General features: G+C 72.3%; 113 protein-coding genes (2 of these 113 running past the window's edge). 68 read left to right on the top strand and 45 right to left on the bottom strand.

Annotated elements, in window-relative coordinates:
• Both ligA and ASD18_RS20415 read left to right on the top strand, forming a co-directional pair.
• Positions 1-93, top strand: the final stretch of a protein-coding gene (gene ligA / locus ASD18_RS20420; protein WP_235522494.1) for an NAD-dependent DNA ligase LigA. It extends 2088 nt beyond the left edge of the window; 93 of the gene's 2181 nt are visible here — the last part of the coding sequence; the start codon falls outside the window, past its left edge; the stop codon is at positions 91-93.
• Between the two features lies 1 nt (position 94).
• Positions 95-1384: a GNAT family N-acetyltransferase gene (locus tag ASD18_RS20415; RefSeq protein WP_056096984.1), complete on the top strand. Its 1290-nt coding sequence runs from the start codon at positions 95-97 to the stop codon at positions 1382-1384.
• 15 nt (positions 1385-1399) lie between these two features.
• On the opposite strand, the gene ASD18_RS20410 is transcribed toward ASD18_RS20415, so the two are convergent.
• From ASD18_RS20410 to ASD18_RS20400, 3 genes are read right to left on the bottom strand one after another with little or no spacing between them, the layout of a single operon-like run.
• Positions 1400-2149 carry a hypothetical protein gene (locus ASD18_RS20410; RefSeq protein WP_056096981.1) on the bottom strand — a complete coding sequence of 250 codons (750 nt, stop codon included), beginning with the start codon at positions 2147-2149 and terminating at the stop codon, positions 1400-1402.
• Positions 2150-2159: 10 nt separating this feature from the next.
• The gene (locus ASD18_RS20405; protein WP_056096978.1) at positions 2160-2822 is read right to left on the bottom strand and encodes a ThuA domain-containing protein; all 663 of its coding nucleotides are present in this window, start codon (positions 2820-2822) and stop codon (positions 2160-2162) included.
• A gap of 11 nt (positions 2823-2833) precedes the next feature.
• On the bottom strand, positions 2834-4003 hold the full coding sequence (locus tag ASD18_RS20400; protein ID WP_056096974.1) for an ROK family protein: 1170 nt from the start codon (positions 4001-4003) through the stop codon (positions 2834-2836).
• 108 nt (positions 4004-4111) lie between these two features.
• On the opposite strand from ASD18_RS20400, the gene ASD18_RS20395 reads away from it, so the two are divergent.
• The 5 genes from ASD18_RS20395 (at position 4112) to ASD18_RS20375 (ending at position 10025) form a co-directional block, all read left to right on the top strand.
• Positions 4112-5626, top strand: a complete 1515-nt coding sequence (locus tag ASD18_RS20395; RefSeq protein WP_056096971.1) for a sugar ABC transporter ATP-binding protein — start codon at positions 4112-4114, stop codon at positions 5624-5626.
• Entirely contained in the window at positions 5623-6672 is a 1050-nt protein-coding gene (locus ASD18_RS20390) for an ABC transporter permease (RefSeq protein WP_082574341.1), read from the top strand. The genes ASD18_RS20395 and ASD18_RS20390 overlap by 4 nt, the downstream gene beginning before the upstream one ends.
• Before the next feature lie 51 nt (positions 6673-6723).
• Positions 6724-7773, top strand: coding sequence for a substrate-binding domain-containing protein (locus tag ASD18_RS20385; protein ID WP_056096968.1), 1050 nt, complete (start codon positions 6724-6726; stop codon positions 7771-7773).
• A gap of 105 nt (positions 7774-7878) precedes the next feature.
• On the top strand, positions 7879-9021 hold the full coding sequence (locus ASD18_RS20380) for a Gfo/Idh/MocA family protein (RefSeq protein WP_056096965.1): 1143 nt from the start codon (positions 7879-7881) through the stop codon (positions 9019-9021).
• A gap of 2 nt (positions 9022-9023) precedes the next feature.
• Positions 9024-10025 (top strand): sugar phosphate isomerase/epimerase, encoded by a 1002-nt coding sequence (locus ASD18_RS20375; RefSeq protein ID WP_056096962.1) that lies wholly within the window; start codon positions 9024-9026, stop codon positions 10023-10025.
• Positions 10026-10028: 3 nt separating this feature from the next.
• Here ASD18_RS20375 and ASD18_RS20370 read toward each other — a convergent pair whose 3' ends face one another.
• Positions 10029-10397 (bottom strand): VOC family protein, encoded by a 369-nt coding sequence (locus ASD18_RS20370; RefSeq protein WP_056096958.1) that lies wholly within the window; start codon positions 10395-10397, stop codon positions 10029-10031.
• Positions 10398-10463: 66 nt separating this feature from the next.
• Here ASD18_RS20370 and ASD18_RS20365 point away from each other — a divergent pair, with 66 nt between their 5' ends.
• A complete protein-coding gene (locus ASD18_RS20365) occupies positions 10464-10901 on the top strand; it encodes a MarR family winged helix-turn-helix transcriptional regulator (protein WP_056096955.1) in 438 nt (145 codons plus the stop codon).
• A 40-nt stretch (positions 10902-10941) separates the two neighbouring features.
• Positions 10942-11355 (top strand): hypothetical protein, encoded by a 414-nt coding sequence (locus tag ASD18_RS20360; protein WP_056096952.1) that lies wholly within the window; start codon positions 10942-10944, stop codon positions 11353-11355.
• A 4-nt stretch (positions 11356-11359) separates the two neighbouring features.
• Here the strand turns inward: ASD18_RS20360 and ASD18_RS20355 are convergent, their stop codons facing one another.
• The 3 genes from ASD18_RS20355 to ASD18_RS20350 form a co-directional block, all read right to left on the bottom strand.
• Complete coding sequence (locus ASD18_RS20355) at positions 11360-12091, bottom strand: PH domain-containing protein (RefSeq protein ID WP_056096949.1); 732 nt, start codon at positions 12089-12091, stop codon at positions 11360-11362.
• Position 12092: 1 nt separating this feature from the next.
• Positions 12093-12260 carry a hypothetical protein gene (locus ASD18_RS21365; protein ID WP_200938657.1) on the bottom strand — a complete coding sequence of 56 codons (168 nt, stop codon included), beginning with the start codon at positions 12258-12260 and terminating at the stop codon, positions 12093-12095.
• Positions 12261-12443: 183 nt separating this feature from the next.
• On the bottom strand, positions 12444-13019 hold the full coding sequence (locus ASD18_RS20350) for a DUF5655 domain-containing protein (protein ID WP_056096947.1): 576 nt from the start codon (positions 13017-13019) through the stop codon (positions 12444-12446).
• 46 nt (positions 13020-13065) lie between these two features.
• On the opposite strand from ASD18_RS20350, the gene gatC reads away from it, so the two are divergent.
• The 4 genes from gatC to ASD18_RS20330 all read left to right on the top strand — a co-directional run bounded on the left by gatC (position 13066) and on the right by ASD18_RS20330 (position 17011).
• Positions 13066-13365 carry an Asp-tRNA(Asn)/Glu-tRNA(Gln) amidotransferase subunit GatC gene (gene gatC / locus ASD18_RS20345; protein WP_056096944.1) on the top strand — a complete coding sequence of 100 codons (300 nt, stop codon included), beginning with the start codon at positions 13066-13068 and terminating at the stop codon, positions 13363-13365.
• On the top strand, positions 13362-14873 hold the full coding sequence (gene gatA / locus ASD18_RS20340) for an Asp-tRNA(Asn)/Glu-tRNA(Gln) amidotransferase subunit GatA (RefSeq protein ID WP_056096941.1): 1512 nt from the start codon (positions 13362-13364) through the stop codon (positions 14871-14873). The genes gatC and gatA overlap by 4 nt, the downstream gene beginning before the upstream one ends.
• Positions 14870-16399 carry an Asp-tRNA(Asn)/Glu-tRNA(Gln) amidotransferase subunit GatB gene (gatB, locus tag ASD18_RS20335; protein WP_056096939.1) on the top strand — a complete coding sequence of 510 codons (1530 nt, stop codon included), beginning with the start codon at positions 14870-14872 and terminating at the stop codon, positions 16397-16399. The genes gatA and gatB overlap by 4 nt, the downstream gene beginning before the upstream one ends.
• Positions 16400-16462: 63 nt before the next feature.
• Positions 16463-17011, top strand: coding sequence for a GNAT family N-acetyltransferase (locus tag ASD18_RS20330; protein ID WP_056096936.1), 549 nt, complete (start codon positions 16463-16465; stop codon positions 17009-17011).
• 4 nt (positions 17012-17015) lie between these two features.
• On the opposite strand, the gene ASD18_RS20325 is transcribed toward ASD18_RS20330, so the two are convergent.
• Positions 17016-17609, bottom strand: coding sequence for a TetR/AcrR family transcriptional regulator (locus ASD18_RS20325; RefSeq protein WP_056096933.1), 594 nt, complete (start codon positions 17607-17609; stop codon positions 17016-17018).
• 102 nt (positions 17610-17711) lie between these two features.
• On the opposite strand from ASD18_RS20325, the gene ASD18_RS20320 reads away from it, so the two are divergent.
• Positions 17712-18716 carry a hypothetical protein gene (locus ASD18_RS20320; protein WP_056096930.1) on the top strand — a complete coding sequence of 335 codons (1005 nt, stop codon included), beginning with the start codon at positions 17712-17714 and terminating at the stop codon, positions 18714-18716.
• On the opposite strand, the gene ASD18_RS20315 is transcribed toward ASD18_RS20320, so the two are convergent.
• Positions 18713-20056 (bottom strand): deoxyribodipyrimidine photo-lyase, encoded by a 1344-nt coding sequence (locus ASD18_RS20315; protein ID WP_056096927.1) that lies wholly within the window; start codon positions 20054-20056, stop codon positions 18713-18715. The genes ASD18_RS20320 and ASD18_RS20315 overlap by 4 nt on opposite strands.
• An 86-nt stretch (positions 20057-20142) precedes the next feature.
• Between ASD18_RS20315 and ASD18_RS20310 the strand changes: the two genes are divergently transcribed.
• Entirely contained in the window at positions 20143-21675 is a 1533-nt protein-coding gene (locus tag ASD18_RS20310) for a peptide MFS transporter (RefSeq protein ID WP_056096923.1), read from the top strand.
• Positions 21676-21713: 38 nt separating this feature from the next.
• Entirely contained in the window at positions 21714-22376 is a 663-nt protein-coding gene (locus ASD18_RS20305; RefSeq protein ID WP_056096920.1) for a 4a-hydroxytetrahydrobiopterin dehydratase, read from the top strand.
• Between the two features lie 86 nt (positions 22377-22462).
• Here the strand turns inward: ASD18_RS20305 and ASD18_RS20300 are convergent, their stop codons facing one another.
• Entirely contained in the window at positions 22463-26713 is a 4251-nt protein-coding gene (locus ASD18_RS20300) for an endo-1,4-beta-xylanase (protein ID WP_082574340.1), read from the bottom strand.
• Positions 26714-26852: 139 nt separating this feature from the next.
• On the bottom strand, positions 26853-27872 hold the full coding sequence (locus tag ASD18_RS20295) for a LacI family DNA-binding transcriptional regulator (protein WP_056096914.1): 1020 nt from the start codon (positions 27870-27872) through the stop codon (positions 26853-26855).
• A gap of 130 nt (positions 27873-28002) precedes the next feature.
• Here ASD18_RS20295 and ASD18_RS20290 point away from each other — a divergent pair, with 130 nt between their 5' ends.
• The 7 genes from ASD18_RS20290 to ilvD all read left to right on the top strand — a co-directional run bounded on the left by ASD18_RS20290 (position 28003) and on the right by ilvD (position 36097).
• The gene (locus ASD18_RS20290; RefSeq protein ID WP_056096911.1) at positions 28003-29304 is read left to right on the top strand and encodes an ABC transporter substrate-binding protein; all 1302 of its coding nucleotides are present in this window, start codon (positions 28003-28005) and stop codon (positions 29302-29304) included.
• Between the two features lie 5 nt (positions 29305-29309).
• Positions 29310-30347 (top strand): carbohydrate ABC transporter permease, encoded by a 1038-nt coding sequence (locus ASD18_RS20285; protein ID WP_235522492.1) that lies wholly within the window; start codon positions 29310-29312, stop codon positions 30345-30347.
• Positions 30344-31222, top strand: a complete 879-nt coding sequence (locus ASD18_RS20280; RefSeq protein ID WP_056096906.1) for a carbohydrate ABC transporter permease — start codon at positions 30344-30346, stop codon at positions 31220-31222. Before ASD18_RS20285 ends, ASD18_RS20280 begins: the two co-directional genes overlap by 4 nt.
• 108 nt (positions 31223-31330) lie before the next feature.
• Complete coding sequence (locus tag ASD18_RS20275; RefSeq protein WP_082574352.1) at positions 31331-33550, top strand: glycoside hydrolase family 3 N-terminal domain-containing protein; 2220 nt, start codon at positions 31331-31333, stop codon at positions 33548-33550.
• Positions 33551-33696: 146 nt separating this feature from the next.
• Positions 33697-34113, top strand: coding sequence for a hypothetical protein (locus ASD18_RS20270; RefSeq protein ID WP_056096898.1), 417 nt, complete (start codon positions 33697-33699; stop codon positions 34111-34113).
• Complete coding sequence (locus ASD18_RS20265) at positions 34110-34304, top strand: helix-turn-helix transcriptional regulator (protein WP_056096893.1); 195 nt, start codon at positions 34110-34112, stop codon at positions 34302-34304. Before ASD18_RS20270 ends, ASD18_RS20265 begins: the two co-directional genes overlap by 4 nt.
• 62 nt (positions 34305-34366) lie before the next feature.
• A complete protein-coding gene (gene ilvD, locus ASD18_RS20260; RefSeq protein WP_056096889.1) occupies positions 34367-36097 on the top strand; it encodes a dihydroxy-acid dehydratase in 1731 nt (576 codons plus the stop codon).
• A gap of 56 nt (positions 36098-36153) precedes the next feature.
• Here the strand turns inward: ilvD and ASD18_RS20255 are convergent, their stop codons facing one another.
• Genes ASD18_RS20255 through ASD18_RS20240 form a run of 4 tightly spaced genes read right to left on the bottom strand, consistent with a single transcriptional unit; the run spans position 36154 to position 41487 of the window.
• Positions 36154-37062, bottom strand: coding sequence for a carbohydrate ABC transporter permease (locus ASD18_RS20255; protein WP_056096887.1), 909 nt, complete (start codon positions 37060-37062; stop codon positions 36154-36156).
• Entirely contained in the window at positions 37062-37997 is a 936-nt protein-coding gene (locus ASD18_RS20250; protein WP_200938656.1) for a carbohydrate ABC transporter permease, read from the bottom strand. Before ASD18_RS20250 ends, ASD18_RS20255 begins: the two co-directional genes overlap by 1 nt.
• 2 nt (positions 37998-37999) lie before the next feature.
• Entirely contained in the window at positions 38000-39289 is a 1290-nt protein-coding gene (locus ASD18_RS20245) for an ABC transporter substrate-binding protein (protein WP_056096883.1), read from the bottom strand.
• A 29-nt stretch (positions 39290-39318) separates the two neighbouring features.
• Positions 39319-41487, bottom strand: coding sequence for an alpha-galactosidase (locus ASD18_RS20240; RefSeq protein ID WP_056096879.1), 2169 nt, complete (start codon positions 41485-41487; stop codon positions 39319-39321).
• 112 nt (positions 41488-41599) lie between these two features.
• Between ASD18_RS20240 and ASD18_RS20235 the strand changes: the two genes are divergently transcribed.
• The 11 genes from ASD18_RS20235 to ASD18_RS20185 all read left to right on the top strand — a co-directional run bounded on the left by ASD18_RS20235 (position 41600) and on the right by ASD18_RS20185 (position 53535).
• Positions 41600-42769 (top strand): ROK family transcriptional regulator, encoded by a 1170-nt coding sequence (locus ASD18_RS20235; protein ID WP_056096876.1) that lies wholly within the window; start codon positions 41600-41602, stop codon positions 42767-42769.
• Positions 42766-44448 carry an alpha-glucosidase gene (locus tag ASD18_RS20230; protein ID WP_056096872.1) on the top strand — a complete coding sequence of 561 codons (1683 nt, stop codon included), beginning with the start codon at positions 42766-42768 and terminating at the stop codon, positions 44446-44448. The genes ASD18_RS20235 and ASD18_RS20230 overlap by 4 nt, the downstream gene beginning before the upstream one ends.
• A gap of 78 nt (positions 44449-44526) precedes the next feature.
• Positions 44527-45291 (top strand): DUF2306 domain-containing protein, encoded by a 765-nt coding sequence (locus ASD18_RS20225; RefSeq protein ID WP_056096869.1) that lies wholly within the window; start codon positions 44527-44529, stop codon positions 45289-45291.
• A gap of 8 nt (positions 45292-45299) precedes the next feature.
• Positions 45300-45869 (top strand): pyridoxamine 5'-phosphate oxidase family protein, encoded by a 570-nt coding sequence (locus ASD18_RS20220; protein ID WP_056096866.1) that lies wholly within the window; start codon positions 45300-45302, stop codon positions 45867-45869.
• A 233-nt stretch (positions 45870-46102) separates the two neighbouring features.
• The gene (locus ASD18_RS20215; RefSeq protein ID WP_056096863.1) at positions 46103-47938 is read left to right on the top strand and encodes an acetolactate synthase large subunit; all 1836 of its coding nucleotides are present in this window, start codon (positions 46103-46105) and stop codon (positions 47936-47938) included.
• Positions 47939-47941: 3 nt separating this feature from the next.
• Entirely contained in the window at positions 47942-48466 is a 525-nt protein-coding gene (ilvN, locus tag ASD18_RS20210) for an acetolactate synthase small subunit (RefSeq protein ID WP_056096860.1), read from the top strand.
• Positions 48467-48516: 50 nt separating this feature from the next.
• Positions 48517-49545, top strand: a complete 1029-nt coding sequence (gene ilvC, locus ASD18_RS20205) for a ketol-acid reductoisomerase (RefSeq protein WP_056096857.1) — start codon at positions 48517-48519, stop codon at positions 49543-49545.
• Between the two features lie 112 nt (positions 49546-49657).
• The gene (locus tag ASD18_RS20200) at positions 49658-50209 is read left to right on the top strand and encodes an ASCH domain-containing protein (RefSeq protein ID WP_056096853.1); all 552 of its coding nucleotides are present in this window, start codon (positions 49658-49660) and stop codon (positions 50207-50209) included.
• 63 nt (positions 50210-50272) lie between these two features.
• Positions 50273-51334, top strand: coding sequence for a 3-isopropylmalate dehydrogenase (locus ASD18_RS20195; RefSeq protein ID WP_056096850.1), 1062 nt, complete (start codon positions 50273-50275; stop codon positions 51332-51334).
• 87 nt (positions 51335-51421) lie between these two features.
• The gene (locus ASD18_RS20190) at positions 51422-52531 is read left to right on the top strand and encodes a branched-chain amino acid aminotransferase (protein WP_056096847.1); all 1110 of its coding nucleotides are present in this window, start codon (positions 51422-51424) and stop codon (positions 52529-52531) included.
• On the top strand, positions 52531-53535 hold the full coding sequence (locus tag ASD18_RS20185; protein WP_056096844.1) for a serine hydrolase: 1005 nt from the start codon (positions 52531-52533) through the stop codon (positions 53533-53535). The genes ASD18_RS20190 and ASD18_RS20185 overlap by 1 nt, the downstream gene beginning before the upstream one ends.
• A gap of 6 nt (positions 53536-53541) precedes the next feature.
• On the opposite strand, the gene ASD18_RS20180 is transcribed toward ASD18_RS20185, so the two are convergent.
• A complete protein-coding gene (locus ASD18_RS20180; RefSeq protein ID WP_235522491.1) occupies positions 53542-54150 on the bottom strand; it encodes a hypothetical protein in 609 nt (202 codons plus the stop codon).
• Positions 54151-54516: 366 nt separating this feature from the next.
• On the opposite strand from ASD18_RS20180, the gene cimA reads away from it, so the two are divergent.
• From cimA to ASD18_RS20165, 3 genes are all read left to right on the top strand, one after another.
• Positions 54517-56142: a citramalate synthase gene (gene cimA / locus ASD18_RS20175; RefSeq protein WP_369817332.1), complete on the top strand. Its 1626-nt coding sequence runs from the start codon at positions 54517-54519 to the stop codon at positions 56140-56142.
• Positions 56143-56230: 88 nt separating this feature from the next.
• On the top strand, positions 56231-57082 hold the full coding sequence (locus tag ASD18_RS20170) for a sensor domain-containing protein (protein WP_056096838.1): 852 nt from the start codon (positions 56231-56233) through the stop codon (positions 57080-57082).
• 22 nt (positions 57083-57104) lie between these two features.
• Complete coding sequence (locus tag ASD18_RS20165; protein WP_056096835.1) at positions 57105-58163, top strand: biotin/lipoate A/B protein ligase family protein; 1059 nt, start codon at positions 57105-57107, stop codon at positions 58161-58163.
• A gap of 1 nt (position 58164) precedes the next feature.
• Here the strand turns inward: ASD18_RS20165 and ASD18_RS20160 are convergent, their stop codons facing one another.
• From ASD18_RS20160 to ybaK, 4 genes are all read right to left on the bottom strand, one after another.
• Positions 58165-58476, bottom strand: coding sequence for a DUF202 domain-containing protein (locus tag ASD18_RS20160; RefSeq protein ID WP_056096832.1), 312 nt, complete (start codon positions 58474-58476; stop codon positions 58165-58167).
• Positions 58473-58838: a YidH family protein gene (locus tag ASD18_RS20155; protein WP_056096829.1), complete on the bottom strand. Its 366-nt coding sequence runs from the start codon at positions 58836-58838 to the stop codon at positions 58473-58475. The genes ASD18_RS20160 and ASD18_RS20155 overlap by 4 nt, the downstream gene beginning before the upstream one ends.
• A 202-nt stretch (positions 58839-59040) precedes the next feature.
• Positions 59041-59745 (bottom strand): YggS family pyridoxal phosphate-dependent enzyme, encoded by a 705-nt coding sequence (locus tag ASD18_RS20150; protein ID WP_056096826.1) that lies wholly within the window; start codon positions 59743-59745, stop codon positions 59041-59043.
• Positions 59742-60245 (bottom strand): Cys-tRNA(Pro) deacylase, encoded by a 504-nt coding sequence (ybaK, locus tag ASD18_RS20145; RefSeq protein ID WP_082574351.1) that lies wholly within the window; start codon positions 60243-60245, stop codon positions 59742-59744. Before ybaK ends, ASD18_RS20150 begins: the two co-directional genes overlap by 4 nt.
• 72 nt (positions 60246-60317) lie before the next feature.
• Here ybaK and ASD18_RS20140 point away from each other — a divergent pair, with 72 nt between their 5' ends.
• Positions 60318-60716 carry a YccF domain-containing protein gene (locus ASD18_RS20140; RefSeq protein ID WP_056096820.1) on the top strand — a complete coding sequence of 133 codons (399 nt, stop codon included), beginning with the start codon at positions 60318-60320 and terminating at the stop codon, positions 60714-60716.
• Here ASD18_RS20140 and ASD18_RS20135 read toward each other — a convergent pair whose 3' ends face one another.
• The 3 genes from ASD18_RS20135 to ASD18_RS20125 are packed head-to-tail and all read right to left on the bottom strand — an operon-like array spanning position 60717 to position 63983.
• The gene (locus ASD18_RS20135) at positions 60717-60977 is read right to left on the bottom strand and encodes a hypothetical protein (protein ID WP_056096817.1); all 261 of its coding nucleotides are present in this window, start codon (positions 60975-60977) and stop codon (positions 60717-60719) included. It abuts the gene before it with no gap.
• 28 nt (positions 60978-61005) lie between these two features.
• Positions 61006-61398 carry an MmcQ/YjbR family DNA-binding protein gene (locus tag ASD18_RS20130; RefSeq protein ID WP_056096814.1) on the bottom strand — a complete coding sequence of 131 codons (393 nt, stop codon included), beginning with the start codon at positions 61396-61398 and terminating at the stop codon, positions 61006-61008.
• 17 nt (positions 61399-61415) lie between these two features.
• Positions 61416-63983: an RNA helicase gene (locus ASD18_RS20125; RefSeq protein WP_056096811.1), complete on the bottom strand. Its 2568-nt coding sequence runs from the start codon at positions 63981-63983 to the stop codon at positions 61416-61418.
• Between the two features lie 9 nt (positions 63984-63992).
• On the opposite strand from ASD18_RS20125, the gene rnhA reads away from it, so the two are divergent.
• Complete coding sequence (gene rnhA, locus ASD18_RS20120; RefSeq protein ID WP_056096808.1) at positions 63993-64481, top strand: ribonuclease HI; 489 nt, start codon at positions 63993-63995, stop codon at positions 64479-64481.
• A gap of 2 nt (positions 64482-64483) precedes the next feature.
• Here rnhA and ASD18_RS20115 read toward each other — a convergent pair whose 3' ends face one another.
• Positions 64484-65047: a hypothetical protein gene (locus ASD18_RS20115; RefSeq protein ID WP_056096805.1), complete on the bottom strand. Its 564-nt coding sequence runs from the start codon at positions 65045-65047 to the stop codon at positions 64484-64486.
• A gap of 154 nt (positions 65048-65201) precedes the next feature.
• Between ASD18_RS20115 and ASD18_RS20110 the strand changes: the two genes are divergently transcribed.
• The 6 genes from ASD18_RS20110 to ASD18_RS20085 all read left to right on the top strand — a co-directional run bounded on the left by ASD18_RS20110 (position 65202) and on the right by ASD18_RS20085 (position 71173).
• On the top strand, positions 65202-66080 hold the full coding sequence (locus ASD18_RS20110; RefSeq protein ID WP_056096803.1) for an oxygenase MpaB family protein: 879 nt from the start codon (positions 65202-65204) through the stop codon (positions 66078-66080).
• Positions 66077-66811 (top strand): glutamine amidotransferase, encoded by a 735-nt coding sequence (locus ASD18_RS20105; protein ID WP_056096801.1) that lies wholly within the window; start codon positions 66077-66079, stop codon positions 66809-66811. Before ASD18_RS20110 ends, ASD18_RS20105 begins: the two co-directional genes overlap by 4 nt.
• 208 nt (positions 66812-67019) lie before the next feature.
• Positions 67020-68438, top strand: coding sequence for an RICIN domain-containing protein (locus ASD18_RS20100; protein WP_056096797.1), 1419 nt, complete (start codon positions 67020-67022; stop codon positions 68436-68438).
• A 105-nt stretch (positions 68439-68543) separates the two neighbouring features.
• A complete protein-coding gene (locus tag ASD18_RS20095; RefSeq protein ID WP_056096794.1) occupies positions 68544-69908 on the top strand; it encodes a ferric reductase-like transmembrane domain-containing protein in 1365 nt (454 codons plus the stop codon).
• The gene (locus ASD18_RS20090) at positions 69905-70441 is read left to right on the top strand and encodes an FMN-binding protein (RefSeq protein ID WP_056096791.1); all 537 of its coding nucleotides are present in this window, start codon (positions 69905-69907) and stop codon (positions 70439-70441) included. Before ASD18_RS20095 ends, ASD18_RS20090 begins: the two co-directional genes overlap by 4 nt.
• A 3-nt stretch (positions 70442-70444) precedes the next feature.
• Positions 70445-71173 carry an FAD:protein FMN transferase gene (locus tag ASD18_RS20085; protein WP_156388117.1) on the top strand — a complete coding sequence of 243 codons (729 nt, stop codon included), beginning with the start codon at positions 70445-70447 and terminating at the stop codon, positions 71171-71173.
• Here the strand turns inward: ASD18_RS20085 and ASD18_RS20080 are convergent.
• Both ASD18_RS20080 and ASD18_RS20075 read right to left on the bottom strand, forming a co-directional pair.
• Entirely contained in the window at positions 71145-72374 is a 1230-nt protein-coding gene (locus ASD18_RS20080; protein ID WP_056096788.1) for a sensor histidine kinase KdpD, read from the bottom strand. The genes ASD18_RS20085 and ASD18_RS20080 overlap by 29 nt on opposite strands.
• Positions 72371-73036: a response regulator transcription factor gene (locus ASD18_RS20075; RefSeq protein ID WP_200938655.1), complete on the bottom strand. Its 666-nt coding sequence runs from the start codon at positions 73034-73036 to the stop codon at positions 72371-72373. Before ASD18_RS20075 ends, ASD18_RS20080 begins: the two co-directional genes overlap by 4 nt.
• Before the next feature lie 85 nt (positions 73037-73121).
• Here ASD18_RS20075 and ASD18_RS20070 point away from each other — a divergent pair, with 85 nt between their 5' ends.
• Entirely contained in the window at positions 73122-73757 is a 636-nt protein-coding gene (locus tag ASD18_RS20070) for a hypothetical protein (RefSeq protein ID WP_156388116.1), read from the top strand.
• A gap of 6 nt (positions 73758-73763) precedes the next feature.
• Here the strand turns inward: ASD18_RS20070 and ASD18_RS20065 are convergent, their stop codons facing one another.
• Positions 73764-74633, bottom strand: a complete 870-nt coding sequence (locus tag ASD18_RS20065) for a hypothetical protein (RefSeq protein ID WP_056096781.1) — start codon at positions 74631-74633, stop codon at positions 73764-73766.
• Between the two features lie 35 nt (positions 74634-74668).
• On the opposite strand from ASD18_RS20065, the gene ASD18_RS20060 reads away from it, so the two are divergent.
• From ASD18_RS20060 to ASD18_RS20050, 3 genes are all read left to right on the top strand, one after another.
• Entirely contained in the window at positions 74669-75055 is a 387-nt protein-coding gene (locus ASD18_RS20060; RefSeq protein ID WP_056096777.1) for a DUF1304 domain-containing protein, read from the top strand.
• Between the two features lie 73 nt (positions 75056-75128).
• Positions 75129-75683 (top strand): RNA polymerase sigma factor, encoded by a 555-nt coding sequence (locus tag ASD18_RS20055; protein WP_056096775.1) that lies wholly within the window; start codon positions 75129-75131, stop codon positions 75681-75683.
• Positions 75673-77058: a hypothetical protein gene (locus ASD18_RS20050; protein WP_056096773.1), complete on the top strand. Its 1386-nt coding sequence runs from the start codon at positions 75673-75675 to the stop codon at positions 77056-77058. The genes ASD18_RS20055 and ASD18_RS20050 overlap by 11 nt, the downstream gene beginning before the upstream one ends.
• On the opposite strand, the gene ASD18_RS20045 is transcribed toward ASD18_RS20050, so the two are convergent.
• Complete coding sequence (locus ASD18_RS20045; RefSeq protein WP_056096770.1) at positions 77043-78107, bottom strand: heparan-alpha-glucosaminide N-acetyltransferase domain-containing protein; 1065 nt, start codon at positions 78105-78107, stop codon at positions 77043-77045. The two genes, ASD18_RS20050 and ASD18_RS20045, sit on opposite strands and share 16 nt — an antisense overlap.
• Positions 78108-78199: 92 nt before the next feature.
• Between ASD18_RS20045 and ASD18_RS20040 the strand changes: the two genes are divergently transcribed.
• The 4 genes from ASD18_RS20040 to ASD18_RS20025 all read left to right on the top strand — a co-directional run bounded on the left by ASD18_RS20040 (position 78200) and on the right by ASD18_RS20025 (position 82130).
• Complete coding sequence (locus tag ASD18_RS20040; protein WP_056096767.1) at positions 78200-79021, top strand: methyltransferase domain-containing protein; 822 nt, start codon at positions 78200-78202, stop codon at positions 79019-79021.
• A gap of 14 nt (positions 79022-79035) precedes the next feature.
• Positions 79036-79821, top strand: a complete 786-nt coding sequence (locus tag ASD18_RS20035; protein WP_056096764.1) for a fumarylacetoacetate hydrolase family protein — start codon at positions 79036-79038, stop codon at positions 79819-79821.
• A 75-nt stretch (positions 79822-79896) separates the two neighbouring features.
• Positions 79897-81393, top strand: a complete 1497-nt coding sequence (gltX, locus tag ASD18_RS20030) for a glutamate--tRNA ligase (protein ID WP_056096762.1) — start codon at positions 79897-79899, stop codon at positions 81391-81393.
• A complete protein-coding gene (locus tag ASD18_RS20025) occupies positions 81393-82130 on the top strand; it encodes an HAD family hydrolase (protein ID WP_056096759.1) in 738 nt (245 codons plus the stop codon). The genes gltX and ASD18_RS20025 overlap by 1 nt, the downstream gene beginning before the upstream one ends.
• On the opposite strand, the gene ASD18_RS20020 is transcribed toward ASD18_RS20025, so the two are convergent.
• The 7 genes from ASD18_RS20020 to ASD18_RS19990 are packed head-to-tail and all read right to left on the bottom strand — an operon-like array spanning position 82127 to position 87698.
• Positions 82127-82600 carry a hypothetical protein gene (locus ASD18_RS20020; RefSeq protein WP_056096754.1) on the bottom strand — a complete coding sequence of 158 codons (474 nt, stop codon included), beginning with the start codon at positions 82598-82600 and terminating at the stop codon, positions 82127-82129. The two genes, ASD18_RS20025 and ASD18_RS20020, sit on opposite strands and share 4 nt — an antisense overlap.
• A gap of 14 nt (positions 82601-82614) precedes the next feature.
• Positions 82615-83355, bottom strand: a complete 741-nt coding sequence (locus tag ASD18_RS20015; RefSeq protein ID WP_056096751.1) for a class I SAM-dependent methyltransferase — start codon at positions 83353-83355, stop codon at positions 82615-82617.
• A gap of 28 nt (positions 83356-83383) precedes the next feature.
• Complete coding sequence (gene hisN, locus ASD18_RS20010) at positions 83384-84187, bottom strand: histidinol-phosphatase (RefSeq protein WP_056096748.1); 804 nt, start codon at positions 84185-84187, stop codon at positions 83384-83386.
• A gap of 31 nt (positions 84188-84218) precedes the next feature.
• Positions 84219-85295 (bottom strand): ribosome small subunit-dependent GTPase A, encoded by a 1077-nt coding sequence (gene rsgA / locus ASD18_RS20005; RefSeq protein WP_056096745.1) that lies wholly within the window; start codon positions 85293-85295, stop codon positions 84219-84221.
• Entirely contained in the window at positions 85295-86575 is a 1281-nt protein-coding gene (aroA, locus tag ASD18_RS20000; RefSeq protein WP_056096743.1) for a 3-phosphoshikimate 1-carboxyvinyltransferase, read from the bottom strand. Before aroA ends, rsgA begins: the two co-directional genes overlap by 1 nt.
• A 53-nt stretch (positions 86576-86628) precedes the next feature.
• Complete coding sequence (locus ASD18_RS19995) at positions 86629-87141, bottom strand: hypothetical protein (protein ID WP_056096740.1); 513 nt, start codon at positions 87139-87141, stop codon at positions 86629-86631.
• Positions 87142-87152: 11 nt separating this feature from the next.
• Positions 87153-87698: a ferritin gene (locus ASD18_RS19990; protein WP_056096737.1), complete on the bottom strand. Its 546-nt coding sequence runs from the start codon at positions 87696-87698 to the stop codon at positions 87153-87155.
• Positions 87699-87872: 174 nt separating this feature from the next.
• Here ASD18_RS19990 and ASD18_RS19985 point away from each other — a divergent pair, with 174 nt between their 5' ends.
• Positions 87873-88577, top strand: a complete 705-nt coding sequence (locus ASD18_RS19985) for a sigma-70 family RNA polymerase sigma factor (protein WP_304438226.1) — start codon at positions 87873-87875, stop codon at positions 88575-88577.
• A complete protein-coding gene (gene rsrA, locus ASD18_RS19980) occupies positions 88574-88846 on the top strand; it encodes a mycothiol system anti-sigma-R factor (RefSeq protein ID WP_056096731.1) in 273 nt (90 codons plus the stop codon). The genes ASD18_RS19985 and rsrA overlap by 4 nt, the downstream gene beginning before the upstream one ends.
• A 71-nt stretch (positions 88847-88917) precedes the next feature.
• Here the strand turns inward: rsrA and ASD18_RS21880 are convergent, their stop codons facing one another.
• A complete protein-coding gene (locus ASD18_RS21880; protein WP_155859599.1) occupies positions 88918-88992 on the bottom strand; it encodes a 50S ribosomal protein bL37 in 75 nt (24 codons plus the stop codon).
• 106 nt (positions 88993-89098) lie between these two features.
• Here ASD18_RS21880 and ASD18_RS19975 point away from each other — a divergent pair, with 106 nt between their 5' ends.
• The 3 genes from ASD18_RS19975 to ASD18_RS19965 all read left to right on the top strand — a co-directional run bounded on the left by ASD18_RS19975 (position 89099) and on the right by ASD18_RS19965 (position 91764).
• Positions 89099-90187: a type IV pilus twitching motility protein PilT gene (locus ASD18_RS19975; protein ID WP_056097073.1), complete on the top strand. Its 1089-nt coding sequence runs from the start codon at positions 89099-89101 to the stop codon at positions 90185-90187.
• Positions 90188-90334: 147 nt separating this feature from the next.
• The gene (locus tag ASD18_RS19970) at positions 90335-91150 is read left to right on the top strand and encodes a DUF4097 family beta strand repeat-containing protein (RefSeq protein ID WP_056097070.1); all 816 of its coding nucleotides are present in this window, start codon (positions 90335-90337) and stop codon (positions 91148-91150) included.
• Positions 91150-91764 (top strand): PadR family transcriptional regulator, encoded by a 615-nt coding sequence (locus tag ASD18_RS19965; protein WP_082574333.1) that lies wholly within the window; start codon positions 91150-91152, stop codon positions 91762-91764. The genes ASD18_RS19970 and ASD18_RS19965 overlap by 1 nt, the downstream gene beginning before the upstream one ends.
• A 20-nt stretch (positions 91765-91784) precedes the next feature.
• On the opposite strand, the gene ASD18_RS19960 is transcribed toward ASD18_RS19965, so the two are convergent.
• Positions 91785-92384, bottom strand: coding sequence for a GDSL-type esterase/lipase family protein (locus tag ASD18_RS19960; protein ID WP_056096722.1), 600 nt, complete (start codon positions 92382-92384; stop codon positions 91785-91787).
• Positions 92385-92501: 117 nt separating this feature from the next.
• The gene (locus ASD18_RS21125) at positions 92502-92672 is read right to left on the bottom strand and encodes a hypothetical protein (RefSeq protein WP_156388115.1); all 171 of its coding nucleotides are present in this window, start codon (positions 92670-92672) and stop codon (positions 92502-92504) included.
• A 93-nt stretch (positions 92673-92765) separates the two neighbouring features.
• Here ASD18_RS21125 and ASD18_RS19955 point away from each other — a divergent pair, with 93 nt between their 5' ends.
• Positions 92766-93722 (top strand): GlxA family transcriptional regulator, encoded by a 957-nt coding sequence (locus ASD18_RS19955; RefSeq protein WP_056096720.1) that lies wholly within the window; start codon positions 92766-92768, stop codon positions 93720-93722.
• Between the two features lie 51 nt (positions 93723-93773).
• Here the strand turns inward: ASD18_RS19955 and ASD18_RS19950 are convergent, their stop codons facing one another.
• From ASD18_RS19950 to ASD18_RS19930, 5 genes are all read right to left on the bottom strand, one after another.
• Positions 93774-97523 (bottom strand): multifunctional oxoglutarate decarboxylase/oxoglutarate dehydrogenase thiamine pyrophosphate-binding subunit/dihydrolipoyllysine-residue succinyltransferase subunit, encoded by a 3750-nt coding sequence (locus ASD18_RS19950; protein WP_056096716.1) that lies wholly within the window; start codon positions 97521-97523, stop codon positions 93774-93776.
• A 275-nt stretch (positions 97524-97798) separates the two neighbouring features.
• Entirely contained in the window at positions 97799-98608 is an 810-nt protein-coding gene (locus ASD18_RS19945; protein ID WP_056096713.1) for an ABC transporter permease, read from the bottom strand.
• The gene (locus ASD18_RS19940) at positions 98608-99522 is read right to left on the bottom strand and encodes an ABC transporter ATP-binding protein (protein WP_056096710.1); all 915 of its coding nucleotides are present in this window, start codon (positions 99520-99522) and stop codon (positions 98608-98610) included. Before ASD18_RS19940 ends, ASD18_RS19945 begins: the two co-directional genes overlap by 1 nt.
• 26 nt (positions 99523-99548) lie before the next feature.
• Entirely contained in the window at positions 99549-100625 is a 1077-nt protein-coding gene (locus ASD18_RS19935) for a cell wall metabolism sensor histidine kinase WalK (protein ID WP_056096707.1), read from the bottom strand.
• On the bottom strand, positions 100622-101392 hold the full coding sequence (locus ASD18_RS19930) for a response regulator transcription factor (RefSeq protein ID WP_056096704.1): 771 nt from the start codon (positions 101390-101392) through the stop codon (positions 100622-100624). Before ASD18_RS19930 ends, ASD18_RS19935 begins: the two co-directional genes overlap by 4 nt.
• Positions 101393-101640: 248 nt before the next feature.
• Between ASD18_RS19930 and ASD18_RS19925 the strand changes: the two genes are divergently transcribed.
• The 3 genes from ASD18_RS19925 (at position 101641) to ASD18_RS19915 (ending at position 105462) form a co-directional block, all read left to right on the top strand.
• Positions 101641-102960 carry a hemolysin family protein gene (locus ASD18_RS19925; protein ID WP_056096700.1) on the top strand — a complete coding sequence of 440 codons (1320 nt, stop codon included), beginning with the start codon at positions 101641-101643 and terminating at the stop codon, positions 102958-102960.
• Complete coding sequence (locus ASD18_RS19920; protein ID WP_056096696.1) at positions 102957-104000, top strand: hemolysin family protein; 1044 nt, start codon at positions 102957-102959, stop codon at positions 103998-104000. The genes ASD18_RS19925 and ASD18_RS19920 overlap by 4 nt, the downstream gene beginning before the upstream one ends.
• A 250-nt stretch (positions 104001-104250) precedes the next feature.
• A complete protein-coding gene (locus ASD18_RS19915) occupies positions 104251-105462 on the top strand; it encodes a M15 family metallopeptidase (protein WP_162251773.1) in 1212 nt (403 codons plus the stop codon).
• An 11-nt stretch (positions 105463-105473) separates the two neighbouring features.
• Here ASD18_RS19915 and ASD18_RS19910 read toward each other — a convergent pair whose 3' ends face one another.
• Both ASD18_RS19910 and ASD18_RS21120 read right to left on the bottom strand, forming a co-directional pair.
• Positions 105474-106394, bottom strand: coding sequence for an aldose 1-epimerase family protein (locus tag ASD18_RS19910; protein ID WP_056097067.1), 921 nt, complete (start codon positions 106392-106394; stop codon positions 105474-105476).
• 63 nt (positions 106395-106457) lie between these two features.
• Positions 106458-107351: a DUF4573 domain-containing protein gene (locus ASD18_RS21120; protein WP_056096689.1), complete on the bottom strand. Its 894-nt coding sequence runs from the start codon at positions 107349-107351 to the stop codon at positions 106458-106460.
• A gap of 345 nt (positions 107352-107696) precedes the next feature.
• Between ASD18_RS21120 and ASD18_RS19900 the strand changes: the two genes are divergently transcribed.
• The 6 genes from ASD18_RS19900 to ASD18_RS19875 all read left to right on the top strand — a co-directional run.
• Complete coding sequence (locus ASD18_RS19900; RefSeq protein WP_056096686.1) at positions 107697-108923, top strand: CpaF family protein; 1227 nt, start codon at positions 107697-107699, stop codon at positions 108921-108923.
• Positions 108923-109786 carry a type II secretion system F family protein gene (locus ASD18_RS19895; RefSeq protein WP_056096683.1) on the top strand — a complete coding sequence of 288 codons (864 nt, stop codon included), beginning with the start codon at positions 108923-108925 and terminating at the stop codon, positions 109784-109786. Before ASD18_RS19900 ends, ASD18_RS19895 begins: the two co-directional genes overlap by 1 nt.
• Entirely contained in the window at positions 109783-110715 is a 933-nt protein-coding gene (locus tag ASD18_RS19890) for a type II secretion system F family protein (protein ID WP_056096680.1), read from the top strand. Before ASD18_RS19895 ends, ASD18_RS19890 begins: the two co-directional genes overlap by 4 nt.
• A gap of 126 nt (positions 110716-110841) precedes the next feature.
• Positions 110842-111033 carry a hypothetical protein gene (locus ASD18_RS19885; protein WP_082574349.1) on the top strand — a complete coding sequence of 64 codons (192 nt, stop codon included), beginning with the start codon at positions 110842-110844 and terminating at the stop codon, positions 111031-111033.
• Between the two features lie 50 nt (positions 111034-111083).
• The gene (locus ASD18_RS19880) at positions 111084-111404 is read left to right on the top strand and encodes a pilus assembly protein (RefSeq protein WP_369817329.1); all 321 of its coding nucleotides are present in this window, start codon (positions 111084-111086) and stop codon (positions 111402-111404) included.
• On the top strand, positions 111401-111570 hold the start of the coding sequence (locus ASD18_RS19875; RefSeq protein ID WP_056096678.1) for a hypothetical protein. It continues 268 nt past the right edge of the window; 170 of the gene's 438 nt are visible here — the first part of the coding sequence; its start codon is at positions 111401-111403; its stop codon lies off the right edge, out of view. The genes ASD18_RS19880 and ASD18_RS19875 overlap by 4 nt, the downstream gene beginning before the upstream one ends.

Below are 111570 nucleotides of genomic sequence, written 5' to 3'. Positions count from 1 at the left end.
CTGCGGATCCTCGACGAGGCCGGCTTCGAGCGGCTGCTGGCGGAGGGGCCCTCGGGCGTGGGAGACGCTCCGGCCGCACCCGCGGAGGCGTGACGTGGCCGGCGGCGCGGTCGTCCGGGTGGCGGTCGGTCCGCAGGTGGCCGACGCGGGGGCGCTGACCGCCGAGGCGTACCTGGCCGACCGGCTGGTGGACGCGACCGACTCCTACGCGGACGAGCTGCGGGACGCCGAGCGCCGGGCGCGAGAGGCGACCCTGCTGGTCGCGCTGCTGCCCAGGGACGACGGCGAGCCGGTGGTCGTCGGCACCGTGACCCTCGCGCCGTACGGGACGTCGTACGCCGAGATCGCGGAGCCCGGGGAGCTGGAGATCCGCATGCTGGCTGTGGCCCCCGAGGCGCGGAGGCGGGGGATCGCGGAGCTCCTGGTCGCGGCGGCCCTCCGGGAGGCGGTCGCAGGCGGGGCTCGGCGCCTGGTGCTCTCGACGCTCGACTCGATGGAGGCCGCGCAGCGGCTGTACAAGCGGCTCGGCTTCGTGGCGGTGCCGGAGCGTGACTGGGGACACGTCGAGGTCCACCTGCGCGTGCACACGTGGACCCCGCCGGACGCACCCGGTGCCCTGGTCGAGTCCGCGACCTGGCCGCCCGCACGCGTGGTCGACGTCGACGGCTGGCGCGTGGGCCTCTCCGGCGGCCTGACACGGCGGGCCAACAGCGTGCTGCCGCTCGGGGCGCCGGCCGACGTCACCGCGACGCTCGACCGGGTCGAGGAGCTCTACGCGCAGGAGGGTCAACCCTCGATCGTGCGAGTCTGCCGGGCGTCGCCACGCGGCCTGGACGACCTGCTCGCGCTCCGCGACTACGAGGTGATGTCCCGGACCGACGTGCTGGTGCGGGAGCTCGACGGGATCGAGACGCCGCACGGCACCGTGCGCACCGGGGCCGGACCGGTGCGCATCGCGGTCGCCGACCGACCGGACGACGAGTGGCTCACGGCCTGGTCCGGCTCCAAGGCCCGCCTGCACGCCACCGGTGCCGCGGCGGAGGCCGACGAGACGAGCCTCCGGCTGGCTCGCGCGGTGCTCGGCGGTGCGCCGGCGATCTACCTGACGGCGACGGACCCCACCGGACTGGCCGGCGTGATCCGTGCCGCGTTCGCCGAGGAGTGGGTCGCGCTCTCGTGCCTGGTCGTCGCTCCACGAGCTCGGCGGAACGGGCTGGGCCGAGCACTGACCCTGCGCGCGCTGGACGAGGCCGCCCAGCGGGGTGCCCGGAGGGCGTTCCTGCAGGTCGAGGCCGAGAACTCCGCCGCGGGGTCGCTCTACTCGAGCCTCGGGTTCCAGCCGGCGGAGCGGTACGTCTACCGCGAGCTGCGGGGATCGGCCTGATCGACCGACGGCCCGTCAGCGGCGCACCGTCGCGCGCCAGACGGCTCGTGCGTCCTGGTCGGCGGGCAGCCCCGCCTGAGCGGCTGCTGCCTCCGCGAGCATCCGCAGGCGCGCGAGATCGACCGTCGACGTGACCGTCGCGACGACCCGTTCGTCGGGTGTCGCCGCCAGCTCGACGACGTGGCCGTCGATCGTGATCACGTCCGTGTACTCGCCGTCCGAGACGTCGGGCCACTCGACCCATGCCGCGAGGTGGTCGACGTCCTCGTGCGCCGAGACGTCGCCCGACAGGTCTCGCAGGAACGTCCCGACCCGGCGCAGGCCGTCCGTGGCACGCAGGCCGTAGGGCGCGTGGTGCGCGGCGGAGCGCCACATGCCCGGCCAGGGCAGGCCGCGGCGCACGGTGACGACGGTGCCGTCGTCGAGCAGGACCCTGAGGTGCTGACCCGATCGGCCGGCCTCGGAGGCCCGCCCGGCGAAGACGGCCGTGGCCAGCACGGAGAGCCACTCCATCGGAGCGCTGAGCCCGGCGAACTCCCCGGTGGTGGCACCCACCGTGACGAGGAGCGAGAGGTCGGCGCGATCGTCGACGGCCACCTCCAACGGCGCAGCCCCGCGCGCCCGCGGCGTCACGACCGTGAACCAGGTGTGCGCGGGCTCGGACCAGCTCAGCGCGACGTCGGCGACGTCGGACCCGAAGGGTGCCAGCGCTGCGACGAGGGTGTCGCGCACCGCGAGGTCGTGCTCGTCCGGCTCCGGCGTCACCGACGCGAACCTACGACTCTCGGCTGGCCCAGAGCAGGCCGCGCTCGATCATCGTCCGCACCGCGGGCACCTCGAGGTCCGCCAGCTGGTGCCCGGGAGCGCAGACGAACACGCGGCCGGCACCCCAGCGGCGGGTCCAGACGGCGGGCGACGTCACGGGTGCGTGCCAGGGGTCGTCGGGTCCCGGGGTGATCGTCGTGGTCGCCAGCACCTCGTTCAGCGGGTCGGTGAGCAGCCAGTACTGCTCGGACCGCAGCGTGAAGTCGTGCACGCCCGCGACGATCGGGTGGTCGCCGGTCACGTTGATCGTGTGCTCGACCAGCGTGCCGCCGGGATGCGCCGCGAACTGGCCACCCACCAGCTGCAGGTAGTCGGTGGCGATCCGGAACGAGTCGATGATCCCGCCGTGCCAGCCCGCGAAACCCGTGCCCGCAGCGACGGCGGTGCGCAGGCCGCGGAGCTCGTCGGCCAGGATGTCGCCCATGGTCCAGCACTGCACCACCAGGTCGGTCGCCGCCATGAGCTCGGCGTCCGCGTACGCCTCGAGCGATCCCTCCACGACGACGTCGAAGTCGTGCTCCCGCAGGAACGGCACGAACAGCTCGGCGGCCTCCTCGGGCGCGTGCCCGTCCCATCCGCCCCGGACGACGAGGGCTCGACGTTGATCGGTCACGACGGAGTCTCCTAGCTGATCAGGGCGTCGATGGCGGCGGCGGACAGCACGTGCTCGGAGGCCATGGCGGAGGCGCCGAGCACTCCGGCGCGGCCCTTGGTGCGGGACGCGACGATGCGCAGGTGCTGGGTGGCCAGGGGCAGCGAGCGACGGTAGACGACCTCGCGGATGCCGGCCAGCAGGTGCTCACCGGCCTCGGCCACGACGCCGCCGATGACGATGACCGACGGGTTGAGCATGCTCACGCACGCGGCGAGCACCTCGCCGATGTGCCGACCGGCCTCGCGCACCTCGCGGCTGGCGTCCAGGTCGCCGGCGCGCACGAGCGCGACGACGTCGGCGCTCGTCGTCGCGTTCTTCAGGGCGTTCGCGATCGCCGGGCCGCTGGCGACCGCCTCGAGGCAGCCGGTGTTGCCGCACCGGCAGGGCAGGTTCAGGCCGCCGGGAACCGCGATGTGCCCGAGGTCGCCGGCTGCGCCCTGGGCGCCACGGCGGATCTGCCCGTCGGAGATGATCCCGGCGCCGATGCCCGTCGCGACCTTGACGAACAGGAGGTGGTCGACGTCCGGCCACTGCGACGTGTGCTCACCGAGCGCCATCACGTTCACGTCGTTGTCCACGAGCACGGGGACGCGCAGCTTGCGGGACAGGAGCGTGGGGACGTCCGCGTCGTCCCACCCGGGCATGATCGGCGGGTTGATGGGCCGGCCGGTCGAGTGCTCGACCGGGCCGGGGAGCCCGACGCCGACGCTGACCAGGTCACTGACCGGCCGGCGTGCGGTGGCCAGCAGGTCGAGGCCGACCTCGACGACACGGTCGAGCACCGGAGCCGGACCTTCGGCGATCGAGATGGGCTCGTGGTGCTCGGCCAGCACGGTGCCGACCAGGTCGGTCAGGGCGAGCCGGGAGTGGGTGGCGCCGAGGTCGACCGCCAGGACCACCCGGGCCGCCGGGTTGAACGCGAAGGTGGCGGGCGGACGGCCGCCGGTGGAGCTGGCCTCGCCCGCGGGCGCGACGAACCCGGAGGACAGCAGGAGGTCGACGCGGGCGGCGATCGTGGAACGCGCTTGCCCGGTGAGCGTGGCCAGGTCGGAGCGGGTGCGCGGCTGGCGGTCACGGAGGAGCTGGAACATCTCCCCGGCGCCCGTCGGCCGAGGAGCGAACTTGAGGAGCTCGTCCATGCGCACAGTGAACCATTCCGCCTTACGTAGGTCACGTTCACGTAACCATGACACAACAGTGGCGACTTTTGCTTGACCGACGGCAGAAGTGGTTCTACGTTCCTGCCCATGGTCAACGAGGACCCGCCGCTGTTGCAGATGCGCGGCATCGTGAAGCAGTTCCCGGGAGCCCGGGCGCTGGACGGCGTAGACCTGGAGATCCGGGCGGGCGAGGTCCACTGCCTGCTGGGCCAGAACGGCGCGGGCAAGTCCACGCTCATCAAGGTGCTCGCCGGCGCCCACCAGCCGACCGAGGGCGAGATCCTGCTCGACGGTCAGCCGGTCACCATCGCGCACCCCGTGGCCGGCCTCAAGCTGGGCATCGCGACGATGTACCAGGAGCTCGACGTCGTCGACGGCCTCTCGGTCGCGGAGAACATCTACCTCGGCCACGAGCTGGCCACCGCGGGGTTCTCGCAGCGCCGCGCGGCGACCGCCAGCACGCGGGCGCTGCTGGCCCGGCTCGGGCACGCCGACATCTCGCCCCACCGCGAGGTCGGCCGGCTGTCGGCCGCGGGCAAGCAGATCGTCAGCATGGCGCGCGCCCTGTCGCACGACGCCCGGGTGATCGTCATGGACGAGCCGTCGGCCGTGCTGGACGCCGAGGAGGTCACCAACCTCTTCCGCGTGGTCCGGGAGCTCACCGCGTCCGGCGTGGCTGTCGTCTACATCTCGCACCGCCTCGACGAGATCCGCCAGATCGGCGACCGCATCACGGTGCTCAAGGACGGCCGGACCGTCGCGACCGGCCTCCCGGCCGCGCAGACGCCGACCGCCGAGCTCATCAAGCTCATGACCGGCCGCACCGTCGAGTACGCCATCCCGCCGCGTGACACGGTGGCGGAGGACGCCCCCACGGTGCTGCGGGTCGAGGGTCTCTCGCTGCGCGGGGCGTTCAGCGACGTGTCGTTCCAGGTCCGCGCCGGCGAGGTGATCGGGCTCGCCGGGCTCGTCGGGTCGGGACGCACCGAGATCCTGGAGACCGTCTTCGGCGCGCGCAAGGCGACGACCGGCACCGTGCACGTGGGGGAGGACCAGCTGCGCGCCGGCTCCGTGAGCGACGCGGTGGGGGCCGGCATCGGGCTCTGCCCCGAGGAGCGCAAGAGCCAGGGTCTGATCCTCGACGAGCCGGTGTACCGGAACATCACGCTCTCCACGTTCTCGCGCAACGCCACCGCGTCGTTCCTCGACGAGGGCGCCGAGCGGCGCGTCGCGCGCGAGCAGATCGACGCCCTCGACGTCCGTCCGTCGGACCCCGACCGCAGCGCGCGCACGCTCTCGGGCGGGAACCAGCAGAAGGTCCTGCTCGCGCGCTGGCTCGTGCACGGCTGCCGGGTGCTGCTCCTCGACGAGCCCACCCGCGGCGTCGACGTCGGGGCGCGGGCCGAGATCTACGGCCTGATCGCCGACCTTGCCGCGCAGGGCGCCGCCGTGGTGGTCGTCTCCAGCGACATTCCGGAGGTGATCGGCCTGTCCGACCGCGTCCTGGTGATCTCCGAAGGGCGGGTGGTCCACGAGGGACCCGCGTCCCGCATCGACGAGCACCGCGTGCTCGACCTCGTCATGGAAGGAAGTGCCGCGTGAGCGAGCATGACGTGACAGCCCCTGCCGCCGACGAGTCCTCGCGGGTCGAGCAGGTGGCCAAGGCCGGGGAGAGGTCCCGTCGGGGACTCCTCGGCGGAGCCACCGGGCGCAACCTCGGCCTGGTCATCGCCCTCGTGGCGATCTGCGCCTTCGGCGTCATCACTGCCGGCGAGCGGTTCGCCAGCATCGACAACCTCCTGACGATCCTGCGGCTCGCGTCGGTGCTGGGCGTGATCAGCATCGGCATGACGTTCGTCATCACGGGTGGCGGCATCGACCTGTCCGTCGGCTCCGTCATCGGGCTGGCGTCGGTGTGGGCCTCCACGCTGGCCACGCAGACCATGGCCGAGGACGTCCACTGGACGATCATGGTGCTCTGCGCGCTCGGCGTCGGCATCGGCGCAGGACTGATCAACGGCGTGCTCATCGCGTACGGGAAGGTGGTCGCGTTCATCGCGACGCTGGCCATGCTCGTGTCCGCCCGCGGCCTGGCGGAGATCATCGCCAGGCGGCAGACCCAGATCGTCAAGGTCGACCCGTTCCTCGACTTCTTCCGGTCGTCGCCCCTCGGCGTGCCGATGCTGGTGTGGATCTTCGTGCTGGTGTCCGTCGCCGGCTGGATCCTGCTCAACCGCACCACGTTCGGTCGCCGGACCATCGCGGTCGGCGGCAACCCGGAGGCCGCACGGCTGGCCGGCATCAAGGTCAAGCGCCACACGATGTACCTGTACGCCCTGTGCGGTCTCACGGCCGGCATCGGCGGCGTGATGATGCTCGGCCGCACCACGGCCGGCAGCTCCACCAACGGCCAGCTCTACGAGCTCGACGCCATCGCCGCCGTGGTCGTCGGCGGCACCCTGCTCATCGGCGGCCGCGGCACCATCGTCGGCACCTTTCTGGGCGTCCTGATCTTCACGACGCTCAGCAACGTGTTCACGCAGAACAACCTGTCCATCTCGGCGCAGGCCATCGCCAAGGGCGTGATCATCGTCGTCGCCGTGCTGCTCCAGCAGCGCATCGCCGAGCGCTCCCGCGCCGGAACCTGACCCCACCAGCTCTGCCCCTGCACACCCGTTGTTCGATCAAGGAGGATCGTCATGTCCGTAGCACTGCGCCGCAGGTGGCTCGCCGCCGCCGGCACCGCGGCAGCCCTCGCACTCGTCGTCGGCTGCACGTCCAACACCCCCGAGGCCGAGGACACCGGCGCCGCGCAGGCGCCGGCGGCCGCAGCCACCGGCAACGACGAGCCCGGCGACAAGGTCGTCATCGGCTTCTCCGCCCCGGCGGCCGACCACGGCTGGATGGGCTCGATCACCAAGTCGGCCGTCGCCGAGGCAGCCAAGTACCCCGACGTCGAGCTGGTGCAGGCCGAGGCCACCAACGACGTGAACCTGCAGATCAGCCAGATCGAGCAGTTCATCAACGACGGCGTGGACGCGATCGTCCTGCTGCCGTTCGACGGTGCCGCACTCACCGAGGTCGCCATCAAGGCGATGCAGGCCGGCATCGTCGTCGTCAACGTCGACCGCGAGTTCGAGGACTCCGACGCGGCGCGCACGACGATCCTCGGCGACAACTACGGCATGGGCGTCAGCGCCGGCGCCTACATCTGCGGCGAGCTGGGCGGCAACGCCGACGCCAAGGTCGCGGAGATCGCCGGCATCGACTCGCTGCCCCTGACGCAGGACCGCAGCCGTGGCTTCTCCGACGCGCTGTCCGCGTGCGGGCTCGAGGTGAGCAACCGCGTCGCGGCCGACTTCACCGTCCAGGGCGGCGAGGCCGCGGCGGCCAACCTGCTGCAGGCGGCGCCGCAGCTCGACGCCATCTGGAACCACGACGACGACCAGGGCGTCGGCGTCCTGGCGGCCATCGAGAACGCGGGCCGCGACGAGTTCTTCATGGTCGGAGGTGCCGGCTCCAAGAACGTCATGGAGGCCATCCAGGCCGACGACTCGGTGCTCAAGGCCACGGTCATCTACCCGTCCACGCAGGCCGCGGACGGCATCAAGCTGGCCCGGCTGCTGGTGCAGGGCAAGTCGATGAGCGACCTGGTCGAGGTCGAGGTGCCGCGCACGATCCAGCTGTACGCCCCCGTGGTGACCAAGGACAACGTCGAGCAGTACCTGCCGACCGCGTTCGAGTCCTGAGCCAACCTGACCCGTCCGGGCGGGCCGTTCCGCAGCGGCCCGCCCGGACTCCACAGGACTCGAGGAGGAGTCGTGACAGAAGCAGTCCCGCGCCTGGGCATCGGCATGGTCGGGTACGCGTTCATGGGCGTCGCGCACTCGCAGGCGTGGCGCAACGCCCCCCGGTTCTTCGACCTGCCGCTGCACCCGGACATGGCGGCGGTCGCCGGTCGTGACGCCGCCGCGGTGAGCGCCGCCGCCGCGAAGCTGGGGTGGTCCAGCACGGAGACCGACTGGAAGGCGCTCGTCTCCCGGGACGACATCGACCTCGTCGACATCTGCACGCCGGGCGACACCCACGCCGAGATCGCGATCGCCGCGCTCGAGGCGGGCAAGCACGTGCTGTGCGAGAAGCCGCTGGCCAACTCGGTCGAGGAGGCCGAGGCGATGGTCCGGGCCGCCGAGCGCGCCCCGGGGCTGGCGATGGTCGGCTTCACGTACCGTCGCGTCCCCGCCATCCAGCTGGCCCGCACGCTGGTGGCGGACGGCCGCATCGGCACGGTCCGGCACGTGCGGGCGCAGTACCTGCAGGACTGGATCGCGGACCCGCAGGCGCCGCTGTCGTGGCGGCTGGACAAGCAGAAGGCGGGCTCGGGGGCGCTCGGGGACATCGGCGCGCACATCGTCGACCTGGCGCAGTTCGTCACGGGCGAGTCGGTCACGGGCGTCTCGGCGGTGCTGGAGACGTTCGTCAAGGAGCGCCCGGTCGCCTCGGCGCACTCCGGCCTGCACGGCACTGCCGGCAGCGAGACCGGACCGGTCACGGTGGACGACGCGGCGATCTTCCTCGGCCGGATGTCCGGCGGGGGACTGGCCACCTTCGAGGCCACCCGGTTCGCGTGGGGCCGCAAGAACGCGATCCGGCTCGAGATCAACGGCTCCGCGGGCTCGCTCGCGTTCGACTTCGAGGACATGAACGTCCTGCACTTCTTCGACGCGTCGCAGCCCGCTGCGGAGGCCGGGTTCCGGCGGATCGTCGTCACCGAGCCCGAGCACGCCTACGTGGCAGCCTGGTGGCCTGCGGGTCATGGCCTCGGGTACGAGCACGCGTTCACGCACCAGGCGGTCGACCTGATCACCGCGATCGCGTCGCGCACGCAGCCGGAGCCGAGCTTCGCCGACGGGCTGGCCGTGCAGCGTGTGCTCGACGCCGTCGAACGGTCGGCCGCCGACGACAGCAGGTGGACCTCTGTGACCAAGGAGAGCTGACGATGGCACGACCGATCACCCTGTTCACCGGCCAGTGGGCGGACCTGCCGTTCGAGGAGGTCGCGCGGCTGGCGTCCGGGTGGGGCTACGACGGCCTGGAGATCGCCTGCTGGGGCGACCATCTGGACCCGTGGCGCTGGGACGACGAGGAGTACGTCGCCGGCAAGCTCGCGCTGCTGGAGAGGTACGGCCTGAAGGTCTACGCGATCTCCAACCACCTCAAGGGTCAGGCGGTCTGCGACGACCCCATCGACCAGCGGCACCGTGACATCCTGCCCGACGTCGTGTGGGGCGACGGCGACCCCGAGGGCGTCCGGCAGCGTGCGGCCGAGGAGATGGAGCACACCGCCCGGATCGCCGCGAAGCTGGGCGTGAAGACGGTCGTGGGCTTCACCGGGTCGAGCATCTGGAAGTACGTCGCGATGTTCCCGCCGGTCTCGCAGGAGGCGGTCGACGCGGGCTACCAGGACTTCGCGGACCGGTGGAACCCGATCCTCGACGTGTTCGACGAGGTGGGTGTGCGGTTCGCGCACGAGGTGCACCCGAGCGAGATCGCGTACGACTACTGGACGACCGTGCGGACCCTGGAGGCCATCGGGCACCGCGAGGCGTTCGGCCTCAACTGGGACCCGAGCCACTTCATCTGGCAGCAGCTGGACCCGGTCGACTTCATCCTCGAGTTCCGTGACCGGATCTACCACGTCGACTGCAAGGACGTGAAGCTCCGGCTCGGCAACGGCCGCAACGGCCGGCTGGGCTCGCACCTGGCGTGGGCCGACCTGCGCCGCGGGTGGGACTTCGTGTCCACCGGCCGCGGCGACGTGCCCTGGGAGGCGTCGTTCCGGGCGCTCAACTCCATCGGGTACGACGGGCCGATCTCCGTGGAGTGGGAGGACGCGGGGATGGACCGGCTGCTCGGCGCGCCCGAGGCGCTGGAGTTCGTGAAGCGCAACGCGTTCGACCCGCCGGCCGCCTCGTTCGACGCGGCGTTCAGCACCCGGTAGGTCTCAGCCCCGATCGTGGAGCGTGATGTGGTACCCGTCCGGGTCCGCGAAGGTGAACGTGCGACCGAAGGGCCCGTCGACCGGGGCGGACGCGATCGGCACCCCCGCCGCGACGAGTGAGTCGTGGATCTCCTGCGCGTCGGGCGCGTGCAGCCAGAGGGCCGCGCCGAGCCCGGGCTGCCCGGTCGCGTCGAGGTCGACGCCCGGTGCGACGTCGCGCACGGCGAACGCGATCGGGTGCGTGTCGAACACCACCGCGTGCGGCGGGCTGAACCCGGCGCGGACGACGCCGAGGAACCGCTCGTAGAACGCGGCGGACCGCTCGAGGTCGCGCACCTGCAGGGAGACGAAGTCGGGGCCGGTGACGGGCATGGGATCTCCTGAGATCGAGTCGAGTGTCAGCTAACTGACATCGCCACGGTATGTCAGACTCCTGACATGGGTCAAGGCGTGGAGCTCGAGACGTCGATCGGCTACCTGGTCAAGGAGGCGTCGAGCGTCCTGCACTCGGCGATGGACGCGGTGCTGCGTCCGCTGGAGCTGACGATCACGCAGTACTCGTGCCTGGAGCTGCTCGCGCAGCGGCCCGGGCTGTCCAGCAGCGACCTCGCTCGTGGCGCGTTCGTGTCCCGGCAGTCGATGAACGTCCTCCTGCAGCAGATGACGCGGGACGGGCTGGTCTCGCGTGCCGAGCAGGCGCCGGTGGGCCGGGTCCTGCCGACCCGCATCACGGCGCTGGGGCGCGAGCGGCTGGCGAGCGCGAGCGCCGCGGTCGCCGCAGTGGAGTCCCGGATGATCGGGGCGCTGCCCGCGGGGGACCGTGCCGAGCTGCGACGGCTGCTGCGGGAGTGCGTGGCGGCGCTCGCCGACGGGTGACCGTCAGGACACGGGCGCACCCGCGGCGGATACTGGATCGATGATCTCCGTCGCGCGCGCCCAGCAGCTCCACGAGGCCGGGCTGAGCTGGCACCCCCGCCCCGGGGACCGGTTCGCCGTCCGGACGCTCGAGGACCAGGTGTTCACCATCTCGGACATGGTGGTGGAGCCGCACGAGTACCCGACCGGCACCGTCCTGGGCTTCAACGGGACCACCGAGTGGGCGCTCGACTCGGTCGCGCAGGAGGACGCCCTGTGGCTGCCGCGCGAGGACCAGCTGCGCGAGCTGCTGGGCGGCACGTTCCGCAGCCTGGCGCGGTCCACCGACGGGCAGTACGGGGTGCTCATCGAGCACTCGGGGCGGCCGGAGCGGCTCTTCACCGCGGACACGGCCGCGGACGCCTACGCGCAGGCGCTGCTCGCGCTGGTGGCCGCCGCGATCGAGCGGGTCTAGCCAGTCAGTCGTCGTAGCGGCGGACGGGGTCCTCGACCGGCACGTAGGTTCCGGTGTCGCCGGACACCGACCACCCGGGGCCGTCGTCGCGCGCGGACGTCCGGGGCGGGATGCGGATCGGCTGGGTGTCGCCCGGGCGGTGCTCGTGGACGGCCGGCCAGGCGGGCCGACCCTCAGGTACAGGTCTCCGCACGGCGACGGACGGCGGCCTCACGTTCGGCGACTGGGTGGGCGTGAAGATGATCGCGCACAGCTCGCGGTAGGTGGCGTCGGGGTCGGCCACCCACGCGATGCGGCCCAGCGCCTGGTCCTGCCCGGCGGACTCCAGCAGGAACTCGCCGTAGCCGAGGAGGCGGCCGGGGATCGACCGGGAGTACCGCATGTCGGTGACCTTGACCAGCGGCATCATCGAGACCTTGTGCGTGATGAGCCCGTAGAGCATGAGCATCCGCTTGTCGGTGGCGACGAGCCACTCGTTGCGCCAGTCGAGCACCCGCCAGCCGAGCCGCGCGAGCAGGGCGAACCACAGCAGCCACAGCCACGCCGACCGGTCGCCGGCGACCGTGCCGGCCACGTCGACGAGCCACGCCACGAGCACGAAACCGACGAGCGTGGTGAGCGTGGGCTCCAGGAGCTTGGCCCAGTGGGACCGGCGCGTCAGGACGACGCGCTCGCCGGGCAGCACGTACTTGCGCAGCGTCCGGTGCCCCGCCAGGGTCTGCTCGACGGTGTCCATGTCACTCGGTCAGGTTGGAGAAGAACTGACCGAAGCTGGAGAAGGCGCTGACGATGATGTCCCAGAGGGCACGGACGAGGTCGGCGGCGCGGTCCGGGCTGGTGACGATGGCGTACACGAGGAAGATCGCGATGATCCAGAAGAGTGCGGTCTTGAGCTTCGGTGGCATGGCGGCCTCGCAGGGGCGTCGTCGGGGGCGCGTGGCCCTGTCGGGGGAGCACGGTCGGGAGCAGGCGGCGGATCAGGACCCGCGGGGCAGGGGCCGGCCACGCACCACCAGTCTCGGCAAATCGTACTTACCGGGCGGCGTCGATCGGGGAGCACACACCGGGGAAAGTGAACGCCTGTCCGACTACCTGCCGTTCTGCTCGTAGGCGGCGCGCAGGAGGGGGAGGAGCTCACCGACCTGGGAGACGTCGGTGACGGCGACCCGGTGCGTCGCCGAGCCGGGCGATCTCGCGGGGACGAGGCGGGGGTCGTCCGGCGGGTCGACGAACCGCAGGCCGACGTCGACGCGCGTGGCCGTGGTCGCGGCGACGGCGGCGAACTGGCGGGCGCGGACGAAGGGCACGTAGGTCGACCGGCCCTCGCGGCGCACGTCGTCGCCCAGTGCGAGCAGCGCGCGCTCGAGGGCGTCGTAGATCGGCCGCAGCCCGGCCGTGCGGCCCGTGTACTGCAGCTCCACGTAGCCGTCCACGTCCGGCCGCTCCCACCCCGCCCGCTCCGCGACCTCGAACGCGATCGTCCACCGGGTGTTCTGCGGGACGCCGTGCACGTCCTTGAGCCAGCGCCGCACCGCGTTCTGGTCGAGCGGGTCGACGCCGCTGGTGTCGTGCACCAGGGTCGCCCACTGGTCGAGGGTCCGACCGGTGCGGTCGGCCATGCTCGCCGTGACCGCCGCTCGCATGTCGTCGGGACTCGTCGCCATGCTGCCCAGCGTAGGGAGCCGGTCCCCAACGTCTAGACTCCGAGCCATGTCCACCCTCTCTCGCGACGAGGTCGCGCGCGTGGCGGGCCTGGCTCGGATCGACCTCACACCGGCAGAGCTCGACCGCCTCGCGGGCGAGCTCGACGTCATCGTCGAGTCGGTCGCCCGCGTGAGCGAGATCGCCACGCCCGACGTGCCGGCCACCAGCCACCCCCTGCCGCTGACCAACGTGTTCCGCCCCGACGTCCTCGTGGAGCCGGTCGACCGCGACCTGGTGCTCGCGGCCGCGCCCGAGCACATCGACGGCAAGTTCGCGGTCCCGCAGATCCTGGGGGAGGACGCGTGAGCGACCTGACACGCATCTCCGCGGCGGCCCTGGCCGAGAAGCTCACGGCGAAGGAGGTGTCCAGCGTCGAGGCGACGCAGGCGCACCTCGACCGGATCGCCGACGTGGACGGCGTGATCCATGCGTTCCTGCAGGTCAGTGGGGATGCCGCACTCGCCACGGCCGCCGACGTCGACGCGCGCCGCGCCGCCGGGGAGTCGCTGCACGCGCTCGCCGGCGTGCCGATCGCGGTCAAGGACGTCGTCGTCACCAAGGGCCTGGAGACGACCGCCGGCTCGCGGATCCTCGAGGGCTGGATCCCGCCGTACGACGCCACGCTCGTCGAGCGGATCAAGGCCGCCGGGCTGCCGATCCTGGGCAAGACCAATATGGACGAGTTCGCCATGGGGTCGTCCACGGAGCACTCCGCGTACGGCAACACCCACAACCCGTGGGACCTCGACCGGATCCCCGGCGGCTCCGGTGGCGGGTCCGCCGCGGCGGTCGCCGCGTACGAGGCGCCGCTCGCGATCGGCACGGACACCGGCGGCTCGATCCGCCAGCCCGCGGCCGTCACCGGCACGGTCGGCGTCAAGCCCACGTACGGCGGGGTGTCCCGCTACGGGCTCATCGCGCTGGCGTCGTCGCTGGACCAGGCCGGTCCCGTCACGCGCACCGTGCTCGACTCGGCGCTGCTGCACGAGCTCATCGGCGGCCACGACCCCCGCGACTCCACGTCGATCGACGAGCCGCTGCCCGCGCTCGTCGCTGCCGCCCAGCAGGGCGCGAAGGCCGACCTGACCGGCGTGCGCGTCGGTGTCATCCGCGAGCTGCAGGGCGAGGGCTACCAGCCCGGCGTGCTCGCACGGTTCGAGGAGTCGCTCGAGCTGCTGCGCGGCGCGGGTGCGCAGATCGTCGAGGTCTCCTGCCCGCACTTCACCTACGCGCTCGCGGCCTACTACCTGATCCTGCCGGCGGAGGCGTCCAGCAACCTCGCCAAGTTCGACGGCATGCGGTTCGGCCTGCGCGTCGTGCCCGAGGACAACCCCACCGCCGAGCGCGTCATGTCCGCCACCCGCGGCCAGGGTTTCGGCGACGAGGTCAAGCGCCGGATCATCCTGGGCACCTACGCCCTGTCGGCGGGCTACTACGACGCCTACTACGGGTCGGCGCAGAAGGTCCGCACGCTCATCCAGCGCGACTTCACCGCCGCGTTCGAGGCGGCCGACGTGCTGGTCTCCCCGACGGCGCCGACCACCGCGTTCAAGCTGGGCGAGAAGCTGGACGACCCGCTGGCGATGTACCTCAACGACGTCGCGACGATCCCGGCCAACCTGGCGGGCGTGCCGGGCCTGTCGCTGCCCAGCGGGCTGTCCGACGACGGCCTGCCGGTCGGGTTCCAGGTGCTGGCCCCGGCCAAGGCCGACGACCGGCTGTACCGGGTGGGCGCGGCGCTCGAGGCCCTGCTGGAGAACGAGTGGGGCGGGCCGCTGCTGCTCAAGGCTCCCGAGCTGGAGGTGGCCCGATGAGCACGCTGGTCGACTACGACGACGCGGTGGCCCGCTACGACACGGTCATCGGCATCGAGGTGCACGTCGAGCTGGGCACCGTGACCAAGATGTTCGACGGTGCCCCCGCCGGGTTCGGCGAGGAGCCGAACACCTCGGTCACTCCCGTCTCGCTCGGTCTGCCCGGGTCGCTGCCGGTGGTCAACGGCAAGGCCGTCGAGTACGCGATCCGCATCGGCCTCGCGCTGAACTGCTCGATCGCGGAGACGTGCCGGTTCGCCCGGAAGAACTACTTCTACCCGGACGTGCCCAAGAACTTCCAGACGTCGCAGTACGACGAGCCCATCGCCTACGAGGGCTGGGTCGACGTGGAGCTCGACGACGGGAGCATCTTCCGCGTCGAGATCGAGCGCGCGCACATGGAGGAGGACGCCGGCAAGAACACGCACATCGGCGGCTCCGACGGGCGCATCCACGGCGCCGAGTACTCGCTGGTCGACTACAACCGCGCGGGCATCCCGCTGGTGGAGATCGTCACCAAGCCGATCACCGGTGCCGGCGCCCGGGCGCCCGAGGTGGCCCGCGCGTACGTGCAGACCCTGCGGGACCTGTTCCGTGCGCTGGAGGTCTCCGAGGCACGGATGGAGCGCGGCAACGTGCGCGCGGACGTCAACGTCTCGATCCGCCCGACGCCGGACTCGCCCCTGGGCACCCGCACCGAGACCAAGAACGTCAACTCGTTCCGGTCGGTGGAGCGGGCCGTGCGGTACGAGGTCAGCCGGCAGGCGGGCGTGCTCGACGACGGCATCGCGATCATCCAGGAGACGCGCCACTGGCACGAGGACACCGGCACCACCGCGTCCGGCCGCGTGAAGTCGGACGCGGAGGACTACCGGTACTTCCCGGAGCCGGACCTGGTCCCGATCGCCCCCGACCGCGCGTGGGTCGAGGAGATCCGCGCCGGCCTGCCCGAGCTGCCTGCGGCCCGCCGCCGACGGCTGCAGGGGGAGTGGGGGTACGCCGACGCCGAGATGCGTGACGTCGTCAACGCCGGCGCCGTGGAGCTCATCGAGACCACGATCGCCGCGGGTGCCAGCCCGGCCGCCGCGCGCAAGTGGTGGATGGGCGAGCTGGCCCGCACGGCCAAGCAGCAGGAGATCGAGCTGGCCGAGCTGCCGGTGACCCCGACGCAGGTCGGGCAGCTGCAGAAGCTGGTCGACGACGGCCGGATCAACGACAAGCTGGCCCGTCAGGTGCTCGAGGGCGTGCTCGCCGGCGAGGGTGACCCGGAGACGGTGCTCGTCGCGCGCGGCCTCGAGGTCGTGTCCGACGACGGCCCCCTGCTCGAGGCCATCGACGCCGCGCTGGCCGCCCAGCCGGACATCGCGGAGAAGATCCGGTCCGGCAACCTCGGCCCGGTCGGTGCCATCATCGGCGCGGTCATGAAGGCGACCCGCGGGCAGGCCGACGCCGGCCGCGTGCGCGAGCTGCTGCTGGAGCGGATCGGTTCCCCCGCCGGACGGCGGGGCGCGGTCCGGTGCCGGTGATCCGCCGGTAACGTCCCCGCCATACCCGGGCCGTAGCGTTCGCCGCGGCGACAGGAGGCAGCGATGGAGAAGCCCACGCTCCAGGGCGAGATGATCGTGCTCCGACCGATCCGGGCGGACGACGCGGACGCCGTGTGGGAGTCGGTGAGCGACCCGGACGGGCGGCGGCTGACCGGCACCACGGCCGTGTTCACCCGTCCGGAGATCGATGTGTGGTGTGCGTCGGTGGGTTCCGCCGAGGGCCGGATCGACCTCGCGGTCACCGTGAACGGGTCCGACGAGTACCTCGGCGAGATCGTGCTCAACGACATCGACGACGTCGTGCTCTCCGCCAACCTCCGGCTGGCCATGCGTCCGGGCTACCGCGGCCGCGGGTACGGCACGGAGGCGATCCAGCTCATGCTCGGGCTCGCGTTCGACGGCCTCGGGCTGCACCGGGTGGAGCTGGACGTGCTGAGCATCAACGCGCGCGCCAAGTCCCTGTACGAGAACCTCGGGTTCCGCATCGAGGGGCGCAAGCGCGACGCGTACCGCGACGGCGAGGGCTGGTGCGACGGGATCGTCATGGCGCTGCTCGAGGACGAGTTCCGCGCGAGCCAGATCCCCTCGTAGGCGCCTACCGCGGCAGGTACTTCTCGACGCTGGTCAGGTACGCCTCCGCGTCGAAGTCCGGCACCATCGCCGACTGCACCACGAAGCCCTGCACCGCGGCGATCAGCAGCGGCACCTGCTCGGCGGCGAGGGCGTCGGCGTCGTCGGGCGGGGTGCCGTGGGTGCGCTGGTGCCACAGGGACGTGTACCGGGCCAGGGCGTCCCGCAGCCGCACGATGACGTCGAAGGCGAGCGTGCGCACCGCCGGGTCGGTGACCCCTTCGCCCCAGAGCTGCAGCATGATCGCGGGGTTGCCGATCGCGTCGAGCATGCCGCGGACGAGCACGCGGGGGATGGTGGGCGGCGCCGGCAAGGGGTCGCGTTCCGCCAGCCGCTCGACGTCGAGGATGCGGTTGCCGACGACGCGGGAGGCCACGTCGACGATGATCGCGTCCTTGCTCGCGTAGTGCCCGTAGATCGCGCCGGCCGACAGCCCGGACTCCGCGATGATCTCCGCCATCGACGTGGCCTGGAACCCCTTGCGCCGGAACGCCCGAAGCGCTGCCTCGGCGATCTCGTCGCGGCGGGCGACGCGGTACTCCTCGGTGACCTTGGGCACGCCGCAGCATAAAAACGAATGATCGTTCTTGACAACTGCGACACGCGGGGACGACGATCGTCTAGAAGAACGAACGTTCGGTTTAGACGAGAGGATCGTGTCATGCACGCGCAGCCCCACACCCCGTGGCGTCGCCTCCTCGGACTGGGGGTCGGCCTCGCCGCCGCCCTCACCGTGCTGGTGCTCGCCTTCCTGTGGCCGGCGGTCACCTCCGAGCCGCACGACCTGCCGGTCGCCGTCGCCGGGCCGTCCGCCGCGGTCGGGCCGTTCACCCGGGCGCTCGAGGAGCGTGCGCCCGGCGTGTTCGACGTCGTCGCCGCGCAGGACCGCAGCGCCGCGGTCGACCTCGTCCAGACGCGCGACGTGTACGGCGCAGTCGTGCTCGGCGCGCAGCCGGAGATCCTCACCGCGTCGGGCGGGAGCCCGCTCGTCGCGCAGCAGCTCGCCGCCCTGGCCCCCGCCCTGCAGGCGCAGGTGGGTGCGCCGGTCCCCGTGACCGACCTGGTACCTCTGCTGGAGGGGGACCCCCGCGGCGCCATCCTCGGCGCGGTCACGTTCCCGCTGGTGATCGGCGGGATGATCGGCGGGATCGCGATCTCGCTCACGGTCGTCGGCGTGTGGCGCCGGGTGACCGCGGTCGTCGGGTACTCGGTGCTCGGCGGGCTCGCGGTCGCGGGCGTCCTGCAGGGCTGGTTCGGTGCGCTGGCCGGCTCGTACGCGGTGAACGCAGGCATCGTCGGGCTCGCGATCCTGGCGATCGCCGGGGTGATCGTCGGGTGCGTGTCGGTGGTCGGCCGCGCCGGGGTCGCGATCGGTCCGGTGCTCTTCCTGCTCGTCGCCAACCCGATCGCGTCCGCCGCCCAGCCGTGGCAGATGCTGCCGGCCCCGTGGGGTGCGATCGGCCAGTGGATGCCCCCGGGTGCCGCCGCCGCGTTGCTGCGCGACGAGTCGTACTTCCCGGCGGCCGACACCACGCAGCTGTGGGTGGCGCTCGCCTCGTGGGCGCTCCTGGGCCTGCTTCTGGGGACGCTCGGCCACTTCCGCGACGCCGGTGCCGCGACCCGTGCGGCGGTCGAGGAGGCCACCCCGGAGCTCGCCAGCGTCTAGCCGTCGCGACCGCGGTGGAAGTCGTCGAGGGCGACCTTGCGCTCCGCCGCGTGGTCCACGATCGGGTCCGGGTAGTCCTCGGGCGCCTCGAGCCCCAGCTTCCACGGCTGGTGCACGGCGCGCCCGGGGATCCCGCGCAGCTCCGGCACCCACTCGCGGACGTAGGCGCCGTCGGGGTCGAACCGCTCGCCCTGCGTCACCGGGTTGAACACCCGGAAGTAGGGCGCGGCGTCCCGGCCGGTGCCGGCGACCCACTGCCAGTTGAGCTGGTTCTGCGGCACGTCGCCGTCCACGAGCCAGTCCATGAAGTGCTGGGCACCCCGCTGCCAGCGCACGTGCAGGTCCTTGACCAGGAACGACGCCACGACCATGCGGACCCGGTTGTGCATCCAGCCGAGCGCGCGGAGCTGGCGCATACCGGCGTCGACGAACGGGTACCCGGTCCGGCCCTCCGCCCACGCGGCGAACGAGGCGTCCCCGTCGTCCCACGAGTCCTCCGGCACCACGGTCCGCAGCGACCGCTGCGTCGCACCGGGGTGGTGCCACAGGACATCCGCGTGGAACTCGCGCCAGGCCAGCTCGGACCGGAACGTGGCCGTGTCGAACGGCGCCTGCGCCAGGTCGGCGAGGAGCGTCCGCGGGTGCAGCTCCCCGTACTTGAGCGGGATGGAGAGCATCGACGTGCCGTCGAGGTCCGGCCGGTTGCGCAGGGTGCCGTACTCCTCCAGGCCGTCCCGCAGGTACTCCGACCAGCGCGCGAGGGCGGCACGCTCCCCGGCCGGACGCAGGCGCACGTCCGTCGCCGGGTCCGCGGGGACGCCGTCGGACGGGACGTCGGCCCACGGGACCCGCTGCGGTCGTCGCGCCGGGGCGGACCAGCCGTGGTCCAGCCACGCGCCGCGGAACGGGGTGAACACCTGGAACGGGGTGCCCGCCTGCGTGGTCAGTCGACCGGGCGCGACCGCGTACGGGGACCCGGTGCGGACGAGCGGCACGTCCAGCGCCCGCTCCACGGCCTCGTCGCGACGCCGGCCGTACGGCTCGGTCGCTGCCGTGACGTTCACGCTCGGCGCACCGACCTCCCGGGCGATCGCGGGGAGCACGACCGAGGCGGTGCCGTGCCGGACGACCAGCCGTCCGTCGAGCGCCTCGTCCAGAGCCCGGAGGCTGCGGGCGAGGTAGGCCAGCCGCGGTGCGCCCGCGGAGCGCCACAGGGCCGGATCGACGACGAAGAGCGGGACGACCTCGTCGTCGGCGGCGCGCGCCTCCTCGACGGCGGCGAGCAGCGCGGGGTTGTCCGCGAGCCGCAGGTCGCGGCGGAACCAGTGGATCGAGGGCACCCGGTGACGGTAGCCGGGGGACCGCCGCGCCGCCGCCCGAGCACCCGGGGGTGGTGGCTCACCGGGTGCGAGGCCACGATGGGCCCATGAGCGACGCGAACGCGGGGGGCTCGGCGCCGGCTCGCAAGGCGGACACGCTGCCCGGTGACCGGGCCTTCTTCGGTCAGCCGATGGGCCTGTTCACCCTCTTCGGCACCGAGCTGTGGGAGCGGTTCAGCTACTACGGGATGCGCGCCATCCTGCTGTTCTACCTGACCGACACCGTCGCCAACGGCGGCCTCGGGATCGAGCAGACGTCGGGCGAGGCGCTCGTCGCCATCTACGGGTCGTCGGTCTACCTGCTGTCGGTGCTGGGTGGCTGGCTGGCCGACCGCGTGATCGGGGCGCGGCGATCGGTGCTCTACGGCGGCATCGTCATCGCCGCCGGCCACGTGGCGCTCACGGTCCCGTCGGCCGGCTTCTCCTATCTCGGCATCGTCCTGGTCGCGCTGGGAACCGGCCTGCTGAAGCCCAACGTCTCGAGCATGGTGGGCGAGCTGTACGACCGGGAGGACCCGCGTCGCGACTCGGGCTTCTCGATCTTCTACATGGGCATCAACATCGGCTCGCTCGCGGCGCCGTTCCTGGTCGGTGCGGCCCGGGCCGTCGGCGGGTACCACTGGGGCTTCGCCGTCGCGGCGATCGGCATGGCGATCGCGCTCGTGTTCTTCGTGCTCGGACGCAAGTACCTGGGCGGCGCAGGCGACGTCCCGCCGAACCCGCTGACGCCGCAGGACCGTCCGGGCGTGGTCCGTCTGTTCGCCGCGGTGCTGGTGGGGATCGCGCTCGCGGTCGTGATCGCGTGGCTGGTCCAGGGCGGGTTCGGCCTGCCGACGTTCATCGACGCGATCTCCTACCTCGCGTTCGCAGCACCGGTCGCGACGTTCATCGTCATGTTCCGGTCGCCCAAGGTGAACGACCACGAGCGGACCCGCCTGCGCGCCTACATCCCGCTGTTCGTCGCGGCCATGATCTTCTGGATGATCTTCGAGCAGGCGGCGAGCACGTTGGCGTCGTACGCGCAGGACAACACCGAGCTGTCGATCTTCGGCAGGGCGGTGTCGCCGGAGCTGTTCCAGTCCATCAACCCGGCCGCGATCATCCTGCTGGCGCCGGTGTTCGCGTGGCTGTGGATCAAGCTCGACGACCGCCCGCCGACCGCGGTGAAGTTCGCGCTCGGGCTGACGTTCGCGGCGCTGAGCTTCGTGTTCCTGGCGGGTGCCTCGTGGTTGGCGGACGGTGGCAAGACCGCCGCGTGGGTGCTCGTGGTGGTCTACGTCATCCAGACGATCGGTGAGCTGTGCCTGTCCCCGGTGGGCCTGGCCGCGACCACCCTGCTGGCCCCGAAGGCGTTCCGCGGGCAGGCGATGGCGCTGTGGTTCCTCGCTCCGTCGGCGGGCAACGCGATCGCCGCGCAGGTCATCCAGTCCACGCCGGACGCCAGCCCGGCGGCGTACTTCGGCACCATCGGGCTCATCGCGCTCGTGTTCGCCGGCGCGATGTTCGCGCTCGCCCCGTGGGTCACCCGGCACATCCGGGCCGGGGCGGACTCGGCCGAGGAGGCGGCGCTGCAGCACTGACCGCGGCGCGTGTGGGCGTCCGGTGGCAGGGTGGACGGATGGCTGACACCACCCTCCTGCGCCACTCCGACGTCACGGCCGCGGTCGACTCCCGGCACTGGCGCGTGCTCCTGCAGTCGCTGCGTGCGACGTTCGCGACCCCCGACTTCAGTACCGCCGCGGCGTTCGTCGCGCGGATCGCCACGGCCGCCGATGCGGCGAACCACCACCCCGACGTGGTGCTGCGCTGGGGGCAGGTCACCGTGACCACCACCAGCCACGACGCCGGCGGGCTGACCCAGCGCGACGTCGACCTCGCCGCGACCGTGAGCGCGCTGGCCGACGAGCTCGGGGTGACCGGAGACGTCCCGCGCAGCGAGATGCTCGAGATCGCCGTCGACGCGCTCGACATCCCGGCCGTGCGGCCGTTCTGGGCGGCCGTGATGGGGTACGACCTGACCGCCGCGGAGGATCTGGTGGACCCGGCGGGGATCGGGCCGTCGATCTGGTTCCAGCAGATGGACTCGCCCCGGCCGCAGCGCAACAGGATCCACTTCGACGTGATCGTCGCGCACGACCAGGCGGAGGCACGCGTGGCCGCGGCGGTGGCTGCGGGCGGGCACCTGGTCAGCGACGAGCGGGCGCCCGCGTTCTGGGTGCTGGCCGACGCCGAGGGCAACGAGGTGTGCGTGTGCACGTGGCAGGCGCGCGGCAGGAGCTGAGCGCGGGGGAGCCGAAGGCCCCGGATCGGAGTGGAGGTTGATCCGGGGCCCTCGGCGGTCAGGGGTGGAGAGGCGTCAGCGGCCCGTCACCTCCTGTGAGGGCTGGGCGAGACGGTCGCGGTGGTCGTGGTGGCCGTGCCCTCGCTGTTGGCGAACACGGCCCGGTACTCGGTCGCCCGAGTCGCCACCTTCACCGTGAGCGAGGTGCTGTGCGCACCCCGGACCCAGGTCCAGTGCCCGCTGACGGAGCGCTGCTGCCAGCGCACGGTCGGCTCGGGGTACCCGGTGGCCGCCGCCCTGAGCGTCACCTTGGAGCCCGCCTTCGCGGTGACCGAGGTGGGCTGCACCGTGACGACCGGGGCCGTGCGGGCGATCCGCACGGTGGCGACCGCGGTGGTGGCCGACCCCTCCGTGTTGGTGAACACCGCGCGGTACCGGGCGCCGTCGATGCGCTCGGACACCGTGAGCGTCAGGGACGGGGACGTCGCACCGGCCACGTTCTTCCACTGCCACGGGAAGCGGCCGCGCACCTGCCACTGGACGGTCGGCTCGGGGTAGCCCGACGCCGCCGCGGTGAGCGTGACCTCGGATCCGAGGGCACCGGCCACGGACGTCGGCTGCTGGGTCACCACCGGGGCAGCCGGCTCCGGAGTCACAGGACCGACCAGCTGGGCGACGCCCCACCGCGAGGTGTTCTGGTAGGACCGCCCGGTCGGGTCGGACCAGGTCCGGACCGACGCGCGCACCCCGGCGGTGCCGTCGTTGACCTGGAAGTCCAGGCCGGCGAGGTCACCGGGCGTGACGGTGCGCCCCAGCGAGAGCGACGCCTCGACGACGTACCCGCCGTCGACCACCGCGGTCGCGCTGGTCAGCCGGTCGCCGATCACCGCGAGGTCCCCGCTGATGGACACCGCGTTGAGGTAGCTGATCCGGTACTGCCCGTCGGCCGGGTTGTAGGGACCGGACTTGGCGTTGACGGGGTCGAGGAAGATCTCGACCGAGTCCTGCTCCCAGGCGTTGGAGCTCGTCGCGTCGAGTGACGGGTCCGTGACCTGCGCCAGCACGTCGATGCGGTCGTCGTGCCAGAGCACGCGCACCTCCGCGGTGGCACCGGGCGTGCCCTCCACCTGCACGTCGGTCCGCAGCACGGGGGCGTCGGCCCACGCGTCGTCGACCGCACCGTCGATGGCCGGGGCCGCAGAGGCCTGGGGGACCGCCACGTAGCCGACCGGCTCCACCAGGGTGACGACGCCGAGCGGGCCGCCGGTCTCCTGGTGGTGGGCCAGGTCGTTCCACGACATGAGCCCGCCGCTGCCGTCGGCCACGCGGACGTCGAACGGCACGGTCGTCCCGACGGCACCGGGCGCGGCCAAGGGCAGCTGCGCCACCGCGGTCCACCCGTCCGCGGCAGGCGTCCCGGCGTCCCGCGTGACGACGACGGGGTCACCCGCGCCGAAGAACGTCACGGTGTCCGCCGCGCCGTCGTCGGTCGCGTCGACCACGTGCACGTACGCGGTGAGCCGGTCGCCGGACCAGCGCAGCTGGAACCCGGTCCCGGCCGAGATGGTCTGCAGCGGCAGCAGGCTCCACTGCAGGGCGTCCGGGGCCTCGGCCTGCGGGGCGTTCGCCTGCCGGGTGAGGGTCGGCAGCTGTGCCGGGTCGACGATGCCCCAGTAGGCCGGCTTGGCCTGCAGGTCGTCGTCGAACGGCAGCGGCGCGCCGTCCCGCCAGCTCCGGCTGTCGTACGGACCCCAGATGGTGACCGCGAACAGGTCCGGGAACTCCCGCAGCATCGAGAAGACGCTGGCGTAGTAGTAGCCCTGCTCGACGAGCTTCTCCTGGGTGACCGTGCCGTCGATCTGCACGTCCAGCTCGCTCACGTCCTGCAGCAGACCCAGGGGGGCGAACGTCTGGAGCGTGGTGCGCATCTGGTCGACCGACTGCGACAGGCTGATGTGGAACTGGTGCCCGACGCCGTCGACCGGCACGCCGTCGGCCAGCAGACCCTCGACCAGGTCGAACATCGCCTGGCGCTTGGCGGGCAGCTCCGTGTTGTAGTCGTTGATGAACAGCTGGACGGGTCCGTCGGGGTCGCCGCCGTTGAACGCCTCGGAGGCGATCTCGAACGCGTCGGTGATGTAGCTCGCCCCGAGCGTGGCGAACCACGCACTGCGGCGCAGGCCGTCGGCCTCGCTCTCGGCGATGACCTCGTTGACCACGTCGACGCTGACGATCGGGTTGCCGGGCGTGCCGAACTCCCCGTACTTCGTGCGGTAGTGCTCGGCGACGGTCTCGATGTGCGTCCGCATCCGCCCGAGCAGGAGGGCCTGGTCGGCGGCGCTGTCGGTCAGCGGGGTGCCGTCGGCGTGCTGGAAGAACCAGTCCGGCGTCTGGCTGTGCCACACGAGCGTGTGGGCGTGCACGCGCTGACCGTTCGCGATCGCGAAGTCGATGATCTCGTCGGCGGCCTCGAACGTGAAGGTGCCCTCCGTCGGCTGGATCGCCTCAGGCTTCATCGCGTTCTCGTGGGTGATCTGGTCGTAGTGCTTGGTGACCAGCTCGGCGCCCGTGCCGACCGTCTCGCGAGCGTCGATGGCGACGCCGACGGGCCACGGCAGCACGTCCTGCAGGGACGGGATGTCCTGCTGGACCGGGGGAGCGGTGGATCCGGTCACCACGATGTCGTCCACCAGGAACGAGGGCGTGCCCGACGCGGTCTCGACGTAGAGCAGTGCGCTCTCGGCCGCGGCCATCGTGTACGACGCCTGGACCTGCACCCACGCGTCCGCGGTCACCCCGGTCGCCGTGCCGACGGTGTCGTAGGACGACGAGCCGGCGTTGTCGCGCTGGACGCTCACGCGCACGTCGGCGGGGGCCGTCTCGCCCGCGGCGAGCTTGACCCACGCCGAGATCTGGTAGGTCCGGCCGGCCTGGAAGATGCCGGTGACCGGTGCGCCGAGGCCGTGCCAGGTGTCGGTGCGGCCGGAGACGGAGGCCGCCTGCACGCCTCCGTGCGCCTCCGCCGTGGTGGTCGCGACGACTGGTGCGGTGCCGTTGCCGCGCGCGGTCCAGACGCCGAGACCGTCCTCGAACCCGGTCGACAGGGATGTGGTGGGGACGCCGGGGTCGTCGGATCCGCCCGCGGGCAGCGTGAACTGCCACCCGGCGGCCAGCCGCTCGGAGACGACGGTGCGGACCGCGGCGAGCGTGCCGGTGCGGTCACCGCCGCCGTCGTGCGCAAGCACCACCTGCCCGGGCTTCATGGCCGCGCGCAGGTTGGTGGTCAGCGTCGGGACGTCCTGCGTCTCCCAGTCGCTGATCGTGTTGATCACCGCGAGCGGCTGCATGCCGAGCGCCACCGCGACCGACGGGGACTGGCCCCAGCTGCCGTTGGGTGCCCGGAAGTAGGGCACCTTGGCGTTCGGGTCGCCCAGCGCGTCCCGGATGATCCGCAGGTTCTCGACGAGGTCGGCCTGCACCTGCTCCGGCGTCCAGCTGCCCAGGTCGGCGTAGCTGGTGGTGTGGTTGCACAGCGTGTGGCCCTCGCGCACGATGCGCTGCAGCACCGCGGCGCCGCCGGGGGCGGTGATGTTCTGGCCGATCACGCAGAACGTCGCGTGGATGCCCTGCTCACCGAGGTAGTCGAGCAAGGCCTCGGTGGTGGCGCCGTTGGGGCCGTCGTCGAACGTCAGCGCGGCGACGTCGCCGGTGCCGCGGGCGGCGGTCACGGGTGTGGCGGTCGGGTTCACGGCACCTCCGGGCACGACGCCGGGCACGGGGTCGGTACCACCGGCCGCGGTGATGAGGACGTCGTCGACGAGGAAGCTGGGGTGCGCCGTGCCGATCACGCCGGCCTCGAGGTAGAGCGTCGCGGCGGTCACGGCGGCGTCCCTGGTGTACGTGCCGCCCACCTGCACCCAGGCGTCCGCGGTCACGTCGACGGCGGAGCCCACCCAGGCGTACTGGTTGTCGGCGGGTGCCTGCTCCACGGTGAAGTGCACCGGAGCCGTCCCGACGGTGCCCGGGGCCAGCTTCACCCAGGCGGACACCGTGTAGGTGGTGCCGGCGTCGAACAGGGCGGCCACGCCCGTCGCGGGCCCGTTCCAGTCGCCGGTCCGCCCGCTGACCAGCAGGCTCCCGGTGCCGGCGTGCGCGTCGTCCGCGGTCACCGCCAGCGTGACCGGCCCCCGCGGACCCCAGGGGGCCGGGTCGGGTGACTCGAAGTCGTTCTGCAGGACCACTGTCGGCCCGGTCTCGGCGGCCAGCGCGGGCGGGGTCGTCGTCAGACCCAGTGCCACAGCTGCTGCCACCGCGGTGAGGACTCGTGCACGTCTCATCAGCGCTCCTTTGCGCGATCGTCTCCACTCCGGGCGGGAGATTACGCATCAACCGGACACGAGCGCCAGAGTTCTCGACAACGTTATTGATAACGTTATCGAATCGTGAAGTCGGTCCCGCAGGATCGTGCGGGTGTGCTCAGTGGCGCGGCGGCGCGCAGGACGCGCGGACCACGAGCTCGGTCGGCAGCCGCAGGTGCGTGGACCGGTCCTTGCCGTCGATCAGGTCCACCAGCAGGCGCAGCGCCTCGGCACCCATCTCCTGCAGCGGCTGGTTGATCGTCGTGAGCGGGGGAGAGGCCAGCGCCGACTCCGGGACATTGTCGAACCCGATGACGGAGAGGTCGGCGGGCACCGACATGCCGAGCTCGACGGCGACCGCCATCACCTGGATCGCCGAGAGGTCGTTGGCGGCGAACACGGCGGTGGGCCGGTCGTCGCGGTCCAGGAGCACTCGCGCGGGGGCGTCGGCGGTCTCGCGCCGGTACCCGCCGACACCGACCAGCGACTCGTCGACCGGCAGGCCGGCCACCTCCATCGCGTGGCGGAACCCGGCCTCGCGCAGCCGCGCGGACTCGAGGTCTGTGCGCCCGCCGAGAAAGCCGATACGCCGGTGGCCGAGCCCGACGAGGTGCTCGGTGGCCAGCACGGCGCCGGCGTAGTTGTCGGAGTCGACAGTCGGCAGCCCGGTGGGGCCGGTGTGCGGGTCGACGGCCACGACGGGGACGCCGGTGTTGGCCTCGACGACCGTCGGGGTGACGATGATGGCGCCGTCGATCAGCGTGCCCGACAAGCGGGAGAGGTACCGGCGCTCCCAGCCCACGGAGCCGCCGCCGCCGCCGGAGTACGCGAGGAGCTCGTAGCCCGTGGCTCCGACCGCCGACGACGCACCCTTGAGCAGCTCGGTGCTGAACGGCTCGAACTCCGCGACGAGGATGCCGAGGACGTTGGTCTTGTGGCTGCGCAGCGACCGCGCCCCGAGGCTCGCCTCGTACCCGAGCTCGTCGATGACCTCCTGCACGCGGGTCAGGGTGCTCTGCGCGACGCCGTACCTGCCGTTGACGACCTTGGACACCGTGGCGACCGAGACGCCGGCCGTGCGGGCGACGTCTTCCATCTTCACGCGAGGTGTCGAGTCCACGTGGGGAGCATAGAGCATGGTTTCGATAACGTTATCGAGTCGAGATGATTCGTTTCGATAACGTTATCGACAACGATTGACATCCACAGACTCCGGTGCCAACCTTGGCGCCGTCCAGCCCTGTCAGTGACGACGAGGAGATTCAACGATGATGAGGACAGCAGTCCTTCGCACCCTTGCCCTGGGTGCTGGTGTCGCCCTGCTGGCGTCCGCCTGTTCCGGCGGCGCGGGAGACGACACGACCGGCGACGCCTCCGGCGACGCGACGACCATCACCTGGTGGCACAACTCGAACACCGGCGACGGCAAGGACTACTACGACAAGGTCGCGGCGGACTTCGAGGCCGCGAACCCTGGCGTGACCGTCGAGGTCAGCGCCATGCAGCACGAGGACATGCTCACCAAGCTCGACGCCGCGTTCCAGAGCGGAGACGCTCCTGACGTCTACATGGAGCGCGGTGGCGGCGAGCTGGCCGACCACGTCGAGGCCGGCCTGACCAAGGACATCTCCGAGGCGGCCGCCGAGACGATCGAGAAGATCGGCGGATCCATCGCCGGCTGGCAGGTGGACGACAAGACGTACGGTCTGCCGTTCTCGGTCGGCGTCGTCGGCTTCTGGTACAACAAGGCGCTCTTCGAGCAGGCCGGCATCACCGAGCCGCCCGCCACCTGGGACGACTTCAACGCGGACGTCGACAAGCTCAAGGCCGCGGGCATCGAGCCCGTCTCCGTGGGTGCCGGCGACAAGTGGCCGGCCGCGCACTACTGGTACTACTTCGCGCTGCGCGAGTGCTCGCAGGACGTCCTGACCGACGCCGTGCAGACCCTCGACTTCTCCGACCCGTGCTTCGTCAAGGCGGGCGAGGACCTCGAGGCGCTCATCGGCACCGAGCCGTTCAACGCGGGCTTCCTGTCCACCCCGGCCCAGACGGGCGCCACCAGCGCCTCGGGTCTCCTGGCCACCGGCAAGGTCGCCATGGAGATGCAGGGCCACTGGGAGCCCGGCGTCATGCAGGGACTCACGGAGGACGGCAACGGCCTCGGCGAGAACACCGGCTGGTTCCCGTTCCCGGCCGTCGACGGCGGCGAGGGTGACCCGGAGGCCGCACTCGGTGGCGGCGACGCGTGGGCCGTGTCGCAGGAGGCGCCCGACGCCGCGGTGGACTTCGCGGTCTACCTGCTGTCGGACGAGGTCCAGAAGGGCTTCGCGGAGCTCGACATGGGTCTGCCGACCAACTCGACGGCCTCGCAGTACGTGTCGGACCCGGCCCTGGCCGAGCTCCTCAAGATCCGTGACGCGGCGCCGTACGTGCAGCTCTACTTCGACACGGCGTTCGGTGCCTCCGTCGGTGGCGCCATGAACGACGAGATCGCCCTGGCCTTCGCGGGCCAGGCCACCCCGCAGGACATCGTCGACGCCACGCAGGCGGCGGCTGACGCGGAGAAGTGACCGACGTGGCAGACGAAGCGACCGCCCGCGTGGGCGTCACCGCCTCGCCTGCGACGTCCACCCCAGAGGTCTCGGTCGCCGGTCGCGCTTCGGCGCGGCCGGCGGCCCCGGCCCCGGGCGGACGCCGTGGGACGGGATCGGCTCTCCGCAAGCGCCTGGAGATCGCCTTCTTCGTGGCACCCGCCCTCCTGCTGTTCCTGTTCTTCGTGGTGGTGCCGATCGTCCGCGCCATCCAGCTCTCGGCCTACCGGTGGAAGGGCTACGGCCCGCTGGTGGACTTCGTCGGCCTGAAGAACTACGTCAGCGTGCTGCAGAACGACGTCTTCATCGGCGCGCTCCAGCACAACCTGATCATCGTGGTGGCCTCGATCGCCATCCAGCTCCCGCTCGGCCTGGCCATCGCCCTGCTGCTCAACCGCAAGATGTGGGGCCAGGGCATCCTGCGCACGATCATCTTCGTCCCGTACGTGCTGGCCGAGGTCATCGCCGGTGTCGTGTGGTTCCAGCTGCTGCAGCCGAAGTACGGCGTGATCGACACGCTGTTCGACGCGGTCGGCATCCAGGGACCCGAGCAGGGCTTCCTCGGGACCCCCGAGTACGCGCTGTGGACCGTCATCGTCGTCCTGACCTGGAAGTACCTGGGTCTCGCGGTGATCCTGTTCCTCGCCGGCCTGCAGAGCGTGCCCGAGGAGCTGTACGAGGCCTCGCAGATCGACGGCGCCAGCTGGTGGCAGACGCAGCGGAAGATCACCATCCCGCTGCTCGGCCCGACCATCCGCACCTGGGCGTTCCTGTCGATGATCGGCTCGCTCCAGCTCTTCGACATGGTCTGGATCCTCACCGGCGGCGGCCCCGCCAACGCGACCACCACCATGGCCACGTTCCTCATCAACGAGGGCACCAAGCGGCAGAACTACGGGATCGCCTCGGCGGCCTCCGTGATCCTGTTCGTCGTCGCCCTCGTCCTGGCCCTGCTGTACCAGCGCTTCATCCTGCGCCGGGACATCCAGGACCCCGCACTCCAGAAGAAGGCGAAGGCATGAGCGCCGCGACCCTGACCGCGACGTCGCCGACCACCGAGGGGTCGCGACGCAAGAGCGGCAAGTACACCGGCGGCAACCCGCTCGTCTACGCCCTCGCCCTCGTCGTCGTCGCCCTGACCGTCGGCCCGGTGCTGTACGGCGTGCTCGGCGGCTTCCGGACCAACGCGCAGCTGGCAGAGACGCCCGCCGGCCTGCCGGACCCGTGGGTGCTGACCAACTACACCGGGGTGCTGACCAACCCGAACTTCTGGAAGTACGCGCTCAACTCCACGGCGATCGCGCTGCTCACCACGGCCCTCGTGGTGGTGTTCGGGATCATGGCCGCTTACCCGCTGGCCCGGTACAAGTTCAAGGGCCGTGAGCAGCTGTTCATGGTGTTCGTGCTCGGCCTGCTGTTCCCGGCCACGGTCGCGATCATCCCGCTGTTCATCCTCATCACCGATCTGGGTATGGGGAACACCTGGTGGGGCGTCGCGCTCCCGCAGGCGGCGTTCGCGCTGCCGGTGACCGTGGTGATCCTGCGGCCGTTCCTGCAGGCGCTCCCCGACGAGCTGGAGGAGGCGGCGCTGCTCGACGGCGCGTCCCGCATCGGCTTCTTCTGGCGGATCCTGCTGCCGCTGTCGGGTCCCGGGATGGTCACGGTCGGCGTGCTCGCGTTCGTCGGCTCGTGGAACGCCTACCTGCTCCCGCTGCTCCTGCTGCAGAGCGACATGAAGACCCTGCCGCTCGGCGTGGCGGACTTCTCCTCCGAGCACGCGTCGGACACGGCCGGCGTCTTCGCGTTCACCACCCTGGCCATGATCCCCGCGCTGGTGTTCTTCCTCGCCATGCAGAAGCGGATCGTCAACGGCCTCCAGGGCGCGGTCAAGGGCTGATCCGTGACCACCCCGTACGTCACCACCGAAGGAGACAGATCCGTGACGGATCTCCAGATCCTGGCCGAACCTCGGGTCGGCGACCGCGCGAGCGAGCTGCTCACCCGGATGACCCTCGAGGAGAAGCTGGCACAGATCGTCGGGTTCTGGGAGAAGGGCGACGGCGAGGTCGTCGCGCCGCTCCAGGGCGAGTTCACGCACGAGCAAGGGCTCGACGAGGCCACCCGCCACGGGCTCGGGCACATCACCCGCGCCTACGGCACGCGCCCCGTCGACGCGGTCGAGCGGGCGCAGTGGCTGTGGAACCTGCAGCGGCGCCTGGTGCGTGAGACGCGGCTCGGGATCCCGGCCCTCGTCCACGAGGAGTGCCTCACCGGGCTGTCGGCATGGCGCGCCGCGACGTTCCCGACACCGCTGGCCTGGGGGGCGTCGTTCGACCCCGACCTGGTCGCCGAGATGGGTGCGGCCATCGGGGACTCGATGCGGACGCTCGGCGTCCACCAGGGGCTGGCCCCCGTGCTCGACGTCATCCGTGACCCGCGGTGGGGACGGGTGGACGAGTGCATCGCGGAGGACCCGTACGTCGTCGGCACGATCGGGACGTCGTACGTCCGCGGGCTGCAGTCGACCGGGGTGCACGCGACGCTCAAGCACTTCGTCGGGTACTCCGGCTCGCAGTCGGGCCGCAACTTCGGCCCGGTGCACGCGGGACCGCGCGAGGTGGCCGACGTGCTGCTCGTGCCCTTCGAGATGGCCGTGCTCGACGGCGGCGCCCGCTCGGTGATGTCCTCCTACACCGAGATCGACGGCGTCCCCGTCGCGGCGGACCCGCAGCTGCTCACGGGCGTGCTGCGTGACCGCTGGGGCTTCGACGGCACGGTCGTCGCGGACTACTTCGGGGTCGCGTTCCTGCACCTCCTCCACGCGGTGGCGGGTGACCTCGGCGAGGCTGCCGGTCTGGCGCTCGCGGCCGGCGTCGACATCGAGCTGCCCACCGGCGACGCGTACCTGACCCCGCTCGCGGAGGCGGTCCGTGCCGGGCGGGTCGACGAGGCCCTGGTCGACCGGGCGGTCCTGCGCGCGCTGCGGCAGAAGGACGAGCTGGGCCTGCTCGACGCCACGTTCGACGACGAGCCGCCGACGAGCGTGGACCTCGACAGCCCCGAGCACCGTCGGATCGCGGCGCGGCTGGCCGAGGAGTCCGTCGTCCTGCTCTCCAACGACGGCACCCTGCCGCTGGCCGGCCCCGCCCGCGTGGCGGTCATCGGCCCGAACGCGGACCGCGCCGAGGCGCTGTTCGGCTGCTACTCCTTCCTCAACCACGTGCTCGCGCACCACCCCGAGGTGGAGGTCGGCTTCGAGAGCCCGACGGTCCGCCAGGCGCTGGCCGCCGAGCTCCCGGGTGCCGAGATCGTCTTCGCGCTCGGCTGCGCGGTCGACGACGACGACCGCTCGGGCTTCGGCGCGGCCGTCCAGGCGGCGGCGTCGGCCGAGGTGGCCGTGCTCGTCGTCGGCGACCACGCCGGGCTGTTCGGCCGCGGCACCGTGGGGGAGGGCTGCGACCGCGACGACCTGGAGCTCCCGGGCGTCCAGCGCGAGCTGGTCGAGGCCGTGCTGGCCACGGGCACGCCCGTCGTGCTGGTCCTGCTCACGGGCCGTCCGTACGCGATCGACTGGGCGCTCGAGCGGTGCGCCGCGGTGGTGCAGGCGTTCTTCCCGGGCGAGGAGGGCGGTACGGCGATCGCGGGCGTGCTCTCCGGGCGGGTCAACCCGTCGGGGCACCTGCCCGTGAGCATGCCGCGCTCGGCCGGCGCGCAGCCGTTCAGCTACCTGCACCCGCCGCTGGGCGGGAACGGGGACGTGACCAACCTGGCCAGCACCCCGGCGCTCCCGTTCGGGCACGGGCTCTCCTACACGACGTTCGTGCACAGCGAGCTCGCGGTGGGCGCGCAGGTGCCCACCGACGGGCACATCGGCGCGAGCGTCCGCGTCACCAACACGGGCGAGCGTGCCGGCGACGACGTGGTGCAGCTGTACGCGCGCGACCTCGTCGGCTCGGTGACCCGCCCGGTGGCGCAGCTCGTCGGGTACCGGCGGGTCCGCCTCGAGCCGGGGGAGTCGACGGTGGTGACGTTCTCCGTGCCGACCACCCGGCTGGCGTTCTCCGGCCGGGACCTCGCGCGCGTGGTCGAGCCGGGCGACGTCGACCTGTGGGTCGGGCCGTCGTGCGCCGAGCGCGAGACCGAGGGCCGCCTGACGCTCACCGGCCCGGTCCACCGGGTCGGCGTGGACGCCCCGCGCTGGACCACGGTGTCGGTCGCGGGCTGAGCAGACGCGAGGCCGTCGTCCGTGGGGTTCCGCGGACGACGGCCTCGCCGTGCCTCGACGGTGCGAATGACAAGTGAACTTGACATCCCGAGCTCCTCGTCCGTACCGTGTCAAGTGTACTTGACACGGCGGGGAGGGGTCGGATCGTGCACGCACCGCAGGACACCAGCACCTATCGGGCCGAGATCAGGGCGACCGGCGGACTCGCAGCCTGGACGCTCGCCTGGGTGGGGAGCCTTGCCCTGGCCCGCTTCGGGCCCGAGCTCTGGGGAGAGGGGCGACCGGCGGCGACGTGGGCGGCCGTGGTCGCGAACCTGGTCGTCGGGGTCCTCTGGATCGTCGCCTACACGCGCTTCCTCCGCGCGATCGACGAGCTGCAGCGCAAGATCCAGCAGGACGCGCTGGCGGTCACGCTCGGAGCGGGGTGGATCGCCGGGTTCGGCTACGTCGCCGCGGACGCCGCCGGACTGGTGCAGGCCGAGATCAACGTCGCGGCGCTCCCGGTGCTCATGAGCGTCGTCTTCCTGGTCGCCATCGCCGTCGGGCAGATCAGGTACCGATGAAGAACCGCATCGCGGAGCTCAGGTCCGACCGCGCCTGGACCCAGGCCGACGTGGCGCTGCGCCTGGGCGTCTCCCGGCAGACGATCAACGCGATCGAGACCGGCAAGTTCCATCCGAGCCTTCCCGTGGCCTTCCGCATCGCCCGGCTGTTCGAGCTGACGATCGAGGAGGTCTTCGTCGACGAGCAGTGAGCGGTCGTCCGCAGGGTGACCCTCCCGCGGCATGGGCTGAGCGCGGTCATACACTCGCGAGCATGACCGTGACGTCGGACAACGCCCCCAGCTCTACCGCTCCCTCAGTCGACATCAAGCCCCGCTCGCGCACCGTCACCGACGGTCTGGAGGCCACCGCGTCGCGCGGCATGCTCCGCGCCGTGGGCCTCGGTGACGACGACTTCGCGAAGCCCCAGATCGGCGTCGCGAGCTCCTGGAACGAGATCACCCCCTGCAACCTGTCGCTCCAGCGGCTGGCGCAGGCGGCCAAGGCGGGGGTGCACGCCGCGGGCGGCTACCCGCTCGAGTTCGGCACCATCTCGGTGTCCGACGGCATCTCGATGGGCCACGAGGGCATGCACTTCTCGCTGGTGAGCCGCGACATCATCGCCGACTCCGTGGAGACCGTCATGCAGGCCGAGCGCCTCGACGGCTCCGTGCTCCTGGCGGGCTGCGACAAGTCCCTGCCGGGGATGCTCATGGCCGCCGCCCGCCTCGACCTGTCCAGCGTGTTCCTGTACGCCGGGTCGATCGCGCCGGGCTGGGTCAAGCTCGAGGACGGCACCGAGAAGGACGTCACGATCATCGACGCGTTCGAGGCCGTCGGTGCCTGCGCCCGCGGGTTGATGAGCCGCGAGGACGTGGACCGCATCGAGCGCGCGATCTGTCCCGGCGAGGGCGCGTGCGGCGGCATGTACACCGCCAACACCATGGCGTCGGTGGCCGAGGCGATCGGCATGTCGATCCCCGGCTCCGCGGCCCCGCCGTCCGCCGACCGCCGCCGCGACGCGTTCGCGCACAAGTCCGGCGAGGCGGTCGTCGAGCTGCTGCGCAAGGGCATCACGGCGCGTCAGATCATGACCAAGGAGGCGTTCGAGAACGCCATCGCCGTCGTCATGGCCTTCGGCGGCTCCACCAACGCGGTCCTGCACCTGCTGGCCATCGCGCACGAGGCCGAGGTCGACCTCACGCTCGCCGACTTCTCCCGCGTCGCCGCCAAGGTGCCGCACCTGGGCGACCTCAAGCCGTTCGGCCGCTACGTCATGAACGACATCGACCGCATCGGTGGCGTCCCCGTCGTGATGAAGGCGCTGCTCGACGCGGGCCTGCTGCACGGCGACTGCCTCACGGTCACCGGCAAGACCATCGCGGAGAACCTGGCGGACGTGAACCCGCCGGACCCCGACGGCAAGATCCTGCGGGCCATGAACAACCCGATCCACAAGACCGGCGGCATCACGATCCTGCACGGCTCGCTGGCGCCCGACGGTGCCGTGGTGAAGTCGGCCGGCTTCGACTCCGACGTGTTCGAGGGCACCGCGCGGGTGTTCGAGCGCGAGCGAGCCGCGATGGACGCCCTGGAGAACGGGACGATCGTGGCCGGCGACGTGGTCGTCATCCGCTACGAGGGCCCCAAGGGCGGTCCGGGCATGCGCGAGATGCTCGCGATCACCGGCGCGATCAAGGGCGCCGGCCTGGGCAAGGACGTCCTGCTGCTCACCGACGGCCGCTTCTCCGGCGGGACGACCGGCCTGTGCGTCGGCCACGTGGCCCCGGAGGCGGTGGACGGTGGACCGATCGCGTTCATCAAGGACGGCGACCGGATCCGGCTGGACGTGGCCAACGCGACGCTGGACGTGCTGGTCAGCGACGAGGAGCTCGAGGGCCGCAAGGTCGGCTGGGCGCCGCTGCCCCCCACCTACACGCGCGGGGTGCTGGCCAAGTACGCGAAGCTGGTGCAGTCGGCGTCGAAGGGCGCCGTGCTGATCTGAGTGCACGCAGCGACGGGCCCGCTCCTCTCGGGGAGCAGGCCCGTCGTCACGTCGGCCTACTTGATCGACCCCCGGGTGACCCCGGAGATGACCCAGCGCTGGCTGAAGATGTAGACCACCAGCAGCGGCGCCATGGCCATGAGGTAGGACGCGAACGCCACCGTGTAGTCGGTGTTGAACTGCCCCTGGAACACGTACTGCGCGAGCGACAGCGTCCGCGCCCCGGGGTCGGTGAGCACCACGAGCGGCATGATGAAGTCGTTCCACGCCCAGACGCACGTGAGGATGCCGACCGTCGCGTTCATCGGTGTCAGCAGCGGGAAGATGATCTGCCGGAACACCCGCCACGTCGACGCACCGTCCACCCGCGCCGCCTCCTCGAGCTCGATCGGGATCGAGCGGATGTAGGCGGTGTAGATGAAGATGTTCAGCGACAGCCCGTAGATCGTGTAGAGCACGATCATCCCGGCCTGGTTGTCGAGACCCAGGAGCGAGGTCTGCTTCACCAGTGGAAGCATGATGATCGGGAACGGGATGAACAGGGCGGCCAGCAGGTAGAAGAACACGCCCTTGAAGAACGGCCGGTGGATGTTCCGCGCGATGCCGTAGGCGACGACCGAGCTGGTCAGCAGCGTGAAGACGACCGACCCGACGGTGATGATCGCCGTGTTCATCAGCGCCTGCGGGAAGCTGGTCCGCTCCCACGCCTCGGCGAAGTTCCCCCAGCTCACCGGGTTCGGCCACTCGAAGCCGGTACCGGCCGCGAGCTGGTCGGGGGTCTTGAGCGCCACGACCACGGCCAGGTAGAGCGGGACCAGGATCGTCAGTGAGCAGACCGCGATCAGTGCGGTCACCCACCAGTTGATCTTGCGGGTGTCGTCGTCGGCGACGTTCTTGGTGCGTCGCCGACGCGGTTCGGGAAGGACCGGCTCGGCCTGGCCGAGCATGGTTCCGGCGGTGGTCATCAGAAGTCCGCCTCTCTGCGCTGAAGCACTCGGAACTGGAAGAGCGAGACGATGGTGATGACGATGAAGAAGATCACCGCGTTCGCGGTCTGGTAGGCGAACTCCCCGCCGGAGAACCCGCCGCGGAAGATGAGCAGGGTGACGGACTCCGTCGCCGTGCCGGGCCCGCCGTTGGTGAGCGCGACGATCGGGTCGAAGACCTGCAGGAAGCCCTTCAGGCTCAGCACGACGTTGATCGTGAAGAAGGCGCTGATCAGCGGGAACGTGATCGACCGGAACGAGCGCCACGCCTTCGCGCCGTCCAGCGACGCCGCCTCGTAGAGCTCGCGGGGGATCGTCTGCAGGCCGGAGAGGTAGATGATGATCGCGAAGGCGCAGGACTGCCAGACGGCCAGGGCGACGATCGCGGTCCAGGCCCACGTCTCGTTGGTCAGGATGTTGTCCGCGAACAGCGGGATGCCCGACAGGATCTTGGGCAGCGAGCTCGAGAAGAAGAACTGGAAGACGTACCCGATGACCAGGATCGCCAGCACGTAGGGCACGAAGTACACGCCCCGCCAGAAGTTGCGGGCCATGATCTTGGCGTTGAGGCCCATGGCGATGGACAGCGAGATCAGGTTGGTCAGCACGGTCGCGGCGATGGCGAACAGGAACGAGAACCCGTACGCCTGCAGGACCCGGTCGTCCTTGAACAGGTTGACGTAGTTGGACAGGCCGACGAAGTTCCAGGCCCCGTACCCGGCGTAGTTCGTCAGGCTGAAGAAGATGCCGACGAGCACCGGGACGGTGTGGAACAGGAAGAACGCGATGACCGCGGGCCAGACCATCCAGTAGAACGTGGTCTGTGCGCGGTCCTTCATGGCGCGCCGCGGCGTGCCGGTGCCGGCGTCGCCGGCCCCGCGTGCCGCGGGCAGGGCTTGCGTGGAGGACGTCATCGTCATTCTCCCGTCACGGGGATGGTGCGAGCGGCGACCTTGCTCCACTCGCTGTCGAGGGTGGCGAGCGCGGCCTCGGCGTCGCCGCTGAACAGGAACTGCTGGTCGATCGCCGCGAGCGGGATGCTGGGCGGGATCTGGTGGTCGATGAAGCCCGCGATGCGGCCCTCGTCGAAGTACGGCGCGACCGACTGGATCGCGGGCTCCTCGCTGAGCTCGGCGCCCTCCACGGACGGGATCATGTTCTGCGAGGCGGCGAACTCCTCGATCACGTCCTTCTGGAACAGGTAGTCGATGAAGCGCAGCGCCTCCTCCTGGCGGGGGGTGTCCTTCGCCATGGTCACGACGACGTCGACACCGGAGACCAGCACGCGGTCGGCGGGGTCCTCGGTGGCCGGGTACGGGAAGATCCCCGCGCGAATGTCGGGGTTGATGCCCTTGATCGGGCTCAGCGCCCAGATGCCCTGCAGGAGCATGGCGACCTCGCCGTTGGCGAACGCGGCGTTGCCGTCGTCGTACGTGGCCCCGCGGTAGCCGTCCTGCATGTAGTCGAACAGCTGGTACTGCTGGTCCATCGCCTCGGCGAAGTTCTTCTGGAACGACACCTCCGAGTCCGGACCCGTCTCCTCGCCCTGCTCGCGCATCTGGTCGAAGAAGTCGTCGCCGGCGGGGTAGGCACCGAGCGCGTTGAAGGAGGGCAGTCCGGTCCACGAGTCGGCGAGGGTCCCGTAGAACGGGGTGATGCCAGCCGCCTGGAGCGCGTCGCAGACCGCGATCAGGTCGTCCCAGGTCTCGGGGACCTCGAGGCCCTGCTCCTCGAAGATGTCCTGGTTGTAGATGACCCCGTTGGCGTTGTTGACGTAGCCGAGGCCGTTGACCTCGTCGCCGTATGTACCCAGGTCCGCGATGATCTCCTGCACCGCCGGGTTGATGGTGTCCAGCACCGGCTCGTCGGCGAAGTCGTAGAAGACCCCGGCCTGCACCAGTCGGCCGAAGTTCCCGCTCGCGTTCAGGGTGATGACGTCGGGCGTCTTGTCCTTCACCAGCAGCGTCCGGATGGCCGTGTCGGCGTCGGCGACCTGGTTCTGGACCACCTTGATGTCGGGGTTCTCGGCCTCGAAGTCCGCGATGATCTGCGTGAAGTCCTCGAGCGCCTCACCCTTGAACTGGAAGAAGCTCAGGGTGGTCACGCCGTCGGACGGTTCGTTCGCACAGCCGCCGACGGCGGCCAGCAGGGCGACCAGGGCGGCCGCGGCTGCAGTGCGACCCCGTCGCTTCTCTCGGTTTCTCATCGTGCGCCTCCTTGCGCGTGTGGACGTGCTCAGGTCTGGGCTACGAGCTCGATGACGGTGGATCGCTGGGGGTACTGGACCGGCGGCCGGAGGCTGACGGCGTCGAGCTCGCGGCCCGTCAGGGTGGTGTCGTGCGTCTGCCAGGCGAGCTCGGACTGACCGGCGGTCCCGGTGGGGCCGCCGACGACGCTGATCCGGTACCGCCGCCCGGGGTCGAGCCCGGGGATCCGGACCCTGCCCGGCGGGTAGGACGCGGTGGTGTCGGTCTGGGTGAGGGTGAACACGGCGGACGAGCCGTCCTGCGCGACGACGCCGCGGACGTCGATGCCCGGCTCGGTGCCGTCGACGTCGACTGTGCGACCGGTCGCGACGAGCGGGCGGATGCGCTTGGCGTACTCCACCCACGCCGCGATGCGACGGCGGGTGGTCTCGTCCGTCGTCGTGAGGTCCCACTCGATCCCGACGTGGCCGAACAGCGCGACCGCGGCGCTGAGGTCGAGGTCCACGGTCCGGCCGGTGGAGTGCACGACGGGGCTGGTCAGGTGCATGCCCATCATCTCGGGCGGCACCACCAGCGCCGTGTACCGCTGGTTCACCAGGCGCTCGAGCGGGTCGAGGTTGTCGCTGGTCCAGATCCGGTCCGTCCGCGCCAGGATGCCGAGGTCGACCCGCGCACCACCGGAGGCGCAGCTCTCGATCTCGAGCCCGGGATGGGCCGCCTTGAGCTCGTCGAGGAGCCGGTAGAGCGCCAGGGTGTGCTCGCGGACGCGGGCCACGCCCCCCGGACCGCTGCCGGCGTCCAGCAGGTCGCGGTTGTGGTCCCACTTCAGGTACGCGATGGGGTACTCGTCCAGCAGGGCGTGCAGCCGGCCGGCGATGAAGGCGTACGCCTCGTCGTGCGCGAGGTCGAGCACCTGCTGCTGACGGGCCGACGGTGGAAGGGTCGTCCGTGCGCGCAGGATCCAGTCGGGGTGCCGACGAGCGAGGTCGCTGTCGGGGTTGACCATCTCGGGCTCCACCCAGAGGCCGAACTCCATGCCCCGGGCGACGACGTGGTCCACGAGCGGGTGGAGCCCGTCCGGCCAGACCGTCGGGTCGACGTACCAGTCGCCCAGGCCGGCGGTGTCGTCGCGACGGCCGGTGAACCAGCCGTCGTCGAGCACGAACCGCTCGACGCCGACGGACGCGGCGGCGTCGGCCAGCGCGGTGAGCCGGTCGAGGGAGTGGTCGAAGTACACCGCCTCCCAGGTGTTGAGGGTGACGGGCCGGTCTCGGCGAGGATGCGCCGGCCGACGGCGCCACTCGTCGTGGAACCGGTGGGCGAGCTCGCTGAGCCCGTCACCCCAGGACCCGATGACCTCCGGCGACGTCAGGGTCGCGCCCGGCGCGAGGACGACCTCCCCGGGGGCGAACAGCTCGCCGCCCGCGAGGATCGCCTCGCCCGACACGGTCCGCTCCGCGACGAGCCGGTGGTTGCCGCTCCACGCGACATGGACCGCGTGGACGCGGCCGCGCTCGAACCCGAACCCTGGCCTACCGGCGGCCAGCACGAGGGTGGCGTCCGCGCCGGGCCGGCCGCGGCGGCTCTCCCGCAGGTAGGTCCCGAAGCCGAAGGGGTGCCGCTGCGGGGATCGTTCGCGCAGGTGGCGGCCGGTGGTGTCGAGGATCTCGGTGGCGTCCCACGGCACGGGGAACGCGAGGTGCAGGTGCTGGAGCGTGTAGGGGGAGTCGCCGGAGTTGCGCAGGGTGATCCGCTGGTGGAGCAGGCCGGCGGTGCCGACGCTGAGCTCCAGCTGCGCAGCGAGCCTCGCCTCCCGGTCGACGAGCGACAGCAGTGCTCGGTGCTCGTCGACCTCGACGCCGACCAGCTCCAGGCGGACGCTGAACGACGCCCCGTCGCGGTGTCCCTCGAGCCCGGGGGTGCCGAGCCAGCCGCCGGCCGGTGAGGCGACGAGCGTCGCGCGGGCGGTCTCGTCCAGCCCGCCCGAGACCCGCTGCGGACGCGCCGCGACGGCCAGGCTGCGCAGCGTCTGCTCGGTGGAGTCGGTCAGCTCCTCGCCCCAGTGCACGATCGCCGGGTTCGGGGCCGCATCGAGGTCGATCACGACGCTGGTGCCGCCGCGGTGGAGGTGGAGCACGCGTCCCTCCGGGGTGGAGTGCGGCCCGTCGGCGGTGATCACCTCGTCGTGGAAGAGCATGAGATAGTTCTAACACGGAATAAACAAGGACCACAAGCCGTGCGAATCGCCGATTCACCCCCGTGCGACCGTTCCTTCATGTCATGATGGAACCAATGAACGGGTCGAGCGGGTGCTGAGCGAGAGCGAGCGCGCGCTCGCGCGCGCAGTGCTCATCCACGGGCCGATCTCGCGCAGCGAGCTGACCAGCCGGCTCGGTCTGTCACCGCCGAGCCTGACGCGCCTGGCCAAGCCGTTCCTCGACCGCGGGCTGCTGATCGAGCTCGACGACCGGACCGACGGCTCCGTCGGTCGCCCTGTCCGCCCCCTTGACGTGCGGCCGGGCCTCGCCCACTTCGCGGGCGTCAAGATCACGGGCGAGTCCCTCCACGTCGTCGCGACGGACGTGCGCGCCGGGCTCCTCGCGTACGAGGAGCACCGCCTCGAGCGCCGCGACCCGGAGGGCGTGGCCGCCGAGATCGCCCGAGCCGTGCGGGGCCTGGGCGTCGACCGCCTCGCGGGCGTCGGTGTGTCGCTCGGCGGTGCCGTCCGGGACGGCCGCGTCGAGTTCGCGCCGTTCCTCGACTGGACGGACGTGCCCTTCGCGGCGCTGGTCGAGGCCGAGCTCGGGGTCCCCGCGTCGATCGAGAACGACCTGGTCGCCCTCGCTGAGGCCGAACGCTGGTTCGGGATGGGCCGGGGCATCCCCGGGTTCGTCGTCATCACCATCGGCGCCGGCATCGGTTACGCGCTCGTGGTGAACGGGCAGGCCGTGCACTCGCGCGAGGCGGGCGTCGGGCTAGGCGGGCACATCCCGCTCGGCACCACCGGACCCGTCTGCCACGCGGGCCACCGGGGGTGCGCCGAAGCCATGCTCACCTCCGGATCGATCGCCTCGCAGGTCTCGGCGGCGCTGCAGCGCCCGGTCGACTACGACGAGGTGCTGCGCCTGGCGGCGCTGGGCGACCCGGCGGCGGCCACCGTCGTCGACGAGGCCGCCGCCGCCCTCGGACGCCTTGTCGCGATGGCCGTCAACCTGACCCTGCAGCCAGCGGCGGTGCTCGCCGGCGAGGGCATCGCGCTCTTCTCCCTCGCCGAGGAGCGGGTGCGGGCGGCGATCGCGGCCGACCGGGACCCGCGCGCCGAGCCCGTCCAGCTGTTCGTCGACGAGTCGGGCTTCTCCGCCTGGGCCCGCGGTGCGGCGACGATCGCGATCCAGGACGCCGTCGACCGCATCGACCTGGACCAGGAGGTGCAGGACCTGGTGCCCGCCTCGGCGGCGACGAGAGGAGCCCTCGCATGACGTGGACGACGCAGGACGCCCCGTGGTGGACCCGGGCCGTGGTGTACCAGGTGTACCCGCGCTCGTTCGCGGACTCCGACGGCGACGGCATCGGTGACCTGCGGGGCATCCTCGGGCGGCTGGACCACCTCGCGGAGCTCGGGGTGGACGTCGTGTGGCTGTCGCCCATCTACGCCTCGCCGCAGGACGACAACGGGTACGACATCAGCGACTACCAGGCGGTCGACCCGGTGTTCGGCACGCTCGAGGACCTCGACGAGCTGGTGGCGGCCCTGCACGAGCGAGGCATGAAGCTGGTCATGGACCTCGTCGTCAACCACACGTCCGACGAGCACCCGTGGTTCGTCGAGTCCCGCGACCCGGCCAGTCCGAAGCGCGACTGGTACTGGTGGCGCCCACCCCGCGCGGGGATGGCGGCGGGTGCACCAGGAGCAGAGCCGACCAACTGGCGCTCGTTCTTCCAGGGGTCCACCTGGGAGCTCGACGAGCGGTCCGACGAGTACTTCCTGCACCTGTTCAGCCGCAAGCAGCCGGACCTCAACTGGGAGAACCCGCAGGTCCGCGAGGCGGTGTACTCGATGATGCGCTGGTGGCTCGACCGGGGGGTCGACGGCTTCCGCATGGACGTCATCAACCTGATCTCCAAGGACACCGCCCTGCCGGACGGCGTGGTCACCGACGGCCTGCTCGCCGACGGCTCGGGGTCCTACGTCTGCGGTCCGCGCATCCACGAGTTCCTGGCGGAGATGCACAAGGCCGTGTTCGCCGGTCGCCCCGAGCGGCTGCTGACGGTGGGGGAGATGCCCGGCGTCACCGTCGAGCAGGCGCGCGACTTCACCGACCCGGCGCGGGCGGAGGTCGACATGGTGTTCCAGTTCGAGCACGTCGGCCTCGACCACGGGCCGGGCGGCAAGTTCGACGTCCGTCCGCTGCGGCTGCGTGACCTCAAGGCGTCGTTCGGGCGCTGGCAGGCCGCGCTGGCCGACGTCGGCTGGAACAGCCTCTACTGGGACAACCACGACCAGCCGCGGATCGTGTCGCGGTTCGGCGACGACGGTCGGTACCGGCGCGAGTCGGCCACGATGCTCGCGACCGTGCTGCACCTGCACCGCGGCACGCCGTACGTCTACCAGGGCGAGGAGCTCGGGATGACGAACGCGCACTTCACGCGGTTCGACCAGTACCGGGACATCGAGACGCTCAACCACGTGGCGGTGGCGACGACGGTGGGCACCGGGTCCGACGAGGACCTGCTGGCCGGCATCGCCGCGATGGGCCGCGACAACGCCCGCACGCCCATGCAGTGGGACGCCTCCCCGCACGCGGGCTTCACGACGGGCACCCCGTGGATCTCCGTCAACGAGAACTACCCGACGGTGAACGCCGAGGCGGAGCGCGCCGACCCCGACTCGGTCTTCCACTACTACCGGGCGCTCATCGCGCTGCGGCACGACGACCCCGTGGTGGCGCTCGGCGACTTCACGATGCTCCTGCCGGACCACGAGCACGTGTACGCGTTCACCCGCCGGCTCGGCGACGTGACGCTCACGGTCCTGGGCAACTTCTCGGGTGAGGTCCAGGAGATCGGGCTCGACCTCGGCGAGCTGGTGCTCGGCAACTACCCGGACCCCTCCGGCCCGGACCTGCGACCGTGGGAGGCGCGGGTCCACCGGTCCTGACCGTCGGGTCTGCCACCGTGCCGACCCGGGGGCTGGCGGGACAGACCGGGGCGTTCCGCGCTCGTTAGCGTCCCGATCATGACGATCGCGACGGCCCCGCCCCACCCGCTGCCCGTCCGGACGCGCCGCCGCTGGGCCGGGTGGACGGCGGTGCTCCTGACCTCGCTCGCGATCGCCGCGTACTCCGTGACGCCGTACCTGACCTCCTCCCTGCGGGCGCTCACGGACGAGGGGTTCGGGCTCGCGTCCGCCTACGTCGACCAGCCCGCGGCCGTGCGTGCCGCGTTCTACGTCCACGTCGTCGGCGGAGGGCTGGCGCTCCTGCTGGGCCCGTGGCAGTTCTGGGCGGGCCTGCGCCGGCGGCTCCCGCGCGTGCACCGGTGGACGGGCCGCACGTACCTGACGGCGGTCGGTGTGGGCGGGGTGGCCTCGCTGGTGATGGCGCCGTTCAACAGCGTGGGCTTCGTGGGGTTCTTCGGGTTCGGCACGCTCGGCGTCCTGTGGCTCTGGACCGGCTGGCGCGGCTACCGGGCGATCCGCTCCGGCGACGTCCGGGCGCACCAGGCCTGGATGATCCGGAACTTCGCGTGCACGTTCGCGGCGGTCACGCTGCGGGCCTGGACGGGCCTGCTGCTGGGGATCCAGATCCCGTTCGTGGACGGCGGGGCGGGCGTCGAGGCGGCGTTCGCCAACGCCTACGCGGCGGTGCCCTTCCTCGCGTGGCTGCCGAACCTCGTGGTCGCCGAGCTCATGGTGCGCCGCCGCGGGCTGCCCGCCCTGCGGATCGTCGACCCCGCGATGCAGGCCGCTGGCTACGCTCGCACGGAGGTCGTCGAGAGGTAGGAGCGGGCGTGGGCAAGGTGCACGAGAGCATCGACGGCCGGCTGCGGGCGTTCGTCGAGGCGCAGCCGATGTTCTTCGTCGCGACCGCCCCGAGCGGCCCGGACGGGCACGTGAACCTGTCACCCAAGGGGATCGCCGGGTCGTTCGTGGTGCTCGACGAGCACACGGTGGCGTACCTCGACCTGACCGCCAGCGGCGCCGAGACGATCGCGCACCTGCGGGACGACGGCCGCATCACGCTCATGTTCTGCGCGTTCGAGGGCCCGCCCAACATCGTCCGGCTGTACGGCCGCGGCCGCTTCGTCACGCTCTACGACGACGGCTTCGACGAGCTGGCCGCCCTGTTCCCGGAGACCCGCGGCGCCCGGGCGGTGATCGTCGTCGAGGTGGACCGCGTCTCCGACTCCTGCGGCTACGGCGTCCCGCGGATGGCGCTGGAGGGGGAGCGGGACCTGCTGCCGCCGTACATGGAGCGCAAGGGCGCCGACGGCCAGGCCGCGTACCGACGCCTGAAGAACCGGACCAGCATCGACGGGCTCCCCGCGTTCGACATGGACCCCGAACCGTCCGCCCCTTGATCCCGTGAACCACGATGTGAGATGGGCGGGAGGCGACGTGACACATCGGAAACGTGGGCGTAGTGTCCACAGCGTGCAGACGATCCTTCTCGTAGTACTTCCTGAGCGCGCCGGCTAGAGGCCTCCCGCACAGGCCTCGTCAGCGCGCTCGCCCCTCGTCCAGCCCGTACGCGGCTCGAGGGGCTTTTTCGTGCTCAGGCAGTACCCACGCAGCACCACCCAGGGAGACATCGATGGTCCAGGGCCCTCACCCGGCACCGCCGCGAACATCCGCGCCCGGCACCTCCGCCGCGTCCCGCGTCCCGGTCCCGACGACGGTCGAGCAGGTCACCGGCGCGCAGTCGATCGTCCGCTCGCTCGAGGAGGCCGGCGTCGAGGTCGTCTTCGGCATCCCCGGCGGCGCGATCCTCCCCACCTACGACCCGCTGATGGACTCCACCAAGGTCCGCCACATCCTGGTCCGGCACGAGCAGGGCGGCGGCCACGCGGCTGCCGGCTACGCCGCCGCGACCGGCCGCGTGGGCGTGTGCATGGCGACGTCCGGCCCGGGCGCGACGAACCTCGTGACCCCGATCGCGGACGCGCACATGGACTCCGTGCCGCTGGTCGCGATCACCGGGCAGGTGGGCGCGTCGCTCATCGGCACGGACGCGTTCCAGGAGGCCGACATCGTCGGCATCACGCTGCCGGTGACCAAGCACAACTACCTGGTGACCGACCCGGACGACATCCCGCGGGTGATCGCCGAGGCGTTCCACATCGCGTCGACCGGTCGTCCCGGCCCGGTGCTCGTGGACATCGCCAAGTCGGCCATGCAGTCGCGCACCACGTTCTCGTGGCCGCAGGACCTCAACCTGCCCGGCTACCACCCGGTCACCAAGCCGCACGCCAAGCAGATCCGCGAGGCCGCCCGGCTCATCGCCACGTCCCGGCGGCCGGTGTTCTACGTGGGCGGCGGCGTGATCCGCGCCCGGGCGTCCGCCGAGCTGCGCGCGCTGACCGAGGCGGCCGGTGCGCCGGTCGTGACCACGCTCATGGCCCGCGGCGCGCTGCCCGACTCGCACCCGCAGAACCTCGGCATGCCCGGCATGCACGGCACGGTCGCCGCCGTGGCCGCCCTGCAGAAGGCCGACCTCGTCGTCGCCATGGGTGCCCGGTTCGACGACCGCGTGACGGGCCTGCTGTCCAGCTTCGCGCCGAACGCGACGATCGTGCACGCGGACATCGACCCGGCCGAGATCGGCAAGAACCGCACGGTCGACGTGCCGATCGTCGGTGACCTCAAGGAGGTCATGGCGGACCTGCTGCCCGAGCTCGCCCGCGAGCACACGCAGCACGGCAAGCCGGACCTCGAGGAGTGGTGGCGTCAGCTGGACGACTGGCGCTCGACGTTCCCGCTCGGGTTCGACGAGCCCGCCGACGGCCACCTGGCCCCGCAGTACGTCATCCAGCGGATCGGTGAGCTGTCCGGGCCGGAGTCGATCTTCGCCGCGGGCGTCGGCCAGCACCAGATGTGGGCCGCGCAGTTCATCAAGTACCAGCGGCCCAACTCGTGGCTGAACTCCGGGGGCCTGGGCACCATGGGCTACGCGGTGCCGGCGGCGATGGGCGCCAAGGTCGGCGACCCGTCGCGGACCGTGTGGGCGATCGACGGCGACGGCTGCTTCCAGATGACCAACCAGGAGCTGGCCACCTGCACGATCAACGAGATCCCGATCAAGGTCGCGATCATCAACAACTCGTCGCTCGGCATGGTGCGGCAGTGGCAGACCCTGTTCTACGAGTCCCGCTACTCCAACACCGACCTGAACACGGGTCACGGCACCGTGCGGATCCCCGACTTCGTGAAGATGGCCGACGCCTACGGTTGCGCGGGGCTGCGCTGCGAGACCGTCGGTGAGGTCGACGCGACCATCAAGCGGGCCCTCGAGATCAACGACCAGCCGGTCGTCATCGACTTCACCGTGTCGCGCGACGCGATGGTGTGGCCGATGGTCGCCGCCGGCGTCTCCAACGACGACATCCAGTACGCGCGGGGCATCTCCCCGGCGTGGGACCGGGAGGACTGAGCCATGTCCCGTCACACCCTGTCGGTCCTCGTGGAGAACAAGCCCGGCGTGCTCACGCGCGTCGCCGGCCTGTTCGCGCGACGGTCGTTCAACATCCACTCCCTCGCGGTCGGTCCCACCGAGCACGACGAGATCTCGCGCATCACGGTCGTCGTCGACGTCGACGCCCTGCCGCTCGAGCAGGTGACCAAGCAGCTGAACAAGCTGATCAACGTCATCAAGATCGTCGAGCTGGAGGACTCCGCGTCCGTCCAGCGCGAGCTGCTGCTGGTGAAGGTCAAGGCCGACGCCACGCAGCGCACCGGGGTCCTCGAGGTCGTCCACCTGTTCCGGGCGCACGTCGTCGACGTCGTCCCGGACACCGTCGTCATCGAGGCGACGGGCGGACCGGGCAAGCTCGACGCCCTGCTCGCCGCCCTGGAGCCGTTCGGCATCCGGGAGATCGTGCAGTCCGGCACCGTGGCCATCGGCCGCGGGTCGCGCTCGATCACCGACCGCGCCCTGGAGCGCGTCAACCGCTCCGCCTGACCATCCGTTTCATCGCAGAACCCACCTGCACCAACCTGAGGAGACCCATCGTGGCCGAGCTGTTCTACGACGACGACGCCGACCTGTCGATCATCCAGTCCAAGAAGGTCGCCGTCATCGGCTACGGCAGCCAGGGGCACGCGCACAGCCTCAACCTGCGCGACTCCGGCGTCGACGTGACCGTCGGCCTGCGCGAGGGCTCGGCGTCCCGTGCCAAGGCCGAGAACCAGGGCCTCACGGTCGCCTCGGTGGCCGACGCGGTCCGCGAGGCCGACGTCGTCGTCATCCTGGCGCCCGACCAGGTGCAGCGGATCGTGTACCGCGACGAGATCGAGCCCAACCTCAAGGACGGCGCCGCGCTCGTCTTCGGCCACGGCTTCAACATCCGCTTCGGCTACATCAAGCCGGCCGCGCAGCACGACGTGCTCATGGTCGCCCCCAAGGGCCCGGGTCACCTGGTCCGTCGCGAGTACGTCGACGGGCGCGGCGTGCCGGTCATCGTCGCGGTCGAGCAGGACGCGTCCGGCTCCGCCTGGGACCTCGCGCTCTCCTACGCCAAGGCGATCGGTGGCCTGCGCGCCGCCGGCATCAAGACGAGCTTCACCGAGGAGACCGAGACCGACCTGTTCGGTGAGCAGGCCGTCCTGTGCGGTGGCGTGTCGCAGCTCATCCAGTACGGCTTCGAGACCCTGACCGAGGCCGGCTACCAGCCCGAGGTCGCGTACTTCGAGGTCCTGCACGAGCTCAAGCTGATCGTCGACCTGATCTTCGAGGGCGGCATCACCAAGCAGCGCTGGTCGGTCTCCGACACGGCCGAGTACGGCGACTACGTCTCCGGTCCGCGCGTCATCACGCCGGACGTGAAGGAGAACATGAAGGCCGTGCTGGCCGACATCCAGAACGGCGCCTTCGCCGAGCGGTTCATCAACGACCAGGACGCCGGGGCGCCGGAGTTCAAGGAGCTGCGCGAGAAGGGCCAGAACCACCCGATCGAGCCCGTGGGCCGCGAGCTGCGCAAGCTCTTCGCCTGGGTCAAGCCGGCGGAGTCCGACTACGTCGAGGGTTCCGCAGCGCGCTGATCCCTGCTCCATGGAGCGGCACCCCGGCTCCGGCCGGGGTGCCGTTCTGCGTGGTCGTGCCGGTCACCTGCGGGTACGCAAGGATGGGCGGACGACCGACGGAGGGAAGACGATGACCGACCAGCAGGTGGAGCCGCCCGAGGGTGTCGAGGGCGCTGTCGAGGACGAGCGGATCGCGGCGTTCTGGCAGGCGGCCCGGGGGCACGTCGGGTTCGGCAAGCTGGACGCCATCGTCGGCGGGACGCCCGAGGACGTCGTGCCGCCGCCGTCGTGGTCGTACGGCGACGACGCCGAGGCCGAGGACCTGCTGGCCCGCGTGCTCGACGGACGCAAGACGGCCACCGCGCTCGCGGTCGCCGAGCTGGAGCAGGTCGGCCTGGAGCTCCCGCGCGTCGGTGACCTGTCGATCGTCGTCGACGGCGAGGGCACCCCGCGGGCGCTGCTGCGCACGACGGAGGTCGAGGTCGTCCCGTTCGACCAGGTCGGGGCCGAGCACGCCGCGGCGGAGGCCGAGGACGACGGATCGCTGGAGCAGTGGCGCGTGCACCACGAGGAGTCGTGGCGGCGGGTGCTCGGCGAGGCCTTCTCGCCGTCGCTGGACGTGATGCTGGAGCGGTTCGAGCTGATCTACCCGACGACCGGTCCGACGCCCGCGGTCGACTGAGCGGCGCGTTCCGTCAGATGAGACACTCGTCCCGAGCGGTGGGACGGGGTCTACGCTCGATCCATGGTCGACACCGCTGCTGCCCGGGACATCCGCCTCGCCGTCGTCGCTGGTGACGGCATCGGCACGGAGGTCGTCGAGCAGGGTCTGCTCGCGCTGGACACGGCGCTGCACGGCAGCGGGGTCACCGTCTCGACGACGGACTTCGACCTGGGCGCCCGCCGCTACCACGCGACCGGCGAGACCCTCACGGACGCGGACCTCGAGGCGATCCGTGCGCACGACGCGATCCTGCTGGGCGCCATCGGTGACCCGAGCGTGCCGTCGGGCGTGCTCGAGCGCGGGCTGCTGCTCAAGCTGCGCTTCGCGCTGGACCACTACGTCAACCTGCGCCCGAGCCGCCTGTACCCGGGCGTGGCCTCGCCGCTGGCCCACCCGGGCGAGATCGACTTCGTGGTGGTCCGCGAGGGCACCGAGGGCCCGTACGTCGGCAACGGCGGCGCCATCCGCGTGGGCACCCCGCACGAGGTGGCCAACGAGGTGAGCGTGAACACCGCGTTCGGCGTCGAGCGCGTGGTCCGCGACGCGTTCTCCCGTGCCGCGGCCCGTCCGCGCAAGAAGCTCACGCTGGTGCACAAGCACAACGTGCTCGTGCACGCCGGCCACCTGTGGCGCCGCACGGTCGAGGCCGTGAACGCCGAGTTCCCCGACGTGACGGTCGACTACCTGCACGTGGACGCGGCGACCATCTTCCTGGTCACCAACCCGGCGCGGTTCGACGTGATCGTCACCGACAACCTGTTCGGCGACATCCTCACGGACCTGGCTGCGGCCATCACCGGCGGCATCGGGCTCGCGGCGTCGGCCAACATCAACCCGGACCGCACGGCTCCGAGCATGTTCGAGCCCGTGCACGGCTCGGCCCCCGACATCGCGGGCCAGGGCAAGGCGGACCCCACGGCGACGGTGCTGTCGGTCGCGCTGCTCCTCGAGCACCTCGGTCTGCCGGAGGCCGCTGCGCGCGTCGAGAAGGCGGTCGCCGACGACATCGCCGACCGCGCGACGGACCGAGTACGGTCGACGGCCGAGGTGGGCAAGGACCTCGCCGCGCGCATCGCCGGCTAGTCCGTACGCAGGCACCACGCCTCCGTCTGTCACCCGGCCGTCCTCACCGGTACCGTCAAACCTGACTCTGGTGAAAGGCCCCCGCACATGAGCACCACGACCCACCCCACGTCCGCCGACCTCTTCAGCGTCACGCGGACCGACACCCCCGTCGCCGACGAGCAGCGCGAGGCAGCGCTGGCGTCGCCGAAGTTCGGCACCGTCTTCACGGACCACATGGCCCGCATCTCGTACTCGAACGAGGACGGCTGGAGCCGTCGACGGGTCGAGAAGTACGGCCCCCTGCTGCTGGACCCGGCCACGGCCGTCCTGCACTACGGGCAGGAGATCTTCGAGGGCATGAAGGCGTACCGGCACGCCGACGGGTCGGTGTGGACGTTCCGGCCGCGCGACAACGCGGCCCGGTTCGCGCGCTCGGCCCGACGCCTCGCGCTGCCCGAGCTGTCCGAGGCGGACTTCCTCGGCGCCATCGAGGCGCTCGTGGCCACCGACGTGGTCTGGGTGCCGTCCGGCGAAGAGACGAGCCTGTACCTGCGCCCGTTCATGTACGCCTCGGAGACGTTCCTCGGTGTGCGGCCGTCGCTCGAGGCGGAGTTCCTCGTCATCGCGTCACCCGTCGGCCCCTACTTCGCCGGCGGGGTGCGGCCGGTGGCCATCTGGGTGGACCAGAAGTACCACCGCGCCGGGGCGGGCGGGACCGGTGACGCCAAGTGCGGCGGCAACTACGCCGCGAGCCTGCTCCCGCAGCAGGAGGCCTACGCCAAGGGCTTCGAGCAGGTGTGCTTCCTCGACGCGTCGACCAACACCCAGCTCGAGGAGCTCGGCGGCATGAACGTGTTCGTCGTGCACGCCGACGGCAGCGTGGCGACACCCCCGATCTCCGGCTCGATCCTCGAGGGCGTCACGCGCTCGTCGATCCTGCGGCTGCTCACCGACGCGGGCCACGAGGTCTCCGAGCGCCAGATCCCGCTCACCGAGCTGCGCGAGGGCCTGGCGGACGGCTCCGTGCGCGAGGTCTTCGCGTGCGGCACCGCCGCGGTGATGACCCCGATCGGCCGCATGGCCAGCGACGACTTCGACCTCACGGTCGGCGACGGCGAGGCCGGTCCGGTCACCACGCGCATCCGCGCAGAGCTCACCGACATCCAGTACGGCCGCGCCACCGACCGGCACGGCTGGTTGCACCGCCTCGTCTGATGACACTGGCAGCGGACGTCGACCGCCTCGCGGCCGAGAGCGACTTCGCGGGAGTGGTGCGGGTGGACCGCGCCGGGAACACGGAGCTCTCGGCCGCGTACGGCCTCGCGGACCGGCGGCACGGCATCCCCCTGACGCCCGACTCGCAGGTGGCGATCGCGAGCGGGTCGAAGGGGATGACCGCGCTCGCGGTGATGAGCCTGGTCGAGGACGGCACGCTCTCGCTGGGGACGACCGCGCGCTCGCTGCTGGGCACCGACCTCCCGCTCATCGCCGACGACGTCACCGTCGAGCACCTGCTCGCACACACCTCGGGCATCGGCGACTACCTCGACGAGGACGACGACGTCCCGATCAGCGCGTACGCGATGACGGTCCCCGTGCAGCACCTGGCCACCACGGAGCAGTTCCTGGCGGTCCTGGACGGGTTCCCGACCGCGTTCCCCGCGGGGCAGAAGTTCTTCTACTGCAACGGCGGCTACGTCGTGCTCGCCCTGCTGGCGGAGCGCGCGTCCGGGGTGCCGTTCCACGACCTCGTGCGCCAGCGGGTCTGCGCGCCCGCCGGCCTGGAGGACACCGACTTCCTGCGGTCGGACGCGCTGCCCGGCAGGGCGGCCCTCGGCTACGTCGAGATGGACGGTGAGTGGCGGACCAACGTGTTCCACCTGCCCGTGCTCGGGACCGGCGACGGCGGGATCTACACCACCGGCGCGGACGTGCACCGGTTCTGGACCGCCCTGTTCGCCGGCGCGATCGTGCGCCCGGAGACCGTGGCCCAGATGGTGCGGCCGCGCAGCACGGCGCCGTACGACGACCGGCGGTACGGGCTCGGGTTCTGGGTGCACCCGACCCGTGACGTCCCCCAGCTCGAGGGCTACGACGCGGGCGCGTCGTTCCTGAGCCAGCACGACCCCGCCGAGGGGCTCACGGTGACCGTCGTCGGCACGACCGCCGAGGCGGCGTGGCCGCTGGCGAAGCTGCTCCAGGCGCGGCTGGTGGACTGAGCCGCCTCAGTCGATCGGCGCCCCGGCGCGCAGCGTGCGGCTCAGCACGCCGAGCAGCAGCGACCAGATCGCGATGCCGATGAGCGCGTTCACGATGCCCGCGGAGATCGACGACTCGAGCTGGTCGGTCCAGGTCAGCGGCAGGAGCGCGGCGGTGAGCGTGCCGAGGAACATGATCCAGCCGAAGAACGCCTTGGGCTTCGGGGTGGTGAGCACGAGCAGGTGGAGCAGCCCGCCGGCGAGGACCGCGAGGACCGCGGCACCGACCACGTAGGCGGCTCCGGTCGAGTTCGTGCCGAAGAGGTCCTGCACGGCGAGCTCGATCGAGAGGATCTGGTCGACGATGACGACGCCGACCAGGCCGACGAGCGCCGCGACGAGCGCCGTCGCGACGACCCCGGCCCAGAACCGCCCGGCGTCCACCGACGGGTCCGCAGGGCGCGCCGGGCGCGCGGGGCTGGGTGCGGCTGCGGGCGGGACCTGGGCGGGTTGCAGCGCGGCCGGGAAGACCGCGGTGGGCTCCGGTGCAGGGGCTGGGGGCGGGGGGGGCGACGGGGCCGGCGTGGAGTGCGGGAAGGCGGACTGACGATCCGGAGGGGGAGTCGGGATGGACATGGTGCCTCCTGGTAGGTCGACCCACCTTGCGTACCGCCGATGACGGTCCGTGTCCACGGTAGCGAATCGGACAGCTCGGACACGGGGGGATCGGACATCCGTTGCGGCGCACCTGTCCAAGGCGTGGAACGCGTGACCACGGATGGTGACGTGTGCCACCATGCACGGGTGACCCGCTCCTCCCTCATTATCGAGTAGCGCGTCGGCCCACCAGCTGACGCGCAGACCTCCCGTACCCCGGGGGGTCTTTTTGTTGGTCGGAGCACCACCCCCGCCCCGACTACCGTCGACTGCACCGGCACACCCCCGCCGGCGGATCGTTCTCAGCAGCACCGACGTCGCCCGTCCCAGCACCGAAGAGAGCCCATCGTGTCCGTCCCCGCCAGCACCCCGTTCCAGGTCTACGACACGACCCTGCGCGACGGCGCGCAGCAGGAGGGGATGAACCTCTCCGTCGCCGACAAGCTGGCCATCGCGCCGCTGCTCGACGAGCTCGGGGTGGGCTTCATCGAGGGCGGCTGGCCGGGCGCAGTGCCCAAGGACACCGAGTTCTTCAAGCGGGCCGCCAAGGAGCTGGACTTCCGCAACGCCGAGCTGGCGGCGTTCGGCAGCACCCGCAAGGCGGGGACGCGCGCGGTGGACGACCCGCAGGTGCGCGCGCTCGTCGACTCCGAGGCGCCGGTCGTCGCCCTCGTCGCCAAGCACGACCTGCGGCACGCGGAGCGGGCGCTGCGCACCACCGGGGACGAGAACATCGCGATGATCGCGGACACGGTCGCGTTCCTGGTGCGCGAGGGGCGCCGCGTGGTCGTGGACGCGGAGCACTTCTTCGACGGCTACCGGTTCGACCCGGCGTACTCCCGGGCGGCCGTGCTGGCGGGCTTCGAGGCGGGCGCCGAGGTGGTCGCCCTGTGCGACACCAACGGCGGCATGGTGCCCGCGTGGGTCTCCGACATCGTGCACGAGATCCGCGACGCGGTCGGCCCCGACGCCGTGCTGGGCATCCACGCGCACAACGACTCGGGGTGCGCCATCGCCAACACGCTCGCCGCGGTCGAGGCCGGGTGCACCCACGTCCAGGGCACCGTCAACGGGTACGGGGAGCGCACCGGGAACGCCGACCTGCTGTCCGTCGTCGCCAACCTGCAGCTGAAGTACGGCCTGCCGGTGCTCAAGGTCTCCGAGGGGCTTCCGGGCGGCCTGACCGAGCTCACCCGGATCGCGCACGCGATCAGCGAGATCACCAACATCTCGCCGTTCGCGCGGTCGCCGTACGTGGGCGCCAGCGCGTTCGCGCACAAGGCCGGCCTGCACGCGTCGGCCATCCGCGTGGACCCCGACCTGTACCAGCACACCGACCCGGCCAACGTGGGCAACGACATGAGGATGCTCATCTCGGACATGGCCGGCCGCGCCTCGATCGAGCTCAAGGGCCGCGAGCTCGGGTTCGACCTCGCGGGACGTCCGGAGCTGCTCGGCCGGGTCACCGACCGGGTCAAGGACGCCGAGGCCAACGGCTACACCTACGAGGCGGCCGACGCGTCGTTCGAGCTGCTGCTGCTCGAGGAGATCGACGGCCAGCGACCCCAGTACTTCCGCGTCGAGTCGTGGCGGACCATCGTCGAGCGCTCCGGCGGGCGGGGCACGCCGGCCACCGCCGAGGCGACCGTCAAGCTGCACGCCGGCGGCGAGCGGATCGTCAGCACGGGCGAGGGCAACGGGCCGGTGAACGCGCTCGACCACGCGCTGCGGCAGGCGCTGGTCACGGTCTACCCGGAGCTCGAGGCGTTCGAGCTCATCGACTTCAAGGTGCGCATCCTCGACTCGATGCACGGCACCGACGCGGTCACGCGGGTGCTCATCGAGATGACCGACGGCCAGCGGTCGTGGAGCACCGTCGGTGTGGGCCCGAACCTGCTCGAGGCGTCGTGGGAGGCGCTCACGGACTCGGCCATCTGGGGCCTGCGTCACCGCGGAGTCACCCCCCGCTGAACTTCATCCCTGCGCGTTCGACCGGAGCGGCCTAGCCTCGGGGGACCGGCCGCTGCAGTGCGGCCGCCGACATGCGGAGGGAGCGGTCGTGTCCGGCAGCGTGCCGCCGCTCGACCCGGGACCGACACCGGGCCGATCGCGGATCGGCTGGTGGTGGCTGCTCGTCGCGCTGCTCGCGGTCGGGCTCGTGACGGCGCTCGTGGCCCAGCCGTGGGCCCCGGTGGAGACCGAGCCGTCGGTGACTCCGACCGTCACCAGCCCCACCCCGGAGCCGTCGTCGGCCCCCAGCTCCGCGTCGCCCTCGGTCACCGTCCCGGGCGCCGACGCCGTCTTCGACGCGACGACGGCTCCCGCCCTGTTCGTCACCACCGACGACCTGCTCGCCGAGATCCCCGCGGCCGACCCCGAGGTGCGGCTGCAGATCCCGTCGGGCCAGCTGTCGTGGGGTCTGCCGATCGGGTCGACGATCGATCCGCCGGAGTGCCTCGTCGCGGCCACCGTCGTCGCGATGCCGCCCCCGTGGTACGACACCCTCCTGTGGGGCAACGACGCCCTCTCGTTCCAGCAGGAGGTGGTCCTGCTGGCCGACCCCGCGGCGGCCCGCGAGGCGTTCCGCGCCCTGGTCACCACTGTGGACGCGTGCCCGGAGTACAGCCAGGTGAACCCCGACATCGACGGCGCCACGTGGACCGCCGAGCCGGCGATCGAGGGGCAGGGCGTGTTCCCGTCGATCGTGCAGGAGGTGACGCACTCGGCGGAGGGCTCGGACGTCCCCGGGTACCGCGGTCACCTGCTCGTCGGGAACACGATCGTGACGTGGACGGCGGAGGCACTCACCACCGGCGACCGCGACGCGGCACTGGCCACCCTGGGCGACCCGGCGGACCTGTCTGCGATGGTGCAGGAGCGGGCGCAGGAGGCGGTCCGGGCGCTCGGCTGAGCGGTCGACCTACGCTGGGCCCGTGCATGGTGAGTACAAGGTGCCCGGCGGCAAGCTCGTCGCGGTCGACCTCGACGTGGTGGACGGGCTGCTGAGCGGCGTCAGCGTGAGCGGGGACTTCTTCCTCGAGCCCGACGAGGCGCTCGCCGTGGTGTCGTCGTCGCTGGAGGGGCTGCCGCGGGACTCGCCCGTGAGCCGGTTGACGGACGCGGTGACCACGGCCCTGGCCCACGAGGACGAACCGGTGACGATGGTCGGCTTCGACGCCCACGCGGTCGCCGTGGCGGTCCGGCGCGCGCTCGGGTTCTCCACCGCCTGGGCGGACCACACGTTCGAGCTGATCTACCCCGGTCCGCTGCCCCCCGCCCTGCACGCCGCGCTCGACCAGGTGCTCACCGAGGAGCTCGGCGCCGGCCGCCGCGGGCCCACCCTGCGGTTCTGGGAGTGGGTGGAGCCGGCGGTGATCATCGGCTCGTTCCAGTCGCTGCGCAACGAGGTGGACCTCGAGGCCGCCGAGCGGTACGGGATCACGGTGGTGCGCCGGATCTCCGGCGGCGGCGCGATGTTCATGGAGGCCGGCAACTGCATCACGTTCTCGCTGGTGGTGCCGGCGTCGTTGGTGGACGGGATGACCTTCGAGGACTCCTACGCGTTCCTCAACCAGTGGGTGCTCGGCGCGCTCGCGGACGTCGGGGTGCAGGCGTTCACCAGCGGGCTCAACGACATCGCGTCCCCGGCCGGCAAGCTGGCGGGCTCGGCGCAGAAGCGCATGGTCGGCGGGGCGGTGCTGCACCACGTGACGATGTCCTACGACATCGACGCCGCCAAGATGCTCGAGGTGCTCCGGATCGGCCGCGAGAAGCTGTCGGACAAGGGCACGACGAGCGCGAACAAGCGGGTGGACCCCGTGCGCTCGCAGACGCAGCTGCCGCGCGAAGAAGTGATCTCCGCGTTCGCCGCGTACTTCCGCAGCCGCTACCCGACGGTCGACGGGGCGCTCCGGCCCGAGGAGCTGGAGCGGGCGACCGAGCTCATGCGGACCAAGTTCACCGACCCCTCCTGGACCGCCCGGGTGCCCTGAGTCAGCGCCCCCGGAGCACGACGAAGGCCACCGCGGCGATCCCGATGACCACGACCCCGAGCGCGCTGGCGGCCACCAGCCGTCCGCCCGGCGGGAGTGCGCCGTCGGCGACGTGACGACGGTGCGAGACGGCCGTGAGGGCGAGGGCGACGACCAGGGCCGTGGCCGCCAGGCTCCACGCGGCGGCGCCGAGGTACTCCTGGAGCAGGTGCGCGGCAGCGACGCCGCCACCGGTGAGGCCGATCGCGGTGCGCCGCCAGGCCAGGTGCGTGCGCTCGGCAGCGAGGGTCGGGGCGGCGCCCGGCGTGCTCATGCGACCAGCAGCCCGACGAGCACGAGACCACCCGCGACGCACACGCCGACCACCAGCAGGCCGAACGCGGACGGTGCGGGCAGCGCGGAGCTGGTCCGGACGGCGCGCTCGGCGCGGGCCCAGCCGATCCAGGCGAGCACGGGAGCGAGGACGCCGATCGCGACGAGCACGATCGCGGCGGCGAAGCGGAGGTCGGGCTGCACGGGCAGGTCGAGGGCCTCCAGCGCCACACCGCCCGCCAGCAGGGCCAGCGAGGTGCGGATCCAGGCCAGGAACGTGCGCTCGTTGGCCAGCGAGAACCGCGCGTCGGGGTCGGTGCCGGTGCCGTAGACCCACCGGGGGAACCGTCGCTCGTCGCTCATGCGCCCATCCTCGCGTGCGGGCGTGTATCAGGAGCCCCGGCGCGCGCTCCTGCTGGACGACGAAGGGGAGATCCATGGACACGGACCTGGACCGCCAGCTGCGCCGACTGGGCGTGCTGCACGCGCGCGAGCTGTCGGCCGTCCGCCGCCGGGTGCCGGGCGCGTCTGCCCGCACCGCCGAGGTGGTGCTCCTGCGCGGTGGTCATGTGGCGCGGGCACCGAAGACCGCGCTGCCGACGCGCACCAGGGTGGCTCCCTCGGCGATCGCCAGCTCGAGGTCCCCGCTCATGCCCATCGACAGCTCCGTGGCGGTCTGAGTCCCCGACGCCACGATCTCGTCGCGCAGGTCGCGCAGCAGCGCGTACCCGGAGCGCACCACCGTGGGGTCCTCCGACCGCGCACCGACCGTCATGAGCCCCGCCACGCGCAGGTTCGGCAGGGCAGCGACGGCCCCGGCGAGCGCGACCGCCTCGTCGGGCACGACGCCGTGCTTGGTGTCCTCGCCCGACACGTTGACCTGCACGTAGACGTCCAGCGGGCCCGAGGCGCGCGCGGAGAGCCGCTCTGCCAGGTCCAGCGACTCCAGCGACTCGATGCACGACGCCCAGCGCAGCGCGGCGTTCACCTTGTTGGACTGCAGGGGCCCGATCAGGTGGAGTGCGGTCAGTCCGGCGAGCGACGGGCCCTTGGCGACGAGCTCCTGCACCCGGTTCTCGCCGATCAGCACGGCACTCAGCGTGGGGTCGTCGGCGCGCGCCCGGGCGTCCGCGGCCAGCGCGTCGAGCACGAGCTCGACCGGCTGCGTCTTGGTCGCCAGGAGGAGGCGGACCTCGGCGGGGTCGCGGTCCGCCGCCCGGGCCGCCACGGCGACGCGCTCGCGGACCCGTGCCAGGCGCTCGGCGATCACGCGTCGGACCGGGCGATGTCGGCCACGGTGGCCGACGTGAGCCGGACGAGGTCCTCTGGCGCCAGCTCCACGTCGAGCCCGCGGCGACCGCCGGAGACCAGGACCGTGTCGAACAGCCACGCCGTCTCGTCGATCACGGTCGGGTGCGCGGTGCGCTGCCCCAACGGCGAGATCCCGCCGACGACGTACCCCGTGGCACGCTCCGCGTCGGGCTTCGGCGCCATCGTCGCCTTCTTGCCCCCGACGGCGTGCGCGAGCGCCTTGAGGTCCAGCTGCCCGGTGACGGGGACCACCGCGACCGTGAGCGTGCCGTCCACCACCGTCATCAGCGTCTTGAACACCTGCTCCGGAGGGACGCCCAGGGCGGCGGCCGCCTCCAGCCCGTACCCGAGGGTGCTCGCAGGATCATGCGCGTACGCGTGCGCCGTGTGCGGGACGTCCGCCGCCGTCAGTGCCACGAGAGCCGGCGTACCGGTCGAGGCATGTTCCTTCTTCGCCACGCAGCCACGATAGGGGCGGATCAGGGTCATCCCGGATATCGTCCGCGACCGCGCAGGGTGCAGGCTGGGCGCGTGAAGACCCTGCTCAACATCATCTGGCTCGTGCTCGCGGGCTTCTGGCTGGCGCTGGGCTACGTGCTCGCCGGGATCATCTGCTGCATCCTCATCGTCACGATCCCCTTCGGCATCGCGTCGTTCCGGATGGCCAGCTACGCGCTGTGGCCGTTCGGGCGCACCGTCGTCGACAAGCCGACCGCCGGCGCGTGGTCCGTGATCGGGAACGTCATCTGGGTGATCGTCGCCGGCTGGTGGCTGGCGCTCATGCACATCGTCACGGGCATCGCCGAGGCGATCACGATCGTGGGCATCCCGCTGGCGCTGGCCAACTGGAAGATGGTGCCGATCTCGCTGTTCCCGCTGGGCAAGCAGATCGTCCCGGCCGACCGGATCATGGCGGCCTACGGCCAGTGACTACTGGCCGGTGATGAGCACGATCAGCAGGTAGACCAGGGTGCCGGCCGCGACGCCCGTGCTCGCCGCGAACCAGAGCGCGGGGTTCTTGCCGCGTGCCTGCAGCACCATCGCGGTGACCACGAGCACCACCGCCGCGACGATCGTGAGGATCCCGAGCACCCAGATGGCGGACACCAGCGCGGCGACCAGGCAGATGAGGAACACGAACCGCGGCGACCTCGTGGTGCGTGCCGGGGGCTCGGTGGGCTGGGTGCTCATGCGCGAACGGTAACCCGGGGCGGCGGTCTCAGTCGGGACCGTCCGGATGGCTCTCCAGCCACGCCTTGGCCACGCGCTTGGGCGCCTGCGTCAGCCACGCCTCGACGACGAGGTCCTGCAGCTCGTCGGTGTCCATGACGTCGAGCCGTGCGAGCACCGCCGGGTAGCCGTCGAAGTGCGGGGTCACGAAGTAGACGTCGGGGGCGCGGACCAGCAGCTCCTCCTTGGCCTCCAGGTCGGGGACGCGGGCGCCGAGGATCGGTCCTGCGGGTGCCGACGGGCCGAGCGCCTCGTGGTCGACGGCGCGCAGCGGCCGGTCCCAGACGAGCGGCTTCGTCCCGACGCGCCAGCTGCGCCCCGGGCCCTCGGAGGTCTCGGGCAGCGCTGCCACGGCGTCCCGCACGTCGTCCCACGTGGCCATGACGGACACGCTAGGCCTCAGGCGCTGAGGTCGCCCAGAGGTCCGACGGCGACGATCCGCAGCTGCACCTCGCTGGTCTCGTCGGAGCCGGCCAGGTCCACGACCGCGTCGATGCGCCAGTCGTGGTCGCCCTCCGGGTCGTCGAGCAGCTGGCGCACCTGCCAGGTGCCCCGGCCGGGGGTGACCTGGAACAGCCCCGGGCCGCGGGCGGGCGCACCGGTGAGGATCTCGTCGTGGTCGTCGTAGTACGGGTCCAGCGCGGTCCGCCAGCGGTCGGCGTCCCACGGCACGTCGTCCGGGTCGACGTCGCCCAGCTGCGCGAGCCCGCCGTAGAACTCCCGCGCGGCCAGCTCGACGCGGCGGAACAGTGCGCCGCGGACCAGCGCCCGGAACACCCGGGGGTTGGCCGTGATCGGCTCGGGCACGTCCTCGTCGATGCCGCCGGGGGCGTCGGCGCCGCGCTCGTCGAGCGGGTTGCTCAGGCGCTCCCACTCGTCGAGGAGGCTGGAGTCCGTGCGCCGGACGAGATCACCGAGCCACTCGATGATCTCCCACAGCTCCTCGGTGCGGGCCTCCTCGGGCACCGTCTGGCGCAGCGCGCGGTAGGCGTCGGCGAGGTAGCGCAGCAGCACGCCCTCGGTGCGGTCCAGCTGGTAGTAGGCGACGTACTCGGCGAAGCCCATCGCGCGCTCGTGCATGTCGCGCACCACGGACTTGGGGGACAGGGCGAGGTCGGCGACCCAGGGGTTGGTCTGCCGGTACGTGACGAACATGGCCTCGAGCAGCTCGGCGAGCGGCCTGGGGTAGCCGATGTCCTCGAGCAGGGCCATGCGCTGGTCGTACTCGAGGCCGTCGGCCTTCATCTGCGCGACGGCCTCGCCGCGGGCGCGGTTCTCCTGCGCGGAGAGCACCTGGCGCGGGTCGTCGAGGGTGGCCTCGATGACGGAGACCACGTCGTGCGCGTACGCCGGGTCGTCGCGGTCCAGCAGGTCCAGGGCCGCGTAGGCGAAGGGGGACAGCGCCTGGTTGAGCGCGAAGTTCGGGGCCAGCTCCGCGGTCAGCTGGACCGCGCGACGACGACCGTGCGGAGCGGCCGGGTCCTCCACCCAGGGGCGTTCGATCACGCCGGCGGTGCGCAGCGAGCGGTACACCGCGATCGCCTGGCGGACGTGCCGGCCTCGGGCGCCCTCGGGCTCGTGGTTGTCGGTGAGGAGCTTGGTCATGGCCGCGACCGGGTCGCCCTCGCGGGCGAGCACGTGCAGCACCATGGCATGCGACACCGCGAAGCTGCTGGTCAGCGGCTCGGGCGGTGCGTCGCGGAGGCGTTCGAACGTGCTGTCCGTCCAGTTGACCTGCCCCTCGGGGGCCTTCTTGCGGACGATCTTCCTGAGCTTGCGGGGGTCGTCGCCTGCCTTCTCCAGCAGCTTGCGGTTCTCGATCACGTGCTCCGGCGCCAGGATGATCACCTCGCCCACGGTGTCGAAGCCGGCCCGCCCTGCCCGCCCGGAGATCTGGTGGAACTCGCGCGCGGACAGGTGCCGCATGCGGACGCCGTCGTACTTGACCAGGCTGGTCAGCAGGACCGTGCGGATGGGGACGTTGATGCCCACGCCGAGCGTGTCCGTGCCGCAGACCACCGGCAGCAGGCCGCGCTGCGTGAGGCGCTCGACCACCCGGCGGTACTTGGGCAGCATCCCCGCGTGGTGCACGCCGACCCCGTGCCGCAGCAGCCGGTTGAGGGTGCGGCCGAACCCCGGGCCGAAGCGGAACCCCGCGATCTCGTCGGCGATCCGGTCCCGCTGCTCCCGGCTGGCCAGGGGCGTCGACATGAGCGACTGCGCCCGCTCGACGGCCTCCTTCTGCGTGAAGTGGACGACGTAGACGGGTGCGCGACGGGTCTTCACCAGCTCGTCGAGCAGCTCGTGCAGCGGCTCGATCGCGTAGCTGAACGTCAGCGGCACGGGACGCTCCGCGTTGGCGATGACGGCGACCGGCTGGTGCGTGCGGCGCGTGATGTCCTCGGCGAAGAAGCCGACGTCGCCCAGCGTCGCGGACATGAGCACGAACTGGACCTTGGTGAGCTCCAGCAGCGGAACCTGCCAGGCCCAGCCGCGCTGCGGGTCGGCGTAGAAGTGGAACTCGTCCATGACCACCTGGCCGACGTCGGCGCCGTCGCCGTCGCGCAGCGCCACGTTGGCCAGGATCTCCGCGGTGCAGCAGATGATCGGTGCACCCGGGTTCACCGCCGAGTCGCCGGTCATCATGCCGACGTTGGCCGAGCCGAACGCCTCGACGAGCGCGAAGAACTTCTCGCTGACCAGCGCCTTGAGCGGGGCGGTGTAGTACGTCCGGCGACCCTGGGCCAGGGCGACGAAGTGCGCGGCGACCGCGACGAGCGACTTCCCCGAACCCGTCGGCGTCGACAGGATCACGTGCGCCCCGGTGACCAGCTCCAGCAGCGCCTCGTCCTGGTGCGGGTAGAGCTCGAGCCCCTGGTCGGTGGCCCAGCCGGTGAAGGCCTCGTACAGCGCGTCGGGATCGGTGGGGTCGGCGGGGATGCGGTCGGCCAGGGTGGGGGTGCTCATCGTGCGTCGATGGTCCCATGCGCCCGGCCGTCTAGGGTGTGGGCCGTGAGCGAGCGGCCGACGGTGGAGATGTGGACCGACGGGGCCTGCAAGGGCAACCCGGGCGTCGGTGGGTGGGGCGCCTGGATGCGCTACGGCGACCACGAGCGCGAGCTGTTCGGCGGCGAGCCGGTGACCACGAACAACCGCATGGAGCTCACCGCGGTGATCGAGGGGCTGCGGGCGCTGACCAAGCCGTGCGACGTGGTCCTGCACGTCGACTCGATGTACGTGATGAACGGCGTGACCAAGTGGATCGCCGGCTGGAAGCGCAACGGCTGGCGCACGGGGGACAAGAAGCCCGTGAAGAACCAGGAGCTGTGGCAGGCGCTGGACGCCGAGACCGCCCGGCACACGATCAGCTGGGTGTGGGTCAAGGGGCACGCGGGGGACCCGGGCAACGAGCGCGCCGACCAGCTGGCCAACCGGGGCGTGGATCAGGTGCGGGCGAGGGCCTGAGCTCAGCTCCAGCGCCAGGACGCGATCATGGCCTCGACGGTCGGGCGCCACGTGTCGTCGTCGGGGCGGTGCATCCACTCGACGAGGTAGAGGTACCCGTCGTGCTCGACGGCCCACTGGGTGATCGTCATCCCGCTCGTCATCGCCAGGTCCTTGCGCACCGCAGCGCCCAGGGCGCTGTGCTCGATCACGAGGTCACCGCCGACCTGCGCCTCCTCGGGACGGCGCCGCTGCACCTCGGTGTACGCCTCGAGCGAGGGGAAGTCCGCGGACAGCGGCGTCCAGAACACGCCGAGCGACGACAGCACCGGCAGGTCGGCGAGCTGGAGGGTGAGGATGTTCGCGGACATCACCGTGCCGGACGTGGGGGAGTCGAGCGAGAAGGCGGCCCCGTCGTCGCCGCCGGCCACGACGTGGACCGGGAGGTCGATGCCCGTCGGCGGGGCCAGGGTCTCCACCGCGAGGGGCGGCAGGGGCGCGGGCGGGCGGTTCGCCCAGGCCGTGGCGCCGGCGCCGACCAGCACGAGCGCACCGACGAGGGCGACGACCTGGTGGCGGCGGTTCACGCGCCCATCGTGGCGACCGACCGGACCCTCGGGAGGGAGGTCCGGCTGGCACTCACCCGGACGGCCCATCCGCCTGTCGTGACGGGGGGACGGGCGCGTCGCCGGTGAGCCGCCTAGCATCATCGTGCAGGGGATCCGCCGACCGGAAGGGCCCATGGTGCGCAGCCTCGCCGACGTGCGGGACCGGGCGGGCACAGCGTTGTTCCTGCGCGTGGCGGGGCCCGACGGACTGGCCAGCCGCGAGCGGATCCACGGCACGCCGGGACCGCGGTGGTTCGAGCCCGGCGCCGCGATCCGCACGGTGCACGGCGACGCCTCGATGTTCGTCGGCGGCATGCGCGCGCTGCTCCTGCAGTCGCTGCACCCGGCCGCCATGGCCGCCGTCGCCGCGCACTCCGGCTACCGGGGTGACCCGTGGGGCCGCCTCGCGCGGACCAGCACGTTTCTGGCCGTCACGACGTTCGGCACGATCGACGACGCCACGGCGGCGATCGACCGCGTCCGCTGGGTGCACGAGCGGATCCGCGGGGTCACGCCCGAGGGGCTCGCGTACTTCGCGGGTGACCCGACGCTGCTGCGGTGGGTGCACGTGGCCGAGGTCGACAGCTTCCTGCGGGCGCACAGGGTCTACGGGCAGCGACCGCTCGACGCGGCCGGCGCCGACGAGTACGTGCTGCAGGCGTCACGCGTGGCCGTCGCGCTCGGCGCCGAGCGGGTGCCGGAGTCCGTGGCCGAGCTGGCCAAGGCGCTCGACGAGTTCCGGCCCGCGCTGGGCCCGTCCGCCGCGGCACGCGACGCGGCCGACTTCCTCCTGCACGAGCCGCCGGTGCCGCGCTCGCTCCGGCCCGGGTACACGCTGCTGGCCCGGGCCGCGGTCGCGTCGATGCCGGCGTGGACGTTCGACCTGCTCGGGCTGGACCGCCCGGGCCCGGTGGGGCTGGCCGCGGCCCGGACCGCGGGAGCGGTGGCGACGCGGTCGATCCGGTGGATGCTCGGGCCCGACGACGCCAGCCGGGTGGCGGGGGTGGGATGACCCGGTTCCTGCTGCTCAGCTCCCGTGCCGAGGACGTGGCGTCCGTCGGGGAGCGCGCGGCGTTCCTGCGGTTCGGCGGCCTGCGGGCCGACGAGCTCGAGCAGGTCCGGATGGAGGCGGCACCGTTCCTGCCGATCGACCTGGACCGGTATGACGGCGTGTTCGTCGGGGGCAGCCCGTACGACGCGAGCAAGCCCGAGGCGCAGAAGTCGGCGGCGCAGCGTCGCGTCGAGGCGGAGATGTCGTCGCTCCTCGACGAGATCGTGGACCGTGACCTCCCGTTCCTCGGCGCCTGCTACGGCGTCGGCACGCTGGGGGTGCACCAGGGGGCGATCATCGACGGCACGTACGCCGAGCCCATCGGTGCGGTGACGGTCACCCTCAGCGACGCGGGCCGCGCGGACCCGCTGCTCACCGAGCTGCCCGAGTCGTTCGAGGCGTTCGTCGGGCACAAGGAGGCGTGCCGGGTGCTGCCGACCGACGCCGTCCTGCTCGCGTCGTCGCCCACGTGCCCGGTGCAGATGTTCCGGGTGCGGCAGAACCTGTACGCCACGCAGTTCCACCCCGAGCTCGACCTGGACGGCATCACCACCCGGATCGGCGTCTACCGCGACTACGGGTACTACCGCCCGGGGGAGTACGACGAGGTGATCGCCCGGGTGCGCAGCGCGGACGTCTGGGCGCCTCCGCGCATCCTGCAGGCGTTCGTCGAGCGGTACCGGACGGACTGAGCGGCCCGCTCTGAACGAATGAGAAACGGCACGGTGAATCGGTTCGGGAAACCGGTTCCCCTGTTCAGGCGCCGCTGCCCTGCCTAGCCTGGCCGACGAGCGGAAAGCGCTTCACCACAGGGGTGCGGATCGGCCGGTCCGCCCCCGTCCTCGACGCCCTCCCGGACGTCGTCGGCTCATCTCCACTCGAGCATCCCCAGGGGGATCGATGAGGATCCAGAAGAAGACCAGACGGTTCGTCGCCGCGGTAGCAGCAGGCATCACCCTCGCACTGGCCGGAGTCACGCTCGCCGCGCTGCCCGCCCAGGCCGCCACGGTCGACACCAGCGCCTGGTACGTGCTGGTCAACCGCCAGAGCGCCAAGGCGCTCGAGGTGCGCGACTTCTCCACCGCCGACGGCGGCATGATCCAGCAGTGGACCCGCAACGACGGGAACTGGCAGCAGTTCAAGTTCGTCGACTCGGGCTCCGGCTGGTACCGGCTGCAGAACCGGCACTCGGGCAAGGTGCTCGACGTGTGGGGCTGGAGCACCGCGGACGGCGGTGAGATCCGGCAGTACACCGACGCCAACGCGGCCAACCAGAGGTTCAAGCTGGTCGACTCCGAGGGCGGCCGTGTGCGGCTGGTGAACCAGAACAGCGGCAAGGCGGTCACGGTCACCGACCGGTCCACGGCCGACGGCGCCACGATCACGCAGCTCACCGAGAAGAACCAGTACAACCAGCAGTGGGAGCTGGTGAAGGTCGGCAGCGGCACGACGCCGACCACGCCGCCCACCACCCCGCCGGCCACCGGCCTCGTGGGCTGGGCGTCGCAGAACGGCGGCACGACCGGCGGCGGATCCGGGGCCACCACCACGGTGACCAGCTCGTCGGCCCTGTCCAGCGCCCTGTCCGGATCGGCACCCGTCGTCCGCGTGCAGGGCACCATCTCCTGCTCGGGCATGCTCACCGTGGCCTCCAACAAGACGGTGCTCGGCGCCAGCGGTGCCAAGATCGTCGGCTGCGGCCTGAACATCAAGAACGCGAAGAACGTCATCGTGCGGAACCTGACGTTCGACGACTGGGACGACGACGCCATCAACATCGAGACGTCGACCAACATCTGGATCGACCGCAACACGTTCCTCACGGGCTACGACGGCTCGGTGGACACGAAGCGCGGCTCGGACTACGTGACGATCTCGTGGAACCACTTCGACGGCCAGGACAAGAACTCCCTGGTCGGACACTCGGACGACAACGGGTCGCAGGACCGCGGCAAGCTGCGGGTGACCTACCACCACAACTGGTTCGACGGCACCAACCAGCGCAACCCGCGGGTGCGGTTCGGCAACCCGGTGCACGTGTTCAACAACCTCTACTCGAGCGTCGGCTCCTACGGCGTGGCGTCCACCATGGAGGGTGGCGTGCTGGTCGAGGGCAACTACTTCGAGAACACCGACGACACCTACCACCTCGGTGAGGGCTCGTCGCCCGCGGGCACGCTCGTCGCCCGCAACAACCACTTCGTCAACTCCTCGGCCGGTCAGACCGGGGGATCGGTGAAGGCCGTGACCTACTCGTACACGCTCGACACCGCCTCGTCGGTGAAGTCGATCGTGAGCGCGGGGGCCGGCGCCCGCTGACCGTCGGTGGCCCGCGGCGGAGCCCTCCTCCGTCGCGGGCCACCGCACAGGGTGCGGACAGGTAGCTCCGAGAATCCTCTGAGAACCCCCGCCCAGACTCGACTCATGACCACGACCACCTGGGAGGCGCCGCCCCTGGCGCCGATCGCCCAGCCGCGACCGACCCGCACCCGCAGCGGCGTCCTGCCGACGCTCTGGCTCGGCGTCGTCGCGGTGCTGCTGTTCTGGTGGACGGGCACGCCCACGGCCACCGGCACGTCGCCCGGCGGCGCGCTCATGTCGCTCGGCGAGCTGGCGGGCCTGCTCGCCTCCTACCTGGTCTGTGCGCAGCTGCTGCTCATCGGCAGGGTGCCGTGGTTCGAGCGGGGCATCGGGTTCGACCGGCTCGTCGCCTGGCACCGGTCGCTCGGCACCTCCGTGGTGCTGCTGGTGCTCACCCACGTGGCCCTGATGATCCTCGGCGGGTCGCTGCTGGACGGTCTGAGCGTGTGGTCCGAGGTGCCTTCCGTGCTGGCGACGCAGCCGTACCTGTGGCCCGCGCTGATCGGCACGGTCCTGTTCCTCGCCGTGGGGGTGTCCAGCGCCCGGTTGGCCCGCCGGCACCTCTCCTACGAGGTCTGGTTCGCGGTGCACCTGACGATCTACGTCGGGATCTTCCTCGCGTTCGCCCACCAGGTGGCCGGTGGCACGCACTTCGTCGACTCGCCGGTCGCCCGCGGGCTCTGGGTCCTGCTCTACGCCGGCACCGCCGCGGCGCTGCTGACCTGGCGCGTGGTGCTGCCCCTGCTGTCGCACCGCCGGTACGGCCTGCGGGTCTCCGCGGTGGTGCCCGAGGCGAACGGGCTGGCCAGCGTGTGGGTGCACGGCCGCGGGCTGTCGCGCCTGGAGGCACGCGGCGGCCAGTTCTTCCTGGTCCGCTTCCTCACCCCGGGGCACCGCGCGACCGCGCACCCGTACTCGCTCTCCCTGGCGCCGACCGACGAGCACCTCCGGTTCACCATCGGGGCGCTCGGGGACCACTCGACCGCGGTGGCGGACCTCCGGCCGGGCACGAAGGTGCTGGTCGAGGGGCCGTTCGGGCACTTCACCGCGGACCGGGCGACCTCCGACCGGGTGCTCCTGGTGGCCGGTGGCGCCGGGATCGGGCCCGTGCGCGCGCTCGCCGAGGAGCTGCTGGCACAGGGCCGCCAGCTCGTCGTCCTGCACCGGGCGCGTGACGCGGCCGGGCTGGCGCTCGCGGCCGAGTTCACGCCGTCACCGAGCCTCACGTACCTGCCGGTCCCCGGGCGGCGCGCCCAGCTGGGTCACGACCCGCTCGACCCGCAGCACCTCGGGTGGCTGGTCCCCGACATCGCGTCGCGCGACGTGTTCGTGTGCGGCCCACCCGCGATGGTCGACGCCGTCGCCCGCTCAGCGCGCGCCCTGGGCGTGCCCCGGTCCGCCATCCACCGAGAGGAGCTCGACTCATGACCACACCACGCTGGCGCGGCACCCTGATCTACGTGGGGTCGCTGGCCGCCATGGGTGCGGCGGGCCTGACCAAGTTCGCTGTCCTGGCGCCGCCGGCCACCGTCGCGGAGTCGAGCACCGACGGGACGTCGTCGTCGACCTCGTCGTCCGACGACGCGGAGTCCGGCGACACCGACGACTCCGCGGCGGCAGGCACCGGACAGTCCGGGTCGACCACCGACCCCGCGACGAGCACCGACACCGGGTCGACGACCAGCGACACCGTCACGATCGTCGGCTCCTCGGTGCAGACCCGGTACGGCCCCGTGCAGGTGTCGGTGACGTTCGCGGCGGGCCAGATCACCGACGTGCAGGCGCTGCAGGTCCCCGGGGGCCACCACGAGAGCGTGCAGATCAACGCGCGCGCGACGCCGATCCTCGCGCAGGAGGTCGTCGACGCGCAGTCGGCGCAGATCGACACGGTCTCGGGCGCCACCTACACGTCGGAGGCGTACGCCGAGTCCGTGCAGTCCGCCATCGACCAACAGGGCTGACCCGTGCGCCACCTGGAGCTGGTGATGGGGATCCCGATGTCGGTGGACGTCCGGGACGCGGTGGATGAGCAGGTCGAGAGGGCGGCTGTCCGGGACGCGTTCGACCGGATGCACGACGCCGACCGACGGTTCAGCCGGTACCTGCCGGACAGCGAGGTGAGCCGCTACGACGGCGGGGGAGCCAGCAGCGACCTGCGCGAGGTCCTCGGCATCGCGGAGCGCTTCGGCGAGCTCTCCGGCGGCGCCTTCTCCGTCCGACGACCGGACGGCTCCCTCGACACGGACGGGGTGGTCAAGGGCTGGGCGGCCCAGCGGGCGGCGGACACCCTCACCGCGGCCGGGCTGACGACGTTCTGCCTGAACGCGGGCGGGGACGTCGTGGTCCGCGGCGAGCCCGAGGGGAGTCGCGGCTGGAACGTCGGCGTGCGTGACCCGTCCGACCCGCGGTCGTTCCTCACGGTGCTCGAGGTGCGCGACGGGGCCGTGGCGACCTCCGGCACCTACGAGCGCGGTGAGCACGTCTGGGACGGCCGCACGGGGCAGGTGGCGACCGGGCTGCGCTCGGCGACCGTCGTCGCCGCCGACCTCACCACCGCCGACGTCCTGGCCACCTGCGTCCTGGCCCTCGGTCCCGACGGGATCGCGTGGGCCTCGCAGCACGGCGCGGCGGCGGTGCTCGCCGTGGACGCCGACGGCGAGCTGCTCACCTCGCTGCAGGCAGCTCCAGCGTGATGGCGGCCCCGGGCCGGCCGTCCTCGCGCGCGGCCGCCGTCACGGTGCCGCCGTGCTGCGCCGCCACCTCCGCGACGAGCGCGAGCCCGATGCCGTAGTGCCGCCGCGTGCCGTCCGCGTCGTCGTCGCGGTGCGACGCGAATCGACGGAACACCTCGGCGCTCTCGGGCGGCATCCCGGGTCCGTCGTCGCGGACCTGGATCACCACGCGCGCGTCCCGGGTGCTCACGTGCACCTCGACGCTGCTGCGGGCGTGGTCGATCGCGTTGTCGACGAGCGCCGTGACGGCACGGCGGACCGACACCGGCGAGGCCAGCGCGACGGCGTGGTCCGCTCCCTGACGCTCGATCCCGACGCTCCGCTCCGCCGCCGTGGCCCGGGCCGCGTCGACCACCTCGTGCGCCAGCTCCGCGGCGTCGACGGGCACCGCGTCCACCGAGCGCGCGTCGGCGGCCAGCAGCATGTCGTCCAGGACCGCCGTGAGCGCCGCGGCGTCGGCGAGCAGCCCGTCGACGTCGTGCTGCACGCGGTCGGGCGGGGCGGTGCCCCAGTCGGCGGTCATGTGGCGGTCCAGCAGCTGCGCCCGGGTGGACAGCAGGGTCAGCGGGGTGCGCAGCTCGTGGCTGGCGTCCGCGACGAACCGCCGCTGCAGGCTCAGGGCCGCGACCATCGGCTGCACGGCCCGGCGGGTCAGCCACACGGCGCCGAGCCCCGCCAGGACCACCCCGACCGCGCCCGCCGCCAGGAGCGCGAGCACGAGCCGCGCGAGCTCCTCGCGGGCCTCCGACGGATCCAGCGCGGCCTGGACGACCGTGCCGTCGTGGCTGCCCGTGAGCACGCGGACCGTGCCCGCCTCGGTGGGTGCGGTCGTCCAGACCTCGTCGCCCGACCGCGCGACCTGACGCATCGTGTCGAGGTCCGGGAGGCTCTCTGGCAGGTCCTCGGAGGTGGAGAGGCCGCGCGGGGACGCGACCGCGACCCACATGCCGGGCGGAGCGTCGTGGGCGTCGTCGATCGAGCGCACCGCACCCTCGAGCTGCGCACGCCCCGACTCGGCCTGGGCCCGGACGACCACCAGGAGCACCGCGGCGCCGACGACGAGCAGGCACCCCAGGACGAGCAGCGCGGTCTGCAGGCCGAGCCGTCGGGCCGTGCGACGCAGCGCCTCGCGCTCGGCGCCGGTGGTGGGCTCCGTGGTCATCCGGCACCCAGCCGGTACCCCGCACCGCGCACGGTCGCGACGACGGACCGACCCAGCTTGCGGCGCAGGTAGTAGACGTAGGTGTCGACCACGCCGTCGTCCTCGGCGTCCGTGAACACCCGGTCGAGGATCTCGGCGCGGCTGAACACCTGCCGGGGGTGCCGGGCGAGCAGCTCCAGCAGGGAGCACTCCCGCTCCGACAGGTCCACCGCGGAGCCGGAGGTGGTCGTGACCTGCCGGGTGTCCACGTCGAGCGTGCCGTCCGGCACCTGCAGCGACCCCACGTGCTCGCGGGTCCGGCGCCGCAGCGCTCGCAGGCGTGCCGCCAGCTCGTCGACGTCGAACGGCTTGCTCATGTAGTCCTCGGCGCCCGCGTCGAGCCCGGCCACGCGGTCGGCGGGGTTGCCGAGCGCCGAGAGCACCAGGGCGGGCGTCACGACGCCCTTGGACCGCAGCCGGCCCAGCAGGTCCAGGCCCTCGATGGCGGGCAGTCCGCGGTCGAGGACGATCACGTCGTAGGTCCGCGTCAGGCCGAGGTGCAGACCGCGCTGACCGTCCCGCGCGACGTCGACGTCGTAGCCCTCGCCGACGAGGATCTGCTCGAGCATCGAGGCGAGCTGCCGATCGTCCTCGACGAGGAGCAGCTGCGCGGGTCCGGGCATCGTGTCCTCCCTGCTCGGCACGTGCTCGCATCGTACGGTGGCTGTGCCGGCTCCGAGCGTCGGGGTCGACGACGCGAGGAGAGCCATGACCGCACGTCGGCGCCACATCGCGGGGCTGGTCGTCTGCGCGAGCCTGCTGCTGGCGTCGTGCGCGGACGGCGGGCCGACGACGCCCTCAGCGACGGAGACGACGACGACCTCACCGGGTCCGAGCGCCACCCCCACCAGCACGCCGCCGGCGCCCACGGCCACCGAGTCGGAGGAGCCCGTGCCCTTCCCGGCCGACCTGGAGCTGGACGAGCAGCCGTCGTCGGGGGACGTGGCGCTGACGCTGACGGACGTGGCCACCGGGGAGCACGAGGGCTACGACCGCGTCGTCTTCCGCTTCGACGGGACCGGCACGCCCGGCTGGATGGTGCGCTACACGGACGTGGCGACCGACGACCCGGCAGACGCCGTGCTCGACGTCGCGGGCGACGGCACGCTGCAGGTGGTCCTGCTGGGGGTGCAGATCCCCGACACGACGGGCATCCCCGAGTGGAGCGGCACCAACCCGATCCTCACTCCCGGGTACACCACGCTGCGCGAGGTGAACGTGCGCGGTCAGTTCGAGGGGCAGGAGCTCGCGTTCCTCGGCGTCGACACGCCCGACCACCCGTTCCGCGTCTTCGCGCTCACCGACCCCACCCGCGTGGTGGTCGACGTGCGGCACGACCGCTGACGTCCGTCAGGCGGGGAGCGCCTCGCACACGGTGACGAGCCGCGCCCGCAGCGCGTTGCCGCGCTCGGCGAACTCGCGCTGCCGCGCGACGTAGTGCGCCTTGCCCTCGGGCGTCTCGATGGTCACCGGGTCGAGGCCGTACGTCGTCACGTCGTACGGGGACGCCTGCATGTCGAGCGTGCGGATGTCGCGCGCCAGCTCGAAGCAGTCGAGCAGCAGGTCGCCGGGCACCGCCGGGCCCAGCTTCGTGGCCCACTTGTAGACGTCCATCCCCGCGTGCAGGCAGCCGGGCTGCTCCATCGCGGTCATCGAGTCGCGCGTCGGCCGGAGCGTGTTGCGGTCGACCGCCTGCGGCGTGAAGAACCGGTAGGCGTCGAAGTGCGTGCAGCGGATCTTGTGGGCCTCGACGACGGCGTCGGTGCTGGCCGACCCGAGCCGCAGGGGGAGCGGGTGGCGGTGCTCGTCGCCCTCCCGGTACACCATCGCCCACTCGTGCAGGCCGAAGCAGCCCGTGAGCGCCGGGCGACCGAGCGTGGCGGTCAGCAGGCCGTGGACGAACCGGACGGCCTCCCCGCGGTCGGCCACGAACGCGTCGGCGTCGAGCGTCACGGTGCCGTCGTCCGACGTCCGGTACCAGCGCCAGTCGGCGTGCGGGGCGGGGTTCTGCAGCCTGACACCGACCCCGGGGTGCCATCGGCGCAGGACGGCAGGCGTGACGGGGTAGTACTCGAACAGGAAGTCCTCGATCGCGTGCTTCTGCTGGCGTGACCGGCGCTCGCGACGAGCGGCTGTGAACGCGTCGGCCCGCTCGGCGTGCGCGGCCGCGAGCGACTGCCAGGTGGCGGCGTCGAGCGCGGGCGCGGCGGTCAGGGGCATGCCACCAGGGTAGGCGAGCCTGCCAGACTGCCCACGTGATCATCGCCGCATCGGTCTTCGCCGTCCTCGCCGCCCTCCTGCACGTCCTGTTCTTCGCGTACGAGTCGGTGCTCTTCGAGCGGCCCGACGTCCACGCGCGGTTCAGGACGCGCACCGAGGACGTCCCCGCGGTGAAGCCCTGGGCCTACAACCAGGGCTTCTACAACCTGTTCCTCGCGATCGGCGCGCTCGTCGGGGCCGGGATCGCCCTTGCAGGCGAGGAGACGGTCGGTCTCGCGCTGATCCTGCTGGCCTGCGGGTCGATGCTCGCCGCCGCCCTGGTGCTCGTCGCGACGAACCGCGCCATGGCTCGTGCCGCGGCGACGCAGGGCACGTTCCCGCTGCTCGCCGTGGTGCTCTCGGTGGCTGCCCTCCTCGCCTAGCAACCTCGACCCCAACGCCGTCCGGGTCGACAGGCGTTATGGGTTCAGGAGACGCGGACAGGGAGCGTGGTGCGTGAGCAGACGGTGGGAGGACCTGCTGGAGCAGGTCGCGCGCGAGCGCTATCAGCGCCTCGTCGCGCACGCGACGCTCGTGTCCGCGTCGCCGTCGGACGCCCAGGACCTGGTGCAGGAAGCGCTGATCGCCGCGTTCTCCGGTCGCGCGCGGTTCGGGTCGGTCGAGCAGGCCGAGGCGTACGTCCGCCGGGCCATCGCGTCGAGGGCGATCGACTCGGGACGCCGCAAGACACGGGAGGCACGCCTTCTGGCACGTGCGGCGGCCCAGACTCCTGTGGTCGTCCACGACGACGACCGGCTGCCCGGCGCGGACGTCGTCCGGGCACTCGGCACCCTCAGCCCGCGGGAGCGCGCGTGCGTGGTCCTGCGGCAGATGGAGGACCTGTCCGTCACCGAGACCGCGTCCGTCCTCGGTCTGTCCGAGGGAGCGGTCAAGCGCTACACGTCCGACGGGCTCGCGCGGCTGAACGCCCAGCTCGGCAGCACGGCCGACGCGACGGAGCGGATCCCCGTCACCCAGCTGACTCCGACGGAGGTGCGTCGTGACCGATGACCTGCACGCCCTGCTGGCTCGGGCGTCCGACGAGATCGAGGGCGCTGCGCCGGCGCTGGACGGCGTCCGGCTGGGCGCGGTCCGGTCGGCGGCGCGTCGCCGCCGGGTCGCGCGGCGGACGGCCGAGTCGTTCGCGGGCGTCGGCGTGGTGGGCGTGCTGGGCGTGGGTCTGTGGTTCGGGCTGGGCCGGCAGTCGCCGGAGCCGGTGGTGCCCGTGGTGACCCCGACGGTCACGCCGACGCCCACCCCGACGCCGAGCCCGACTCCCACGACGGCCCCGACGCCGACCGGGCCGGTGACCCGGGCGGAGTCGATCGACGACGCCACCGTGATCGCGCGGCTGAGCGCCCCGAGGACGGGGGAGGTGTGGCAGACGCCGACGCCGGCGCCGGACATGACCCAGCTGCGGCAGTTCGACGAGGACACATCACCGGTCTTCCTCGTGGGCAGTCGCGGCGCGTCGTCGATCTACCTGACGACGCACGAGCAGCTCGGCACGTGGTTCGTCAGCGGGCTCTACGAGGTCGACGCACAGGGCGCCCGGCTGATCGCGTGCCCGAGCGCGCGCGCCACCGACCCATGCGCCTCCGAGGTGAACATCTCCCTGCCCCCGGGGGTCGTGCGGGACGAGGAGACGTTCTACGACACCTTGACGCTGCCGACGTCGATCGACGTGGGAGACGACTTCCGGGTGACGACGACGAGCACCGTCGGGTCCCCCTTCTACACGTCCTCGCTCTACGGCGACGCCGATCCGCTCATGGACGACACGTTCGAGCACCGGGTCCTGCGCGAGCCCGGCCCGGTCGCGCTCGCGGTCCGGGTGCGGGAGTCGTCGGTGCCGGGACTGACCAACCTCACCTACGGGATCCTGACGCCGTTGGGCACGTTCCTCCGGCTCCGACCGGGCGACGTCCCGGGCGGGGACTTCACGGCGATCCGCTGGGACGACGGCGTCGCGCGTGGAGCACCGGACCCCGCGGACGAGTACGACGACCCGGACGTGACCCTGGCGCCCGGCGGGCAGAGCTGCGTCGCGACGACGTACTCGCAGGAGGACGCGCACGTGGCCGCGGACTGGCGCGCTGCGGGGACGACGCCCGACGGGCACCGGGTCTACGTGCCGGTGGCCGGCGGGAACCCGGTCTCGCGGGCGGTGCGGGCGTGGCACGAGGACAACTCGTCGACCCTCGCGCCCGAGGGTGTGCAGGGCGACGAGTACGGGGCCGTGCACGGCGCCGCAGCGGGCTACCCGTACACCACCGACGCGGCGTTCCTCGAGGCGAACGCGCTGTTCGCCCTGCAGGGTCCGGCCGGCGAGTGGCTGCTGGGCATGCGGTCCGACGCCGCCAACGTCGTCTACGAGTGCGCCTGACCGGCGCGGTCCGTGTCGGAGCGCGGCGGTGACGGCGGGAGGTCGTCCGGGGCGATGTCGGCGGCCCTCGTCGAGACGCGATGCAGGACCCACTCGAAGGGGCCGCGCCCGACCGAGACGGCCCAGAGCCAGCACAGCGCCGTGGTCGTGAGGACGAACGCGAGCCACACCTCGAGGGTCGCCTGGTAGACGACGCCCTGCCCGAGGGCGGCGATGACCACGATGTGCACCGTGTACGCGGTGAGCGCCAGCGCGCCGACGGCCGCGAGCGGGGCGAGCACCCGGGGCCACCGGTCGGCGACCACGAGGCAGCCGGCGATGACCAGCAGGGCGACACCGACGTTGCCGACCACCTCGAACGTCGTCGACGAGTGCGGCTCGGTCGTCGCCAGCGCCTCGGGCCAGCCCAGGACGTGCATCGCCACCCACGAGCCGCCGTGCCCGACGACCACCAGGCCGACGCCGACGAGCGCTCCGACACCTCGCAGCCGGGTCGAGCGCAGGTCGCTGCGCCCCACGGCGAGCCCGACCAGGAGGTACGCCGTCCACACGATCGCCGGGTAGTAGTGGCCGACCGTGATCTGGGCGAGCACCGTCGGCCGCGCACCCTCGAGGCTCGCCGCGATGCCCTGGCCGAGCGGGGGTCCGACGACGGCGACGACCCCCGCCGCGGTGAGCAGGGCCGCCCGGGACCAGCGCAGCGCGACGCACCCGATCGCGAACAGGAGCCCGTAGGTCGGCAGGATCACCACGACCGGCGTCGCGAGCAGGATCAGGAGCTCCCCGAGGGCGAACAGGAGCAGCGCCCGGACCAGGATCCGCACCCGCGCCTGCACGAGCCGGGTACCGACGACGGGTGCGGAGCTGCCCGAGAGCAGGGCGAGCGAGACGCCCGCCAGCACCACGAACAGGGCCGCGGGTCGCCCGTCGGCGAGCTGCGAGAAGCCGCCGGGCGGGACCGGTCCGTGGTCGTCGGGACCCACGTGCGCGGTCATCATGCCCAGGACGGCGAGGCCCCGGGCGACGTCGATCCCCACGATGCGGCGCATGGACGGATGCTAGCGAGCCCCGGAATCTCGCATGTCGAAACGGTTCGTCCCGGTTATTGAACTGTTGGGCTCTCGGGTGATTACCCTCAGATGTGAACTCCCCGACGCACCCCGACGTGTACACCCACGGGCACCACGAGTCCGTGCTGCGCTCGCACCGCTGGCGCACCGCCGAGAACTCCGCCGCGTACCTGCTGCCGGCCCTCGTCCCCGGGACGCGTCTGCTCGACGTGGGGTGCGGTCCGGGCTCGGTGACCATCGACCTGGCGGCGCGGCTCGAGCCCGGCGCGGTCGTCGGCGTCGACTCCTCCGCGGCCGTCGTCGAGATCGCCCAGAAGGCCGCGGCGGACGCGGGCGCGGACAACGTGACGTTCCAGGTGGCCGACGCCTACGGCCTGCCGTTCGAGGACGACGCGTTCGACGTCGTGCACGCCCACCAGGTGCTCCAGCACCTCACCGACCCGATCGCCGCGCTGCGGGAGATGCGTCGCGTGACCCGGCCCGGCGGCATCGTCGCGCTCCGCGACGCCGACTACTCCGGCATGACCTGGTACCCGGAGTCGCAGGGGCTGGACGAGTGGCTCGCGCTCTACCACGAGGTCACGCAGGCCAACGAGGCCGACGCCAACGCCGGTCGCAAGTTGCTGTCCTGGGTCCGCGAGGCCGGCTTCGACCCGGCAGGGATCGTGCCCAGCGCCGGGGTCTGGTGCTACGCCACGCCGGAGGACCGCACGTGGTGGGCCGGGCTGTGGGCGGACCGCTCCGTGGCCTCGAACTTCGCCGCGCAGGCCATCGCCCACGGGCTGGCCGACGAGGTCGGCCTCGAGCTGCTGGCCGACGCCTGGCGCGAGTGGGGCACGCAGCCCGACGGCTGGTTCGCGGTGCTGCACGGCGAGGTGCTCGCTCGCGCCTGAACTAGGGTTGAGACGTGCGCATCGCAAGGTTCACCACCGGGGGAGACCCCCGCTACGCCCTGATCGACGGAGCACCCGGCTCCGAGGAGCTCGTGGTCATCACGGGAGACCCGCTCTACACGCCGGTGCAGCCCACGGGCGAGCAGATCCGGCTCGACGACGACAGCGTCCGCCTGCTGGCGCCGGTCATCCCACGCTCCAAGATCATCGGGGTGGGCCGCAACTACGCCGCGCACGCCGCCGAGATGGGCAACGAGCTCCCGCCCGCCCCGCTGCTGTTCCTCAAGCCCAACACCTCGGTGATCGGCCCCGACGACCCGATCGTCCTGCCCGACTGGACCGAGCATGTCGAGCACGAGGCCGAGCTGGCCATCGTGATCGGCAAGGTCACCAAGGACGTCGCACCGGACCGTGCCCTCGACCACGTGTTCGGCTACACCGTGGCCAACGACGTCACCGCGCGCGACGTGCAGAAGGCCGACCCGCAGTGGACGCGGGCCAAGGGCTTCGACGGCTCCTGCCCGATCGGTCCCTGGATCGTGCCCGGGCTCGACGTCGACGACCTGTACGTCCGCGCCCGCGTCAACGGCGAGACCAAGCAGGACGGCCGCACGTCGCAGATGATCTTCGACGCCGCCTACCTCGTCTCGTACGTGTCCGAGGTGTTCACGCTCCTGCCCGGTGACCTCATCCTCACCGGCACACCGGCCGGCGTGAGCCCGATCGTGGACCGGGACATCGTGGAGGTCGAGGTCGAGGACATCGGGGTGCTGCGCAACCCGGTGCTGCGCCGCCACTGACTCTCCACGCCGGCTGCGGCGGAAAGACGAGCGTGCTGCGCAACCCCGTGCTGCGCCGCCACTAACCTTGAGGCCGTGACTTCTCCCACCAGCTCTGCTGTGCGTGTCCGCTTCTGCCCCTCGCCCACCGGGACGCCGCACGTCGGCCTCATCCGCACGGCGCTGTTCAACTGGGCGTACGCGCGCCACACGGGCGGCACCTTCGTGTTCCGCATCGAGGACACGGACGCGGCGCGCGACTCGCAGGAGTCGTACCTGCAGCTGCTGGACGCCCTGCGCTGGCTCGGCCTGGACTGGGACGAGGGCGTCGAGGTCGGCGGCCCCCACGAGCCGTACCGGCAGTCGCAGCGGATGGACCTGTACGCGGACGTCGCCCGCCGACTTGTCGAGGGCGGCCACGCGTACGAGTCGTTCTCCACGCCGGAGGAGATCGAGTCCCGCCACAAGGCGGCCGGCCGGGACCCGAAGCTCGGCTACGACGGTGTGGACCGCGACCTGACCGACGAGCAGAAGGCCGCGTTCCGGGCCGAGGGCCGCGAGCCGGTCCTGCGCCTGCGGATGCCCGACGCGGACCTGTCCTTCGACGACCTGGTGCGCGGCGAGGTGACGTTCAAGGCGGGCTCGGTGCCGGACTTCGTCATCGTCCGCGCCAACGGCCAGCCCCTGTACACGCTGGTCAACCCGGTGGACGACGCCCTCATGGGCATCACGCACGTGCTGCGCGGCGAGGACCTGCTGTCGTCGACGCCGCGGCAGATCGCGCTCTACCAGGCGCTGCAGTCGATCGGCGTCGGCTCCGGCGCGCCGGTGTTCGGGCACCTGCCGTCGGTGCTGGGCGAGGGCAACAAGAAGCTGTCCAAGCGTGACCCCGAGTCCAACCTCTTCCTGCACCGCGACCGCGGCTTCACGCCCGAGGGCCTGCTCAACTACCTGGCGCTGCTCGGCTGGTCGATCGGCCCGGACCGCGACATCTTCTCGATGGAGGAGATGACGGCCGCGTTCGACGCCGCGGACGTCAACCCCAACCCGGCGCGGTTCGACGTGAAGAAGGCCGAGGCGATCAATTCCGCGCACGTGCGGCTGCTGGCGCCCGAGGACTTCCGCGACCGGCTGGTGCCGTACCTGCACCGGGCCGGCCTGGTGCCCACCGACTCGTACGCGGACCTCTCGCCGGAGCACCGTGCCCTCCTCGACGCGGGCGCGCCCCTCATCCAGGAGCGCATCACGTTGCTGGGTGAGGCCGAGGGCATGCTCGGGTTCCTGTTCGTCGCGGACGACGCCCTCGAGATCGCCGACGACGCCCGCGGTGCCCTGCGCGAGGAGTCCCCGGCCGTCCTCGACGCCGCCGCGGCCGCGCTCGGGGCCCTCGCGGAGTTCACGACGACCAGCACCCAGGAGGCTCTGCAGGCGGCGCTGGTGGACGGGCTCGGCATCAAGCCGCGCTTCGCGTTCACCCCGCTGCGCGTCGCACTGTCCGGACGTCGTGTGTCCCCGCCCCTGTTCGAGTCGATGGAGATCCTGGGCAAGGAGTCCACGCTCGCGCGGATCGCCGCCCTGCGCACCACCCTGTGATGCGCGTCGACGGGGTCCTCTTCGACATCGACGACACGCTGGTCGACACGCGCGGTGCGTTCGGCCACGCGCTGTCCGGCGTCGCCCGCCGCTACCTGCCCGACCTGCCCGCGGACCGGCACGCCGAGCTGGTGACGGTGTGGCGTGCGGACGTCGGCGGCCACTACGCGGCGTACACGCGCGGCGAGGTCGGCTACACCGAGCAGCGGATGGCCCGCGCCAACGAGCTGCACGAGCGCTTCGGCGGGCCGGCGCTCGACGCCGACGGCTTCGCGCGCTGGGACGAGACGTTCGAGGCCGAGTTCTCGGGTGCGTGGTCGGCGCACCCGGACGTGGACGCGGTCGTGGACCGCCTGCTCGAGGCCGGCCTCGCCGTCGGCGCCCTGTCCAACGCGGCGGTCTCGTACCAGACGCGCAAGCTCGACCGCACGGCTCTGCTGGAGCGCGTGCCGATGCTGGTCGGAGTCGACACCCTCGGCTTCGGGAAGCCCGACCCGCGCGTGTTCGTCGAGGCGTGCCGCCGGCTCGGCACCGACCCGACGAGGACGGCGTACGTCGGCGACGAGCTCGACGTCGACGCCCGGGCGGCGGTCGCGGCCGGTCTGGTGGGCGTCTGGCTGGACCGTCCGGGCGAGAGGCGGCTCCCGGTGTCGCCGGACGATCTCGCAGTCGCGCGGCAGGCCGGTGTGCGGGTCGTCGCGTCGCTCGCCGAGCTCCCGCGCGTGCTCGGGATCTAGGCGTACGGCGCGGTCGTGCTCCACACCAGGCGCGGCTTTCCCGGCATGGTCAGGAGCCATCCCTTGAAGCTCGACCGTGCGGCTTCGAGCACCGAGCCATCGGGCAGGCGCACGCGGTAGTGGGTCTGGCCGCGGCCGGTGCCCACCTCGACGGCGCCCGTGACCGCAGCGTCGACCACTGCTTTCACCGTCGCGACGCCCGCCGTCGTCCGTGGAAGCTCCCACGGCTCGCACCCGTGGATGCCGGCGACGAGGAAGTCGTCGAACTGCTCCCAGCTCACCCCGACCGCGCCGACCGCGTAGGGCGTGATCCACGCTCCGCTCGCCGGCCGGGGTGCCTCGTCCAGCACGAGCTCGACCGTGGCGACGCCGAACAGCCGCGACACCAGGTCCGCGCACAGTGCGCCGACCTGCGCGGTCACCTGGTCGTCGGGGAGCACGATGCCAGGGCGGCGTTCGAAGAGGGGCACGCGGAGATCATGGCCTACCGCAGCAACGCTCGGTAGCACTCGGTCCGGTACGGCACCTCGATCCACTCGCGTCCACGCAGGTCCGGGTGGGTGGCGACCAGCTCGTCGACCGCGTCCAGCAGCTCGTCGCGCTCGTCGGCGGGCAGCAGGATCAGGTGGCTGCGGCTGGCGGCGAGGGTGCGCAGGTCCGCGGCGCGCAGGCGCTGGGTCCAGGGGAACGTGGCGTGCTCCGGCTCGGTGAACGCGTCGCCCAGCACCGGGTCGCGGTAGCTGGTGTCGAGGCTGTCCCCGCGGTGCACGATCTCCGTCCAGCGCGCCACCCAGTCGGTGTCCTGGTCGCGCACGTTCCAGATCGGGGCCACGGAGCCGCCCGGGCGCAGGACACGGGCGATCTCGGCTGAGGCCGCGGGCGGATCCACCCAGTGCCACGCCTGCGCGATGGTGACGGCGTCCACGGACGCGTCCGGCAGGCCGAGGTGCTCGGCCGTCCCGGGCAGCGCCTCGACGTCCGGCAGCGCGGCCGTCAGCTCCGCCCGCATCGCGTCCGACGGCTCCACCGCGACGACGCGCCACCCCAGCGCGACGAGCCGCTCGGTGAGCTTGCCGGTCCCGGCGGCGAGGTCGAGGACGTCCCGGGCGGTCCGGGGGACCGCCCATCGGACGGCCTCGTCCGGGTAGCCGGGCCGGGTGGCCTGGTAGACGGTCGCGGCTCGGTCGAACGAGGCGGCGCGGTCGTCGCGGTCGTCGGTGCTCATGCCACCGATCGTGCCGCGACAGGCGGGGTCACGCCTCCGGCAGCGGGTCCAGGTACTCGAGGGCCGCCTGGTGGAGCCGTCCGTTGGACACCAGCGCGGACCCGCCGAACGGCCCGGGCACCCCGCGGATCGAGGTGAACGTGCCGCCGGCCTCGGTGACGATGGGGACCAGGGCCGCCATGTCGTGCAGCGACAGCTCCGGCTCCGCCGACAGGTCCACCGCGCCCTCCGCGACGAGCACGTGCGACCAGAAGTCGCCGTACGCGCGGGTGCGCCAGGTCCGCCGGGTCAGGTTCAGGAACGCGTCGAGCTGCCCGCGCTCCTCCCAGCCGCTCAGCGACGAGTAGGACAGCGAGGCGTCCTCGAGCCGGTCGACCTGGGACACGTGCAGCTGGCTGGCGGCGGCCAGGGACTTCCCGGTCCACGCGCCGTTGCCCTGCGCCGCCCACCAGCGCCGGCCGAGCGCGGGTGCGCTGACGAGCCCGACGACGACCTGGTCGCCGTCCAGCAGCCCGATGAGCGTGGCCCACACCGGCACCCCGCGGACGAAGTTCTTGGTCCCGTCGATCGGGTCGATGACCCAGCGCCGCGGCCCGTGGCCGGTGTCGCCCATCTCCTCGCCGTGCACCGCGTCCCGCGGCCGCGCCCGGGACAGCTGCCCGCGGACGATCTCCTCGGCGGACTTGTCGGCGTCGGTGACCGGAGTCAGATCGGGCTTCGTCTCCACCCGCAGGTCCTGCGACTTGAACCGCGCCATGGTGATCGAGTCGACCTGGTCCGCGATCACGTGGGCGAGGCGCAGGTCGTCGTCGTACCCGGGTCGCAGGCTCATGCCCGACACGGTAGTGGTTCGTCGGTGCACGTCAGGGACGTGCGGGCTCCCGGTTGTCCGGTTCGCCGCTGCCGAGCCGGCTGGCCAGGAGGCGACGGAAGGACTCGACGCGGGCCGCCCGGGCTGCGCGGGTCACGTCGTCGGGGGAGGCATCGACCCACTCGTCGAGCGCGCAGTCCGGGGCGTCGTCCGCGTGCGTGCACCCGCGCGGACACTCCTCGGCCACCTCCGCGAGGTCCGCGAATGCGCCCAGCAGGTGCTGCGGATCCACGTGCGCGAGCCCGAACGACCGCACCCCCGGGGTGTCGATGACCCACGTGGGTGTGGAGGTCCCCGGCACGCGCAGCGCCACCGCGGAGCTCGACGTGTGCCGCCCGCGGCCCGTGACGTCGTTCACGACGCCCACCGCGCGGTAGGTGCCCGGCACCAGAGCGTTCACCAGCGTCGACTTGCCGACGCCGGAGTGCCCGACCAGCACGGAGGTCTTGCCCTCCAGGGCCGCGCGCACGTCGTCGAGCCCGTGGATGATCCGGCCGCCGACGGACTTCTCCGCGCTGGTCACCACCACCTCGACCCCGATCGGCGCGTACATCCCGACCAGCTCCGCCGGATCCGCCAGGTCCGCCTTGGTCAGGGCCAGCAGGGCGTCCATGCGTGCGTCGTAGGCCGCGGCGACGCAGCGGTCGATCATGCGCGTGCGGGGCTCGGGATCGGCCAGCGCGGTGACGATCACCAGCTGGTCCGCGTTCGCGACGATGATCCGCTCGATCGGGTCGGTGTCGTCCGCGGTCCGGCGCAGGACCGTCCGGCGCTCACCGATCCGCACGATCCGGGACAGGGAGCCGTCGTCGCCGGACGTGTCACCGACGATGTCCACCCGGTCACCCGGCACCACTCGGTCGCGGCCGAGCTCCCGGGCCTTCATCGCGATCGCCACGCGCTCGTCGGGACCGTCGGGGTCGACGAGGATCGCGTAGCGCCCGCGGTCGACGGCGGTGACCAGGGCCACCTCGGCGTCGGCGTGCTCGGGACGCTGCTTGGTCCGCGGGCGCGAGCCGCGACCGGGACGGATGCGGACGTCCCGCTCGTCGTAGCGCCGGGCTCCCATCAGGCCAGCACGGCCGATCCGAGCATGCCGCCCCAGAGCCCCACGAAGTCGGGGAGCGTCTTGGCGGTCGTCGCGACGTCCTCGACCTCCACGCCCGGGACCCGCAGCCCGATCAGCGCGCCCGCGGTGGCCATCCGGTGGTCCTCGTAGGTGTGCCAGGTGCCGCCCGACAGCGGGCGTGGGGTGATGACCAGCCCGTCCGACGTCTGCTCCGCCTGGCCGCCCAGCCGGGTGATCTCGGCGGCCAGCGCGGCGAGCCGGTCGGTCTCGTGCCCGCGCAGGTGGGCGATGCCCCGCAGCCGCGTGGGGGAGTCGGCCAGCGTGGCGAGCCCGGCGATGGTCGGCGCGATCTCGCCGGCCGCGTGCAGGTCCAGGTCGACGCCGCGGATCACGCCGGTGCCGGTGACGCTCAGCACGTCACCGTCGAGCCGCGTGGTGGCGCCCATCCGCTCGAGGATCCCCGGCAGCAGGCCCCCCGGCTGCGTCGTCTGCGTCGGCCAGCCCGGCACGCGCACGGTCCCGCCGGCCACGAGGGCCGCGCACAGGAACGGCGCTGCGTTGGACAGGTCCGGCTCCACGCGCACGTCGCGCCCGGCGATCGGACCCGGCGCCACCTGCCAGATCGCGGGGCGGGAGTCGTCCACGTGCACCCCGGCCTCGCGCAGCAGGGCGACGGTCATCTCGATGTGCGGCAGGCTCGGCAGCGTCCGGCCGGTGTGCCGCAGGGTCAGCCCGCGCTCGAACCGCGCGGCGGCGAGCAGCAGCCCGGAGACGAACTGGCTGGACGCGGACGCGTCCACGTCGACCTGACCCCCGAGCACGGAGCCGTGGCCGTGCACGGTGAACGGCAGGTGCCCGGCCTCGCCGTGCTCCTCGACGCGCACGCCCAGGGTGCGCAGCGCCGTGAGCACGGGGCCCATCGGCCGGGCCAGCGCGGAGTCGTCGCCGTCGAACCGGACCGGGCCGTCCGCGAGTGCCGCGACGGCGGGCAGGAACCGCATGACCGTCCCCGCGAGCCCGCAGTGCACGGCGGTCGACCCCTGGACCGGGCCGGGCGTGACCACCCAGTCGCTGCCGTCCTCGTCGATCCGCGCGCCCAGGCTGGCGAGCGCGGCCGCCATCAGACGCGTGTCGCGGGACCGCAGCGCACCGCGCAGGCGGCCGGTGGAGCCGGCGAGCGCGGCGAGGACCAGGTAGCGGTTGGTCAGCGACTTGGAGCCGGGCACCTCGACGAGCGCGTCCAGCGGGGCGTCGGCGAGCGGTGCGGTCCACAGGTCCATGGCACCCAGGCTATCCGGGGTGCCGACGAGCGCTGTGAGCGTCTCAGGCCCTCTCAGTCGGACGCCTTCGCCGCCGCGTGCTCGCTGCGGGCCTTCTGCACGCGCCAGCTGATCCCGGGACGGCCCTCGAGGTCGACCCCGGCGATCAGGGCGCCGCCCGTGAACGCGAGAGCGCGCACGAGCTTGTCCCGGCGGGCGCGCCGCAGCAGCGGGTCCTCGCCCTTGACGCGCTTGGTCGGCAGGTTGAGCAGGACGAGCGGAGCCGTCAGCGCCGCGAGCGCGAGCGCGGCCGTGCGCGGAGCCTTGCCGACCGCGAGCAGCACCCCGGCCGCGGCCAGCGCGGCACCGTGCGCCTGGACGATCGTGGTCAGCTGACGGTCGCTGAGCTCACGTCCCAGCACCTCGCCCGCAGGGCCGTTCAGCGCGGGCTCGGGGAGCCGGCGGCGCAGCGTCGTCAGCGCCCCGCGGGCGTCGGCCGCGTGCGCGGCGGGGTGCCGGACGACGTCGAGGCCCTCGGTGACGAACCACGAGGCGAACAGGGGACGCGCGATTCGGCGCAGCAGCACGGCAGCTCCTCCTACAGGGCGCCGCCGGCGGCGGACGGCGCGTCGGCGGACTCGCCACCGTCGCCGATCTGCTCGCGGGCGACGTAGTTCTCGAGGTCGAACAGGTTGTCGCCGGCACGCGTGGCGACCGTGAGCAGCGTGGTCGCGGAGGCGACCTCCTCCACCTGCTCCTTGAGGAACCAGAGCAGGAACTGCTCGCCCAGGGCGTCGCCCTCCGCGCGGGCAGCCGCGAAGATCGCCTCGATCTGCGAGGTGACCTGCTTCTCCTGCTGGAGCGCCAGGCCGATCGGCTCGGTGACCTGGGTGAAGTCGTTGCGCACGGGGCTGCCGGCGGGGATCGCCACCGGGAGGTCCCGGTCCAGCAGGTACTGCACGATCATCAGGGCGTGGTTGCGCTCCTCGATCGCCTGCCGGTAGTAGTGCCGCGCCAGCTGGGGGAGGTCCTGCCCGTCGAACCACACGGCGATCGCCACGTACTGCTGGTGGGCGTCGAACTCGTGGCCGATCTGCTCGCGGAGCAGGCGCAGGAAGGTGGAGTCCGCGGCGGTCGTCGTCATGCCGCCAACCTAGTGCGCGGTCCGGTGGTTGGCACGGGTGGGAATGGCGCGCGTCTCCGTGCCGTTGTGCCCACCATGACCTGCTCTACCGACACGCGACCTGCGACGGCGCCCGTGACCGGGTGGGCGATCGGTGTCCCCGTAGACACCATTCCCGCCCAGAGGTCCGCGCAGATGCAGTCCGCCGGGGTGAATGTGGCGTGGCCCACCCCGGTCGGTGGTCCTCAGACTCCGGGACTAGGCTCGTCCGCGATGAGCGAGGACACGAACCGCGCGCCCGAGTCCGAGGGCGACGCTGCACGGACCGAGAGGTTCGAGGCCGAGGCGCTGGTCTACCTGGACCAGCTCTACGGTGCTGCCCTGCGGATGACGCGCAACCCGGCCGACGCCGAGGACCTGGTGCAGGAGACGTTCGCCAAGGCGTTCGCCGCGTTCCACCAGTACCGCCCGGGCACCAACCTCAAGGCGTGGCTGTACCGCATCCTCACCAACACGTACATCAACTCGTACCGCAAGAAGCAGCGCGAGCCGCAGCAGTCACGCTCCGAGGAGATCGAGGACTGGCAGCTGGCCCGCGCCGAGTCGCACACGTCGAGGGGCCTTCGGTCTGCCGAGGCCGAGGCGCTCGACCACCTCCCGGACTCCGACGTCAAGGACGCGCTGCAGCGCCTGCCGGAGGAGTTCCGGATCGCGGTGTACCTCGCCGACGTCGAGGGCTTCGCGTACAAGGAGATCGCCGAGATCATGGGGACGCCGATCGGGACGGTGATGTCCCGGTTGCACCGCGGCCGCGCACAGCTGCGCGACCTGCTGTCGGACTACGCCCGCGGGCGTGGCCTGGTCGCGGTGGCCCCCACCGTGCCGGAGGGCGAACGATGAACGAGAGTGACCTGTCGGCAGGCAACTGCGGCAACAACTGCGCGGACGCGCTCGACCGGCTGTGGGAGTACCTGGACGCCGAGCTCGGGGCGCCCGACGCCGAGACGGTCCGGGCGCACCTGGCCGAGTGCGAGGGCTGCCTCGAGGAGTACGACGTCGACGTCGTGGTGAAGACGATCGTGAAGCGCGGCTGCCAGGAGGCGGCCCCGGAGCACCTGCGGCTGAAGATCCACGAGCAGCTCACCGTCATGCGGGTCACGCTCGACTGAGCGTCCGCAGAGAGACGAAGGCCCGGTGCAGCGATGCTGCCCGGGCCTTCTGACTACCTGTCTGCCAACGCTCAGGCGTTGGGACGGTTGCCGTGGTTCGCTGCGCTGCCCTTGCGGGAGCGGCGCTTGCGGCCTCGCTTGCTCATGGGATCTCCTCGGTTGACGGCGCCCGTGCTGCACGCCGGACTCGCTCCATGGTCCCACATCTCACGTGCCCTCAAGTGCGCGGCCCTCGCGTCCGATATCCAGAGCGTGAGCCACCCGACACAGTCCGTGATCCCGTTCCTGCACGCCCTCGCGAGCACGGGCGGATCCGACCTGCACTGCAAGGTCGGTTCCGCGCCCCGCGTGCGCGTCGACGGCCGGCTGCGCAAGCTGCAGGTCCCCGACCTCAAGCCGGCGGACACCGAGCGCATGCTCGAGGAGGTCCTGCCCGACGACCTGGTGGACACCTTCCGCGAGCACAAGGAGGCCGACTTCGCGTACTCCGTGTCCGGCGTCGGGCGGTTCCGCGTCAACGCCTACCAGGCGCGCGGCACGTACGGCCTGGTCTTTCGCCGGGTGGCCGTCGGCGCCCAGGCGCTGGCCGAGCTGTCCCTGCCCGAGGTCATCGGCGAGCTGGCGCTGGAGCCCCGCGGGCTCGTGCTGGTGACCGGTCCGACCGGCTCCGGCAAGACGACGACCCTGGCGTCGATGGTCGACCTCATCAACACGCTGCGCGAGGTCAACATCGTCACCATCGAGGACCCGATCGAGATCCTGCACCAGGACAAGAAGTCGATCGTGTCCCAGCGCGAGGTGCGCCAGGACACGGCCGACTTCACGGTCGCGCTGCGCGCCGCGATGCGTCAGGACCCGGACGTGATCCTGGTCGGCGAGATGCGTGACGTCGAGACCGTCCGCGCGGCCCTGTCCGCCGCCGAGACCGGCCACCTGGTCCTGTCCACGCTGCACACCATCGACGCGGCCGAGACCATCAACCGCATCATCGACTTCTTCCCGCCGCACGAGCAGAAGCAGGTCCGCATCGCGCTGGCCCAGGCGCTGCGCGGGATCGTGTCCCAGCGCCTGGTGCGGCTGGCCAACGGCACCGGCCGTCGTCCGGCCATCGAGGTCATGGTCAACACCGGCCGCACCCGCGACGCGATCCTGGACCCGGAGGACGCCCCGCCCCTGATCGACCTGATCCGGGAGGGCGACTTCTACAAGATGCAGACGTTCGACCAGCACCTGTTCCAGCTGGTCCGCGACGACATCATCACCTACGACGAGGCGCTCTCGGCGTCGACCAGCCCGCACGACCTCACGGTCGAGCTGCGGCAGGCCGGCCTCGTGTCCTGAACCCTCCACTCGACGAGCCCGTGACCCGTGTGGTCACGGGCTCGTCTTGTCGTGCGGAAGACGCGATATGACTCGAGATCTTGCGGCGACGCCCAACGCGATATAACGTGTCTGTCGGAACGAGATATATCGCGAATGGAGAGCATCATGGCAAGCGAGTCCTGGGTCGTCGCCGGCCCGCAGATCATCGAGATCGAGTCCGTCACGGACCTCCGGGTGCAGCTGGTGGGCGGCCGTGTCGACGTCGTCGCGCACGACGGGCCCGGCGCGCGGATCGAGGTGCACGACGTCGACGGGCGGCCCCTGGAGGTCAGCCTGTCCGACGGAGAGCTCCGGGTCGGCTACCAGTTCACGCTGGGCGGCTGGGACGGGTTCCTGGAGAAGTTCCGGAACTTCCGCGGCAAGGACCGTGCGGACGTGCACATCGCGATCCCGCGGGGCATCCGTGCCAAGGTCGGCACCGTGAGCGCCGACGGCCTGCTCGCCGGCGTGGCGGAGGACGCCTCGGTGTCCACCGTCTCGGGCACGCTCATCACCGACGGCACCGTCGGCCGCCTGGGTGCCAACACCGTCTCGGGCGAGATCGTCGTGCGCAACCACCGTGGCGACCTCAAGCTCAACTCGGTCTCGGGCGAGCTCGCGGCCTCGGGGGAGCTGAGCCTCGTCCAGGCCAACTCGGTGTCCGGCTCGCTGACCCTGGACGTGACGTCCGGGACCTCGAGCGTGACGGCGACGACGGTCTCCGGCGACGTCACGGTCCGCCTGCCCGCGGGCAAGGGCGTCCAGGTGAAGGGCCAGTCCGTCTCCGGGCGGCTCGTCGTGGACGGCGAGGAGTACAAGGGCACGTCACCGGGGCACCGGAAGGTCGACCTCCGCACGGGCGACGGCGCCTGCTTCGTCTCGTCGACCACCGTCTCCGGGCATCTCACGGTGCTGCGCGGCGCAGGGACCGGGGTCGCGTGATGATGGCGCCCGTCTTCGCGCACGGACAGCTGCGCCTCTACCTGCTGTCGCTCCTGGAGAGCGGCCCCAAGCACGGCTACGAGCTCATCACGGCGCTCTCGGACCGCTTCGGGGGCACCTACCGGCCGAGCCCCGGCACGGTCTACCCCCGGCTCGCCCGCCTCGAGGAGGAGGGCCTGGTCCAGCGGGTCGACGAGGAGCGCAAGAGCACGTACGCGCTCACCGAAGCCGGCTATGCCGAGCTCAACGCGCGTCGTGCCGAGCTGGGCCACCTCGAGGAGGGGATCGCGGAGTCGGTCCGGGAGCGTGCCGCCCAGGTGCGCGAGGACGTGCGGGGGTCCATGCGCGGCCTGCGCGCCGACCTCGCCGCGGCCGCCCAGCAGGCCCGCGCCGCGGCCGTCCCGCACCCCACGACCGACGTGCCGGACGACTCGCGGCTCGCGTCGCACGTCCGGTCCAAGGACGCCGAGGCGATGATCCAGCGGTTCCGCGACGAGATCCGCGCCGACCTGCGCCGGGCCGACGCGCGCGGAGCAGTCGAGCAGCTCACGCTCGACACCCTGCGGACGGTGCTGGACTCCGCGCTGACCGCCGTGCGTGGCACGCTGAGATGACGCTCTGGGTCCGCTGGCTGTCAGGCGCCGTCGTCGGGCAGGCCGAGCCAGGAGTGCCAGCCGGTGTGCAGGACCAGCCAGGCCATCAGGCCGTACCCGGCCTGTCCTGGCAGGATCCCGTCGCCTGCGGCGAGGTCGCCCAGCCACTGGTCGTGGGCGGCCAGGGGCGTGTACATGTCGACGAAGGGCACCCGACGCCGGGTCGCCACATCCGCGTACGCGGCTGAGAGGTCGGCCAGCTTGTCCGCGTCGGCGGTGCCGCCCGGGGGTGGGCCGACGACGAACGCGGGGATCCGCCGCTGGTCCGCGACGTCGAGGATGTTGGCGAGGTTGAGCCGGCTGCGCGCGAGCGAGAGGCCGGCGGCGACGTCCGCCCGGCCGAGCGCGACGACGAGCCGGTTGTCGGCCTCGGGGGACAGGCGACGAGTGACCTCCTCGTCCCACCGGGCGCCCAGGGCGGTGCTCGTCTCGCCGGGGACCGCGAGCGTCAGCACGGTGAGCGGCTCCGGGGTGGGGGTCCTGGCGGTCACGCGCCCGACCCAGCCGAGCCCCTTGGGGTCGCCCGCGCCGGCCACGAGCTCGTCGCCGACCACCGCCAGCCTCAGCGGCAGCTCGCCCACACGCCTCACCTCTCGCCGTCCGACCCGTCGTGCGACGGCCGTCGCCGCACAGTGTCTCAGGCGGCGGCAGCGCCCGCCGGTTCATCGGCGGGCCTGTCGCGAGCGGGGGGGAGGGTGTCAGGCGCTGCGGTACGGGTGGCTCGGCAGGCCGGACGTCATGTCCGACCAGTCGGCGTGGGAGGCGGGCGGCGTGCTGCTGCCCAGGCCGTCGCGCCGGAGCGCGACGACCAGACGGGCGACCAGCCAGGCCGCGCTGGCGAGTGCGAGGACGATCCATACGGTGGTCATGGCAGAAAGTCTCCGCCCGGGCAGAACGCGCCACGAGTGGCAGAACTGACGCCTACCGTTGACATTCCGCCACTCCGTGCCGATGCTGGCGACATGCTCCGATCCGTGGCCGCCATCGCCCTGCCGAACGTCGCCCCCTTCGAGCTCGGGGTCGCCTGCGAGGTCTTCGGCATCGACCGCCGCGACACCGGCGGGCCGGCGTTCGACTTCACCATCTGCGGCATCGAACCCGGCATCGTGCCGACGAAGGGGGCCGGGTACTCCATCGTCGTGGAGCACGGCCTGGAGGCCACGCGCGACGTCGACCTCGTGATCGTCCCTGCCTACGGGGACACCGACGACGTGCCCGAGGTGGTGCTCGACGCCCTGCGGGCGGCGCACGAGCGCGGTGCCTGGGTGCTCAGCATCTGCAGCGGGTCGTTCGCGCTCGGCTACGCCGGCCTGCTCGACGGACGCCAGTGCACGACGCACTGGATGTACACCGAGGAGATGAGCCGGAGGTTCCCGCAGGCGCGGCTCAACCCCGCCGTCCTCTACGTCGACGACGAGCACGTCATCACCAGCGCCGGCACGGCCGCCGGCATCGACGCCTGCCTGCACCTGGTCCGCCGCGAGCTCGGCGCCGCGGCGGCGTCGGCGATCGCCCGTCGGATGGTCGTCCCCCCGCACCGTGACGGCGGACAGGCGCAGTACGTCGACACCCCGCTGCCCTGCGACGCCGACACGCTGGCCCCGCTGCTCGCGTGGATGATGGAGAACCTCGAGGAGGAGCTCAGCGTGCCGGACCTGGCCGCCCGCGCGTTCGTCTCCGAGCGGACGTTCGCCCGCCGGTTCCGGGCCGAGACGGGGACGACGCCCGCCGCGTGGGTCACCCGGCAGCGCGTGGTCCGGGCGCAGGAGATGCTCGAACGCTCCGACGCGAGCATCGAGGAGATCGCCCGGCTGTGCGGGTTCGGCACCGCCGCGGTGCTCCGGCACCACTTCGCCCGGACGCTCGGCACCAGCCCGCAGGCGTACCGCCGCACGTTCGCCCCCGCACCGGTCGGCTGAGACGACGAGAGCCGCACCCCGGCGGGGGTGCGGCTCTCGGTCGGCCAGAGGTCAGCGCTCGAAGGCCGTCTCGACGAGGTGGGCCTGCTGGGCCTGGTGCTTCTTGGCGGACCCGGCAGCCGGCGACGCCGACTCCTTGCGGGACACCACCCGGAGCGTGCGGCTCAGCAGCTGCGGCAGGTGCATGGACAGGAACGTCCACGGGCCTTGGTTGCGCGGCTCGTCCTGCACCCACACCAGGTCGGCCCCGTCGAACGGTGCGACCGCGGCGCGGACCGCCTCCGCGTCGAGCGGGTACAGCTGCTCCAGCCGGACGATGGCCGTGTGCTCGTCGCCCGTCTTCACGCGGTGCGCGAGCAGGTCCCAGTAGACCTTGCCCGAGCAGAGCAGCACGCGGGTGACCTGCCCGGCCTTGGCGGCCGCGAGCTCGTCACCGATGACCGTGCGGAACGTGCCGGTCGTGAAGTCCTGCACGTCCGAGGACGCCGACTTCAGGCGCAGCATCGACTTCGGCGTGAACACCACGAGCGGGCGACGCGGCCGGGCGTAGGCCTGACGACGCAGCAGGTGGAAGTGCGACGCGGGGGTCGACGGCTGCGCGATCGTCATGTTGTCCTCGGCCGCGAGCTGCAGGAACCGCTCGATGCGCGCCGACGAGTGGTCCGGCCCCTGGCCCTCGTACCCGTGCGGCAGGAGCAGGACGACCGACGACCGCTGCGCCCACTTCTGCTCGGCCGACGAGATGAACTCGTCGATGATCGTCTGCGCCCCGTTGACGAAGTCGCCGAACTGCGCCTCCCAGAGCACCAGGGCGTCGGGACGCTCGACCGAGTAGCCGTACTCGAACCCGAGCGCGGCGTACTCCGAGAGCGAGGAGTCGTAGACCCAGAACTTCGCCTGGTCCGCCGACAGGTAGAGCAGGGGAGTCCACTCGGCACCGGTCTCGCGGTCGTGCATGACCGCGTGCCGCTGCACGAACGTCCCGCGCCGCGAGTCCTGCCCGGCGAGCCGGACCGGCGTGCCCTCGACCAGCAGCGAGCCGAACGCCAGCAGCTCGCCGTAGCCCCAGTCGATGCCGCCCTCGCGGGTCATCGCCTCGCGCTTGGCCAGCAGCTGCGCCAGCTTGGGGTGGACGGTGAAGCCCTCCGGCGGGCGCACGTGCGCGCGTCCGATGCGCTCCAGCGTCCCCGCGTCGACGGCGGTCTTCCAGCCGACCATGACGCCGGCGTCCTCGAGCTGCGACTCCGGTCGCTCCAGGCCCTTGACGGCCTCGGCCTCCGGAGGGGCGGGCAGGTACCCGTCCTCACGCGTCTCCGTGAACACCCGCTCCAGCTGCGACTGGTAGTCCTGCAGCGCCTGCTCGGCGTCGGCGATCGTGAGGTCCCCGCGCGCCACCAGCGTCTCGGTGTAGAGCTTGCGGACCGAGCGCTTGGCCTCGATGAGGTTGTACATCAGCGGTTGCGTCATCGAGGGGTCGTCGCCCTCGTTGTGACCGCGGCGGCGGTAGCAGACCATGTCGATGATGACGTCGCGGTCGAACTGCTCGCGGTACTCGAACGCCAGCTCGGCCACCCGCACGCACGCCTCGGGGTCGTCCCCGTTGACGTGGAAGATCGGCACCTGGAGGCCCTTGGCCACGTCGGTCGCGTACTGCGACGAGCGTGACGACGACGGCCCGGTGGTGAAGCCGACCTGGTTGTTGATGATCACGTGGATGGTGCCGCCGGTGCGGTACCCGCGCAGCTGCGCCAGGTTGAGGGTCTCGAACACCACGCCCTGGCCCGCGAACGCCGCGTCACCGTGGATGAGGATCGGGAGCACGGAGAAGCCGTCGCCACCGAGGTCGATGCGGTCCTGCTTGGCGCGCACGATGCCCTCGAGCACCGGGTCGACCGCCTCGAGGTGCGACGGGTTGGCCGCCAGGTACACCGCGGTCGTCGCGCCGGACTCGGCGGTGAACGTGCCCTCGGTGCCCAGGTGGTACTTGACGTCGCCCGAGCCCTGGACCGACTTGGGGTCCTGGTTGCCCTCGAACTCGCGGAAGATCTGCGCGTAGGACTTGCCGGCGATGTTGGCCAGGATGTTCAGCCGGCCGCGGTGGGCCATGCCGATGCCGACCTCGTCGAGACCGTTGTTGGCGGCCTTGGACAGGATCGCGTCGAGCAGGGCGATGACCGACTCGCCACCCTCGAGCGAGAACCGCTTCTGGCCGACGTACTTGGTCTGCAGGAAGGTCTCGAAGGCCTCCGCCGCGTTCAGGCGGCGCAGGATGCGCAGCTGGTCCTCGCGGGGCGTGCGGGCGTAGCCGGACTCCAGGCGCTCCTGGAGCCACTTGCGCTGGCGCGGGTCCTGCAGGTGCATGTACTCGCTGCCCACGGTGCGGCAGTACGAGTCGCGCAGCAGGCCCAGGACCTCGCGCAGCTTGGCGCGGGGCTTGCCGGTGAAGCCGCCCGTGGGGAACTGGCGGTCCAGGTCCCAGAGCGTGAGCCCGTGGGTCTGCACGTCCAGGTCGGGGTGCTTGCGCTGGCGGTAGGCCAGGGGGTCGGTGTCGGCCATGAGGTGGCCGCGCGACCGGTAGGAGTGGATGAGCTCCGCGATGCGGGCGGGCTTGATGGCCTCGGCGTCGGGGTCGGCGGCCTCGCGCACCCAGCGGACCGGCTCGTACGGCACGCGCAGCGACGCGAACACGCGGTCGTAGAACCCGTCCTCGCCGAGCAGCTTGCGGCCGATGATCCGCAGGAAGTCGCCGGACTGGGCGCCCTGGATGATCCGGTGGTCGTACGTCGAGGTGAGCGTCAGCACCTTGGAGACGCCCATCTTGTTCAGCGCGTCCTCGGACGTTCCCGCGAACTCCGCGGGGTAGTCCATGGCACCGACGCCGATGATGGTGCCCTGGCCCTGCATCAGGCGGGGGACCGAGTGGACCGTGCCGATGGTGCCCGGGTTGGTCAGCGAGATCGTGGTCCCCGCGAAGTCCTCGACCGTGAGCTTGTTGCCGCGCGCACGGCGGACGACGTCCTCGTAGGCGGTCCAGAACCCGGCGAAGTCGAGGGTGTCGGACTTCTTGATCGAGGGGACCAGCAGCTGGCGCGTGCCGTCGGGCTTGGCCAGGTCGATCGCGATGCCCACGTTGACGTGCGCGGGCGTCAGGACGCTCGGCTTGTCGTCGTGCAGCGTGTAGGAGGTGTTCATCGCCGGCATCTCCGCCAGCGCCTCCACCAGCGCGAAGCCGATGAGGTGCGTGAAGGAGATCTTGCCGCCGCGACCACGAGCCAGGTGGTTGTTGATGACGATGCGGTTGTCGACCATCAGCTTGGCCGGGATGGCGCGCACCGAGGTGGCCGTCGGGACCTCGAGGGAGGCCTCCATGTTGGTCACCACGCGAGCAGCGGGACCGCGCAGCTTCTGGATGTCGTCGGCAGCCTCGGCCTCGTCGGAGGCGGAGGTGCGCTGCGCCACCTGGGCGTAGGGGGCGGTGGCCGGCTGCGCGGTGGCGATGGGCGACGTCACCGCGGGCGGCTCGACGAAGGTGGCCGGCGCGGCGGGGGCCGCGGGGGGTGCGGCCGGCGCGGGGGCCGGGGCGGCCTGGACCGGCGTCGGCTTCGTCGCCGGGCTGCCGTTCACCGCTGCGGGAGCGGGAGCCGAGCCGTTGGCGGAACCGTCCTCGGGCTTGTAGCCCTCGAAGAAGTCCCACCACGCCGGGTCGACCGAGTTCTTGTCCCTCTGGTACTGCTCGAACAGCTCGTCCACGAGCCACTCGTTGGCGCCGAAAACGGCACGCGTCGAGTCAGGATCCGCCATCTGGGTCACGCTGGGATCGCCCACTTCCGCTGCGGTCCGTGACCGCGCCTTTGCTGGTTGGGTTGCGACTTCTGTTGATGACAACACTACGGCCTGCGAGCGCTCGGCCCCGCCTCAGGACGGCTGTTCGGGACGGATCCGCAGCCGTCTTCACCTGGTCAGCACACCCGGGTCAACACGGGGCAACGTGCCAGTTCGGGGGACTTCAAGGTGGGGTTGTCGGCACCCCTGCGAGGTCATGCTTGTGCACACCCGCTCAGGGCGGGTGCACGCGGTCACGTGATATCGCGGCGGAACGTGGTCAGGCGTCCCACGAGCGCCAGCCCGAGGCCGTACGCGAGGAGCACGAGGGCGCCCTGCCACCACTCCAGGAGGGTGCCGACGCCGGTCTCGGAGTAGAAGCTGCCGCCGGAGATCGCCTCCCCGGCCGCGCCCGGCAGGTACGCGGAGATCCCCGCACCCCAGCTGGTCAGACCGAGCACGAACCGCAGGACCGGCTCGACGAACTGCGTGAAGGCCAGCACGACGACGATCACGGCGACCTGGTTGGTGAGCACCGAGCCGAACCCGACGCCGACGATCGCCCAGAGGGCCAGCGCCAGCACCGACAGCCCGATCGTCCGCCACGTCGAGGCCTGGTCGAGGAACGTAGGCTTGTCGAGCAGCGTCAGCACGGCGGCGCCGGCGCCGACCGCGGCGAGCGTGCCGACGAGCCCGTAGACGAGGCCGAGGACGCCCGCGGAGATCACCTTGGCGGACACCAGCACCGTCCGGCGTGGCTCCGCGAGCAGGGTGGGTGTGATCGTCTGGTGCCGGAACTCGGACGCGACGGCCAGCGCGCCGACGACCAGCGGGAAGACGTAGCCGAACGTCACGGCGATCGTGTAGACGGCCCGCACGACGGCGTCGGGAGCCAGGACCACCTCCTCACCACCCGTGCCGCTGGACATGTTCCCGCCCTGCGAGATGGCCCAGCCGAGGCCGGCGGCCAGGAACGCCATGTAGACGGCCATGGCCAGCAGGAGGATCCACCACAGGCGCGTGGTGACGAGCTTGCGGTACTCGGTGACCAGGGCGGCGCGCATCAGGCCACCGCCGACTCGACGGCGCCGACGAGCTGGAGGAACAGCCCTTCCAGTCCCGGGTCCCGGCTGCTCAGCTCGTGCAGCTCCAGGCCCGCGGCGAACGCGGCGGCACCGACCGTGGCGGCGTCGACGTCCCAGAGGTCCGCCACCCGCGGGTCGCCCGCGTCCGTGCGCGTCCACGCGGACCGGTCCACCAGGGCGGCGAGCCCGGCCGCGTCGGGGGAGACCGCGCGCACCTGGACGCGGGCCATGCCGGCCAGCTCCGCCAGGGAGGAGGCGTGCGCGAGCCGGCCGCGGGCGATGATCACGACGTCGTCCACGGTCTGCTCGACCTCGGACAGGACGTGGCTGGACACCAGGACCGTGCGACCCTCGGCGGCCAGCGCGCGCAGGAACCCGCGCAACCAGCGGATCCCCTCGGGGTCGAGGCCGTTGGCGGGCTCGTCGAGCAGGAGCACGCGCGGGTCGCCGAGCAGGGTGGTGGCCAGTGCGAGGCGCTGCCGCATGCCGAGCGAGAACCCGCCGACCCGGCGGTGTGCGGCCTCCGAGAGGCCCACGAGCTCGAGCACCTGCGCCGCGCGCGCGTCGGGGACGCCGACCTGCGGCGTGTAGAGCCGCAGGTGGTCGAGCGCCGTGCGGCCGGGGTGGAAGCTCGCGGCCTCGAGGGCGGCGCCGACGGTGCGCAGCGGGCGGCGGATCTGACCGTACGTCTGACCGCCGATGGTCGCGGCGCCCGAGGTCGGCCGCACCAGACCGAGCAGCATGCGCAGCGTGGTGGTCTTTCCGGCGCCGTTCGGTCCGAGGAACCCGGTGACGCGACCGGGAGCGACCTGGAACGAGAGGTCGTCGACCGCGCGGACGGGCCCGAACGACTTGGAGAGGTGGTCGACGAGGATCGTGCCGTCGGTCGTCATGCGCCCGACCCTAGTGTTCTCGCCCGTCAGCCGGGCGCGGGGCTGGTCGCGGGAAGCGTGACGCGCATCGTGCAGCCGACCTCGGTGTCCGCGACCTCGATCCGGCCCCCGTGCAGCTCGACCGCCCACCGGACGATCGCGAGCCCCAGACCCGTGCCGCCCGTCGACACCTGCCCCGTGAGCGCGGGGGTGTTGCCCCGCACGAACCGCTCGAAGACGTGCGGCCGCTGCTCCCGCGCGATGCCCGGACCGTGGTCGACCACGTCGATGCGTACGTCGGTGCCTACGCGGGAGGCCTCGAGCCGCACCTCGTCGTCGTCGGGGGAGTGCCGGACCGCGTTGTGCAGCAGGTTCGCGACCACCTGGTGCAGCCGGTCCGGGTCGGCCGGGACCGTGAGGTCCGGGGGCTCGACGACCACAGGAAAGCGCAGCCTCTTCGTCGCGCCGACGAGCATGGCGCCCTCCGCCGCCTCCTCGAGGAAGTCCTGGAGGCGCACGGTGGCGACCTCGAGCGGGACGTCGCCCGCCTCCAGCCGGGACAGGTCGAGCAGGTACGTCACGAGCCGGCCGAGACGCTCGGTCTGCGCCAGCGCGGCCTGCATGGTGGCGGGATCCGCCTCGGTCACGCCGTCGACGATGTTCTCCAGCTGCGCCTGTAGCGCGGTCACGGGCGTCCGCAGCTCGTGCGAGACGTTGGCGACGAGCTCGCGGCGGAACAGGTCGGCCTGCTCGAGGTCGTCGGCCATCGTGTTGAACGCGTCCGCCAGCTGCCCCACCTCGTCGAGGCTGGTCGCCCGCACCCGGCGGCTGTAGTCGCCGGAGGCCATCCGCCGGGCCGCGTAGGTCATCTCCCGCAGCGGCGACGTCATGCCCCGCGCCAGCAGCTGCGTCACGATGAGCGACCCCACGATCGCGATCGGGAGCGTCCGCGACGGGCCGAGGTGGTTGTACAGCCCGAACCACGTGATGAACGCGGCGGCCGTGACGGTGGCCGCGACGAGGACGCCGAGCTTGATCTTGATCGAGCTCAGGCGGTCGAGCGGCCGGACGTCCGGGAGCCGCGAGCGGGCGAACTCGCCGCGGACGTGCCGGGGTGCGTTCACGCGCCCTCGGGGACCGTCGCCCCGCCGGCGTCACCGGTGCCGTCGTTCGGCTCGAACGCGTAGCCGACGCCGTGCACCGTGCGGATCAGGTCCGGCCCGAGCTTGCGGCGCAGCGCCTTGATGTGGGAGTCGACCGTGCGGGTGCCGCTGGCGTCGACCCAGTCCCAGACCTCCGCGAGCAGCCGCTCGCGCGTGAGGACCGTGCGGGGCGTCGCCGCGAGGGCGAGCAGCAGGTCGAACTCGGTCGGGGTCAGGTGCACCTCGGTCTCGCCGCGCAGGACCCGGCGCTGGGCCCGGTCCACCGTGACGTCGCCCAGCACCAACGGGGGATCGGGCTGCTCGGCGGAGGCCATCTCGGCGGCCCGGGTGGCGCGCTCGGTGCGACGCAGCAGCGCCTTGGTCCGCGCCACCAGCTCCCGCATCGAGAACGGCTTGGTCATGTAGTCGTCGGCGCCGACGCCGAGGCCGATCAGCATGTCCGTCTCGTCGTCGCGCGCGGTGAGCATGAGCACGGGGACGGGGCGCTCGGCCTGGATGCGCCGGCACACCTCGAGACCGTCGATCCCGGGGAGCATGACGTCCAGCACCACCACGTCCGGGCGCAGCCGCGACGCCGCGCTGACCCCGCTGAGCCCGTCGCCCACCGACTCCACCGTCCAGCCCTCCGCGGAGAGCCGGTGCACGATCGCCTGCGCGATCGCCGGTTCGTCCTCCACCACCAGGACCGTCGTGCCGGCCGCAGCGCCGGGCGTCGTCAGGTTCGCCATGCCGCCAGCGTGGCACAGGCTCGCCGCGATGACGCCCCGATCGGTGGACGCGCCGGGTGGAGTCGCCGGGTCGCCCGTATGATCGAGCCCACCATGAGCAGCTCAAGTCGCTGCCGGCGTCGCGCCCGGGCCGATGAGCCCGGGGGAGACCATGCCGGCCACCTCTTCCTCTTCTCACTCCCCCCGGGGATCCCCACCAGCGCCGACCTCCGGGTCGGCGTTCGCCGTGCCCCCGGCTGCGGTGCCACGTGCTGATCGAGTGGCTCCTCGTGGGCCTGGGGGTGCTGCTCACCCTCGGTACCGCGGTGTTCGTCGCCAGCGAGTTCTCGCTGGTGACCCTGGACCCGGGCCTCGTCGAGGGCCAGGCGGCACCTGACGACCGGCGCAGCCAGTCCGTCCTCAAGGCGCTCCGCCGGCTGTCCACCGAGCTCTCCGGCGCCCAGCTCGGCATCACCCTGACCACCATCCTGCTCGGGTACACCACGCAGCCCGCCGTCGTGCGGCTGCTGCGCCTCCCCCTGGAGGAGTCGGTGCTCGGTCAGGCGATCGGCGGCATCGTCGCGGGGGTGCTCGCGATCGTCCTGGTCAACGGCTTCTCCATGGTCGTCGGCGAGCTCATCCCCAAGAACCTCGCGATCAGCCGGCCGCTGCCCACGGCCCGGATGGTCGCCCCCTTGCAGCGCGGCTTCACGAGTGCGCTGCGCCCGCTCATCGTCGCGTTCAACGGGAGCGCCAACGCCCTGCTGCGCAGCGTCGGCGTCGAGCCGCGCGAGGAGCTCTCCGGCGGGCGCTCGCCCCAGGAGCTCGCCGCGCTCGTGCGCCGCTCGGCGGAGGTCGGGACCCTCGACGAGTCCACGGCGACCCTGCTCACCAACTCGATCGAGTTCACCGAGCTGACGGCCGTCGACGTGATGACGGACCGGCTGCGGCTCGTCGTCGTCCGGCGCGAGGACCCGGCGTCCGACGTCATCGACCTGGCCCGCCGCACCGGCCACTCGCGGTTCCCTGTCATCGGCGACTCGAGCGACGACATCGTCGGGCTCGTGCACCTGCGCCGCGCGATCGCCGTGCCGTACGAGCGCCGCGCCGAGGTGCCCGCGGCCGCCCTCATGGTCGACGCGCCGCGCGTGCCGGAGACGGTGCACCTGGGCCCGCTGCTGGTCGAGCTGCGGGAGCAGGGCCTGCAGATGGCCGTCGTCGTCGACGAGTACGGGGGCACCTCGGGGGTCGTCACGCTCGAGGACGTCGTCGAGGAGCTGGTCGGGGACGTCGCGGACGAGCACGACCGCCGTCGCACCTCGACAGCGCGCTCGGCGGACGGCTCGTGGCTGCTGCCCGGCGTGCTGCGACCCGACGAGCTGGTGGAGGTCACCGGGCTCCACGTCCCGGCCGACGGGCCCTACGAGACCCTCGGCGGGCTCCTGATGTTCATGCTGGGCCGCATCCCGACCGACGGTGACGAGATCGTCGTCGACGCGGTCCAGATCCAGGTCGAGGCGATGGCCGGACGACGCGTCGAGCGGGTACGGGTGCGCCCCGCCGCCCCGGTCGAGCAGGACGAGTCATGAGCTCGAGCCTCGCCCTCGTCCTCGGGGTCCTCCTGCTGGCTGCCAACGCCTTCTTCGTCGGCGCCGAGTTCGCCATCATCTCCGCGCGGCGGAGCGCGATCGAGCCCCTCGCCCGCGAGGGGGACCGCCGCGCGATCACCGTCCTGTGGGCGATGGAGCACGTCTCGCTCATGCTCGCGTGCGCCCAGCTGGGCATCACCGTGTGCTCGACGAGCCTCGGTGTCGTCGCCGAGCCGGCGATCGCGCACCTGATCGAGGCGCCACTCCACGCGCTCGGCGTGAGCGAGGACCTCACGCACCCGATCGCGTTCGTGCTCGCGCTCGCGATCGTCGTGTACCTGCACGTGGTGCTCGGCGAGATGGTGCCCAAGAACCTCGCCGTCGCCGGCCCCGACCGCGCGGTCCTCCTGTTCGGCCCGCCGCTGGTGTGGATCGCCCGCGTGGTGCGCCCCGTCATCACCGGGCTCAACTGGATCGCCAACCACGCGCTCCGGTTGTTCGGGGTCGAGCCCAAGGACGAGGTCGCGTCGGCGTTCACCGCACAGGAGGTCCAGTCGATCGTCGAGCGGTCACAGGCGGAGGGGCTCCTCGAGGACGAGCAGGGGCTGCTCGCCGGTGCGCTCGAGTTCTCCGACCGCACCGCGCACGACGTCATGATCCGGACCGACGAGCTGGTCACCGTGGGGGTGGGCAGCACGCCCGAGGACGTGGAGAAGCTCGTCGCGCGGACCGGGTTCAGCCGGTTCCCCGTGGTCGATGCGGACGGCGCGCCCACGGGGTACCTGCACCTGAAGGACGTCCTCTACGCCGACGAGGACTCGCGGAGCACGCCCGTGCCCGCGTGGCGGGTCCGCTCGCTCGCCGTCGTCGGCCCGGAGGACGAGGTCGAGGACGCGCTCGCGGCCATGCAGCGCTCCGGGTCGCACCTGGCTCGCGTCGACGAGGCCGGGCAGACCGTCGGGGTCGTCTTCCTCGAGGACATCCTCGAGGAGCTGGTCGGTGAGGTCCGCGACGCGATGCAGCGGGGCCAGCTGTTCTGATCACTCGTGTCACTCGTCCGGTTGTGCGGATCGCGTGCCCGTCGTCGGCGTGTCGCTCAGCGTGTCGCCGGGTTTGTCCGGTCCGTGCACTGGACGGATGTCCAGAGACTTGGAAGCGGGTCCACGAGCCGTTATGGTTTCGTGACCGCACGACGCCGGGTTGCGTACAGCGCGCCCGACGACGACGTCGCGGCAGATCAGAGACGCGTGGACGATGGGAGGTGTCGTGGGGTCGCACAGCGAGGAGCCCATGACGGCACCCCCGACCCGCCGCAGCCTCCGGGAGGCAGAGCGGCGGGCCACTTCTGAACCCACCCCGGTGACCGCCCCGCGACCGGATCCCGACTCACCGACCGCCGCCCACCACGTGCCGACCTGGGCGCACCACGCACCCGCGCCGACACCCGTGACGGAGACGTTCGCGGTGCCGGCCCCCCGCGTGCAGGCCCCCGCCGCTCCCTCGGGCCGGTCGGCATGGACCTCCGCTCCGGTCCCCTCGTTCCAGCAGCGCACCGCGGCGTCCTTCACGCAGACGATCCCCGCGCCCCCGGCCCGCCCCGCGCCCGCCGCGGCGCCGACGACACCCGTCGCGACCATCGAGTGGCCGGCCCCGCCCGAGGCCTGGGTCAGTGCGCCGCCGGTCGCGACCGCCCAGCCCGCACCGCCGGCCGCTGCCGAGGTCGCCGCTCCGGCCGTCGAGGACGTTCCCGAGCTCGCCGGCGTCGCGCACGGCACCGTCAGCCGCCGCCCCACGCGCACCGCCGCCCGGCTCAGCGTGCTCGGGGTGCTCGCCGGCATCACCGTCGTGATCCCCGTGAGCCAGGGCGTCGTCACCGGCCCGGCGGCGTTCGGCTCCGACGCGCTGGCCGACTCCACCCTGCCGAGCACCGTCTCGGCGCTCGCCGGGTCGTCGCTCTCCGCACTGCCCCCGTCGTCCCTCGTGTCCGCGGACGGCGCACTGCAGGCCCGCGGCCTGGCCGCCGCCAGCCGCACGGAGGAGCGGTCCGTGCTCCCGGGCTGTGACGGCTCCCTGCGGCCGGCCGGCCAGAACGGTCTGCTCAAGGTCGCGGACCTGTGCACGCTCTGGGACAACCACACGCAGCTCCGCGCGGACGCCGCCGTCTCGCTCGCCGAGTTCAACCAGGCCTTCGCCGCGCGGTTCGGTGGCGACCTGTGCCTCAGCTCCGGCTACCGGACGCTCGCCGCGCAGCGGGCCGTCAAGGCGCAGAAGGGCGGCCTCGCCGCCGTCCCCGGCAAGAGCAACCACGGCTGGGGCCTCGCCGTGGACCTCTGCCAGGACCAGACGTCCGGCGCGAAGTGGCGCTGGATCACCGAGAACGGGCCTACCTACGGCTGGGAGAACCCCGCGTGGGCGCAGCCGGGTGGCAGCGGCCCGTTCGAGAAGTGGCACTGGGAGTTCACCAAGGGCGTCCAGCAGGACGGCGAGTACTACGACGGCTGAGGCCGCCCCCCTCAGATCAGCGCGAGACCCCAGGTGATCGTGTGGCCGGCGCCGGGCGCCAGGTGCACTAGGTCGTCGCCGGTGCGGAACGCGTCGGCGATGCACGTCATCGGCTCGGCAGCGACACCCCGCCGCGCGATGTGCACCACGGTGTCGCCCGTGCACACCTGCCACGCCCGGGTCGCGTCGTCCGCCCAGAGCGCGACCGTGCGCCCGTCCGGGCAGCCGAGCCGGATCCAGGACAGGCCCTCCGCGTCGCGCGTGACGTCGATCCAGGCGTCGTCCAGGTCGAGACCCGTCAGCGAGCGCGGCTCCCTCAGGTCGTAGTCCCCGTCCACGCGCTCCGCTCCCGTCGGGAGCAGCCGCTCGTCGACCGTCACGTGCCGGGTCGCGTCCACCTGGAGGGTGCAGTCGTCGACCTCGGCGCCGCCGGGGGACAGCCACGGGTGGAACCCGATGCCGTACGGGGCCGTCGTCGCGCCCAGGTTGGTGCCCTCGGCCCGCACGTGCAGGCCGGCGTCGGTGAGCGAGTAGGTGAGCCGCACCCGCACCGGCCAGGGGTACCCGTGGGTGGGGACGACGACGTGCTCGAGGGTCACGGAGGTCGCGTCGGCGTGGGTCGTGTCGAACACGGCGTGGGCGACGAGGCCGTGCAGCGCCGTCTGCCGGGCGTGCTCGGTCAGGGGGACCTCGTAGGTGTGACCCTCGTAGCCGAAGACGCCGTCGCGCAGCCGGTTCGGCCACGGCGCGAGCACCGCACCCGAGAAGGCCGGCGCGATCTCGGTCTCGTCGAACGGCAGGACGACGTCGCGGCCGTCGACGGAGTACGAGCGGATGCTGGCGCCGACCGCCGTGATGACGGCGCGCTGGCCGCCGAGCTCGAGGACGTGCTGGCGGCCGGTCGGCAGGGGAGTGGTGAGGGTCGTGGACACGCTCACACGCTAGCGGGCCGGACCCATGACCCGTGGGAACGAGTCATGTGTCCGGCCCGGCGGTCAGACGTCGGTGTCGTCGCCCCGCATGCGGGACAGGATGACGAGCGTCGTCCCGCCGACGAGGGCGACGGCTCCCAGCACGAGGAGGGTGCGGGTCGCGAAGCCGGTCGACGCCAGCTGGGCGTGCGGCGCTGCCAGGACCTCGCTCGTGAACGGGGGGTCCGTGGCGAGGAGATCCGCGATGGGTGTCGGGTCGGGGTCCGCCGGCGTGGCGGGGTCCGCGGGCTCCACCGGGTTCACGGGCTCGACGGGCTCGATCGGGTCCACGGGCTCGATCGGGTCGACGGGCTCCACCGGGTCCACCGGCTCGACCGGGTCCACCGGGTCGACGGGCTCGATGGGGTCGACGGGCTCCACCGGGTCGACCGGGTCGACGGGCTCGATGGGGTCGACGGGCTCGATCGGGTCGACGGGCTCGATCGGGTCGACGGGCTCGACCGGGTCCACCGGGTCGATCGGGTCGACCGGCTCGATCGGGTCCACCGGGGCGATCGGGTCGGTGCAGACCGGCGCCTGCCCGCCCTCGCCGAAGTGCTCGTTGAAGCCGCTGATCTGGACCCAGGTGACGCAGTGCCCGTCGGGGAACGCGGCCGCGAACGTCGGGTGGTCGGCCCAGGGGTAGTAGTCCTTGCCGACGTATGCCGCGCGGGGCCAGACCCCGTTGTGCGGCACGGACTGGTGGACGTTGAAGGTCCGCGGGCCGGTGCCGTCGAGCGCGGTGACCCGGTAGTTGAGGTGGCCGTTCGCCTCGAACGTGGTGCCCGCGGGGAGCGTGACGCCCTCGGCGGTGACCGTGTACGGGGTCGGGCTGTCGGAGCCGCCGGCGTGGGCGGCCGTCGGGAGGAGGACGAGTGCCGCCGTCAGGGCAGCGGCACCGAGGGTGCGCAGATGCATGGGTGATCCTTCCTGGGCGCGAAGGCGCGCCTCGAGGTGGGTGCGGAACGGGTGATGATGACGACGGCGGGAACCCGGCGGGCCTCAGCTGGGGCCCGGGATGCGGAGTCGGGACGGGTCGTCGACCGCGTCCGCTCTCTCCCTGCTCGCGTTATGACAATTGTCGCTTATCCGGTTGCCTCGGGCATGGGCCCGAGGTCCCACGTAGGTCCTTCGTGCGGGTGAACGGCGTCCTGTCTGTGGACAGCGAGGTGTGCCACCCCTGCGCCGTCCCCTAAGGTTCCGGCCAGTGCAACCGGACATGACGGATGAACCGGACACCCATGACGCGAGGAGGGATCGCCGGTGGACGGTGTGGCGATCCTCGAGACCGAGGTGCGCGAGCTCATCCGGCGGCGGGGGCTCGACCCCGTGCGGGACCGGCCGGGGGTCGTCGCGCTGGTCTCGGACGCCATCGCCGACTACGACGAGCGGTCGGTCGTCGGTGCGGTCCCGCCGCTCGTGGACGCGGTCGCGGCGCACAAGTCCGTGGTCGACGCGGTCGCCGGGCTCGGTCCGCTGCAGAAGTACCTCGACGACCCGGAGGTCGAGGAGATCTGGATCAACTCCCCGACGCAGGTGTTCGTCGCCAGGCGAGGCGAGGCGGAGCTGACCACGACCATCCTCACGGACGGTCAGGTCCGCGACCTCGTCGAGAAGATGCTCAAGGTCTCCGGGCGGCGGCTGGACCTGTCGAGCCCGTTCGTCGACGCCAGCCTGCCGGGCGGGGAACGGTTGCACGCGGTGATCCCGGACGTCACGCGGCGGCACTGGTCGGTGAACATCCGCAAGTACGTGGTCCGGGCGACGACGCTCGACGACCTCGTCGGCCTCAGCACGCTGACCCCGCACGCGGCGGCCTTCCTGCAGGCGTCCGTCCGGGCCGGTCTGAACGTGCTGGTCTCCGGAGGAACTCAGGCCGGCAAGACCACGATGCTGAACGCGCTCGCGGGCGCCATCCCCGCGCGCGAGCGGGTCATCACGTGCGAGGAGGTCTTCGAGCTGCGGCTCGTGGCACGTGACTGGGTGGCCATGCAGTGCCGCCAGCCCAGCCTCGAGGGGACGGGGGAGATCCCGCTGCGGCGGCTGGTGAAGGAGGCGCTGCGGATGCGCCCGAACCGGCTCCTCGTCGGCGAGGTGCGGGAGGCCGAGGCGCTCGACCTGCTGATCGCACTCAACGCAGGTGTGCCGGCCATGTGCACCATCCACGCCAACTCGGCGCGCGAGGCGCTGACCAAGCTCTGCACGCTGCCGCTGCTGGCGGGGGAGAACGTCTCCGACCGGTTCGTGGTGCCCACGGTCGCGTCCGCCGTGGACCTGGTGGTGCACCTGGACCTGGACGGCAGCGGGCGGCGGCTGGTGCGGGAGATCGTCGCGGTGCCGGGCCGCGTGGAGCAGGGGATCGTCGAGACCGCCGACGTCTTCCACGCGCGCGACGGGCACCTGGCGCGGGCGGACGGCTACCCGCCGCACCCCGAACGGTTCGCGCGCACAGGGACCGACCTGTCCGCGCTGCTGCGGGGTCGGGCCTGATGGGGGTTCTGGTGGGCCTGCTGCTCGGGGCCGGGGTCGCGTGCATCTGGTGGTCGTTCTGGGCGGAGCCTCGGCACCCCAGGTCGGCGCGCAGGGTCGGGTGGCACGCCCGCACGCAGGATGCCCTGGTCCAGGCGGGGGTCACCGGTGTGACACCGCACGGGCTGCTGGTGACCAGCGTCCTGCTCGGGCTGGTCGCCCTGCTCGTCGGGACCGCCCTCACGCGCATCCCGTCGATCGCGCTCTGCTTCGCGGTGTTCGCGGCGATGGCCCCTTGGGCGGTCGTGCGCTCGCGGGCGCGTCGGCGGCGCGCCCGGCTCCGGCAGCTCTGGCCCGAGGTGGTCGACCACCTGGGCTCCGGCATCCGCGCGGGGCTGGCGCTGCCCGAGGCGGTCGCCCAGATCGGGGAGCGCGGGCCGGTCGAGCTGCGCGAGGCGTTCACCGCGTTCGCCGAGGACTACCGGGCGACCGGGCGGTTCGGGGAGTGCCTCGACCTGCTGAAGGCCCGCCTCGCCGACCCGGTGGCCGACCGGATCATCGAGGCGCTGCGGCTGACGCGCGACGTCGGTGGCACGGACCTCGGTCGGCTGCTGCGCACCCTGGCCTCGTTCCTGCGCGAGGACGTGCGGACGCGCGGTGAGCTCGAGGCGCGGCAGAGCTGGACCGTGTACGCGGCGCGTCTGGCGGTCGCGGCTCCGTGGATCGTCCTGGCGCTCCTGGCCACCCGACCGGAGGCCGCGAGCGCCTACGACACCCCGGCGGGCTTCGCGGTCCTTGTCGTCGGCGGTGCCTGCACCGTGGTCGCCTACCTGGTCATGCTGCGCATCGCGCGGCTCCCCGACGACCCGCGGGTGCTGCGGTGAGCCCGGCCGTCGCCGGTGCCCTCATCGGGCTGCTCGGGGGCCTCGGCCTGACGATCGTCCTGTTCCGCCTGCGCGCCCGCCGCATCACGCTCGACCAGCGGCTCGCGCCCTACCTGCGACCGCAGCCCACGTCCTCGGGACTGCTGCGGGCGCCCACCGTCCGCGGACCGTTCGCCACGGTGGAGCGGCTCGTCGCCCCGGTGATGGCCGACGCCGTCCGGCTCGTCACCCGTCTGGGCTCGCCCACGTCGGAGCTGCGCCGCCGCCTGTCGCGGGCCGGCCGACCCGAGACCGTCGAGCAGTTCCGCGCCGGGCAGGTGGTCTGGGGCGTGCTCGGCCTTGCCGGAGGCCTCGCGTTGGCGCTCCTCCTGGCGGCGACGCGTGGTGCGGGTGTCGTCGCGCTCGTGGTGCTGGTCGCCGTCTGCGGGCTGGTCGGCGTGCTCGCGCGCGACTGGGCTCTCACGCGGGAGCTGCAGGCTCGCGAGTCGCGGATGCTCACGGAGCTGCCGACGGTCGCGGAGCTGCTCGCCCTGGCGGTCGGCGCCGGGGAGGGCGCGGTCGGCGCCCTGGAGCGCGTGGTGCGGAGCACGCACGGCGAGCTCTCCGCCGAGCTGGCCCGCACCCTCGCGGATGCTCGCGCGGGCGCCCCGCTGACCGTCGCGCTCGACAACCTGGCGGACCGGACCGGGCTCACCGCGCTCGCTCGCTTCGCGGAGGGCGTCGCCGTGGCCGTCGAGCGGGGGACGCCGCTGGCGGACGTGCTCCGGGCGCAGGCGCAGGACGTCCGCGAGGAGGGGCGCCGGGCGCTCATCGAGACCGGTGGGCGCAAGGAGGTGCTGATGATGGTCCCGGTGGTCTTCCTGATCCTCCCGGTGACCGTCGTCTTCGCTGTCTTCCCCTCGATGGTGGTCCTGCGGGTCGGTCTGTGACCCGCAGGGGAACGTGGCACGGCGCCCGAGCGGCGTCCGACGAAGGGAGAACCGATGACGAGCGGCACCGAGAGCACGGACGACCGGCCGCCCTCGCGCACCGGGGCGCTGCTGTGGGGCTCGTGGGTGTGGGGCGGGACCGCGTGGGGACGGGTCCAGCGGCGCGTCGCGGCGGGGGGATCGGACCGGGGCGACGTCCCGGGGTGGGTGCTGGTGACCCTGATGACGGCGGGGCTGGTGACCGCGCTGTGGATCATCGCCGGGGACGCCCTCGGGCGGGTGTTCGAGGACGCCATCAACAGCGTCAAGGCGCCCTGACGTCGGACGCCGGCTCCGCGATCGTCGAGTTCGCGCTCGTCGGCGGGCTCGTGACGGTGCTGTTCGTCGCGGTGCTCCAGCTGACCATCGTGCTGCACGTGCGGAACACGCTCGTCGACTCGGCGGCCGAGGGCGCTCGGTACGGCGCGCTGGCGGGTCACGAGCCCGGGGACGGGGCCGAGCGTTCGCGGGTCTTGATCGCGCAGTCGCTCTCGTCGGCGTACGCGCAAGGTGTGAGCGCCACGCGGACCACGCTCGACGGGCTCGACGTCGTGGAGGTCCAGGTCGAGGCGCCGCTCCCGCTGGTCGGGCTCGTCGGCCCCGCCGGGACTCTCACGGTCCACGGGCATGCCTTGGTCGAGGAGCCGTGAACCTGACCGACGACGAGGGCAGCTCGGTGATCGAGTTCCTCGGGCTCTCGCTCGTCCTGCTCGTGCCCCTGGTGTACCTGGTGCTCGTGCTCGGTCGCATCGAGGCTGCGACGTTCGCCGCGGAGGGTGCCGCGCGCGAGGCGGCGCGCACGTACGTCGTCGCCGA

This window comes from Cellulomonas sp. Root137, from assembly GCF_001426725.1.
GTDB lineage: Bacteria > Actinomycetota > Actinomycetes > Actinomycetales > Cellulomonadaceae > Cellulomonas.
Note: the sequence above shows the minus strand (reverse complement) of the source record. Positions and strands in the feature narration are given on the sequence as shown.

Coding starts and splice junctions, on each gene's coding strand:
- ASD18_RS20400 (WP_056096974.1), bottom strand. CDS start 4,003: ATGGACGAGCTCCTCAAGTTCGCTCCTCGGCCGACGGGCGCCGGGGAG.
- ASD18_RS20395 (WP_056096971.1), top strand. CDS start 4,112: ATGGTCAACGAGGACCCGCCGCTGTTGCAGATGCGCGGCATCGTGAAG.
- ASD18_RS20385 (WP_056096968.1), top strand. CDS start 6,724: ATGTCCGTAGCACTGCGCCGCAGGTGGCTCGCCGCCGCCGGCACCGCG.
- ASD18_RS20380 (WP_056096965.1), top strand. CDS start 7,879: ATGGTCGGGTACGCGTTCATGGGCGTCGCGCACTCGCAGGCGTGGCGC.
- ASD18_RS20375 (WP_056096962.1), top strand. CDS start 9,024: ATGGCACGACCGATCACCCTGTTCACCGGCCAGTGGGCGGACCTGCCG.
- ASD18_RS20370 (WP_056096958.1), bottom strand. CDS start 10,397: ATGCCCGTCACCGGCCCCGACTTCGTCTCCCTGCAGGTGCGCGACCTC.
- ASD18_RS20365 (WP_056096955.1), top strand. CDS start 10,464: ATGGGTCAAGGCGTGGAGCTCGAGACGTCGATCGGCTACCTGGTCAAG.
- ASD18_RS20360 (WP_056096952.1), top strand. CDS start 10,942: ATGATCTCCGTCGCGCGCGCCCAGCAGCTCCACGAGGCCGGGCTGAGC.
- ASD18_RS20355 (WP_056096949.1), bottom strand. CDS start 12,091: ATGGACACCGTCGAGCAGACCCTGGCGGGGCACCGGACGCTGCGCAAG.
- ASD18_RS21365 (WP_200938657.1), bottom strand. CDS start 12,260: ATGCCACCGAAGCTCAAGACCGCACTCTTCTGGATCATCGCGATCTTC.
- ASD18_RS20350 (WP_056096947.1), bottom strand. CDS start 13,019: ATGGCGACGAGTCCCGACGACATGCGAGCGGCGGTCACGGCGAGCATG.
- gatC (WP_056096944.1), top strand. CDS start 13,066: ATGTCCACCCTCTCTCGCGACGAGGTCGCGCGCGTGGCGGGCCTGGCT.
- gatB (WP_056096939.1), top strand. CDS start 14,870: ATGAGCACGCTGGTCGACTACGACGACGCGGTGGCCCGCTACGACACG.
- ASD18_RS20330 (WP_056096936.1), top strand. CDS start 16,463: ATGGAGAAGCCCACGCTCCAGGGCGAGATGATCGTGCTCCGACCGATC.
- ASD18_RS20320 (WP_056096930.1), top strand. CDS start 17,712: ATGCACGCGCAGCCCCACACCCCGTGGCGTCGCCTCCTCGGACTGGGG.
- ASD18_RS20310 (WP_056096923.1), top strand. CDS start 20,143: ATGAGCGACGCGAACGCGGGGGGCTCGGCGCCGGCTCGCAAGGCGGAC.
- ASD18_RS20305 (WP_056096920.1), top strand. CDS start 21,714: ATGGCTGACACCACCCTCCTGCGCCACTCCGACGTCACGGCCGCGGTC.
- ASD18_RS20300 (WP_082574340.1), bottom strand. CDS start 26,713: ATGAGACGTGCACGAGTCCTCACCGCGGTGGCAGCAGCTGTGGCACTG.
- ASD18_RS20295 (WP_056096914.1), bottom strand. CDS start 27,872: ATGCTCTATGCTCCCCACGTGGACTCGACACCTCGCGTGAAGATGGAA.
- ASD18_RS20290 (WP_056096911.1), top strand. CDS start 28,003: ATGATGAGGACAGCAGTCCTTCGCACCCTTGCCCTGGGTGCTGGTGTC.
- ASD18_RS20280 (WP_056096906.1), top strand. CDS start 30,344: ATGAGCGCCGCGACCCTGACCGCGACGTCGCCGACCACCGAGGGGTCG.
- ASD18_RS20275 (WP_082574352.1), top strand. CDS start 31,331: ATGACCCTCGAGGAGAAGCTGGCACAGATCGTCGGGTTCTGGGAGAAG.
- ASD18_RS20265 (WP_056096893.1), top strand. CDS start 34,110: ATGAAGAACCGCATCGCGGAGCTCAGGTCCGACCGCGCCTGGACCCAG.
- ilvD (WP_056096889.1), top strand. CDS start 34,367: ATGACCGTGACGTCGGACAACGCCCCCAGCTCTACCGCTCCCTCAGTC.
- ASD18_RS20255 (WP_056096887.1), bottom strand. CDS start 37,062: ATGACCACCGCCGGAACCATGCTCGGCCAGGCCGAGCCGGTCCTTCCC.
- ASD18_RS20250 (WP_200938656.1), bottom strand. CDS start 37,997: ATGACGTCCTCCACGCAAGCCCTGCCCGCGGCACGCGGGGCCGGCGAC.
- ASD18_RS20245 (WP_056096883.1), bottom strand. CDS start 39,289: ATGAGAAACCGAGAGAAGCGACGGGGTCGCACTGCAGCCGCGGCCGCC.
- ASD18_RS20240 (WP_056096879.1), bottom strand. CDS start 41,487: ATGCTCTTCCACGACGAGGTGATCACCGCCGACGGGCCGCACTCCACC.
- ASD18_RS20230 (WP_056096872.1), top strand. CDS start 42,766: ATGACGTGGACGACGCAGGACGCCCCGTGGTGGACCCGGGCCGTGGTG.
- ASD18_RS20225 (WP_056096869.1), top strand. CDS start 44,527: ATGACGATCGCGACGGCCCCGCCCCACCCGCTGCCCGTCCGGACGCGC.
- ASD18_RS20215 (WP_056096863.1), top strand. CDS start 46,103: ATGGTCCAGGGCCCTCACCCGGCACCGCCGCGAACATCCGCGCCCGGC.
- ilvN (WP_056096860.1), top strand. CDS start 47,942: ATGTCCCGTCACACCCTGTCGGTCCTCGTGGAGAACAAGCCCGGCGTG.
- ASD18_RS20200 (WP_056096853.1), top strand. CDS start 49,658: ATGACCGACCAGCAGGTGGAGCCGCCCGAGGGTGTCGAGGGCGCTGTC.
- ASD18_RS20195 (WP_056096850.1), top strand. CDS start 50,273: ATGGTCGACACCGCTGCTGCCCGGGACATCCGCCTCGCCGTCGTCGCT.
- ASD18_RS20190 (WP_056096847.1), top strand. CDS start 51,422: ATGAGCACCACGACCCACCCCACGTCCGCCGACCTCTTCAGCGTCACG.
- ASD18_RS20185 (WP_056096844.1), top strand. CDS start 52,531: ATGACACTGGCAGCGGACGTCGACCGCCTCGCGGCCGAGAGCGACTTC.
- ASD18_RS20180 (WP_235522491.1), bottom strand. CDS start 54,150: ATGTCCATCCCGACTCCCCCTCCGGATCGTCAGTCCGCCTTCCCGCAC.
- ASD18_RS20160 (WP_056096832.1), bottom strand. CDS start 58,476: ATGAGCACGCCGGGCGCCGCCCCGACCCTCGCTGCCGAGCGCACGCAC.
- ASD18_RS20155 (WP_056096829.1), bottom strand. CDS start 58,838: ATGAGCGACGAGCGACGGTTCCCCCGGTGGGTCTACGGCACCGGCACC.
- ASD18_RS20135 (WP_056096817.1), bottom strand. CDS start 60,977: ATGAGCACCCAGCCCACCGAGCCCCCGGCACGCACCACGAGGTCGCCG.
- ASD18_RS20130 (WP_056096814.1), bottom strand. CDS start 61,398: ATGGCCACGTGGGACGACGTGCGGGACGCCGTGGCAGCGCTGCCCGAG.
- ASD18_RS20125 (WP_056096811.1), bottom strand. CDS start 63,983: ATGAGCACCCCCACCCTGGCCGACCGCATCCCCGCCGACCCCACCGAT.
- rnhA (WP_056096808.1), top strand. CDS start 63,993: ATGGTCCCATGCGCCCGGCCGTCTAGGGTGTGGGCCGTGAGCGAGCGG.
- ASD18_RS20110 (WP_056096803.1), top strand. CDS start 65,202: ATGGTGCGCAGCCTCGCCGACGTGCGGGACCGGGCGGGCACAGCGTTG.
- ASD18_RS20105 (WP_056096801.1), top strand. CDS start 66,077: ATGACCCGGTTCCTGCTGCTCAGCTCCCGTGCCGAGGACGTGGCGTCC.
- ASD18_RS20100 (WP_056096797.1), top strand. CDS start 67,020: ATGAGGATCCAGAAGAAGACCAGACGGTTCGTCGCCGCGGTAGCAGCA.
- ASD18_RS20095 (WP_056096794.1), top strand. CDS start 68,544: ATGACCACGACCACCTGGGAGGCGCCGCCCCTGGCGCCGATCGCCCAG.
- ASD18_RS20090 (WP_056096791.1), top strand. CDS start 69,905: ATGACCACACCACGCTGGCGCGGCACCCTGATCTACGTGGGGTCGCTG.
- ASD18_RS20080 (WP_056096788.1), bottom strand. CDS start 72,374: ATGACCACGGAGCCCACCACCGGCGCCGAGCGCGAGGCGCTGCGTCGC.
- ASD18_RS20075 (WP_200938655.1), bottom strand. CDS start 73,036: ATGCCCGGACCCGCGCAGCTGCTCCTCGTCGAGGACGATCGGCAGCTC.
- ASD18_RS20070 (WP_156388116.1), top strand. CDS start 73,122: ATGACCGCACGTCGGCGCCACATCGCGGGGCTGGTCGTCTGCGCGAGC.
- ASD18_RS20065 (WP_056096781.1), bottom strand. CDS start 74,633: ATGCCCCTGACCGCCGCGCCCGCGCTCGACGCCGCCACCTGGCAGTCG.
- ASD18_RS20045 (WP_056096770.1), bottom strand. CDS start 78,107: ATGCGCCGCATCGTGGGGATCGACGTCGCCCGGGGCCTCGCCGTCCTG.
- ASD18_RS20025 (WP_056096759.1), top strand. CDS start 81,393: ATGCGCGTCGACGGGGTCCTCTTCGACATCGACGACACGCTGGTCGAC.
- ASD18_RS20015 (WP_056096751.1), bottom strand. CDS start 83,355: ATGAGCACCGACGACCGCGACGACCGCGCCGCCTCGTTCGACCGAGCC.
- hisN (WP_056096748.1), bottom strand. CDS start 84,187: ATGAGCCTGCGACCCGGGTACGACGACGACCTGCGCCTCGCCCACGTG.
- rsgA (WP_056096745.1), bottom strand. CDS start 85,295: ATGGGAGCCCGGCGCTACGACGAGCGGGACGTCCGCATCCGTCCCGGT.
- aroA (WP_056096743.1), bottom strand. CDS start 86,575: ATGGACCTGTGGACCGCACCGCTCGCCGACGCCCCGCTGGACGCGCTC.
- ASD18_RS19990 (WP_056096737.1), bottom strand. CDS start 87,698: ATGACGACGACCGCCGCGGACTCCACCTTCCTGCGCCTGCTCCGCGAG.
- ASD18_RS19985 (WP_304438226.1), top strand. CDS start 87,873: ATGCAGTCCGCCGGGGTGAATGTGGCGTGGCCCACCCCGGTCGGTGGT.
- rsrA (WP_056096731.1), top strand. CDS start 88,574: ATGAACGAGAGTGACCTGTCGGCAGGCAACTGCGGCAACAACTGCGCG.
- ASD18_RS19970 (WP_056097070.1), top strand. CDS start 90,335: ATGGCAAGCGAGTCCTGGGTCGTCGCCGGCCCGCAGATCATCGAGATC.
- ASD18_RS19965 (WP_082574333.1), top strand. CDS start 91,150: ATGATGGCGCCCGTCTTCGCGCACGGACAGCTGCGCCTCTACCTGCTG.
- ASD18_RS21125 (WP_156388115.1), bottom strand. CDS start 92,672: ATGACCACCGTATGGATCGTCCTCGCACTCGCCAGCGCGGCCTGGCTG.
- ASD18_RS19955 (WP_056096720.1), top strand. CDS start 92,766: ATGCTCCGATCCGTGGCCGCCATCGCCCTGCCGAACGTCGCCCCCTTC.
- ASD18_RS19950 (WP_056096716.1), bottom strand. CDS start 97,523: ATGGCGGATCCTGACTCGACGCGTGCCGTTTTCGGCGCCAACGAGTGG.
- ASD18_RS19945 (WP_056096713.1), bottom strand. CDS start 98,608: ATGCGCGCCGCCCTGGTCACCGAGTACCGCAAGCTCGTCACCACGCGC.
- ASD18_RS19940 (WP_056096710.1), bottom strand. CDS start 99,522: ATGACGACCGACGGCACGATCCTCGTCGACCACCTCTCCAAGTCGTTC.
- ASD18_RS19930 (WP_056096704.1), bottom strand. CDS start 101,392: ATGGCGAACCTGACGACGCCCGGCGCTGCGGCCGGCACGACGGTCCTG.
- ASD18_RS19920 (WP_056096696.1), top strand. CDS start 102,957: ATGAGCTCGAGCCTCGCCCTCGTCCTCGGGGTCCTCCTGCTGGCTGCC.
- ASD18_RS19915 (WP_162251773.1), top strand. CDS start 104,251: ATGACGGCACCCCCGACCCGCCGCAGCCTCCGGGAGGCAGAGCGGCGG.
- ASD18_RS21120 (WP_056096689.1), bottom strand. CDS start 107,351: ATGCATCTGCGCACCCTCGGTGCCGCTGCCCTGACGGCGGCACTCGTC.
- ASD18_RS19895 (WP_056096683.1), top strand. CDS start 108,923: ATGGGGGTTCTGGTGGGCCTGCTGCTCGGGGCCGGGGTCGCGTGCATC.